107 protein-coding genes and 1 pseudogene (1 of these 108 running past the window's edge) are annotated in these 114,263 nt (G+C 63.3%); 66 read left to right on the top strand and 42 right to left on the bottom strand.

Features of this window, described 5'->3' with window-relative positions; translation table 11 throughout:
• From U5A52_RS19700 to U5A52_RS19680, 5 genes are all read right to left on the bottom strand, one after another.
• Window positions 1–245 carry the 5' end (the start) of a D-2-hydroxyacid dehydrogenase family protein gene (locus U5A52_RS19700; RefSeq protein WP_321935897.1) on the bottom strand. It extends 703 nt beyond the left edge of the window, so only the first 245 of its 948 coding nucleotides appear in the window; it begins with the start codon at window positions 243–245; the stop codon falls past the left edge of the window.
• Between the two features lie 101 nt (window positions 246–346).
• Window positions 347–1,069, bottom strand: a complete 723-nt coding sequence (locus U5A52_RS19695) for a hypothetical protein (RefSeq protein ID WP_321935896.1) — start codon at window positions 1,067–1,069, stop codon at window positions 347–349.
• Window positions 1,070–1,104: 35 nt separating this feature from the next.
• A complete protein-coding gene (locus U5A52_RS19690) occupies window positions 1,105–1,509 on the bottom strand; it encodes a nuclear transport factor 2 family protein (RefSeq protein WP_321911042.1) in 405 nt (134 codons plus the stop codon).
• A 13-nt stretch (window positions 1,510–1,522) separates the two neighbouring features.
• A complete protein-coding gene (locus tag U5A52_RS19685) occupies window positions 1,523–2,284 on the bottom strand; it encodes an SDR family oxidoreductase (protein ID WP_321935895.1) in 762 nt (253 codons plus the stop codon).
• A gap of 268 nt (window positions 2,285–2,552) precedes the next feature.
• A complete protein-coding gene (locus U5A52_RS19680) occupies window positions 2,553–3,569 on the bottom strand; it encodes a LysR family transcriptional regulator (RefSeq protein ID WP_321935894.1) in 1,017 nt (338 codons plus the stop codon).
• A 174-nt stretch (window positions 3,570–3,743) separates the two neighbouring features.
• Between U5A52_RS19680 and U5A52_RS19675 the strand changes: the two genes are divergently transcribed.
• Complete coding sequence (locus tag U5A52_RS19675; RefSeq protein ID WP_321935893.1) at window positions 3,744–4,400, top strand: glutathione S-transferase family protein; 657 nt, start codon at window positions 3,744–3,746, stop codon at window positions 4,398–4,400.
• A gap of 10 nt (window positions 4,401–4,410) precedes the next feature.
• Here U5A52_RS19675 and U5A52_RS19670 read toward each other — a convergent pair whose 3' ends face one another.
• Both U5A52_RS19670 and U5A52_RS19665 read right to left on the bottom strand, forming a co-directional pair.
• Entirely contained in the window at window positions 4,411–6,438 is a 2,028-nt protein-coding gene (locus tag U5A52_RS19670; RefSeq protein ID WP_321935892.1) for a pyridoxamine 5'-phosphate oxidase family protein, read from the bottom strand.
• A 33-nt stretch (window positions 6,439–6,471) separates the two neighbouring features.
• The gene (locus U5A52_RS19665; RefSeq protein ID WP_321935891.1) at window positions 6,472–7,113 is read right to left on the bottom strand and encodes a glutathione S-transferase; all 642 of its coding nucleotides are present in this window, start codon (window positions 7,111–7,113) and stop codon (window positions 6,472–6,474) included.
• A 127-nt stretch (window positions 7,114–7,240) separates the two neighbouring features.
• On the opposite strand from U5A52_RS19665, the gene U5A52_RS19660 reads away from it, so the two are divergent.
• Window positions 7,241–8,185, top strand: coding sequence for a LysR family transcriptional regulator (locus U5A52_RS19660; RefSeq protein ID WP_321911031.1), 945 nt, complete (start codon window positions 7,241–7,243; stop codon window positions 8,183–8,185).
• A gap of 14 nt (window positions 8,186–8,199) precedes the next feature.
• Here U5A52_RS19660 and U5A52_RS19655 read toward each other — a convergent pair whose 3' ends face one another.
• On the bottom strand, window positions 8,200–9,264 hold the full coding sequence (locus U5A52_RS19655; RefSeq protein ID WP_321935890.1) for a hypothetical protein: 1,065 nt from the start codon (window positions 9,262–9,264) through the stop codon (window positions 8,200–8,202).
• A 268-nt stretch (window positions 9,265–9,532) separates the two neighbouring features.
• Window positions 9,533–10,129 (bottom strand): sigma-E factor regulatory protein RseB domain-containing protein, encoded by a 597-nt coding sequence (locus U5A52_RS19650; protein ID WP_321935889.1) that lies wholly within the window; start codon window positions 10,127–10,129, stop codon window positions 9,533–9,535.
• Between the two features lie 104 nt (window positions 10,130–10,233).
• Here U5A52_RS19650 and U5A52_RS19645 point away from each other — a divergent pair, with 104 nt between their 5' ends.
• From U5A52_RS19645 to U5A52_RS19625, 5 genes are all read left to right on the top strand, one after another.
• On the top strand, window positions 10,234–10,761 hold the full coding sequence (locus tag U5A52_RS19645; protein ID WP_321935888.1) for an SRPBCC family protein: 528 nt from the start codon (window positions 10,234–10,236) through the stop codon (window positions 10,759–10,761).
• A gap of 123 nt (window positions 10,762–10,884) precedes the next feature.
• Window positions 10,885–11,361: a ferritin-like domain-containing protein gene (locus U5A52_RS19640; protein ID WP_321911023.1), complete on the top strand. Its 477-nt coding sequence runs from the start codon at window positions 10,885–10,887 to the stop codon at window positions 11,359–11,361.
• A 19-nt stretch (window positions 11,362–11,380) separates the two neighbouring features.
• Entirely contained in the window at window positions 11,381–12,067 is a 687-nt protein-coding gene (locus U5A52_RS19635; protein WP_321911021.1) for an ABC transporter ATP-binding protein, read from the top strand.
• 78 nt (window positions 12,068–12,145) lie between these two features.
• Window positions 12,146–14,704 (top strand): FtsX-like permease family protein, encoded by a 2,559-nt coding sequence (locus U5A52_RS19630; RefSeq protein ID WP_321935887.1) that lies wholly within the window; start codon window positions 12,146–12,148, stop codon window positions 14,702–14,704.
• 4 nt (window positions 14,705–14,708) lie between these two features.
• Complete coding sequence (locus U5A52_RS19625) at window positions 14,709–15,821, top strand: lipocalin-like domain-containing protein (protein ID WP_321935886.1); 1,113 nt, start codon at window positions 14,709–14,711, stop codon at window positions 15,819–15,821.
• A 5-nt stretch (window positions 15,822–15,826) separates the two neighbouring features.
• On the opposite strand, the gene U5A52_RS19620 is transcribed toward U5A52_RS19625, so the two are convergent.
• The 4 genes from U5A52_RS19620 to U5A52_RS19605 form a co-directional block, all read right to left on the bottom strand.
• On the bottom strand, window positions 15,827–16,672 hold the full coding sequence (locus U5A52_RS19620; protein WP_321935884.1) for a GNAT family N-acetyltransferase: 846 nt from the start codon (window positions 16,670–16,672) through the stop codon (window positions 15,827–15,829).
• 90 nt (window positions 16,673–16,762) lie between these two features.
• Window positions 16,763–18,436 (bottom strand): AMP-binding protein, encoded by a 1,674-nt coding sequence (locus U5A52_RS19615; RefSeq protein WP_321911017.1) that lies wholly within the window; start codon window positions 18,434–18,436, stop codon window positions 16,763–16,765.
• A gap of 142 nt (window positions 18,437–18,578) precedes the next feature.
• Window positions 18,579–19,124, bottom strand: coding sequence for a hypothetical protein (locus U5A52_RS19610; RefSeq protein WP_321935883.1), 546 nt, complete (start codon window positions 19,122–19,124; stop codon window positions 18,579–18,581).
• 76 nt (window positions 19,125–19,200) lie between these two features.
• A complete protein-coding gene (locus tag U5A52_RS19605; protein ID WP_321935882.1) occupies window positions 19,201–20,004 on the bottom strand; it encodes a LytTR family DNA-binding domain-containing protein in 804 nt (267 codons plus the stop codon).
• Between the two features lie 204 nt (window positions 20,005–20,208).
• Between U5A52_RS19605 and U5A52_RS19600 the strand changes: the two genes are divergently transcribed.
• Genes U5A52_RS19600 through U5A52_RS19565 form a run of 8 tightly spaced genes read left to right on the top strand, consistent with a single transcriptional unit; the run spans window position 20,209 to window position 28,609 of the window.
• Window positions 20,209–21,087, top strand: coding sequence for a xanthine dehydrogenase family protein subunit M (locus U5A52_RS19600; RefSeq protein WP_321911012.1), 879 nt, complete (start codon window positions 20,209–20,211; stop codon window positions 21,085–21,087).
• A gap of 17 nt (window positions 21,088–21,104) precedes the next feature.
• The gene (locus U5A52_RS19595) at window positions 21,105–21,635 is read left to right on the top strand and encodes a (2Fe-2S)-binding protein (protein WP_321911010.1); all 531 of its coding nucleotides are present in this window, start codon (window positions 21,105–21,107) and stop codon (window positions 21,633–21,635) included.
• 17 nt (window positions 21,636–21,652) lie between these two features.
• Window positions 21,653–24,067: an aerobic carbon-monoxide dehydrogenase large subunit gene (locus U5A52_RS19590; protein WP_321935881.1), complete on the top strand. Its 2,415-nt coding sequence runs from the start codon at window positions 21,653–21,655 to the stop codon at window positions 24,065–24,067.
• Window positions 24,068–24,097: 30 nt separating this feature from the next.
• Window positions 24,098–24,766: an SRPBCC family protein gene (locus U5A52_RS19585; RefSeq protein ID WP_321911007.1), complete on the top strand. Its 669-nt coding sequence runs from the start codon at window positions 24,098–24,100 to the stop codon at window positions 24,764–24,766.
• An 18-nt stretch (window positions 24,767–24,784) separates the two neighbouring features.
• Window positions 24,785–25,681, top strand: a complete 897-nt coding sequence (locus U5A52_RS19580; protein WP_321911006.1) for a MoxR family ATPase — start codon at window positions 24,785–24,787, stop codon at window positions 25,679–25,681.
• Entirely contained in the window at window positions 25,675–26,877 is a 1,203-nt protein-coding gene (locus U5A52_RS19575) for a vWA domain-containing protein (protein ID WP_321911005.1), read from the top strand. The genes U5A52_RS19580 and U5A52_RS19575 overlap by 7 nt, the downstream gene beginning before the upstream one ends.
• Entirely contained in the window at window positions 26,874–27,971 is a 1,098-nt protein-coding gene (locus U5A52_RS19570; protein WP_321935880.1) for an XdhC family protein, read from the top strand. The genes U5A52_RS19575 and U5A52_RS19570 overlap by 4 nt, the downstream gene beginning before the upstream one ends.
• The gene (locus tag U5A52_RS19565) at window positions 27,968–28,609 is read left to right on the top strand and encodes a nucleotidyltransferase family protein (protein WP_321935879.1); all 642 of its coding nucleotides are present in this window, start codon (window positions 27,968–27,970) and stop codon (window positions 28,607–28,609) included. Before U5A52_RS19570 ends, U5A52_RS19565 begins: the two co-directional genes overlap by 4 nt.
• Before the next feature lies 1 nt (window position 28,610).
• On the opposite strand, the gene U5A52_RS19560 is transcribed toward U5A52_RS19565, so the two are convergent.
• Window positions 28,611–29,873 (bottom strand): Zn-dependent hydrolase, encoded by a 1,263-nt coding sequence (locus U5A52_RS19560; protein ID WP_415774025.1) that lies wholly within the window; start codon window positions 29,871–29,873, stop codon window positions 28,611–28,613.
• Window positions 29,874–30,267: 394 nt separating this feature from the next.
• Between U5A52_RS19560 and U5A52_RS19555 the strand changes: the two genes are divergently transcribed.
• Window positions 30,268–30,720 carry a septal ring lytic transglycosylase RlpA family protein gene (locus tag U5A52_RS19555; protein ID WP_415764232.1) on the top strand — a complete coding sequence of 151 codons (453 nt, stop codon included), beginning with the start codon at window positions 30,268–30,270 and terminating at the stop codon, window positions 30,718–30,720.
• Window positions 30,721–30,924: 204 nt separating this feature from the next.
• A complete protein-coding gene (locus U5A52_RS19550; protein WP_321935875.1) occupies window positions 30,925–31,203 on the top strand; it encodes a hypothetical protein in 279 nt (92 codons plus the stop codon).
• Between the two features lie 135 nt (window positions 31,204–31,338).
• Here U5A52_RS19550 and U5A52_RS19545 read toward each other — a convergent pair whose 3' ends face one another.
• Window positions 31,339–32,919, bottom strand: coding sequence for an isocitrate lyase (locus U5A52_RS19545; protein ID WP_321910994.1), 1,581 nt, complete (start codon window positions 32,917–32,919; stop codon window positions 31,339–31,341).
• A 377-nt stretch (window positions 32,920–33,296) separates the two neighbouring features.
• Here U5A52_RS19545 and U5A52_RS19540 point away from each other — a divergent pair, with 377 nt between their 5' ends.
• The 5 genes from U5A52_RS19540 to U5A52_RS19520 all read left to right on the top strand — a co-directional run bounded on the left by U5A52_RS19540 (window position 33,297) and on the right by U5A52_RS19520 (window position 40,135).
• Window positions 33,297–33,656, top strand: a complete 360-nt coding sequence (locus U5A52_RS19540) for a hypothetical protein (protein ID WP_321910993.1) — start codon at window positions 33,297–33,299, stop codon at window positions 33,654–33,656.
• A gap of 92 nt (window positions 33,657–33,748) precedes the next feature.
• On the top strand, window positions 33,749–35,044 hold the full coding sequence (locus tag U5A52_RS19535) for a TolC family protein (RefSeq protein WP_321935874.1): 1,296 nt from the start codon (window positions 33,749–33,751) through the stop codon (window positions 35,042–35,044).
• 11 nt (window positions 35,045–35,055) lie between these two features.
• A complete protein-coding gene (locus U5A52_RS19530) occupies window positions 35,056–36,582 on the top strand; it encodes an efflux RND transporter periplasmic adaptor subunit (RefSeq protein ID WP_321935873.1) in 1,527 nt (508 codons plus the stop codon).
• On the top strand, window positions 36,579–39,785 hold the full coding sequence (locus U5A52_RS19525; RefSeq protein WP_321935872.1) for an efflux RND transporter permease subunit: 3,207 nt from the start codon (window positions 36,579–36,581) through the stop codon (window positions 39,783–39,785). The genes U5A52_RS19530 and U5A52_RS19525 overlap by 4 nt, the downstream gene beginning before the upstream one ends.
• The gene (locus U5A52_RS19520) at window positions 39,782–40,135 is read left to right on the top strand and encodes a copper-binding protein (RefSeq protein ID WP_321935871.1); all 354 of its coding nucleotides are present in this window, start codon (window positions 39,782–39,784) and stop codon (window positions 40,133–40,135) included. The genes U5A52_RS19525 and U5A52_RS19520 overlap by 4 nt, the downstream gene beginning before the upstream one ends.
• 19 nt (window positions 40,136–40,154) lie before the next feature.
• Here U5A52_RS19520 and U5A52_RS19515 read toward each other — a convergent pair whose 3' ends face one another.
• A complete protein-coding gene (locus U5A52_RS19515) occupies window positions 40,155–42,371 on the bottom strand; it encodes a penicillin-binding protein 1A (RefSeq protein WP_321935870.1) in 2,217 nt (738 codons plus the stop codon).
• A gap of 233 nt (window positions 42,372–42,604) precedes the next feature.
• On the opposite strand from U5A52_RS19515, the gene U5A52_RS19510 reads away from it, so the two are divergent.
• The 3 genes from U5A52_RS19510 to U5A52_RS19500 are packed head-to-tail and all read left to right on the top strand — an operon-like array spanning window position 42,605 to window position 44,361.
• A complete protein-coding gene (locus U5A52_RS19510; protein ID WP_233886791.1) occupies window positions 42,605–42,877 on the top strand; it encodes a metal/formaldehyde-sensitive transcriptional repressor in 273 nt (90 codons plus the stop codon).
• Window positions 42,878–42,885: 8 nt separating this feature from the next.
• Window positions 42,886–44,169: a CDF family Co(II)/Ni(II) efflux transporter DmeF gene (gene dmeF, locus U5A52_RS19505; protein ID WP_321910983.1), complete on the top strand. Its 1,284-nt coding sequence runs from the start codon at window positions 42,886–42,888 to the stop codon at window positions 44,167–44,169.
• A gap of 3 nt (window positions 44,170–44,172) precedes the next feature.
• A complete protein-coding gene (locus U5A52_RS19500; RefSeq protein ID WP_321910981.1) occupies window positions 44,173–44,361 on the top strand; it encodes a DUF1289 domain-containing protein in 189 nt (62 codons plus the stop codon).
• A gap of 33 nt (window positions 44,362–44,394) precedes the next feature.
• On the opposite strand, the gene U5A52_RS19495 is transcribed toward U5A52_RS19500, so the two are convergent.
• Complete coding sequence (locus U5A52_RS19495) at window positions 44,395–44,670, bottom strand: hypothetical protein (RefSeq protein WP_321910979.1); 276 nt, start codon at window positions 44,668–44,670, stop codon at window positions 44,395–44,397.
• Window positions 44,671–44,935: 265 nt separating this feature from the next.
• Between U5A52_RS19495 and U5A52_RS19490 the strand changes: the two genes are divergently transcribed.
• The 5 genes from U5A52_RS19490 to arsH are packed head-to-tail and all read left to right on the top strand — an operon-like array spanning window position 44,936 to window position 48,150.
• A complete protein-coding gene (locus tag U5A52_RS19490) occupies window positions 44,936–45,259 on the top strand; it encodes a metalloregulator ArsR/SmtB family transcription factor (RefSeq protein ID WP_321935869.1) in 324 nt (107 codons plus the stop codon).
• A gap of 12 nt (window positions 45,260–45,271) precedes the next feature.
• On the top strand, window positions 45,272–45,748 hold the full coding sequence (locus tag U5A52_RS19485) for an ArsI/CadI family heavy metal resistance metalloenzyme (RefSeq protein ID WP_321910975.1): 477 nt from the start codon (window positions 45,272–45,274) through the stop codon (window positions 45,746–45,748).
• Between the two features lie 59 nt (window positions 45,749–45,807).
• Window positions 45,808–46,302: an arsenate reductase ArsC gene (locus U5A52_RS19480; RefSeq protein WP_321935868.1), complete on the top strand. Its 495-nt coding sequence runs from the start codon at window positions 45,808–45,810 to the stop codon at window positions 46,300–46,302.
• 23 nt (window positions 46,303–46,325) lie between these two features.
• Complete coding sequence (gene arsB, locus U5A52_RS19475) at window positions 46,326–47,396, top strand: ACR3 family arsenite efflux transporter (RefSeq protein WP_321935867.1); 1,071 nt, start codon at window positions 46,326–46,328, stop codon at window positions 47,394–47,396.
• A 19-nt stretch (window positions 47,397–47,415) separates the two neighbouring features.
• A complete protein-coding gene (arsH, locus tag U5A52_RS19470) occupies window positions 47,416–48,150 on the top strand; it encodes an arsenical resistance protein ArsH (RefSeq protein ID WP_321935866.1) in 735 nt (244 codons plus the stop codon).
• 45 nt (window positions 48,151–48,195) lie between these two features.
• On the opposite strand, the gene U5A52_RS19465 is transcribed toward arsH, so the two are convergent.
• Window positions 48,196–49,227, bottom strand: coding sequence for an NAD(P)H-quinone oxidoreductase (locus U5A52_RS19465; RefSeq protein ID WP_321935865.1), 1,032 nt, complete (start codon window positions 49,225–49,227; stop codon window positions 48,196–48,198).
• A 151-nt stretch (window positions 49,228–49,378) separates the two neighbouring features.
• Between U5A52_RS19465 and U5A52_RS19460 the strand changes: the two genes are divergently transcribed.
• Entirely contained in the window at window positions 49,379–50,263 is an 885-nt protein-coding gene (locus U5A52_RS19460; protein ID WP_321935864.1) for a LysR family transcriptional regulator, read from the top strand.
• A gap of 628 nt (window positions 50,264–50,891) precedes the next feature.
• Window positions 50,892–52,082: a succinylglutamate desuccinylase/aspartoacylase family protein gene (locus U5A52_RS19455; RefSeq protein ID WP_321935863.1), complete on the top strand. Its 1,191-nt coding sequence runs from the start codon at window positions 50,892–50,894 to the stop codon at window positions 52,080–52,082.
• A gap of 10 nt (window positions 52,083–52,092) precedes the next feature.
• On the opposite strand, the gene U5A52_RS19450 is transcribed toward U5A52_RS19455, so the two are convergent.
• Both U5A52_RS19450 and U5A52_RS19445 read right to left on the bottom strand, forming a co-directional pair.
• On the bottom strand, window positions 52,093–52,536 hold the full coding sequence (locus U5A52_RS19450) for a VOC family protein (protein ID WP_321910965.1): 444 nt from the start codon (window positions 52,534–52,536) through the stop codon (window positions 52,093–52,095).
• A 61-nt stretch (window positions 52,537–52,597) separates the two neighbouring features.
• Window positions 52,598–53,269 carry a glutathione S-transferase family protein gene (locus U5A52_RS19445; RefSeq protein ID WP_321935862.1) on the bottom strand — a complete coding sequence of 224 codons (672 nt, stop codon included), beginning with the start codon at window positions 53,267–53,269 and terminating at the stop codon, window positions 52,598–52,600.
• Between the two features lie 473 nt (window positions 53,270–53,742).
• Between U5A52_RS19445 and U5A52_RS19440 the strand changes: the two genes are divergently transcribed.
• From U5A52_RS19440 to U5A52_RS19425, 4 genes are all read left to right on the top strand, one after another.
• Window positions 53,743–54,072, top strand: coding sequence for a hypothetical protein (locus U5A52_RS19440; protein ID WP_321910962.1), 330 nt, complete (start codon window positions 53,743–53,745; stop codon window positions 54,070–54,072).
• A gap of 212 nt (window positions 54,073–54,284) precedes the next feature.
• On the top strand, window positions 54,285–55,340 hold the full coding sequence (locus tag U5A52_RS19435; RefSeq protein ID WP_321935861.1) for an aromatic ring-hydroxylating dioxygenase subunit alpha: 1,056 nt from the start codon (window positions 54,285–54,287) through the stop codon (window positions 55,338–55,340).
• Window positions 55,341–55,374: 34 nt separating this feature from the next.
• The gene (locus U5A52_RS19430) at window positions 55,375–55,545 is read left to right on the top strand and encodes a rubredoxin (RefSeq protein WP_321910959.1); all 171 of its coding nucleotides are present in this window, start codon (window positions 55,375–55,377) and stop codon (window positions 55,543–55,545) included.
• Window positions 55,542–56,744 (top strand): NAD(P)/FAD-dependent oxidoreductase, encoded by a 1,203-nt coding sequence (locus tag U5A52_RS19425; RefSeq protein ID WP_321935860.1) that lies wholly within the window; start codon window positions 55,542–55,544, stop codon window positions 56,742–56,744. The genes U5A52_RS19430 and U5A52_RS19425 overlap by 4 nt, the downstream gene beginning before the upstream one ends.
• A gap of 187 nt (window positions 56,745–56,931) precedes the next feature.
• Here the strand turns inward: U5A52_RS19425 and U5A52_RS19420 are convergent, their stop codons facing one another.
• Together U5A52_RS19420 and U5A52_RS19415 are read right to left on the bottom strand one after the other, a co-directional pair.
• Window positions 56,932–57,852, bottom strand: coding sequence for a LysR family transcriptional regulator (locus U5A52_RS19420; protein WP_321935859.1), 921 nt, complete (start codon window positions 57,850–57,852; stop codon window positions 56,932–56,934).
• Window positions 57,853–58,034: 182 nt separating this feature from the next.
• Window positions 58,035–59,006, bottom strand: a complete 972-nt coding sequence (locus tag U5A52_RS19415) for a hypothetical protein (protein WP_321935858.1) — start codon at window positions 59,004–59,006, stop codon at window positions 58,035–58,037.
• 212 nt (window positions 59,007–59,218) lie between these two features.
• Here U5A52_RS19415 and modA point away from each other — a divergent pair, with 212 nt between their 5' ends.
• From modA to U5A52_RS19400, 3 genes are read left to right on the top strand one after another with little or no spacing between them, the layout of a single operon-like run.
• Window positions 59,219–60,004, top strand: coding sequence for a molybdate ABC transporter substrate-binding protein (gene modA, locus U5A52_RS19410; protein ID WP_321910951.1), 786 nt, complete (start codon window positions 59,219–59,221; stop codon window positions 60,002–60,004).
• A gap of 27 nt (window positions 60,005–60,031) precedes the next feature.
• Window positions 60,032–60,706 (top strand): molybdate ABC transporter permease subunit, encoded by a 675-nt coding sequence (modB, locus tag U5A52_RS19405; RefSeq protein WP_321910949.1) that lies wholly within the window; start codon window positions 60,032–60,034, stop codon window positions 60,704–60,706.
• Window positions 60,707–60,722: 16 nt separating this feature from the next.
• A complete protein-coding gene (locus U5A52_RS19400) occupies window positions 60,723–61,433 on the top strand; it encodes a sulfate/molybdate ABC transporter ATP-binding protein (protein ID WP_321910947.1) in 711 nt (236 codons plus the stop codon).
• Here U5A52_RS19400 and U5A52_RS19395 read toward each other — a convergent pair.
• Together U5A52_RS19395 and adh are read right to left on the bottom strand one after the other, a co-directional pair.
• Window positions 61,430–61,819, bottom strand: coding sequence for a DUF779 domain-containing protein (locus tag U5A52_RS19395; RefSeq protein ID WP_321935857.1), 390 nt, complete (start codon window positions 61,817–61,819; stop codon window positions 61,430–61,432). The genes U5A52_RS19400 and U5A52_RS19395 overlap by 4 nt on opposite strands.
• Window positions 61,820–61,877: 58 nt before the next feature.
• Window positions 61,878–63,398 (bottom strand): aldehyde dehydrogenase, encoded by a 1,521-nt coding sequence (gene adh / locus U5A52_RS19390; protein WP_321935856.1) that lies wholly within the window; start codon window positions 63,396–63,398, stop codon window positions 61,878–61,880.
• Window positions 63,399–63,599: 201 nt separating this feature from the next.
• On the opposite strand from adh, the gene U5A52_RS19385 reads away from it, so the two are divergent.
• From U5A52_RS19385 to U5A52_RS19375, 3 genes are all read left to right on the top strand, one after another.
• On the top strand, window positions 63,600–64,547 hold the full coding sequence (locus tag U5A52_RS19385) for a LysR family transcriptional regulator (protein ID WP_321935855.1): 948 nt from the start codon (window positions 63,600–63,602) through the stop codon (window positions 64,545–64,547).
• Window positions 64,548–64,702: 155 nt separating this feature from the next.
• Complete coding sequence (locus U5A52_RS19380; RefSeq protein WP_321910941.1) at window positions 64,703–65,905, top strand: NAD-dependent formate dehydrogenase; 1,203 nt, start codon at window positions 64,703–64,705, stop codon at window positions 65,903–65,905.
• Window positions 65,905–66,423 carry an HPP family protein gene (locus U5A52_RS19375; protein WP_321935854.1) on the top strand — a complete coding sequence of 173 codons (519 nt, stop codon included), beginning with the start codon at window positions 65,905–65,907 and terminating at the stop codon, window positions 66,421–66,423. Before U5A52_RS19380 ends, U5A52_RS19375 begins: the two co-directional genes overlap by 1 nt.
• 107 nt (window positions 66,424–66,530) lie before the next feature.
• Here U5A52_RS19375 and rpsU read toward each other — a convergent pair whose 3' ends face one another.
• The 5 genes from rpsU to U5A52_RS19350 form a co-directional block, all read right to left on the bottom strand.
• Window positions 66,531–66,743, bottom strand: coding sequence for a 30S ribosomal protein S21 (rpsU, locus tag U5A52_RS19370; RefSeq protein WP_321910937.1), 213 nt, complete (start codon window positions 66,741–66,743; stop codon window positions 66,531–66,533).
• 107 nt (window positions 66,744–66,850) lie between these two features.
• Window positions 66,851–67,117, bottom strand: coding sequence for a translation initiation factor IF-1 (gene infA / locus U5A52_RS19365; protein ID WP_321910935.1), 267 nt, complete (start codon window positions 67,115–67,117; stop codon window positions 66,851–66,853).
• Between the two features lie 521 nt (window positions 67,118–67,638).
• Window positions 67,639–67,863 carry a hypothetical protein gene (locus U5A52_RS19360; RefSeq protein WP_321935853.1) on the bottom strand — a complete coding sequence of 75 codons (225 nt, stop codon included), beginning with the start codon at window positions 67,861–67,863 and terminating at the stop codon, window positions 67,639–67,641.
• 277 nt (window positions 67,864–68,140) lie between these two features.
• Window positions 68,141–68,344 (bottom strand): cold-shock protein, encoded by a 204-nt coding sequence (locus U5A52_RS19355; protein ID WP_065065051.1) that lies wholly within the window; start codon window positions 68,342–68,344, stop codon window positions 68,141–68,143.
• 273 nt (window positions 68,345–68,617) lie between these two features.
• Entirely contained in the window at window positions 68,618–69,529 is a 912-nt protein-coding gene (locus U5A52_RS19350) for a LysR family transcriptional regulator (RefSeq protein WP_321935852.1), read from the bottom strand.
• A gap of 207 nt (window positions 69,530–69,736) precedes the next feature.
• Here U5A52_RS19350 and U5A52_RS19345 point away from each other — a divergent pair, with 207 nt between their 5' ends.
• Window positions 69,737–70,486: an SDR family NAD(P)-dependent oxidoreductase gene (locus U5A52_RS19345; RefSeq protein WP_321935851.1), complete on the top strand. Its 750-nt coding sequence runs from the start codon at window positions 69,737–69,739 to the stop codon at window positions 70,484–70,486.
• A 187-nt stretch (window positions 70,487–70,673) separates the two neighbouring features.
• Here U5A52_RS19345 and U5A52_RS19340 read toward each other — a convergent pair whose 3' ends face one another.
• The 5 genes from U5A52_RS19340 to U5A52_RS19320 form a co-directional block, all read right to left on the bottom strand.
• Window positions 70,674–71,651, bottom strand: coding sequence for a dienelactone hydrolase family protein (locus U5A52_RS19340; RefSeq protein WP_321935850.1), 978 nt, complete (start codon window positions 71,649–71,651; stop codon window positions 70,674–70,676).
• Window positions 71,652–71,806: 155 nt separating this feature from the next.
• Window positions 71,807–72,022: an aldehyde dehydrogenase family protein gene (locus U5A52_RS19335; RefSeq protein WP_321935849.1), complete on the bottom strand. Its 216-nt coding sequence runs from the start codon at window positions 72,020–72,022 to the stop codon at window positions 71,807–71,809.
• Between the two features lie 9 nt (window positions 72,023–72,031).
• Window positions 72,032–72,910 carry a PhzF family phenazine biosynthesis protein gene (locus U5A52_RS19330; RefSeq protein WP_321935848.1) on the bottom strand — a complete coding sequence of 293 codons (879 nt, stop codon included), beginning with the start codon at window positions 72,908–72,910 and terminating at the stop codon, window positions 72,032–72,034.
• 35 nt (window positions 72,911–72,945) lie between these two features.
• The gene (locus tag U5A52_RS19325) at window positions 72,946–73,662 is read right to left on the bottom strand and encodes a transporter substrate-binding domain-containing protein (RefSeq protein WP_321935847.1); all 717 of its coding nucleotides are present in this window, start codon (window positions 73,660–73,662) and stop codon (window positions 72,946–72,948) included.
• 33 nt (window positions 73,663–73,695) lie between these two features.
• Window positions 73,696–74,895, bottom strand: a complete 1,200-nt coding sequence (locus U5A52_RS19320) for a pyridoxal phosphate-dependent aminotransferase (protein WP_321935846.1) — start codon at window positions 74,893–74,895, stop codon at window positions 73,696–73,698.
• Window positions 74,896–75,176: 281 nt separating this feature from the next.
• Between U5A52_RS19320 and U5A52_RS19315 the strand changes: the two genes are divergently transcribed.
• Window positions 75,177–76,700: a PLP-dependent aminotransferase family protein gene (locus tag U5A52_RS19315; RefSeq protein ID WP_321935845.1), complete on the top strand. Its 1,524-nt coding sequence runs from the start codon at window positions 75,177–75,179 to the stop codon at window positions 76,698–76,700.
• A gap of 97 nt (window positions 76,701–76,797) precedes the next feature.
• Here U5A52_RS19315 and U5A52_RS19310 read toward each other — a convergent pair whose 3' ends face one another.
• Window positions 76,798–77,355: a helix-turn-helix domain-containing protein gene (locus U5A52_RS19310; protein ID WP_321935844.1), complete on the bottom strand. Its 558-nt coding sequence runs from the start codon at window positions 77,353–77,355 to the stop codon at window positions 76,798–76,800.
• Window positions 77,356–77,504: 149 nt separating this feature from the next.
• On the opposite strand from U5A52_RS19310, the gene U5A52_RS19305 reads away from it, so the two are divergent.
• The 9 genes from U5A52_RS19305 to U5A52_RS19265 all read left to right on the top strand — a co-directional run bounded on the left by U5A52_RS19305 (window position 77,505) and on the right by U5A52_RS19265 (window position 86,194).
• A complete protein-coding gene (locus U5A52_RS19305) occupies window positions 77,505–78,146 on the top strand; it encodes an isochorismatase family cysteine hydrolase (protein WP_321935843.1) in 642 nt (213 codons plus the stop codon).
• 86 nt (window positions 78,147–78,232) lie between these two features.
• A complete protein-coding gene (locus U5A52_RS19300; protein ID WP_321935842.1) occupies window positions 78,233–81,091 on the top strand; it encodes an ATP-binding protein in 2,859 nt (952 codons plus the stop codon).
• Between the two features lie 138 nt (window positions 81,092–81,229).
• A complete protein-coding gene (locus U5A52_RS19295; protein ID WP_321910917.1) occupies window positions 81,230–81,919 on the top strand; it encodes a dienelactone hydrolase family protein in 690 nt (229 codons plus the stop codon).
• A gap of 42 nt (window positions 81,920–81,961) precedes the next feature.
• The gene (locus U5A52_RS19290) at window positions 81,962–82,645 is read left to right on the top strand and encodes an alpha/beta hydrolase (RefSeq protein WP_321935841.1); all 684 of its coding nucleotides are present in this window, start codon (window positions 81,962–81,964) and stop codon (window positions 82,643–82,645) included.
• A 101-nt stretch (window positions 82,646–82,746) separates the two neighbouring features.
• On the top strand, window positions 82,747–83,442 hold the full coding sequence (locus tag U5A52_RS19285; protein ID WP_321935840.1) for a dienelactone hydrolase family protein: 696 nt from the start codon (window positions 82,747–82,749) through the stop codon (window positions 83,440–83,442).
• A 226-nt stretch (window positions 83,443–83,668) separates the two neighbouring features.
• On the top strand, window positions 83,669–83,959 hold the full coding sequence (locus U5A52_RS19280; protein ID WP_321910914.1) for a hypothetical protein: 291 nt from the start codon (window positions 83,669–83,671) through the stop codon (window positions 83,957–83,959).
• Window positions 83,960–84,064: 105 nt separating this feature from the next.
• A complete protein-coding gene (locus U5A52_RS19275; RefSeq protein WP_321935839.1) occupies window positions 84,065–84,844 on the top strand; it encodes a Type 1 glutamine amidotransferase-like domain-containing protein in 780 nt (259 codons plus the stop codon).
• A 69-nt stretch (window positions 84,845–84,913) separates the two neighbouring features.
• A complete protein-coding gene (locus U5A52_RS19270) occupies window positions 84,914–85,618 on the top strand; it encodes a hypothetical protein (RefSeq protein WP_321935838.1) in 705 nt (234 codons plus the stop codon).
• A gap of 51 nt (window positions 85,619–85,669) precedes the next feature.
• Window positions 85,670–86,194, top strand: a complete 525-nt coding sequence (locus tag U5A52_RS19265) for a GNAT family N-acetyltransferase (RefSeq protein ID WP_321935837.1) — start codon at window positions 85,670–85,672, stop codon at window positions 86,192–86,194.
• A gap of 7 nt (window positions 86,195–86,201) precedes the next feature.
• Here the strand turns inward: U5A52_RS19265 and U5A52_RS19260 are convergent, their stop codons facing one another.
• Complete coding sequence (locus tag U5A52_RS19260; RefSeq protein WP_321911322.1) at window positions 86,202–86,987, bottom strand: IclR family transcriptional regulator; 786 nt, start codon at window positions 86,985–86,987, stop codon at window positions 86,202–86,204.
• A gap of 126 nt (window positions 86,988–87,113) precedes the next feature.
• Here U5A52_RS19260 and U5A52_RS19255 point away from each other — a divergent pair, with 126 nt between their 5' ends.
• Together U5A52_RS19255 and U5A52_RS19250 are read left to right on the top strand one after the other, a co-directional pair.
• Window positions 87,114–88,457 (top strand): MFS transporter, encoded by a 1,344-nt coding sequence (locus tag U5A52_RS19255; protein ID WP_415774024.1) that lies wholly within the window; start codon window positions 87,114–87,116, stop codon window positions 88,455–88,457.
• Between the two features lie 4 nt (window positions 88,458–88,461).
• A complete protein-coding gene (locus tag U5A52_RS19250; RefSeq protein WP_321935836.1) occupies window positions 88,462–88,929 on the top strand; it encodes a type II 3-dehydroquinate dehydratase in 468 nt (155 codons plus the stop codon).
• A 27-nt stretch (window positions 88,930–88,956) separates the two neighbouring features.
• Here U5A52_RS19250 and U5A52_RS19245 read toward each other — a convergent pair whose 3' ends face one another.
• The 4 genes from U5A52_RS19245 to U5A52_RS19230 form a co-directional block, all read right to left on the bottom strand.
• Entirely contained in the window at window positions 88,957–89,340 is a 384-nt protein-coding gene (locus tag U5A52_RS19245) for a VOC family protein (RefSeq protein ID WP_321935835.1), read from the bottom strand.
• Window positions 89,341–89,546: 206 nt separating this feature from the next.
• A complete protein-coding gene (locus tag U5A52_RS19240) occupies window positions 89,547–89,873 on the bottom strand; it encodes a hypothetical protein (protein ID WP_321936031.1) in 327 nt (108 codons plus the stop codon).
• A gap of 200 nt (window positions 89,874–90,073) precedes the next feature.
• On the bottom strand, window positions 90,074–91,603 hold the full coding sequence (locus U5A52_RS19235) for a SulP family inorganic anion transporter (RefSeq protein ID WP_321910902.1): 1,530 nt from the start codon (window positions 91,601–91,603) through the stop codon (window positions 90,074–90,076).
• Window positions 91,604–91,715: 112 nt separating this feature from the next.
• Window positions 91,716–92,336: a carbonic anhydrase gene (locus U5A52_RS19230; protein WP_321910901.1), complete on the bottom strand. Its 621-nt coding sequence runs from the start codon at window positions 92,334–92,336 to the stop codon at window positions 91,716–91,718.
• A 193-nt stretch (window positions 92,337–92,529) separates the two neighbouring features.
• Here U5A52_RS19230 and U5A52_RS19225 point away from each other — a divergent pair, with 193 nt between their 5' ends.
• Window positions 92,530–93,516: an alpha/beta hydrolase gene (locus U5A52_RS19225; RefSeq protein WP_321935834.1), complete on the top strand. Its 987-nt coding sequence runs from the start codon at window positions 92,530–92,532 to the stop codon at window positions 93,514–93,516.
• A 62-nt stretch (window positions 93,517–93,578) separates the two neighbouring features.
• On the opposite strand, the gene U5A52_RS19220 is transcribed toward U5A52_RS19225, so the two are convergent.
• Complete coding sequence (locus U5A52_RS19220) at window positions 93,579–93,767, bottom strand: hypothetical protein (protein ID WP_321935833.1); 189 nt, start codon at window positions 93,765–93,767, stop codon at window positions 93,579–93,581.
• Between the two features lie 185 nt (window positions 93,768–93,952).
• Window positions 93,953–94,804: a hypothetical protein gene (locus tag U5A52_RS19215; protein WP_321910898.1), complete on the bottom strand. Its 852-nt coding sequence runs from the start codon at window positions 94,802–94,804 to the stop codon at window positions 93,953–93,955.
• A 575-nt stretch (window positions 94,805–95,379) separates the two neighbouring features.
• Here U5A52_RS19215 and U5A52_RS19210 point away from each other — a divergent pair.
• The 10 genes and pseudogenes from U5A52_RS19210 to U5A52_RS19165 form a co-directional block, all read left to right on the top strand.
• Entirely contained in the window at window positions 95,380–96,948 is a 1,569-nt protein-coding gene (locus U5A52_RS19210; RefSeq protein ID WP_321910896.1) for a multicopper oxidase family protein, read from the top strand.
• Window positions 96,949–97,032: 84 nt separating this feature from the next.
• Complete coding sequence (locus tag U5A52_RS19205; protein ID WP_415774023.1) at window positions 97,033–98,649, top strand: multicopper oxidase domain-containing protein; 1,617 nt, start codon at window positions 97,033–97,035, stop codon at window positions 98,647–98,649.
• A gap of 17 nt (window positions 98,650–98,666) precedes the next feature.
• Entirely contained in the window at window positions 98,667–106,880 is an 8,214-nt protein-coding gene (locus U5A52_RS19200; protein ID WP_321935832.1) for an Ig-like domain-containing protein, read from the top strand.
• Window positions 106,877–107,392 (top strand): hypothetical protein, encoded by a 516-nt coding sequence (locus U5A52_RS19195; RefSeq protein ID WP_321910893.1) that lies wholly within the window; start codon window positions 106,877–106,879, stop codon window positions 107,390–107,392. The genes U5A52_RS19200 and U5A52_RS19195 overlap by 4 nt, the downstream gene beginning before the upstream one ends.
• A 43-nt stretch (window positions 107,393–107,435) precedes the next feature.
• Window positions 107,436–108,380: an outer membrane lipoprotein-sorting protein gene (locus U5A52_RS19190; RefSeq protein ID WP_321935831.1), complete on the top strand. Its 945-nt coding sequence runs from the start codon at window positions 107,436–107,438 to the stop codon at window positions 108,378–108,380.
• A gap of 30 nt (window positions 108,381–108,410) precedes the next feature.
• A complete protein-coding gene (locus U5A52_RS19185; protein WP_321935830.1) occupies window positions 108,411–109,247 on the top strand; it encodes a hypothetical protein in 837 nt (278 codons plus the stop codon).
• Between the two features lie 2 nt (window positions 109,248–109,249).
• Entirely contained in the window at window positions 109,250–110,983 is a 1,734-nt protein-coding gene (locus U5A52_RS19180; RefSeq protein ID WP_321935829.1) for a c-type cytochrome, read from the top strand.
• 469 nt (window positions 110,984–111,452) lie between these two features.
• Window positions 111,453–112,646 carry a cytochrome C gene (locus U5A52_RS19175; RefSeq protein WP_321910891.1) on the top strand — a complete coding sequence of 398 codons (1,194 nt, stop codon included), beginning with the start codon at window positions 111,453–111,455 and terminating at the stop codon, window positions 112,644–112,646.
• Between the two features lie 97 nt (window positions 112,647–112,743).
• On the top strand, window positions 112,744–113,415 hold the full coding sequence (locus tag U5A52_RS19170; RefSeq protein ID WP_321910888.1) for a c-type cytochrome: 672 nt from the start codon (window positions 112,744–112,746) through the stop codon (window positions 113,413–113,415).
• Between the two features lie 167 nt (window positions 113,416–113,582).
• Window positions 113,583–114,263: pseudogene (locus U5A52_RS19165) on the top strand (c-type cytochrome biogenesis protein CcsB); the annotation flags it as partial.

The following is a 114,263-nucleotide window of genomic DNA, read 5'->3' as shown; positions in this document are numbered from 1 at the left end:
GAGGCAATCAGCTTGAGATTGGGCAGGCGCTCGATAATCTCGCGCGTGAGCGGCGTGCGCTCGCGCATCACGCATAGCACGTCGAACGGTGTAAAGCGCTCGATGACCTGCCCGGTTTGCGCGACATGGTCGTTGAAAACGGTGATCTCCGCGCGGCCTTTCAACGGCGACCAGTCCGCCATGTCGAGCGCGATGTTCTGATAGTCGTCGAGAATGGCGATACGGGCAGGCGATGGACTGGACATGGGGTGACCTCCTGCAGCGATGTTTCGGTTAGCTTACGGTTGACGCGCTATGCCGGTATGCACGGTGCAATGGTAATCCCGAAGCGGTTTGCCGCGCTCGTTTAGCCGGAGCCGAACTCGATCGTGCGAAAGTCGATCGACACGAGCAACGGCTCGCCAACCTTGCGCCTCGCCTTGTCGTAGGCAAACACGCGCCGCGACATTGGCACCATCACACCGTTCACCTCGCGATAGTCCGACGCATAGTTGGCGCCTGGCGCGCCGCCCATCACGTCGACGGTATAGTCGTGGCGGCGCAGCAGACCGTCCGCGCCGAAGTACGAAATCTGCTCGCGCGTGTGACTGGCAATCGAGTCTGGAAACGTGGCCTTCAACCGTCGCCAGACTTCGCCGTTTTCTTCCCATTCAGGCAGCTCTTCCGTATGGAAACCGGGGTATGTGTAGAGAAACGGGATCGTCAGATAAGTCCAGAGCGCGTAGCCGGTAAAGTAAAGCGCGTGCAAACGATCCCATGAGGTCTCCTGAACATGGCCGCGATAACAATCTCGCGGTGCGCGCCGCTCTTCGGCGGCGTGACCCTCGAGCGACTCGACGCGCACGGCATCCGGCGTGAATGTGCCTTGCCAGCCGGTTTGCGGCGACATGATCGAGACGTGCTGCCGTGCAAGGCTCGCCACCAGTGCGATATTGCGGAACATGTCCGGCTGGCCTTTGAGCTGCCATACGGCGCCGCCAATATCGAGGGTGGCCGAAGCGGTCCGCAGCGTCTTCCACTTTTCGATTCCTCCGTGTGCCTCTACGGCGCGTTCGAGCAAAGTACTCATTGTCTATTCCTTGGCTGCAGCGGTTGCCGTGCGCGTTATTGCTCGCCCGGGAATGCGTTGCCGAACATCGGGTAGCCGCCGGCGGACTCGCTGCGCTTCGGTTCGTCCTGCAGCACGTCCCAATGCTCGACGAGCTTGCCGTCTTCGATGCGCAGGATATCCACGGCGATCAGCGCGGCAGGCGTGGCAGAACTGGTGTAGCGGCTGTGCACCCAGACGAAGTCGTCTTTGGCGATCACCATGTCGTACTCGAATCGAATATCGCCCATCGAACTTACGAGGCCGAAGAGCCCGTCGCGTCCGGCGGGAACGTGCCGGCTGTGCTGCACGTAGGCATCGGACCAGAACTGCGCGGCCTTCTCGTAGTCCTTCTTGTTGAACAGCGTTTCGAGCGCTTCGAGCACGAACGCCGTGTTTTTCGCTTCAGTTGCGGTGGTCATGGTCAGGCGCCTCTCATTCAACGGGAATCGGGTTATCGACGACGAACTGGTTGAACTGTTCGACGAAAGCGTGTTCGTTGGGTCCGGCGTTGTCGCGCATCGGCTTCGCCGCATCGACCACGACCTCCGTCGTCGCGGTTTCCAGCAGCTTCAGCGTTTCGGCGATGAAGGCGTCGAGCGGCATGGCGCGCGGGTCGCCGCTCTTGTGAACGAGGTCCGTATCGACCCAGGGCGGCGCGATCTCGAGCACCTTCACGCTCGTATCGCGCAGTGCGAAGCGCTGAGAAAGCGTGTACGAGTGAATCGCTGCCTTGGTCGCGGAGTACAGCGCTGTGGCCGCGAGCGGCACATACGCGAGCACGGAACTGTTGTTGATGATGTACGACCCGGACTGTCGCTTCAGATGCTCGACGAACGCGGCGCTGACGCGTACGGGCCCGAGCAGGTTGGTGTTCACGAGCCGCACGGCCTGTGCGTCGTCGATTGCGCCGCCGGCGTCGTCGAATGGCATGATGCCGGCGTTGTTGATCACGACATTCAGCGACGGATAACGCGCGATCAATTGCGTGGCGACTTCGCGAATCTGCGTGGCGTTGCCGATATCGAGTTCGACGGTATCGATGCCGGGATTGAGCCTCGCGATCTCGTCGAGCAGAGACTTGCGCCGCCCCGCGACGATGACCTTGTTGCCACGGCGATGGAGGGCTTCTGCCAGTGCGCGCCCGATGCCCGAGGTGCCGCCCGTGATGAATACGGTATTGCCGCTGAGTTTCATGATTGTGCTCCTGATTGCAACGAGTTAAACGTTAGGATGGCGAATTAAATTTAACCGAGCCCCACGCAAAAAAATGCCGCGACACCTGTGCGCGCCGTATTGGCGCTGCGCCGGCGTTGCGTCAGCAGACCGGTGCGGAGGTCACTCGCCAAACGAACCATGATCCGATTGTGGTGGCTAACGCCGGCCCGATAAATCTCGCGTTCGGTTCAACAGTGTTATCGGAAGGGAGAACAATGCGCAGTGGTTGCGCCTGATTATTTTCGCGCTACCCAAGGGGCAGCGTTTCGTCCCCAGTAAGGTTGGCGCCAACGGCATCCCGGGCGTCCTGGGCGTCGACGCTCGTCGGGCGGCACCGCGCTTCGGCTTCCGGGGTGCTGGACATCAACGGGTTCGTGCGGAACAGCTCGGCGATCCAGTCGATAAACGCGCGCACGGTGGCGGAGAGATGGCGGCTGTGCGGATAAACAGCGGAAATGGGCAGCGTCGGCGGCTTCCATGGCGAAAGGATTTCGACCAATGCGCCCGATTCGAGGTAGGGCAGCGCGATGAAGCGCGCGCCCTGAGCGATCCCGAGCCCGCTTAGCGCGCCGCCCAGATACGCCTCGGCGTCGTTCACGGCGATCGAGCCCGACATTTTCACCTCGGTCAGTTCGCCGCCATCGGCTTCGAACGTGAGAGGCATGATGCGGCCGGTGCGGGGCCAGTAGTAATTCACCGCGCAGTGACTGGCCAGCTCGGCCAGGGTTTGCGGGGTGCCTGCCTTGTCGAGATACGCCGGGCTGGCAACCGTGACGGCCTGATACACACCGACACGACGCGCGACGAGCGACGAATCCTGCAGGGTGCCAATGCGCACCACGCAATCGATGCCTTCCTGGACGAGATCGAGCGGTTTGTCGCCCAAGCCGAGCATCAGGTCGATTTCCGGATACCGCTCGTGAAAATCGCCCAGCGCGGGCATGACGATGAGGCGGCCGAGCGCGCCGGGCATGTCCACACGCAGCTTGCCGCGCGGGGAACGCTGCTTGCCGAGGAAGGAGCTTTCGATATCGTCGATGTCCGCAAGCACGCGCACACAACGCTCGTAGCAGGCCGCACCGTCTGGCGTCAGGTTGATACTGCGGGTTGTGCGTTGCAGCAGGCGTGTTTTGAGGTGCGCTTCGAGGCTTTGGACGATCACTGTCACGCGCGCGCGGGGCATGTCCAGCGTCTCCGCCGCGCGCGTGAAGCTATTGGTCTCCACCACTCGCGCGAATACTTTCATGGCTACCACGATATCCATGTCCTCACCTCGTCGGATCCGGGCGAGGCCAGCACGCCCAGCGCGAAGTCTAAACTGCCGCTGCCGACGGTGCCACGGGCCCGCCGCGGCTCCTCCGCGGCAACGGCGTCTCCCGTGCAAAGCCGCTAAACTCGGCTTTCTGCGCTGTCCAACGCGCACCGCTGGAGATTGCCGATGAAACTGGTGGGCCCGTGGATATCCGGCTACACGCGGCGGGTGGGGATCACGCTAAACCTGCTGCAGATTCCGTTCGAACATCTGGCTCATCACGCCTATCGGGAACCGGAACGCGTGAGGGTGTTCAATCCGATGGTGCGCGTGCCCGCACTGCAGCTGGACGACGGCCAGGTGCTCATCGACAGCCACGCGATCGTCGACTATCTGGACAGCATCGTGCCGGCCGACCAGCGCTTGATGCCGGCGAGCGGCCCGGAGCGCGTGCACGCGATGCAGCTCGTCGGCTACGGTTGCGCTTGCTACGACAAGGTGGCCCGCTATTGCGACGAGCTGATGCTGCGTCCCGAGGCTCACCGGCTGGCGCATCTGCAGGCCGGCTTTCGGGAACAGCTGCAGAGCGGCTTGCGCGTGCTGGAAGCCGCGCATGCGGACCCATGGCTGCTCGGTTCGCGCATCTCGCAGGCCGACATCATGGCAGTCGTGGCGTTCCAAAGTGCCTCGGTGGTCTTGCCGCGGCTATTCCACAGCGAATCGTTCCCGCAACTAGCCGCGCTCACGCAGCAAGCGATGCAATACACGGCGTTTTCCTCGACGCTCCCCGACCTGGAGGAACTGCAGGCCTCGGGTCTCATTGACGCAAATCACGGCGTGTAGCGAACAGCGGTTAGAGATCCAGCGTCACGCCGCCCGCCGCCGGATGCCCGACGCAGATCAGCGCGTAGCCTGGCTCGACGTCGAATTCCGGCGCCTCGTCGTATTCCACGCCGCCTTCCAGCACGCGCGCGGCGCAGGTTCCGCACATGCCGGAGCGGCAGTTGGACGCCGCGTTCGTGCCGCAGCGCTCGGCTGCATCGAGCAGCGAACCCTGCTGCGGCTCCCAATGCACCTTTTTCCCTGTGCGGGCAAATGTCACCGGACCGCCTTTCGTCGCGTCTCCCGCAACGGGAGGTTGCTCAGGCGACGTCCGCTTCATGCTCGACGGACCGAATGCCTCGAACCGGATGCGCTCGTCGGCAATATTCAGCGCGCGCAACCCATCGTACAAGTCGCGCATGAATGCTTCGGGGCCGCACAGATAGAAGTCGTAGTCGTCGAACGGCAGGAAGCGGCGCAAGGCATTCACGTTCACGCGGCCCGCGAGCCTCTCGCCATCGGGCGCGTCGTGCTGCGCGGCGCTGTCGTACAGATGCACCGACACGTTCGGATGCGCACGTTCGATCTCGCGCAGTACCGCGGCGAACGGTCTTTCGTGCTCACCGCGCGTACCGTGGAACACATGGATACGGCGTTGCGGTTCGAGCGCGAGCGCCGCGTCGAGCATGGCCAGCATCGGCGTGATGCCGATGCCCGCTGCGGCCAGCACGATCGCGCGCGGGCTGCTTGCATCGAGCTTGAACGACCCGCGTGGCGCCAGCGTGTCGATCAGCGAGCCGATGCGCGCGTGTTCATGCAGCCAGCGCGACGCCGCGCCGTCGCGCTTCACGCTGATCCGGTAGCGCGCCGGACGCGCGGCATCGTGCGCCGCAGAGAGCGTATATGTGCGCATGAACGGCTTGTCCGATCCAGGCGCGGCGATGCGCAGCGGAAGGTATTGGCCGGCTTCGAATGGTGCGAGCGGTTGACTGTCCACCGGTTCCAGGGAGAACGAACGGATCGTTGGGGATTCGTCGTGCACGTCGGCCACGCGCAGCGTGCGCCATGAGGGTGCGTCGGTTTTTTTCGGCGCAGCGGCTAACACCTGCTCGAACTGCGGCGCATAGTCGACCGCCGACCAGCGCAGTGGCAACGCGCCTCGCACGCGCCGCACCTCGTGCAGATGAAAGCGAACCAGCCGCTGCGCCATCGGGAATTGCGCGACCTCCGGGCCGTCCCAGATCACCTCGGCGCGCACGGCGAGATAGAGCAGATCGCCGCGCTCGAAGTCGACGAACAGCAGCCCCGCGCGCGGCTCGCGCAGCAGGTTGCCGATCGTGTTGAAAAAATTGTTGCCGCTGAAGTCGGGCGCGGTCAGCGTGCGCGCGTCGTCGATCCGCACGAAGCCGGGCGCGCCGCCGCGATGCGAGACATCCACGCCGCGCCCGGCTGCGGCTGCATCGTCGAGATTGGCGCTCGCGATAAAAAATGCGTCGGCGCGGGCAATCAGGGCGCGGTCGTCTTCCGAGAGTGAATCCGCGTGTTCGACCGACGCGTTCGGCGGCACGTTGCCGACGAACGTCGGCTCGCGGCCGTTGATGTACTTCGGGCAGTTGCCGAAGCTTTGCTTGACCGCGAGCGTGACCACGTCGCCGTCTACCGCTTCGATCACGCCATTCACGCGGTTGCGCCGCCGTGTGTGCGGCTGGATGCCGAGCCCGCCGATTCGCGCGCCCGGCACCCAGCTTCCCGCGAGCGGGTCGCCCGGCAACGCGCCGCCGTCGATGCGCAGCGTGCGGCTGTCCGGCGTCGATACGAAGCCCGCCGTGTTCGCGCGCATCGTCGCCCAGGGCTGACTGTTTGCATCGACGCCGCCGAACACCATGAACGGCAGCATCGCGAAGAACGCACGATGCTGGTCCGGCATCTGGTCGCGAATACCGCGCGAGCCGTACGCGAGCGCGATGTCGGCGACGCCCGCCCGCGATTGCGCCTCACGTTCGCCGTCGTGAAACGGGCCGATCGCGTGATAGGGGTTCAGTTCAGGCAGTGCATTCATGACGGTCTCGGGTTGGCGACGCGCGCGTTCGGTTCAGGCCGCTAGCAGGCCTGCTTGCGTCGATGGCATTGGCACGAAGCCCGGCAACGCGGCGACGCGTTCGAGCCATGCACGCAGATGCGCATACGGCTCGAGCGACACGCCGCCTTCAGGCGCATGCGCGATGTAGGTATGCGCGGCGATATCGGCGATCGTTACGTGGCTGCCTGCCGCGAATGGCTTGTGCGCGAGTTCGGCATCGAGCAGCGGGAGCAGCGTCGCAGCGGTTTCCTGTGCGCGCGCCAGATCGAGATCGCGCTTGAACACATGGACGAGACGCGCGGCGCACGGGCCGTATGCGATCGGGCCGGCGGCAAGCGACAGCCAGCGTTGCACGTTTGCCGCGCCGAGTGCGTCGTCCGGCAGCCACGACGGATCGCCATAGCGCTTGGCCAGATACACGAGAATCGCGTTCGAATCGAACAGCACCGTGTCACCGTCGACGATGGTCGGCACCTGGCCGAATGGATTGAGCTCCAGATACGCGCTCTGGCGATGCTCGCCTGCGGCGAGATCCACCGGCACGATCTCGAACGGCAGATCGAGCAGGGAGAGGAACAGCCGCACGCGGTGCCCGTGACCGGAAAGCAGCGTGGTGTACAGGCGGATCGGCGTGGCGGGACGGGCAGCAGGCATCGGCATTCTCCATAACGAAAGCGCTTCGGAAAGAAGCGGCAGGGAGTTTGCAGATTAGGCAATGACTGCGTGCGCGAGAAGACTGCTAAGCTTGTAATCATTTTCTATCGAAAGTGGACAATCGCCGATGACCGATGTGCGCGACGTCAATCTGAACCGGCTGGCGGTGTTCGTCGCCGTGGTCGAAGCGGGGTCGCTGACGGCGGCGGCCGAGCGGCTTGGCATTGCCAAGACGATGGTCAGCGCGCATATGCAGCGGCTCGAACGCGAGATTGGTGCGAGCCTGATCGCGCGCACCACGCGGCGACTTTCCGTGACCGACGCGGGCCGCGCGTTTTACGACGCCAGCTGCCGCATCCTGCAGATGACGGAAGAGGCCCTTTCGGCGGCGTCGGGCGAGGCATCGCCCGCGCGTGGCACGCTGCGGGTCAGCGCGCCTGTCGACTACGGCGCACAGGTCGTGGCGCCCGCGCTCGTCGATTTACGCGGCGCGTATCCGGAACTCGAAATCGAACTGGTCTGTGCCGACCACTATGTCGATCTGATCGGCGAGGGCATCGATCTGGCGGTGCGGCTGGGCAATTTGCCGGACTCGAACTACCGTTCGGTGAAACTCGGCAGCTACGTGCGCTGGCTGGTCGCGAGCCCCGCGTTCGTCGCGCGGCACGGCATGCCGGGTTCGCTGAAGGCGCTGGCGTCCTTGCCGCATATCGCGATGACGGTGCTGCGGCATCCGTCGACGCTCGAGTTGACGCGCGACGCCGGGCGGCTCGCCGCGGGCCGCGTCACCCGCGACAAGGCCGTGCGCCGCGTGCGCTGCGTGAACGCCATGAGCGTGAACACGGCCACCTCAGCTCGCGCTGCGGTGCTCGCGGGCGGTGGCTTTGCCGCGCTGACCGACTTCTCGACGCGCGCCGATGTGGCGTCCGGCACCCTCGTGCGGTTGCTGCCCGAATGGTCCGGCGTGCCTTCAAACGTGCAGGCCGTGTTTGCGCCGACGAGCTATCCGTCGGGCAAGGTGCGGGCGGTGATCGAGGCGTTGAAGGCGAGAGTGGCGAAAAGCGCGGCGTGAGAAATACTGTGCCTTCAAGCGTCGAAGGGTCGGGGTAAGGTCCCCGTGTTTGCAGCCGTCCCGGTTGTTCCCGTGAAAGGCGACTCGAACGGCGCGATTTCGATTTCCGGATTGACTAGGCCGCTTTCACTTTCGCGCCCGTGCTGCTCGCTCCAGATCTGGCTATCGGGAAACCAGAATGCGTTCTCGCGCGGTGCCACGGCAAGCCTGACCCGCAGCGCAGGATTGAAGATTTTGGACCACGCCGACAAATAGGAGGGCGTCTTGATCAAATGCCCGCAATTGGCCAGAAGCAGGCTCGTGACCAGGGCTTCGCGGGCGATGGCGAGTCCGGGATGACCGCTGAAGTGCACGGGTTTTTCACCGCTCGCGAGAAGCGCGGCAGGCGCGACGTTCACGGGCACCGCGAAGCCCCACTTCAGGAAGAAGTCAAGAAACGCCTGCTCGTCGCTGGAGACGAAGATGCGGGTGAGATGGCGATCTTCCGCAAGCGTTTTCTCGACCTTATGGCAAAACGCACTCCATTCGATCGTATGGGCTTCGAACTTTTTATCCGTGCCGCGAAAGTGGACGCCCAGTGTCGATGCACCGATATCGAGCCGTTCGCTGATGCGCGCGACTTCCTCCCGGATCGACTCGCTTGGCCGGTAGTTCGAGAGGAATAGTGTGCTCGCCCGCTGCAGCCCGAGGCCGGCTTCGTAACGGCGAAAACCCAGATCGCCGAGATCGCGCACGACCGACGTTCGCAAACCAGAGCGCTGCGCTTGCGGCATGGCAGGCAGTGCGAGGTTTTCAAAGCATTCGGCTAGCCAGTCGATTTTGCCTTGCGGGTCGCCATAACTGCCGCCACGCGCGGAAATGACGGGCGTCAGACGCTTTTCGTCGCAGTACAGGAGGATACACAGGACAATCTGCATGACGGAAAAGAAGCCCGAACTCGCCCGGATCTCGATAACGAAGTGGCCGCGATTAAGGCGTTGCTTGGCATGGAGGGCAAGGCGGCCTGGCGTATTGAGCGCATTTTTAAAGTCTTCGCTGCGCCGCACCTGCCTCGCGAAATCAACAAGGTTTCTGAACATGCCATGTCCCTTCGATCCAGGCAGCGGAGATGACTACGCGGGCGGGGCGCCCGCGGTCGATTCCGTCGACGGATTCGCCTTTAACTGCGTTAGCAACGATTGGGGATGAGACGTCTGTTTTCCGGCGATAGCTTAATTGTCGTGCCCGCATGGGTTCGCCGGTTCTTTGGCATCCTAACAGGTTGAGGCATTCCTGGCTGGCGTGTTTGCGCAGGGATTAAGCTGAGGATTCAGCTGGCTTGCCCAATGCCATTCGCCGCTCGCGCGCCTAGGCAAATGGCCTGAGCTGCGCATCCGGCACATCGATGCGCAGGTTCTCCATCAGCACCGTTTCGATCGGTTCGCGCGACTCGCCTTCGCTCACGACCTTGATGGGCAGCCCATGGCTCGTATCGAACCACAATTCATAGCGGAACACGCCGCTCGCCCGGTATCCTGGCCGGCACGCCACGATCACATGCGCCGCCTCGCGCGCGCCGATCGTCTCAGCGCCGACGTTTTGTGTGTCGCCATGCTGTTGGAGCGCACGGACATTGGCGAGCAGGGCGCCGATATCGGACTCGTCCACGCGATGCCCCTGCGGGCTCTGGATCATGTGATTGTCGGGGCTCAGCGTGAGCCGCGGAAACGTGTCGATGCCGAACGGCCAGAGCTTGACCTTGCCCGATTCAGGGCTGAAGGTGAGTGTCGCGCCCGCATGCGGCCGGATGAAGTCCATCCGAACGAAACCCGGCTTGCGGTAACCATAAAGTACCTCGACCGTTTCCGCCCGCGCCGATGTCGATTTCAGCGTGACCTGATAGTTTGCGAGCGCATCGAAGCGTGCCTGCGCGACGGCCACGTAATCGCGGTCTGGGAGCGCCATCGCCGCCTCCTATACTCCAACGTGGATGATGCGTCATTCTGGAGCACGGCTTCGCCCCCCGCAATGCAGACCTGGCCGTATTGCAAACCAGGAGGAAGCGAACGATGGCGGAATTCCGTCTGACCACCTTGTGGTGCATCGAGGCGCCGCTGCAGCCGGTTTGGGACGCGATCCACGATTCGATGACCTGGCCGAAGTGGTGGAAGAGTGTCGAAGCGGTGCGCGAGTTGCAGGCGGGCGGGACAGACGGTCTCGGCGCGGTGCATCGCTACACCTGGAAGGGCGCGTTGCCCTATCGCGTGATCATCGACGTGCGTGTGACGCGCGTTACGCCGCTCGTGGCGCTCGAGGGTGAAGCCAGCGGCGCGCTGGAGGGCGTGGGGCGCTGGCATTTCGCAGCCGACGGCAACCGCACGATGGTGCGCTACGACTGGCAGGTCAGGACGGCCAGTGCGTGGATGAGCGCGGTCGCGTTCGCGCCGCTCGCGCGGCTGGTATTCCGCTGGAATCACGATTCGATCATGCGCGAAGGAGGGCGCGCACTGGCGCACCTGCTCGAGGCGCGACTTGTCGATTGCCGCGCCGAACGTGACGCCAGGCGTGGCACCAGGCGCAGCACCAAGCCGCGATAAGTGCAACAATCGAACCCGTTGGCGCGCTTGTACACGATTGCACGTGCTTTTCCGCCCGATTTCTGCGAGAAGGAGGCGTGATGAACCACCCCCACCGCTTACTTGCCTTGCATGGGAGGCAACATGACTGAGATCGAAAAGGAGCCGGTCGTCGCCGTGCTGAACAAGATCCTCGAATCCGAGCTGGCGGGCGTGGTGCGGTACACGCACTATTCGTTCCTGGTGTTCGGATTCGGCCGCATTCCGATCGTCTCCTGGCTGCGGCAGCAGGCCGACGAATCGCTCCTGCATGCGCAGCAGGCCGGCGAATGGATCACGACGCTCGGCGCGTATCCGTCGCTCGAAATCGGTCCGCTGCTCGATTCCCATACGTTCGATATCGGCTCCATCCTGCGCGAATCGCTCGAAGCCGAACAGATCGCGCTCGGTCTGTACCGCGAGCTGCTCTCGCTCGTGGCGGACCGCTCGGTTGCGCTCGAAGAGTACGCGCGCCAGATGATCCAGGTCGAGGAGCTGCACGCGGGCGAGGTCGACAAGATGCTGCGCCGTCCCGGCTCGACCACGACCTCGCCGCAGCACGGCATGGGGCTCGCCGAATAGGCGCGCTAGCCGGGCCGCTATGCTGACGCTCGCCAATGTGTCGAAGCACTACGACGGCACCACGCCGCGCAACGTGCTGCGCGGCGTGAATCTCGAACTGGGCTCGGGAGAGTGCGTCGCGATCATGGGCGAATCGGGCGCGGGCAAATCGACGCTGCTCAATCTCGCGGCCGGACTCGACCGGCCGGATGCGGGGCACATCGTCTTCGACGGCAACGACCTCGCCACGCTCGACGACGACGCTGCGACCCTGCAGCGCCGCCAGAAAATGGGTTTCGTGTTCCAGGCGTTTCATGTGCTGCCGAATCTCTCGGCGGCGCAGAACATCGCGCTGCCGCTGTTGCTGAACGGCTCGCGCGCGAAAGACGTGCCGGCGCGCGTGTCACTCGTGCTGCAGGCGGTTGGGCTCGGCGGGCGCGAGCATGCGTTGCCGCGCGAGTTGTCGGGCGGCGAATTGCAGCGCGTGGCGATCGCACGTGCGCTCGTGCATCAGCCGCGGCTCGTGCTGGCCGACGAGCCCACCGGCAATCTCGATCACGACACGGCGATGCGCGTGCTCGCGCTGCTGCGCGATCTGGCGCAACAGAACGGCGCAGGCGTGCTGCTCGCGACGCATTCGGCCGCCGTGGCGGCTGCCGCCGACCGCGTGCTGCGGCTCACGCCCGACGGGCTCGAGCCGTACACGCCGCGCGCAGGCGGCACGTAGGCGATGCGCTGGCTCGGCGCCGAGCGCGCGTCGCGCGACTCCGACGCAGCGCGTGCATCGCGCTGCCCAGGCCATGGCATGCCCGCTGGCGGAGTCGGTGCGGCGCTCATCGGCGGGGAAATGCGCGCGCATCCGCTGCGCACGTTGATCGGCATTCTCGCGATCGCCGCGGGCGTCGCGATGGGCTACGCCGTGCAGTTGATCAATCGCGCGGCGCTCAACGAGTTGTCGGCCACGGTCAACTCGCTGATGGGCAACGCCGATCTCGAACTGCGCGGCCCGCGCGCGGGCTTCGATGAGGCGCTATATGCGCGTATCGCGCGTTTGCCCGAGGTCGCGGCGGCCAGCCCCGTGGTCGAGGTCGACGCGCGCGTCGCGGGACGCGACGAGTCGTTGAAGCTGCTGGGCGTCGATGTCTTTCGCGCAGGCTACGTCACGCCGAATCTCGTCGGGCGCGTGGATCGAGCGGATCGCGCCAGTCAGGCGAATGGCGCGAAGGCGAGCACCCTCGATTTGCTCGACCCCGACACGGTGTTTCTCTCGCCCGCCGCGCTGACCTGGCTCGCGCTCAAGCCCGGCGACACACTCACGGTGCAAGTCGGGCTCGCTTCGGTCGCGCTGCGCATTGCGGGCGTGTTGCCTGCGTCGGGCGATGCGGTGCGCGTCGGCGTGATGGACATCGGCGCCGCGCAATGGCGTTTGCAGCGGCTCGGCACGCTCGAACGCATCGACATCAAGCTCAAGCCGGGCGTCGACGCCGAAGCGTTCGCGCGTTCGATCGCGCCGCGATTGCCCGCGGGTGTCTCCGCCGTCACGCCGCGCGACAACGCGCACCGCACATCGATGCTTTCGCGCGCCTATCGCGCCAATCTCAACGTGCTTGCGCTCGTCGCGCTGTTCACGGGCGCATTCCTCGTCTTCACGATGCAGGCGCTCGCCGTGCTGCGGCGCCGCGCGCAGTTTGCGCTGCTGCGCGCGATCGGCGTGACGCGGCGGGGCGTGCTATGGCTCGTCGTCACGGAGGGCGCGATCCTCGGCGTGCTCGGCGCCGCCGCGGGGCTCGCCATCGGCTTCGCGCTCGCGGCCGCCGTGCTCCGTTATGCGGGCGGCGATCTGGGCGGCGGCTATTTCGAAGGGGTGCAGCCGCGCTTGTATTTCGATGCGCTGCCCGCCGCGATATTTTTTGCGCTGGGTGTGGCCGCATCGGTGCTCGGCAGTCTCGCGCCGGCGCTCGAAGCGGCGAGGGCGCGGCCCGCGCGGGCGCTGAAGGCGGGCGACGAGGAAGCACCGGCCGCACGCTTGCGCACGAAGCGCACCGTCATGGCGGCGCTGCTCGCGCTCGCCGCCGGGCTCGTGGCGGCGCTGTTGCCGCCCGTGGCCGGCTTGCCGGTGTTCGGCTATCTCGCCATCGCGTTGTTGCTGCTGGGCGGCGTGCTCGCGATGCCGGCCGTCGCGCGTGCGGTGTTCGCCGTGCTGCCGCGCTCGAATCATGTCGTGCCGCAGCTTGTGCTCGCGCAGCTCGCCAATGCCCCCGGCCGCGCGACGATCGGCCTGGCGGGCATCGTCACGAGCTTCAGCCTGATGACGGCGATGGCGATCATGGTGTCGAGCTTTCGCGTCGCGGTCGACGACTGGCTGCAGTTGCTGCTGCCCGCGCCGCTTTACCTGCGCGCTGCGCCCGGCGGCGACAGCGCATTCCTCTCGCCGGGCGATCAGGCGGCCATCGCGGCCACGCCAGGCGTGGCGCGCGCGGAGTTTCTTCGCGCGACGCAAATCTCGCTCGACGCTCGCCTGCCGCCTGTGAGCCTGCTCGCGCGGCCCATCGATGCGCGCAATCCCGCCGCGCGTCTGCCGCTGACGAGCGCGCCGCTCGCGCCGCAGCCCGGCGACCCGCCGCCCGTGTGGATCAGCGAGGCGGCCGCCGATCTGTATGGGATGCACCCGGGCCAGCGCATTACGCTGCCGCTGGCGGGGCGGCGCCTCCCGTTCACGGTGGCCGGCATCTGGCGCGATTACGCACGCCAGTTCGGCGCCATCGTGATCGACGCAAGCGACTATCGCCGCCTGACTGGCGACACACGCGTGAGCGACGCCGCCTTATGGCTCGCCCCGGGCGTGGCGCCGGCGCAAGCGATCGCGCGCTTGCGCGAGGGCGTACGCGGCGGGCAGCGTCTGGAGTTCGCGCAGCCCGGCGAGATTCGCGCGGCGAGCCTACGGATTTTCGATCGCAGCTTCGCCGTGACGTATCTGCTGGAGGCGGTGGCGGTGATCATCGGACTGTTCGGCGTTGGCGCGAGCTTCGGCTCGCAGGCGCTTGCGCGCACGCGCGAGTTCGGCATGCTGCGGCACATCGGCGTGACGCGCCGCCAGATCGCCGTCATGCTCGCGATGGAGGGTGCGCTCGTGGCGCTGCTCGGCGTGCTCGCCGGGCTGACGCTGGGCCTGGGTCTCGCGATGGTGCTCGTGCATGTCGTCAACCCGCAGTCGTTTCACTGGACGATGAGCGTGCACATGCCGTGGGGGCTGCTCGCCGCGCTGGCGTTGGCGGTCGTCCTCGCCGCCGCGCTCACGGCGCTCCTGAGTTCGCGCGCGGCAATGTCGGTGGACGCGGTGCGCGCCGTACGCGACGACTGGTGACGCGATGAGACGGCGCACGTTCCTTTTTTGGCCGCTGGCCGCCCTGACGGAGAACGCCGCGCGGGCGAGCCTGCCGCAATATCCGGCGGTCACGAGCGGACAGCCGCTTGTGTTCCCGCGCGACTATGGCGCGCATTCGAGCTTTCGCAACGAATGGTGGTACGTGACGGGCTGGCTGCAAACGCATGCCGGTGCATCGCTGGGTTTCGAAGCGACATTCTTCCGGTCGCGCCCCGCGCTCGACGAGGCGAACCCGAGCCGCTTCGCGCCGGATCAATTGCTGTTCGCCAACGTGGCGCTGAGCGATCCGCGCGCGGCCAGCCTGCAGCACGACCAGCGTGTCGCGCGCCGCGGCTTTGGACTGGCCGAAGCGAGCGAGACGGACACGGCCGTTCACATCGACGACTGGTCGCTCGAACGCAATGCTAACGGCCGCTACCGCCTGAACGTGGCCACGCCCGGCTTCGCCTTCGCCTTTACGTTGGCGCCGGCACAGCCGGTGCTCGTCAACGGTGCAGGCGGCTATAGCCGCAAAGGCCCGCTGCCGGAGGAGGCCAGCTACTACTACAGCCAGCCGTGGCTGCAGGTCGAAGGCGTGCTCGAACGCAGTGTTGATGCGCGCGGCAAAGGGGAGCCCGTGCGCGGGCTGGCGTGGCTCGACCACGAATGGTCGTCGGCGCCGCTAGCCGACGACGCCGTTGGCTGGGATTGGATCGGCATCAATTTCGACGACGGCGGCGCGCTGATGGCCTTGCAGATTCGCGACAAGGCAGGCCGCAAGTTCTGGGCAGGCGGCACGCTGCGCGCCGCCGATGGAAGCACGCATGCGCTATCGCCCGATAGCATTCGTTTCACGCCGCTGCGCCGGTGGCGTTCGCCGCATACCGGCGCGGAGTATCCGGTGGCGATGCGCGTCGATGCGCAGGACCGGCATTTGACGCTCGTGCCGCTCATGGACGATCAGGAATTCGACAGCCGCGTGACGACCGGCGCGGTGTATTGGGAGGGCGCCGTGACGGCCTTCGAGGTGGGCGCAAGCGCGGCAAAACCGGCTGCAAAACCGGTCGGACGCGGCTATCTCGAGCTGACGGGCTATGTCCAGCGGCTTGCGCTTTAGCAGCCTCATCCCAGTTCGAACGACGTCACCCCGAACACGCGATCCATCGCGATCGCGGGCGCGCATTTCGTGTACATTCGCGCGGTTTCGAAGACGCTCGCCATGCCGTGCCGCTCAGCCAGCGCGACGGCCACGGGATTCGTCTGCGGTACGTCGAGCACGATGACCTCGCCGGGCATGCGCGCCGCAAGCGCGCGAAAGAGGCCCGTGGCGACGTCAGCATCGTCGGCGAAGAGCGGGCCGATCTTGCAGCCCGCCTGGCAGCGGCGCACGACGCCGTATCCGGCGACCCGGCCCGCGTCGATGGTTGCGAGCGCAACGGCATCCGGCTGCGCGATCCAGGCCGAGAGGAAGCGCTCACGCTGCGCGGGAAAACAGGAGCGATCGTAGGCAAGCAACTGCGCGAACGGCACGTCGGCCACCGCCGCCACATGCGCGCAACCGATGCCGCTCACGAGGCCCTGATAGCGGATGTTGCGGTACGCGAGCTGGAACCCGGACTTCCGGTAGTTCGCCTGCTGGGCAACGACGCCGTCGAGGCCGATGTTGCGGTCTCCCAGGTAACGCATGCCATGCTGCCAGGTCCGCAGGCCGAAGCCTTTGCCGCGAAAACCGGGTTTCACGATGTAAAGGCCGATGAAGCCAAAGCTGTCGTCATAGGCGACGGCGGAAATACAGGCGACCGGCTCGCCGTGCCAAAGGCCGACGAAGAAACCATTCGGGTCGGCTACCCGAAAAGAGTGCGGGTCGTGCCAGCCGGGGTTCCATCCCTCTGCGGCGGCCCATTCCACCGACATGGCCACCTCGTCGGCCGACATGGTGCGCACGATGAAGTCGTTGGTTTGGTCCATGAGACTGGAGCACGCAGTTCTTGCAGCAGTGGTCGGGGGCACGACTGCCCGTTCGTCTGGATTATGCCACCGCTGAATAGCAACGCCGCGCTACACGGCCAGCCGGTCTCGCAACTGCCGCCGCAGCACTTTCCCAACCGGCGTTTTCGGCAAATCGTTCACGAAGACCACGTGCTTCGGCACTTTGTAAGCGGTGAGACTGGTGCGCGCAAACTCGATCACGTCCGCCTCGGTCAGCCTGGGTTCTTTTTTCACCACGAAGGCGACAGGCGTCTCACCAGATTGCTCATCCACCACACCCACGACCGCGACTTCCAGAATGCCGGGATGCCGAAACAGCACGCCCTCCACCTCGTTCGGGTAGACGTTGAAACCGGAGACCAGAATCATGTCCCGCTTGCGGTCGACAATCCGGATCACACCGCGCTCGTCCATGATCCCGATATCGCCGGTCGAGAAGAATCCATCGGTGCCGATCGCCTGGGCCGTTTCCTCCGGCCGGTTGAAGTAGCCCTGCATGATTACCGGTCCTGCAACGCAGATTTCGCCCGGCATGCCGGCGCAGACGGCCGCGCCGCGTTCGTCGCGGATTTCAATGCGCATGGATGGCAGCGGCACGCCGATCGTGCCTTCGAAGGCCGTTTGCGTGACGGGATTGGCCGTCACCGCGCCGGCGGCTTCAGATAGCCCGTAGGCTTCCACCACCGGGCAGCCCGTCACTTTCTGCCAGCGCTCGGCAACGGCAGGCTGGGTCGCGGTGCCTCCCCCGAAGGTGCTGCGCAACGAGGAGAAGTCGAGCGCGCGAAAATTCTCGTTGTTCATCAGCGCCGTGAATAGCGTGTTGAGGCCGCCGAACACGGTTGGCCGATGCGTGACAAAGTCCTTCACGAGCGAAGGAATATCGCGTGGGTTCATGACCAGAACGCAGCGGGTGCCCAGATGCAACGAAACGAGGCATTGGCACACCAGAGCGGCCACGTGGTACAGGGGCAGGGCGATGAGCGTGATTTCGCCGCTCTCGCGAAACACCGGTTGGACCCACGCGGCAAAGATCAGCACATCGGCGAGCACGTTGCCGTGCGTGAGCACGGCCCCTTTGGGTTCGCCGGTCGTGCCGCCGGTGTATTGCAGGAACGCCCTTGTCTCGCGGTTCAGCGCCGGCTTCGTGAAGTCCGTGGCGGGGCGGGCGGTCATGGCGGTCTTGAAGGCGATCGCACCGGGAATCGTCCAGTGCGGAACGAGCTTTTTCTTTTTTCGCACGACATAGTCGACGAGGATGGATCTCGGGAAGCGCTGCATCTCCGCCACGCGCGCGACGATCACGTGTTCGATGGCGGCGTGGACGAGCGCCTGCTCGAGCGTGGCCGCGGAAACTTCCATGACCACGATCGCACGCGCACCGGAATCCCCGATCAAATTCGCCAGTTCCGGCGCGGTGTAGAGCGGATTCACGTTGACCACGGTGAGCCCGGCCCGCAGCGCGGCAAACATTGCGATGGGGTGTTGCAGGGAGTTCGGCAACATCAGTGCAATGCGGTCCCCGGGCTGGAGACCAAGGTCTTTCTGGAACCAGGCGGCGAGGCGCGCGGAGTCCTCTTCCAGCTGACGATAGGTGAGATCCACACCGAACTGATGAAAGGCGACACGGTCGCCAAAGCGGGCGACGGCGTGCTCCAGGAGGGCTGCCATCGAGGGGTAGTCATTGAGGTTGACGTCTGCCGCAACGCCGGCGGGATATTGCGAAAGCCAGGGCAAGTTCGACATGTTGTCCTCCGCTGCGGGGTCGCTTTGGCGTTCGCTGATTCTAATTTTGGACTCCTAGCGTATTCTCGCGGTGACTTGCCAAGTGTGCTGTAGCGCACGTACGCATGCGAATCGATGCGCATTCGTGCGCGAAGGGCGATGGCTATTCGGCGGGGGCCAGCTGAATGCCATTTTCCGGTTGAGGTTCTCTGGGCAGTTGCGACGCAGGCTCGAGGTCTTCTTCCGGCGTCGGCTCGACGGTTTGAACGACGGGCGGCGCGACACTTTTGGTCACAACGGGCGCCTCGGAGACTGGCGCGCTCGCTCTGGGCTGCGCGGTGTGGGCGGCGGTCATGCCTGTGCCGACGTTCGAACTCGTGGTGTTGGCGCTTTTTAGCAGCCCCCGCGAATCGAACAGGAACACCGCCGCAGACGAATGTGTATCCGCGCCAGCGACCAGCGAACCGATGAACGGGATATAGCTTTCCGGGTGCGGACGTGACGTGACATAGGTGTAGACGAGCAGCGTCGAGCCGTCGTCCAGCGCGGTCTCGACCGACGGCGGGCCGAGCACGGCTGTCACGTCTTGCAAGGTTGTCACGCCGTGCCGGAAGTTCGCCATCTGCTCGGGCCTCACCTCGACGCCGGCCGACACACAGCCGGCAAGCAGTGCGCCGCACAGTAGCCCAGTGACCACTTCGCGATTCATCACGCCTCGCCCCCCTGATATTGATTCTAGGACGAATGCGTCTGGCCGGCTGGCGTGAAACGATCGGCGCTGGCGTTCAAACCACGCCCAGCCACTCTTTCAATTGTGCGGCGCGAGACCGGCTCACCGGCACGACGCTGCGTTCGCCGTCGTCCATCACGAGGTTCACGCTGTCATCGGCTTTGACGAGTTCCACGGCGTACGGCAGGTTGACGATATGGCTGCGATGCACGCGCACAAACGAGTTGCTGTCGAGCCGCAGCTCGAGGTCGGCGAGCGAGAGGTTGGAGAGGTAGCGATCGTCCTTCGTGACGATCGTCGTGTAGTGGCCGTCGCCCTGAAAACGCACGATGTCCTTCAGGTCGATCAGGATCACGCGGTTCTTGCGGTACACCGGAATCTTGAAGAGCCGCCGCGGCGGCGTGGGCGCGCCGGCATGCGACTCGGAGGAGGGCTCGGTCGTCAGGTCGGTGAGGTCGTAAAAGATCATGCAGGTACCGCACGTGCCGTTCATGTCCGACATGCGCGAGACCTTGAGCATGAGAAGGCGGTCGGGAATGTTGATCATCATCGCGACCGGCGGCGGCGACTTCACGGGGCAGCCGCCGGCGTCGCGCGACTGCAGCAGGAAGCGCAGCTTGTCGCGGCTTTTTGCCGGGTGCAGCTGCACGACGTCAATGCCGAACAGCTTGTCCTGGGCAACGCCCAGCGACTGCTCGCCCGCGGGGCCGAGAATTTGCAGCGCGACGTCGTTGAACGCGCTGACGCGCCCCTGCGCGTCGAGCCACACCACACCCGGATTGAACTGCTCCAGGCGGTGCTGAAAAGACTCGGCGCGGCGCGCGTCGGTGGTCGGCATGGCGTGCTCGAACGGTTTCATCCAGGGTTCTCCCCGATGCGGCCGCGGCGTTGTGCGCGGCGTTTGCGGCGGCGGGACGCTGCCTCCGTTTTATGTCCTTTCCCCTTTTCGCGCAAGTTTTCCGGCACCCGGCGCAACCAGAACGCCGTTCGCGAAATCCCGTTGAATTGCTGCGTTGCATTGTGAAATCCTGAACTGCAGGACGATGCCAACAAGGAGACTAGTGTGATTCCCCGCCCATTCGAATACCACGCTCCACAAACCTTGTCCGAGGCGTTCGCGCTGCTCGGCACGCACGGCGAAACGGCCAAGCTGCTCGCGGGCGGCCATAGCCTGCTGCCGATGATGAAGCTGCGCTTCGCGCAGCCCGATCATCTGATCGATCTCGGGCGGCTCGCCGAACTCAAGGGCATTCGCGAGGAAAACGGCGCGCTGTGGATCGGCGCGATGACAACCGAGAACGAGCTGATCTGGTCGGCGGTGCTGCAGGCGCGCTGCCCGCTGATTGTCGAGGGCGCGCGGCAGATTGCCGACCCGCAGGTGCGCTATCGCGGCACGCTGGGCGGCGATCTCTCGCACGGCGATCCTGGCAATGACCATCCCGCGTTGATGATCGCGCTCGACGCGTCGTTCGTGCTGCAGGGTGCGGCGGGCGAGCGCGTGGTGAGCGCGGACGGCTTCTTCGTCGGCACCTATGCGACGCTGCTCGAGCCGGGCGAGATCATGACGGGCATCCGCATTCCCGTGCCGCCGCCCGGCACCGGCTACTGCTATGCGAAGCTCAAGCGCAAGACCGGCGACTTCGCAACCGCAGCGGCGGCTGTGACGTTGCGCCTGGCCGGCGGCAACGTCGAGCATGCGCGCATTGCTCTGACAAATGTCGGCGACACGGTGATCCGCGCGGTGGACGCCGAGCAGGCGCTCATCGGCAAGCCGTTCGACGCACGCGCGCTCGACGAAGCCGCGCGGCTCGCCATGGCGGCTTGCGATCCGGTGGAGGATCTGCGCGGCGACGCCGACTACAAGCGCGCGATGGCGGGCGAAATGACCCGCAGGGCGCTCACTACCGCTTACGAACGGGCCACGAACCCGGCACGCCCCTGACTCACGGAGAACGCGAAATGGCCAGCAAAACCATGGTGTCGTTCAGCCTCAACGGCAGCGAGGTCGACGTCGTCGTCGAGCCGCGCGAACTGCTGATTCACACGCTGCGCGAAAAATGCCAGCACACCGGGCCGCATATCGGTTGCGAGACGTCGCATTGCGGCGCTTGCACGGTCGATTTCAACGGCATGTCCGTGAAGTCCTGCACGCTGCTCACCGTGCAGGCTCAGGGCGCGGAAGTGCGCACGGTCGAAGGGCTCGCGCAAGGCGGCACGCTGCATGCGCTGCAGGAGGGCTTCATGCAGGAGCACGGGCTGCAATGCGGCTTCTGCACGCCGGGCATGCTAATGCGCGCGTACCGCCTGCTGCAGGAGAACCCCGATCCGACCGAAGCGGAAATCCGCTACTGGATGGCGGGGAACCTGTGCCGCTGCACGGGCTATCAGAACATCGTGAAGGCCGTGCAGTACGCGGCGCGCAAGCTGCGCGGCGAAGCGGTTGAAACCTCGCATCCGCTCATCGAAGCGGGCGCGGCACAAGCGCACTGAGCGCCGGGAGACACGTCATGGGCAATCTCGACGCCAATCTCGAGCGTCTCGCCGCGCTCGAAGGCATGGGCTGCTCGCGCAAGCGCCGCGAGGACCCGCGTTTCATCCAGGGCAAGGGCAGCTACGTGGACGACATCAAGATGCCGGGCATGCTGTTCGGCGTGATGGTGCGCAGTCCTTACGCCCACGCACGCGTGAAGCGCATCGACAAGTCGCGCGCGCTCGCGCATCCGGGCGTGCACGCCGTGCTCACGGCGGACGACCTCAAGCCGCTCAAGCTGCACTGGATGCCGACGCTCGCAGGCGACGTGCAGGCCGTGCTCGCCGACGAAAAAGTCTGCTTCCAGAATCAGGAAGTCGCGTTCGTGGTGGCGGACGACCGCTACGTTGCGGCCGATGCGGCCGAACTCGTCGAGGTCGAGTACGAAGAATTGCCCGCGCTCGTCGATCCCATGAAGGCGCTGGAGCCCGACGCGCCCGTGATTCGCGAGGACATCCGCGACAAGGATACCGGCGCACATGGTGCACGCAGGCATCCTAATCATATTTTCACGTGGACGATGGGCGACCGCGACAAGACGGACCGCATGTTCGAGAGCGCGGAGGTCACGGTCAAGCAGGATATCGCGTATCCGCGCGTGCATCCGTGCCCGCTCGAAACCTGCGGCTGCGTCGCGTCGTTCGACAAGGTGCGTGGCGATCTCACGGTCTACATCACCTCGCAGGCGCCTCATGTCGTGCGCACCGTGGTCGGGCTGCTCTCGTCGATTCCGGAGTCGAATATCCGCATCATCTCGCCCGATATCGGCGGCGGCTTCGGCAACAAGGTCGGCGTGTATCCGGGCTACGTGACGTCGATTGTCGCGTCCATCGTGCTCGGGCGTCCGGTCAAGTGGATCGAGTCGCGCAACGAGAATCTCTCGAGCACCGCATTCGCGCGCGACTATCACATGACCGGCGAACTGGCCGCCGACAAGGACGGCCGCATCAAGGCGCTGCGTGTGAATGTGGTGGCCGACCACGGCGCGTTTGACGCGTGCGCCGACCCGACCAAGTGGCCCGCAGGCATGTTCCACGTCTGCACGGGCTCGTATGCGATCCCGAATGCGTTCGTCAGCGTCGACGGCGTGTACACGAACAAGTTTCCGGGCGGGGTTGCGTACCGCTGTTCGTTCCGCGTGACCGAGGCCGTCTACCTGATCGAGCGGATGGTCGATGTGCTGGCGCAAAAGCTCGGCATCGACAAGGCCGAGATCCGCTTGCGCAATTTCATTGCGAAGGAGCAGTTCCCGTACACGACGCCGCTTGGCCTCGAATACGATTCGGGCGACTACGAAACGGCGCTGAAAAAGGTGCTGGCCGCTGTCGATTACGACGCGCTGCGCGCGGAGCAGGCGCAACGCCGCGCAGACCCGGATGCGGAGTGGCTCATGGGCATCGGCCTCGTGAACTTCACCGAGATCGTCGGGGCGGGGCCGTCGAAAATGTGCGACATCCTTGGCGTGGGCATGTTCGATTCCTGCGAGATCCGCGTGCATCCGGACGGCTCGGCCATCGCGCGCATGGGCACGATCACGCAGGGCCAGGGGCACCAGACCACCTACGCGCAAATCATTGCGTCGGAGGCGGGCATTCCGGCCTCGAAAATCACCGTGGAAGAGGGCGATACCGCCACGGCGCCGTACGGGCTCGGCACCTATGGCTCGCGCTCGACGCCGGTTGCGGGCGCCGCGGTCGCGCGCGCTTCGCGCAAGATTCGCGAGAAGGCGCGCCGTATCGCCGCGCATCTGCTCGAAGCGAGCCCGGACGATGTTGAATTCGATCTGGATCGCTTCGTGCTGAAGGGCTCGCCCGACCAGTTCAAGACCGTGAAGGAAGTGGCGTGGGCGGCGTATAACAACGTTCCCGAAGGGCTGGAGATGGGCCTCGAGGCCGTCGACTATTACGATCCGCCCAACTTTACGTTTCCGTTCGGCGCCTACGTGTGCGTGCTCGACATCAACCGCTACACCGGCGAGATCCGCGTGCGCCGCTTCTACGCGCTCGACGACTGCGGCACGCGGATCAACCCGATGATCATCGAAGGGCAGATTCATGGCGGCCTGACCGAAGGTTTTGCGGTGGCGCTGGGCCAGGAACTGCCCTATGACGAAGCGGGCAATCTGCTCGGCGCGACGCTGCTTGACTACTTCGTGCCGACGGCCGTGGAAACGCCGCATTGGGAAACGGACTTCACGGTGACGCCTTCGCCGCATCACCCGATCGGCGCAAAGGGCGTGGCCGAATCGCCGCACGTGGGCTCGATTCCGTGCTTCACGTCAGCGGTGGTCGATGCCTTCGCGCATCTCGGCGTGACGCACATGAACATGCCGCACAACGCGTACCGCGTGTGGCAGCAGTGCCGCGAACTCGGATTGACGCGGCCCGCCTGAGTCGAAGCGATTGATGATGAGGAATCCGGAATGAAAGTCGTACTCGACAAGGCATTTCCGCTCGATGCGAGCGCGGACCGCGCCTGGGCGCTGATGCAGGATATCGAGGCGGTGGCCGGCTGCATGCCGGGCGCGAAGATCACCGAGCGTGTGGACGATACGCACTACAAAGGAACCATCACGGTGCGGCTCGGGCCGGCGACGATGTCGTTCAAGGGCGATATCGAAGTGCTCGCGCTCGACGCCGCGGCGCGCAGCCTGCATCTGCTCGGCAAAGGCACGGATTCGACCGGCAGCTCGGCGGCGACGATGGATCTCACGGCCAGTGTGGAACCCACGGGCGAGACCTGCACGCTGACCGGCAAGAGCGAAGTGACGATGAGCGGCAAGGCCGCCGCGCTGGGCGGCCGGCTCATGGGGCCGGTGTCGGAGCAGTTGCTCAAGCAGTTTGTCGCGAACTTTTCGGCTCGGCTGAGCGCCATGGCGCCGCCGCAGGGTGCGCCTGATGCGCCGGGCGCTGAAGCGGACGCGGTTGGCGGGGCCACTGCGCCCGACGAGGCGACGGCAATGGCTCCGGTTGCACGAGCGGCCGCGGCGCCGCCCGCGCAAGCCGCCGAGCTGAACGGCATTGCGTTCATGTGGGCCATCGTGCGCGACTGGCTGCGCGCTCACTTCACACGCAAGGCGCAGGGCCGCTGAGGGCCACTGAGGGACGCCATGACGTCGATCGACCGCATGCCGGACGTCCTCGCGCTGCAGGCGCAGCTGGCGGCCCACCGGTTCATCGTGGAGCGCAGCTTCGCGGCGGCGCTGCTGCTCACGATGGAAATGCGCCGCCCGCTGCTGCTGGAGGGTGAAGCGGGCGTGGGCAAGACGGAGGTCGCGAAGGCACTGGCGCGCCTGCTCGACGCCCCGCTGATCCGCCTGCAATGCTACGAAGGACTCGACGCGCACGCGGCGCTTTACGAGTGGAACTATGTTCACCAGCTGCTGGCCATCAAGCTCTTCGAGCAGGACGCGCGGCCGCTGCGCGACAAGGAACAGGACATTTTCTCCGAGCGCTATCTGCTCAAGCGCCCACTGCTCGAAGCCATTACGACTACGCCCGCGCCCGTGCTGCTGATCGACGAAATCGACCGCACCGACGAGGCGTTCGAGGCCTACCTGCTCGAGCTGCTTTCGGATTTTCAGCTTTCGATTCCCGAGCTTGGCGTGATCCGCGCGAGCGAGCGGCCCTATGTGATCCTGACCTCGAACGGCACGCGCGAGATCTCCGATGCGCTACGCCGCCGCTGCCTTTACCAGTACGTCGACTATCCGTCGTTCCAGCGCGAACTCATGATCGTGCGGACCCAGGTGCCCGAAGTGCCGGAGGCGCTGGCGGCGCAGATCGTCGAATTCGTGCATGCAGTGCGCGAAATGGCCCTGCGCCGCAAACCGGGCCTCGCGGAAACGCTCGACTGGGTGGCCGCGCTGCTGCGCCTTGGCGTGAGTGCGCTCGACGAAGACGGGGTGGACCGCGTGATGGATTCGCTCGCGGCGCTCGTAAAAACGCGCGAGGATCAGGCCAGTCTCACGCGGCCGGTGGTTGAAAAACTGGTGGCGTCATGCTGACCGGAATCGACAGCACCCGGCCAGGCGAAGTGCCGCACGATCTCGCCGATCACCTCGTTGCGCGCTATGCGGGCTTCGCGGGCTGGCTGCGCACGAATGCGTTTTGCGTAACGAACGCTGACGTTGCCGCCATGCTCGAAGTGGTGCAACGCATGGGACAGACCGAGCGCGATGTGCTGCGCTGGAGCCTGCGTGCGCTGCTGTGCTCGCGCGCGCAGGAGTGGCGCCGCTTCGACGATTTGTTCGACGCGTATTTCCTTGCGCCGAACCGGCGCAAGCTCGCCGAAACCCGTGCTGGCGGCGCGGGGCCGCTTGCGTGCGACGACGCAGCCAGTGGGCCGCGCGATGCGAGCGAGGGCACGCCGATTTCGCTCGCAGGCAGCGGCGGCGGCGCGGCGCAAGAGGGCGCAGCCGCGAACGAAGGCGCGACGCACACAGCGTCGCTAACCCACGCAGACTTCCGCCACCTGAACGACCGCAGCGAACTCTTCGCCATCGACGACGCCATCCGCCGCTTCGCCCTGCGCCTGCGCGGCATCCAGATGCGCCGCGAGCAGCGCGCGAGCCTCGGGCGCACGATCGATCTGCGCTGGACCCTGCGCCGCAGCGTTTCGCGCGGCGGGCTGCCGGTCGAACTAGGCTGGCGGCGCAAGCGCAGGCAGCGCCCGCGCATCATCATGCTGCTCGACGTGAGCCGCTCGATGAGCCTCTACAGCTTCTTTTTCCTGCGGCTCGCGCGCGTGCTGAGCGGGCGGTTGCCCGACGTGCACAGCTTCGTTTTCCATACGCGGCTCGTCTGCGTCGACGAAGCGCTGCGCGACCCCGATCCGCGCCGCGCCCAGGAGCGCCTGCACCAGATCTCCGAGGGCTGGGCGGGCGGGACGCGCATCGGCGAGAGTCTCGCCGGTTTTAACGAGCATTACGCGCCGCGCCTGCTGCATGCGCGCACCGCGGTCGTGATCGTCAGCGACGGCTACGACGCCGGCGACGTGACACAGCTCGGCGAGTCGCTCGCCGCGATCCGGCGGCGCTGCCACTCGCTCGTCTGGCTCAACCCGCTCGCCGAGCGTTCCGGATTCCAGCCAGTCAGCGCGGGCATGCAGGCCGCGCTGCCGCATCTCGACCTGTTTGCCGGCGCCCGCGACCTCGCGGGGCTCGAACGGATCTTTCCTCAAATTCTCGAGGCGCTGCAATGAATGTTCATGCCGAATCGAGCGAGACCCTTCCTGACGCCGCGGATTTGCTGCAGCTCGAGCAGCGGCTGATCGATGCAGGCGCGCCGTTCGCGGTCGTCACCGTGATCCGTGCGGCGCCGCCAACCTCGACGTGCGTCGGCGCCCAGGCGCTCGTGGAGGCGAGCGGCGCGCTGCATGGCTGGGTCGGCGGGGGCTGCTCGCAGACGATCGTCATCGAGGCCGCGCGCCAGTCGATGCGCACGGGGCAGCCGCGGCGCGTGCGGATCAGCAACGAACCGGGGCCAGCCGACGCCGAAGTCGAGGCGCATGCCATGCCGTGCGCGAGCAACGGCGCGCTGGAGCTCTTCATCCAGCCCACCGTGCCCGCGCCGCTCGTGGCCGTGCTCGGTGCAACGCCCGCCGCACACGAGGCCTGTGTGCTCGCACGGCGCGTCGGGTTTCGCGCGAGCCTGGCGGCCGAGGTTGCGCGCGCCGGGCAAGCGGGCTTCGACGCCGCGGCGCTGGACCGCGCCGGCACGTCGTTCGTGCTGATCGCGACGCAAGGCGAGCGCGACGAGGATGCGCTCGAAGCCGCGTTGCGCAGCGCCGCCGTGGCGGTGCTCCTGATCGCGAGCCACAAAAAGGCTGAACGGCTGCGCGACGCAATGCGACTGCGCGGCATCGACGAAGGGCGGCTCGCGGCGCTGCATGCACCCGCTGGGCCGGCGATCCATGCGCATACGCCGCAGGAGATTGCGCTTGGCGCCGTGGCGGGACTGGTCGCGCTGCGGCATGAGATAGCCGAGGCGGCAGCGCGCGCGCAGGCCGAGCCGCCGACGGCCACGATCGCCACCGAAACCGTACCGCCCTTGCCGCCGTGCGAGGCGCTCGGCGCGCCACCCGTGCAGGCACAGGCGGGGCGCTACGTGAACCCCGTGTGCGGGATGAGCGTCGAGATGGCGAACGCGAAACATGTGGTCGAATATGGCGGCCACAAGGTGTACTTCTGCTGCGACTGTTGCAAGGCCGAGTTCGAGCGCGCACCCGAGCGTTATCTGAGCGCCGTACCAGGCGCTGCCGGTTGCCCGGACGATCTCCACAAGGAGGCGCGATGAGCCGTGCGACATTTTCGGCTGTCGTGCTCGCGGCGGGCCTGTCCACGCGCATGGCGGGCCGCCACAAGCTGTTGCTGCCGGTGGGCGGCGAGCCAGCCGTGCGGCGCGTGGTGCGCGCAATCGTTGCGGCACAGCCCGAGGAGATTGTCGTCGTGACCGGATTCAACGGCCGAGCCGTGTTCGAAGCGCTCGAGGGCATCGACGTGCGCTTCCAGGGGAACCCACGCTACCGGGAAGGACAGATGACGTCGGTCGCGAGCGGCGTCGCCGCGCTGCAGGCGCCGTGCGACGCCGTGATGATTTGCCTCGCCGACCAGGTGCTGCTCGAAGCGGCCGACTATCGTGAACTTGTCGAGGCTTACGCTTCGATGCCCTACGGATCGATCCTGGTGCCGATGTTCCAGGGCGCACGAGGCAATCCTGTGGTGTTTGCGTCGAGTTATTGCCCCGAGGTCGTGGGCGGCCGCGTGAATCCGGGCTGCCGCAAGCTGATCGCCGAGCACAGCGCCGAGGTGTTTCTCCACGAAGCGGCGCACGATCGCTTTTGCGTCGACATGGATACGCCCGCCGACTACCAGAGCGTTGTTGCGCGAGTGGAGGGCGGGGTGGCCAACGACGCACGCGTACACAACCCCTGAATCAGCGCCGCAAAGCCGCCACGATTCCCGCCGCCGCCCGCGCTGCCACCTCGCAGCCGAGGACGATATGTTTCTCCTCGGTGTCCTCGATGAAATCGTGACTGACGCCGCCGATGCTCGGCACGAACAGCATGCAGGCAGGAATGTGAGGCGCGATGACCTGTGCGTCATGCGACGCGCCGCTTGGCATATCCGTCCACTGTCCGGGCGCGAGTGCTTCGGCCGCTTCTTCGAGTCGCTGCTGCAACTCACGATCCATCGTGACCGGTTCCTCGGCACCCTCGCACACGATCAGCTCCGCATGCACGGCGTGTTGCGTGTTCCAGGCATCGACTAACTCAACAAGCGCACGTTCCATTGCATGCAGGCGCTCGGGATTCGCATCGCGGAACTGCAGGTTCATCAGCGCCTTGCCTGGCACGACGCTGTACGAACCCGGATCGAGATCGATGCGCCCGACGGTCCACACCGTATCGGCGTCCGCCAGCCGGCCAAACGCGTCGTCAATACGCGCGATGAACGCGACCAGCGCCGCCCCCGCGTCGCGCCGGATCGACATCGGCGTCGTGCCTGCGTGATTGCGCTGCCCGGTGAAGCACAACTGAAACTCGCGAATGCCGACGATCGTCGTCACGATGCCAATCGATTTCGCCGATGCTTCAAGCCGCCCGCCTTGCTCGATATGCGGTTCGAGATACGCGCGTTGCCGCGTGCGATCGAGCGTGACGCGCGGCAGATTCGCGAGGCCGGCCTGCGCGAGTGCGTCGCCGAGCAGTAGACCTTCTTGATTGCGCGCGCTGTGCAATGAAGTGTCGATTGCTTCGCCCACGAAGCTTCGGCTGCCAAGGAAACCTGAAAACGTCCCTTCTTCGTCGATCCACGACGCAACGTCGACCGCGAAGTCGCGCGTTGCAGCGCATTCGCCCAGGGCGCGCGCGATTTCGATGCCATAGATCACGCCGAGCGCGCCGTCGAGCCAGCCGCCGGTCGGCTGGGTGTCGGTGTGCGAGCCGATCACGAGCGCGGGGCCCGGCTTGCGCGAACGTCCGAACACGGTGCCCACGCCGTCGATGGTCGCGTCGAGCCCTGCGTCGCTCATGCGCGCGGCGAGCCAGCGGCGCGCCTCCAGATCGATGGGCGAAAGCGCGAGGCGGACCACGCCGGGGCCAGTGGCGCCGAAGCTGCGCAACGTCTTGAGATCGTCGAGCAGGCGAAGCGGGTTGATGCGTGGGAAGTCGGCGTGCACGGGCTCGCTCCGGGGCATGTGTCAATGGGCAAGCGGCAATCCTAGCATCACGCCGCCTGGCCGGGGCGCGATGGCGCGAGCGGCGCGTGGCTCCGGTTTTGTCGCGATATTTTTTCAGCAGGGCGTCGAGTCTAGCTCCTCAGCGATTTTCCAGGGCAATGATTCGGACCCCTTTCGAAATGTCAATATATGTCGAAGAATAAATACCTTCGAAACGATTTCCGCATGTGAAGTGCAAGTAATGGTTAAAGATCCGATTGAGTGGAGGCATATCGTCAACGCCAATTTTTTTGAGACCGTTAGAACGTCCTTTCGTTGACGGACTTCTATCGTGATATCGCTTCGCTATCTGGGAATACTGGGAATTTGCGGCCTGGTTGCCGCGTGCGCGCAGCTTCCGCGCGATCATCCGGTGACAAACAACACGCTCGCCGACCCTGCATCCTCGTCCAGCGCACCATTGGCTGAGAACGACACGGCTGACGATGCGGACGCAACGATACTGGCAAGCCATTCCCGGGCGACAGGCAGCGCACTGCAGTCAGGCGAGGCGTCGTGGTACGCGTCGAAGTTCCAGGGGCGCCGGACGGCCAGTGGCGAACGCTACAACGGCGGCGCGTTGACGGCCGCCCATCGCACGCTGCCGCTTGGCACGTGGGTGCGTGTCACGTCGCTGGCTACGGGCAGGTCGGTCGTCGTGCGCATCAACGATCGAGGGCCGTTCATCGCAGGGCGGATCATCGATCTGTCATGGGCGGCGGCGAAGGCGCTCGGCTTGCCCTACGCACATTCGAAGCAGGTCCGGATAGAACGCTTTGGAAAAATGACGCTCGCGTATTCCGGGGCCGACGGATCACACGACTGACGACGAAAAGGGCAACTCGGAATTCCTTTTTTGACTTTGCCTCGCGTGCGGAATTAATGAGATTGGTAGCCGCTTTGGAGCAAAGTTCGATCGTCTGAATTTCCTTGACACTTTTCATTTGCGTGTCGGTGGATAATCCGGTCGCGCGCCGCGGCATTATTTGCTGGACGGCTCGCGATCATCAATAACGTGAAGAAACCGACCATGAAGAAAATCTCCTTTGCGCTGCTCGCTTCGTTGTTCGTTACAGGCGCAGCATCGGCACAGACGCCGCAAAACGGCATCGTCACGACCCACGACGCCAATGTCGCTTCGCAGATCGAGCAACATGCACGGGACGCTCAGGCGCAGCAGCCCGTCGTCGAACAGGACGCGCACGCGGTTCGTGAGAATGCGCCGCACAAGAATGCCAAGCACAAGGGCGCTCACCACCATCACCACAAGAAGCATTCGGCGAAGCCGGCGCGCACCGCTGCCGAGTAAGCGCACTGGCATGCACTGACGGCTGAACGGCTGAACGGCAGACGGGCCCGCTCAGGCGCGTCTGCAGCGAAATGCCGGACAAATAAAAAACGCCAGCCTCAATGGGCTGGCGTTTTGCCTGAAGGATTGCGGGCTTCAGAACTGGTTCATCGTGTTGTCTTTCCCTGCGGCTTTCAGCGCCGCTTCGCCGCTGAAATACTCCTTGTGGTCGTCGCCGATATCCGAGCCGGACATGTTCTGGTGCTTGACGCAGGCGATGCCCTGACGGATTTCCTTGCGCTGCACGCCAGCCACATAACCGAGCATGCCCTGGTCGCCGAAGTATTCCTTGGCCAGGTTGTCGGTCGACAGCGCGGCGGTGTGGTACGTCGGCAGCGTGATCAGGTGGTGGAAGATGCCGGCTTCGCGCGCCGCGTCGGCCTGGAAGGTCCGGATTTTTTCGTCGGCGATGGCTGCCAGTTCGCTCTGGTCATATTCCACGCTCATCAGCTGGGCGCGGTCGTATGCCGACACGTCCTTGCCTGCGGCCTTCATCGCGTCATACGCCTGCTGACGGAAGTTCAGCGTCCAGTTGAACGACGGGCTGTTGTTGTACACCAGCTTGGCGTTCGGAATGACCTTGCGAATCTCGTTGACCATGCCCGCGATCTGGGCGATATGCGGCTTTTCCGTTTCGATCCACAGCAGGTCGGCGCCGTTTTGCAGGGCGGTGACGCAATCGAGCACGCAGCGTGCTTCGCCCGTGCCGGCGCGGAACTGGAACAGGTTGCTCGGCAGGCGCTTCGGACGCAGCAGCTTGCCGTCGCGCTTGATGATGACGTCGCCATTGCCCAGTGCGTCGGCCGACAGTTCCTCGCAATCGAGGAACGAGTTGTACTGGTCGCCCAGGTCGCCCGGCGTGTGGGTCACGGCGATCTGCTTGGTGAGGCCCGCGCCCAGCGAGTCGGTACGGCACACAATGATGCCGTCGTCCACGCCCAGTTCAAGGAAGGCGTAGCGGATCGCGCGGACTTTGGCGAGGAAGTCCTCGTGCGGCACGGTGACCTTGCCGTCCTGGTGGCCGCACTGCTTTTCGTCGGACACCTGGTTTTCGATCTGGATGCAGCATGCGCCGGCTTCGATGAACTGCTTGGCGAGCAGGTAGGTGGCTTCCGCGTTGCCGAAACCGGCGTCGATGTCGGCGATGATCGGCACGACGTGGGTGACGTGGTTGTCGATCTTCTCCTGGATCGCGGCCTTGGCGGCGCCTTCTGCCGCGTCGAGCTGGCGGAACAGGCCGCCGAGTTCACGGGCGTCGGCCTGGCGCAGGAACGTGTACAGCTCGCGAATCAGGGCGCTGACCGAGGTCTTCTCGTGCATCGACTGGTCCGGCAGCGGGCCGAACTCGGAGCGCAGCGCGGCCACCATCCAGCCGGACAGATAGAGGTAACGGCGCTCGGTGCTGTTGAAGTGCTTCTTAATGGAGATCATCTTCTGCTGGCCGATGAAGCCGTGCCAGCAGCCCAGCGACTGCGTGTACTTCGAAGGATCGGCGTCGTAGGCGGCCATGTCGGCGCGCATGATCTTCGCGGTGTACTTCGCGATGTCCAGACCCGTCTTGAACTTGTTCTGCGCACGCATGCGTGCGGCCGATTCGGGATTGATCGCGTTCCAGGCGCTGCCTTGTTGCTCTTTCAAGCCAGCAATTGCCTTGATGTCGTCTTGATATTGGGCCATGAGAATCTCCTGAGTTTCTGAAGAGTGAAGCGCGTTTGAATAACCGGTTCAGCGTGCCGCTGCGTCTGTCGAAGCGAACTGGATGACTCAATTGTAGGGGCTTCGTGATGCGTCGCAGCAAGGTCTTATATAAGACACATGACTTATTTATTCTTTATTTATCAATAAGATAGTCGACAGTTTTTGCGCTGCAGAACATGTTTTCACGATGCGAAAATGCGTCGACCGAGAAATTCGCGAGACATTTCACAATGTGAAGCGCGCTTTCGTTTGCCGGAGGCCGGGGCAGGGCGCGCGGCGCCGAAAGGTCAGTGCGACCGGGCATTCGGACAAATTGAACGCAAACACGATAGAATCGCCCGGCGATACTCACTGCCATGAAAATTCTTCGGACCCTTCTCGTCTTGCTGCTGTGCGCGATGCTGCCCCTGAGCGGGCTGGCAGCCACTGGCATGGCCGGCGAATGTCCGATGCAGCAGTCGATGCCGATGCACGACGGCGCCGCATCTGCCGCGATGTCCGGCTGCGACATGATGAAGTCGTCGCCGGCGAGCAAGGCCAAGGGCGGCTTCTGCAAGGCCACGGCCCAGTGTCAGTTCGCGAGCATCTATTACCCTCCCGCGCAGGCGAGCGTTAGCCATCCCATGGCTGTCGCAAGGCAAGTCGTCTTCCACTACGCCGAGTCCTTCGCCGCTCACGTGCCGGCCGGTCTCTGGCGACCTCCCCAAGCTATCTAACCCTCGTTTGACTGGTTCGCCGCGTTTGCGGCGAGGTCGTCCTGTGTCCAGGACGTGGAGTTCCATTGGGACTCCCCCGTTGGGGTTAGAACATGCCTTTCACTATTGGCACGCCGCGATGCCGGCGTGCGTCCCTGCGCGCGCTCCCGATTTGCGCCGCGCTGCTGCTGCCTGGCTTCGCTGCGAACGCCCAGGAAGCCCCTTTCACGCTTGAAGCGGCATTGCAGGCTGCAACCGGCCACTCTGCGGCCATGCAGGCCGCGCAAGCGTCGGTCCACGCGAGTTCCGAAGCTGCGGTCCGGGCAGGGCAGTTGCCGGACCCGGTGCTCGCGGCCGGCGTCGACAACCTGCCGATCAATGGCTCGCAGCGCTTCACCATCGGCCAGGACTTCATGACGATGCGGCGCATTGGCATCGAGCAGGAATGGGTCTCGCGGGAAAAGCGCCGCCTTCGTTCCGACCTCGCCAGCGAGGTGGTGAACCGCGAGCAGGCCGGCTATCTCGCACAACTCGCCAACGTTCGCCAGCAGACCGCCATCGCATGGCTCAGCGCCGTCTATGCGAAGCGCGCCCTGGCGCTCCAGCAGGCATTGCTGGGCCATATGACTCACGAACTTGCTGCAACGAAGGCGTCATACCGGGGAGCGAGGGCGACGGCCGCCGATGTCGTCCAAGCCCAGGCCATGCTGGCGCAAACGCAAGACCAGGCGCTCAAGGCGCAGCAAACCTACCAGAGCGCGCTCATTGTTCTCTCGCGCTGGACGGCGACACCCGCGACCGATGTGACCGGCGAGCCGCCCGCGCCCGAGTCGTATGTCTCTTCCTTGCCACCGGACGAACTCCGGCTCGTGCAGCCGGCGCTCGTCGCAGCGGCCGATGACATTGCCGTCGCCGACGCCGGCACGGCTGTCGCCAGCAGCGAGCGCAGCCCCAACTGGACCTGGGAAGTCGCGTACCAGCAACGCGGTGGCGCGTACTCGAACATGGTGTCGGTCGGGGTGCGTATTCCGTTGCCCATTAACCGGAAGGATCGCGAGGACCGCGACGTATCGGAGAAGGCCGAACTCGCGACCAAGGCCCACCTGATGTACGAAGACACGCTCCGGCAGGTGCAAGCCGACATTCGCACTGAGTCGGCAACCCTCGCCAGCGGCCGCGAACGCATCGCGAATCTCACGCAGTCCCTGTTGCCAGCCGCCGATCAGCGCGTCGAACTCGCAGTCGCCGCTTACACGGCGGGTACCGGTTCGCTCGCCGATACGTTTGCGGCCCGGCGGGCGCAACTCGACGCGCAGATTCAGGTGCTCGACCTCAAGCGCGAGGTTTCGCAGACGTGGGCCCAGCTTGAATACCAGGTTGTGCCAACGACGATGGCCACTGCCGAATGAAGGAGAAAGCAATGACTCAAAAACCTTTGGTACGCGCGATATTGGCACTCTTTGCCGCCGCAGCGCTTCTTGGCACTGGGTATTTCGTCGGCGTACGACACGCGTCGGCTTCGGGTGAAAACACGATCGCCGCTTCGGCTTCCGGCAACCCGACTGACCCGAAAACCGGCAGGAAAGTGCTTTACTGGCACGACCCGATGGTGCCGAACCAGCACTTCGACAAGCCCGGCAAGTCGCCATTCATGGACATGCAACTCGAGCCTGTGTATGCGGACGAAGGGGGCGGCTCATCCGGTATCGCAATCAACCCGGGACTTCAGCAGAACCTCGGTATTCGCTACGCCACCGTGCGCCGCGAGGAAACGACGGAAGGATTCGACGCCGTCGGCACCACGCAATTCGACGAATCGCAGGCCGATGTCGTGCAGACGCGCGTTACGGGCTACATCGACCGCCTGTACGCCAGTGCGCCGATGCAACGGGTTGCGAAGGGCGCCCCCATCGCTTCGGTTTTCGTGCCCGACTGGCTCGCGCCGCAGGAGGAATACCTCGCGCTCAAGCGCGGCGGGATGGACAACAGTTTGCTGGAAGCGTCGCGTGCGCGTATGCGCGCGCTGTCGATTCCGGATGGCGTCATGGCGAGTCTCGACCGCACGGGCAAGGCGCAGACACACATTGTCCTCGCTTCGCCAGAGACAGGTATCCTAAGTGAATTGAACGTGCGCGACGGTGCGCAGGTCGCGCCCGGTCAGACGCTTGCGAAGGTCGCGGGTCTATCGAAGCTTTGGCTCATCGTCGAGATTCCCGAGAACCTGGCGTTGCGTGTGCAGCCCGGCATGCGCGTTGACGCGACGTTCAGTGGCGACCCGACACAGCACTTCAAAGGGCAGATTCGCGAAATCCTGCCCGGCATCAGCACCACGAGCCGCACGCTTCAGGCGCGGCTCGAAATCGATAACACCGCGCTCAGACTCACGCCCGGCATGCTGATGCGCGTGCGCGTCGATGCGCAAAAAACGGTTTCGCGACTGCTTGTGCCTTCTGAAGCCGTCATCACGACCGGCAAGCGGTCGGTCGTGATCGTCAAGAACGCGGACGGCCGCCTGCAACCTGCAGACGTGACGGTTGGCAACGACGTCGGCAGCGACACGGAAGTCATGAGCGGCTTGAGCGATGGCGAGACGGTCGTCGCTTCCGGCCAGTTCCTGATCGACTCGGAAGCCAGTCTGAAATCGGTCCTGCCGAGAATCGAAGGCGCGGCTGGCGCGAGCGCGGCAATGCCGGCGTCCATCCCGAGCGCTGCCGTAAAGACATACGAAACCACCGGCAAGGTGGAAAAGGTCAGCGCTCTCGACATCACGTTCTCGCATCAACCGGTGCCGGCGCTGGGCTGGGGCGCGATGACGATGGCGTTCAACAAGCCGTCATCCGGCGCATTTCCCGACGTCAAACCCGGCCAGACAGTCCACTTCGTCTTCAGACAATCGGACGACGGCTACCAGCTCACGAAGGTCGAACCCGTGGGAGACGCCAAATGATCGCGCGTCTCATACGCTGGTCCATTCACAACCGGTTCCTGGTTCTGCTGGCCACTGTGCTCGTCACGGCATGGGGCGTCTACTCGCTCAAGGAGACACCACTCGACGCGTTGCCGGACCTGTCGGACACGCAGGTCATCATCAAGACGTCGTATCCGGGCAAGGCGCCCCAGGTCGTCGAGGACCAGGTGACGTACCCGCTCACGACGACTTTGCTCGGTGTGCCAGGCGCGAAAACGATCCGCGCGTATTCGTCATTCGGCGACGCGTTTGTCTACGTGCTGTTCGACGACAAGACCGATCAATACTGGGCCCGCTCGCGTGTGCTCGAATACCTGAATCAGGTTCAGAGCCGCCTTCCACCAGGCGCGACGGTTTCACTCGGGCCCGACGCGACGGGGGTGGGCTGGGTCTATGAGTACGCACTGGTCGACCGCACGGGTCAGCACGACCTCGGAGAACTGCGCGCGCTCAACGACTGGTTCCTGAAATTCGAACTGAAGTCCGTGCCGGACGTGTCGGAAGTGGCCAGCATTGGCGGGATGGTGCGCCAGTATCAGGTGGTGCTCGATCCCGACAAGCTGCGTGCATACGGCATTACCGAGGCCATGGTAGCGGATGCCCTTGGCAAGGCGAACCAGGCGTCCGGTGGCTCAGTGGTCGAACTGGCGGAATCGGAGTACATGGTCCGCTCGTCGGGCTACCTGCGCTCGCTCGACGATTTTCGCAATGTCGTGCTTCGCACCAATGACGCGGGCACACCGGTTCTGCTTGGCGATGTCGCCCGCATCCAGATCGGACCCGAGATGCGCCGTGGGATTGCCGAGCTGAACGGGGAGGGCGAAGTCGCGGGCGGGGTCATCGTCATGCGCTCAGGCAAAAACGCGTTGACGACCATCGGCGCAGTGAAGGCGAAGCTCGCTGACCTGAAGCGCTCGCTGCCCGCGGGTGTCGAGGTCGTGACGACATACGACCGCTCGCAGCTCATCGAACGCGCCGTGGACAACCTGAGAGACAAGCTCATCGAAGAGTTCATCATCGTTGGCCTGGTCTGCGCCGTGTTCCTCTTTCATTTGCGCAGCGCGTTCGTGGCCATTCTGTCGCTGCCGCTGGGCGTGCTGGCGGCTTTCATCGTCATGCGCTATCAAGGTGTGAATGCGAATCTGATGTCGTTGGGCGGGATCGCCATCGCCATCGGCGCGATGATCGATGCGGCCATCGTGATGATCGAGAACGCCCACAAGCATCTCGAGGCGTACGAGCATGCGCATCCCGGCAGGCCCATGACGGCTGCACAGCGTTGGGAACTCATCGCTACGTCGGCGGCGGAAGTCGGACCGGCGCTATTCTTCTCACTGCTTATCATCACGCTCTCGTTCGTTCCGGTATTTTCGCTGGAGGGGCAGGAAGGCAAGCTCTTTTCTCCGCTCGCCTTCACGAAGACTTACACCATTGCTGCCGCTGCGGGTCTTTCGGTCACGCTGGTGCCGGTACTGATGGGCTATCTCATTCGCGGGCGCATTCCGCATGAGAGCGCGAACCCCATCAATCGCGCGCTCATTCGACTGTACCGGCCGATGCTCGAAGCCACGCTGCGCCGCCCGTGGATTGCGATTGGGCTTGCGGTCGTTGCGCTTTTGCTGAGCGCCATTCCGCTCTCGCGACTCGGTGGCGAATTCATGCCACCGCTCGACGAGGGCGATCTGTTGTACATGCCAACGGCGCTTCCCGGCATTTCGGCAGACAAGGCATCCGAGCTTTTGCAGCAGACCGATCGGCTCATCAAGACGGTACCGGAAGTCGCGACCGTGTTCGGCAAGTCGGGCCGCGCCGACACGGCAACCGACCCGGCACCGCTCGAGATGTTCGAAACCACCATCCAGTTCAAGCCGCGCAGTCAGTGGCGTCCCGGTATGACGCCGGAGAAGCTCGTCGATGAACTCGACAAGACCGTGAAGGTGCCGGGGCTGTCGAACGTCTGGGTGCCGCCCATCCGCAATCGCCTCGACATGCTGTCCACCGGTATCAAAACGCCGGTCGGCGTAAAGATTTCCGGGCCCGACCTGAATGAAATCGACAAGGTGGCAGGGCAGGTCGAGGCGGCGGTGAAGGGGGTTCCGGGCGTGACTTCAGCGCTTGCGGAACGACTGAACGGCGGCCGATACATCGACGTCGACATCAACCGGCAGGCAGCGGCGCGTTATGGCCTTTCCGTCGGCGATATCCAGTCGGTGGTTTCCACGGCGGTGGGCGGCGACAACGTCGGCGAAGTCATTGCGGGGCGCGAGCGCTTCCCGATCAACATCCGCTATCCGCGCGAGGTTCGCGATTCGCTGGAAAAGCTGCGGCAGTTGCCGGTTCTGACCGACCGGGGCGCACAGATCCAGCTTGGCGACGTGGCGGACATCCGGATCGCCGACGGACCGCCCATGATACGCAGCGAAAACGCACGGCTTTCCGGCTACGTCTACGTCGATATCCGGAACGTGGACCTGGAATCGGCAGTCAAGGCGATGCAACGCGCCGTCGCAGAAAAGGTGCCGCTTCCGCCCGGATATTCGATCGCATGGTCAGGGCAGTTCGAGTACCTCGAACGTGCAGCGGCGACATTGCGCACGGTGATTCCGGTGACGCTTGTCGTCATCTTCGTGCTGCTCTTCCTGACCTTCAACTCGGCGGCCGATGCGCTACTGCTCATGTCGACGGTGCCGTTCGCGCTCGTCGGCGGCTTCTGGCTCATCTGGATACTGGGCCACGCGGTGTCCGTCGCCACATCGGTCGGTTTCATTGCGCTCGCGGGTGTTGCGGCCGAGTTCGGCGTCGTCATGCTGCTGTACCTGAAGGGCGCACTGACCCGGCGGCTCGAGCTTGGGGAGGCCATGACCGAGGCCACATTGCTCGACGCGATTCGCGAAGGCGCGGTCTTGCGTGTGCGGCCGAAGGCCATGACGGTAGCGGTGGTCCTTGCAGGGCTCATTCCCATCATGGTCGGACACGGCGCCGGCTCGGAGGTCATGCAGCGTATCGCCGCTCCGATGGTCGGCGGAATGGTCACCGCGCCCATTCTCTCGATGTTCGTTATTCCCGCAGCCTGGTTCCTCCTGCAGCGTCGCCGAATGAGGCAACGCAACGAGGTTCCATTTACCCACGCAGAACCTTCTGGCACGAAAGTGCCTTCTACCCAAACCAGGGAAACACAATGAAAAAGATGATTCTTGCTGTCGCTGCCGTGGCTGCCGTTCGCGCGGCCCCTGCATTTGCTGGTGACGAAATGGCGGGCATGAACATGTCCGCCGCGAAGCCCGCGGTCACGAAGGTCGCTTCGAATTCCGCGCTAACCGATGCCGAGGTCAGGAAGGTCGACGCCGCTACGGGAATGGTCACCCTGAAGCACGGCGCCCTGGAGAACGTCGGCATGCCCCCGATGACCATGGCATTCAAGGCGAAGGATGAAAGCATGGTCAAGCAGGTTCACGAAGGCGACAAGGTCAAGGTGCGAGTCGAAAACGTCAATGGCACGCTGACCATCGTGAAACTCGAAAAGCAGCCTTAACGGGGGCGGTCGCCTCGACTCAGAAGCTCCAGAAAAGGAAATGGTGGCGCTTGCGCGCATGGGCTGCGCGCGGCGGCGTATTGTTTCCTGGCGCAAGCTGCGCGTGAGAGTCGATAGCCCGTGCGCGCAGCGCCATGTCGTAGAAGGCGCCCACCACCGGCAGGGCGCTGTGCGCACCTTCACCCCAGTAGTCGTTGCGCAACGTCACGCGCGCGTCGTCGAATCCCACCCAGGCGCCGGCGACCAGCTGGGGGTGGATCAGGATGAACCAGCTATCGGTGCTGTCCTGCGTCGTGCCCGTTTTGCCGCCAACGTCGGCGTGAATCCCGAAGCGTGTCCGGATGTCGCTGCCGGTGCCGCGGTTGACGACGTCGCGCATCACATCGACCAGCTTCAGTGCGGCAGGGGCGGGCAGCGCCTGCTGCGGCCGTGCGGCAGGGAAGTCGGCGAGCACGTTGCCGCTGCGGTCCTCGATGCGTGTGACCATGCGCGGCTCGACATAGGCTCCCCGGTCGGCGATCGTGCAATACGCCGAAACCATCTCCTTGAGCGTGACGGGGCTCGTGCCCAGCGCAAGCGACGGCACGGGGTCCAGTGCGCTCTCGCGTATGCCCATCTCGCGCGCAAGCGTAGCGACTTTCGCAGGGCCTTCGCGCTGCATGAGCTGGGCTGTCACGCGGTTACGTGAAAAGGCGAAGGCGTCACGCAGCGACATCGGCCGGCCGGTTGGCGGCTCCGGATCGGTCGGCTTCCATACCGCAGTGCCCTTCAGCGGGATCGCGACGTTGCGGTCGACGATCGTGTCGCCTGGCTGCGCGCCATCCGCAAAGGCGGCGCCATAGACGAACGCTTTGAAAGTGGAACCTGGCTGCCGCCGCGCCTGCTGCACATGGTCGAACGGCTCGTCGTGAAAATCGCGGCTGCCGACCCACGCCTTGATGTCGCCGTTGCGCGGATCCATCGCGACGAACCCGGCCTGAATCTGCGTCTTGCTGTGACAGAGGCCTTCGACAAACGACGCGTCCGTCGCGAGTTTCCTGATGGCGTCCGCATCCGCCAGGCCTGCGTCGCGCGCCGAACGATACTCCGGCGTCTGCCTCATGAACGACTGGAACAGCGCGTTACCCGGCCAGCAGCCGGTCCGCTCGTTCCACGCGCCGTTGGCGATCGACTGCAGCTGGCTGGTTTGCCACGCAACCGCCTGCGTGGCCATCGCCTGAAGCCGGGAATCGATGGTCGTTCGCACGACGAGTCCATCGGAATAGATGTTGTAGCCATTGCTATCCGCCCAGGCAGTCAGCCACTTGCGCAACTGGGCTGAGAAGTGCGGGGCCGCGCCAACCTGTTCGGACTGAGGCTCGAAATTGACGTTGATCGGCTGGTGTTTTAGCCAGGCGTACGCGTGCGCATCGAGCTTGCCGTACTTCACCATCTGCGCGAGCACCGTGTTGCGGCGCTCCAGCGCGCGATCAGGATTGAGCACCGGGTTGTATGCGCTGTTCGCCTTGAGCATGCCAACGAGCGTCGCACTCTCGAGGACATCGAGATCGGCGGCTGGTTTGCCGAAGTACGTTCGCGCGGCCATCTCCACGCCGTATGCGTTGTACAGAAAGGGCACCGTGTTCAGGTACGTCTCGAGGATCTGGTCTTTGCTGTAGACGGACTCGATCTTGAACGCGGTGATCGCTTCCTTGAGCTTGCGCGTCAACGTTGGCGCGCGGCCGATTTCATCCGGATACAGGTTGCGTGCGAGCTGCTGGGTGAGGGTGGAGCCGCCCTGGCGACTGCCCGTGAACGTATGGACCGCGGCCCCCGCAACGCGCTGAAGGTCAATGCCGTGATGCTCGTAAAAGCGGTGATCCTCGGTCGCGATCAGGGCGTCCACCACATGCGGCGAAATCTGGTTGAGCGTGACCCATTCGCGATTGACCGGCTTGAACTCGGCGAGCACGTTGCCGTCGGCGGAGAGGATCAGCGCGGGACGATCGACGCGGGCCTTGCGGATGTCACCGAGGCGCGGGGTGAATGGAATGAGCGCTGCCGTGTAGGCCAGCGAAAGCACCGGCAATGCAGCGAGCGTCAGGACGATGCCACGGCGTGTCGGGTGGCAAATACCGTGCAGCGCCGCGCGAAAAACGCGGCGTGCCTTCGCGCCGGCCGTGGCGGCTAGCGAGCGGACACGGTTCACCCAGCGTGCGCAGAGTTCACGAAATAGCGACACATAAGGGTGATTCACGGTGGCTGCGCAATGGACGAAAGGCCGGATCGTACCAAAGCGCTGATGCGTTTCAGGCCGCAAAAGAGGCCTTCCTGCCCGACGCTAACAGATGATTACACTTGTTTCGAATTGGCGGCATGGCGCGCTCGATGCGAGGCGCCGGCGACGACGCAAGGACGCCCGTCGCCACGGACTTCAGCGATGCGGCGGCCGTCGTGCTAGTATACCCCCCTACCCTATAAGGAGCCGCCTTGAGTCATACCATTCGCGAGAAACAGAAGCTGCTCAACCGGGTTCGCAGGATCAAGGGGCAGATTGAGGCGATCGAGCGGGCCCTGGAGGAGGAGCGTGGCTGCATGGACGTGCTTCAGCTCATCACCAGCTCGCGGGGCGCGATGAACGGACTGCTTGCGGTGGTGCTCGAGGACCATATCCGCACGCATCTCGTGGACGCCGAACCGGCCGACGAACACGGCAGCGGCACGGAACAGTTAATCGAAGTGGTTCACAGTTACTTCAAGTGAAAGACGTGATGAGCAGGTTTGAAGATGCGGCCTTCGGGGCCGGGCACGACCATATTTTTCTCGGCAACGCCCACGAGGACAACGAACGCCGGACCTGGATGGTGATCGCGCTCTGTAGCGCCATGATGGTCGCCGAGATCGTGGGCGGAAGCCTGTTCGGCTCGCTCGCGCTCGTGGCGGACGGACTGCATATGTCGACGCACGCGGGGGCGATGCTGATCGCGGCGCTTGCCTACACCTATGCGCGCCGCCACGCCCGCGACCCACGCTTCGTTTTCGGGACCGGCAAGCTGGGCGACCTCGCCGGTTTCACCAGCGCCATCGTGCTTGCAATGATCGCACTCCTGATTGGTTACGAGGCGGTGTGCCGCCTGTTCGCACCGGTCCCGATCCATTTCGGTGAGGCGATACCCATTGCCGTTGTTGGCCTGCTCGTCAATCTTGCCAGTGTCTGGCTGCTCAGCGGCGGTCATCACGGGCACAGTCATGGTCACGGCCACGATCATGGGCATAGCCATGCGCACGGCCACGGCCACGACGGTCACGAACATGAAGAAGCGCGGGAGATCGTCACGGCAGCAGGGCGCTTCAGCGTTTCGATTTTCGAGGACGGCGTGCCCCCGGTATTCCGTCTCCACACGCAGGCGCTCACGTGCGATCCCGCAGACGTGCGCATGACGACAATTCGTGAAAACGGGCAGCGGCAGACGTTCGAGTTCGTGGCCCGCGACGGCTATCTGGAATCGAAGGACGACATACCGGAACCCCATGCCTTCAAGGTCATCGTTCAGCTTCCCGATGGCGAGCATGCAATCGAGTTTGAAGAGCATGACCATGACGACGCACACGCTGCGGCGGCACGCGACCACAACATCCGCGCGGCGTATGCCCACGTGATTGCCGATGCAGCGGTTTCCGTGCTGGCGATTATCGGACTGCTGCTTGCCCGCGCGTTCGGGTGGCTATGGATGGACCCGCTTGCGGGCATTGTGGGCGCGGTGGTGATCGCGAACTGGTCGTGGAGTCTTCTGCGCGACACCGGAGCCATTCTGCTGGACATGAATTCGGATCAGCGCACGGCCGAGGGCGTGCGCAACCTGATCGAAGACAACGGCGACCGGGTGCTCGACCTTCACGTCTGGCGTGTGGGGCCCGGGCACCTGAGTGCCGTTGTGTCGGTCGCAACGGACCAGGCTTCACGCGGCCCGGACTTCTATCATGGCGCGCTTCGCCGCTTCCGGAGCCTGTCTCATGTCACGGTCGAAGTGAATCCGCTGCGCGCGGCGGTGTGAACGATGGCTGTGAAATCACCTTGCATCGACGTGTGCGCGTTCCACGGCAAAAGCGGGCTTTGTACCGGCTGCTTTCGTACCCGGGACGAGATCCGGGCCTGGAAGAAGATGACTGACCATATGCGTCACCAGATCCTCAATGACCGGCCGCGGCGGGAAGCAAAAATAAAGGCGGCCGGATCTGTGCGCTGAAAGTGCTTTGTGCTTTCGAGGCGGGTAGCCCGATCAGCACTCGCCTTTCTTGGCGTGTCCGGGCGGGCAGTGCCAGCCCTTGTCATGGTGATGGTGCTTTTCCCAATCGTCGCGTTCCCAGTAGCGGTGGCCGTCCCAATAGCGGTCGCCATGCCAGCCCGGCGTAATGACGACAGCGGGAGGCGGCGGGGCGACCACGACAGGGGTACCCACGTTGATGCCTACGTTGACATCGGCGGCGTGTGCCGCGCCGGTCACGCCGATTGCAATGGCAGCGAGTGCCAACTGTGCGAGTGCTGGTTTCTTCATGGAACAGTCCCCCAAATTTCAACGTGCCTGGATTGGATTTTGCTGAGCAACAAAAAACCCACTCGAAGGCGGGTTCACTGGCAGGGAGCATTTATACCGGATTTGCGGGGGTTTTGCCCACCAGTTGGCTGAAGTCGGGGAAGGAATATTTGGCCGGTGGATGCACCGCGCAGCGTTGCCAGCGCCGCATCGTTCGAGAATCAGGTCGGCGTTGCATCGGGAGAGGGCGCTTGCGTCGACTCATCATTTCGAATATATTGGAAATATGGAAGAGAAAGACATCATCTGTGCCCTCGCGGCGCTCGCCCACGAATTGCGCCTGCGCGTGTTCCGCATGCTGGTCGTCGCCGGCCCGGGCGGATTGACGCCGGGCGTGATCGCGGCGCAGCTCGATATTCCTAACGCGACGCTCTCCTTTCACCTGAAGGAGTTGATGCACGCCGGGCTGGTCACGCAGGAGCGCGAGGGGCGCAGCCTGATCTACCGGGCTGCCTATGAGCAGATGAACGCAGTCCTCGGCTTTCTGACCGAGAACTGTTGCCAAGGGCAGCCTTGTCTGGATCAGGGCGCCGGTTCATGCCAATGCTGATGGAGAACCCTCATGAAGCGGTTTCATATCCACGTCCACGTTGACGATATCGCAGCCAGTGTCATGTTCTATTCGAAGCTGTTCGGCGCTGAGCCCACGCGCGTCGAGGCGGACTACGCGAAATGGATGCTGGACGATCCCCGCGTGAACTTTGCGATATCCACACGCGGCGCGAAAACCGGCGTGGACCACCTGGGTTTCCAGGTCGACGACCCAGCCGAGCTGGCCGAACTCGCCCAGCGTGCGCAGGCCGCGGACATGGCGCTGCTCGACCAGGGCGAAACCACCTGCTGCTATGCGCGCAGCGACAAGCACTGGATCGTCGATCCGCAAGGGATCGCCTGGGAGCACTTCCATACGCTCGACAGCGCCGCGGTCTACGGCGAGAGCCGCCAGGGCGCGCAACCGTCAAGCGCGCCGGCGTGCTGCGGCCCGCGTGGCAAGCCCGTTGGTGTTCCCGTGAAGCCCGCTGGTTCGGCCTGCTGCTGAATGAGCATCGCGGCCGACACGATTGACAACCTGCTGTTGATTTGCACAGGCAATTCGCCATGACCACGAACGTACTCATTCTCTGCACGCACAATTCCGCGCGCAGCGTGCTCTCGGAGGGCATGCTGAACCACTGGGCGCGCAAACTCGGCAAGGACGTGCGTGCGTTCAGCGCGGGCAGCGCGCCGAGCGGCCGCATCAATCCGTTCGCGCTCGAAGCATTGACGCGCGCGGGCATCGACACACAGGGCTATCGCAGCAAGAGCTGGGACGAGTTCGCTCAGGACGGCGCGCCGCCCATGCGTATCGTCATTACGGTGTGCGACAGCGCGGCCGCCGAGGCGTGCCCGTTCTGGCCCGGCAGCCCGGTCAAGGTGCACTGGGGCTACGCCGATCCGTCGAATGCACCGGGGGGCGATGAAGGCAAGCGCCAGGCGTTCGAGCTTACGCGCCAGGCCATCGGCTATCGCATGTTGCAGTTGCTCGAGCTTCCGCTCGCGCGCCTGGACAATGTCGAGCTTCAGCAGGCGCTCGACGACATTCTGCAGAGCTAATCACTTATTTATCGAGTTGTCCCATGAGCGCCCCCAACGTCGCCGCTTCGCGCAAGACGGCTCCGAAGCCGGCCATCAGTTTCTTCGAGCGTTACCTGAGTGTATGGGTCGCGCTGTGCATTATCGCGGGCATTCTGCTCGGCCAGGTGCTGCCCGGCGTCTTCCAGACGATCGGCCGGATGGAGTATGCGCACGTCAATCTGCCGGTCGGCCTGCTGATCTGGGTGATGATCGTCCCGATGCTCGTCAAGGTCGATTTCGGCGCGCTGCATGAAGTGCGTCAGCACGTGAAGGGCATTGGCGTCACGCTTTTCGTGAACTGGCTGGTCAAGCCATTCACGATGGCACTGCTCGCATGGCTCTTCATCAAGCACCTGTTCGCGCCGCTGCTGCCCGCCGGGCAGCTCGACAGTTACGTCGCCGGTCTGATCCTGCTTGCGGCGGCCCCGTGTACGGCGATGGTCTTTGTCTGGAGCCGGCTCACCGGCGGCGATCCGCTCTTCACGCTCTCGCAGGTGGCGCTGAACGACAGCATCATGGTCGTCGCGTTTGCGCCGCTCGTCGGCCTCCTGCTCGGCATGTCGGCGATCACGGTGCCGTGGGCGACACTGCTCACCTCGGTCGTGCTTTACATCGTCATTCCCGTGGTCCTCGCGCAGATCGTGCGCCACGCGCTGCTCGCCAAAGGGCAGGCGGCCTTCGACGCCGCCATGGCGAAGATCGGTCCGTGGTCGATCACCGCGCTGCTCGCAACGCTCGTGCTGCTGTTCGCGTTCCAGGGCGAGGCCATTCTGAAGCAGCCGCTCGTCATCGTGCTGCTAGCGGTGCCGATCCTGATCCAGGTGTTCTTCAATTCGGCGCTGGCGTACGGGCTCAATCGCGCGGTCGGCGAAAAGCACAACATTGCCTGCCCGTCTGCACTGATCGGCGCGTCGAACTTCTTCGAACTGGCCGTCGCCACGGCAATCGGCCTGTTTGGTTTCAACTCGGGCGCCGCGCTCGCGACCGTCGTGGGCGTGCTGATCGAAGTGCCGGTCATGCTGCTCGTCGTGCGCATTGTCAACCGGTCGAAGCACTGGTACGAGTGCGCCTGAAGATTCAAGGAGAACAAGTGTGTCTGAGCTGGCGAGTGACCTGACGACCGACCTCCCGCAGGTCGATCCGGTGCTGTTCCGCGTACCCGATATCAAGCGGCTGCAGGCCGCGAAAGCCTCTGTGCATGCGCCGCGCATCCTGCTGCTCTACGGCTCGCTGCGCGAGCGCTCGTTCAGCCGCCTGCTGAGCGAGGAGGCCGCACGACTGCTTACGGCGATGGGCGCCGAAGTCCGCACGTTGAATCCGAGCGGCCTGCCGCTGCCGGACGATGCGCCGGACACGCACCCCAAGGTGGCCGAACTGCGAGACCTGGTGCTGTGGTCGGAAGGCATGGTCTGGTGCTCGCCGGAGCGTCACGGCGCGATGACCGGCATCATGAAGTCGCAGATCGACTGGATTCCGCTGTCTGTCGGGGCAGTGCGGCCGACGCAGGGCAAGGCGCTCGCGGTGATGCAGGTCAGCGGCGGCTCGCAGTCGTTCAATGCGGTCAACCAGATGCGCGTGCTCGGGCGCTGGATGCGCATGCTGACCATCCCGAACCAGTCGTCGGTGGCGAAGGCGTTCATGGAATTCGACGACGCCGGCCGCATGAAACCCTCGGCGTATTTCGACCGCGTCGTGGACGTCATGGAAGAGCTGGTGAAGTTCACGCTGCTCACGCGCGATATCGGTCCGTATCTGGTTGATCGCTACAGCGAGCGCAAGGAAAGCGCCGAGGAGCTGATGAAGCGAGTCAACCAGGCCAGCATCTGAAGTCAATTGGCTCGCAGCACGTCCGGTTCGCCGGTCATCGAGGTTTCAACCGATGAGGTCGGCGCCTGTCGTGAGCACGATCTTGCCAAAGTGCGTGCCGGAGTCGATCAGCTCATGCGCGCCGCGAGCATCGGCAAGCGCGAACGTCTGGTAGACGACCGGCTTGACGGTGCCGCGCTCGATGAGCGGCCAGACGTGCCTTTCCAGTTCGCTGATGATGGTCGCCTTGTCCTCGGCTGTGCGCGAGCGCAAGGTCGAGCCCATATGCGTGAGGCGCTTTGTGAGCATCGGGACGAGGTTGAGTTCCTTCGCCGGTCCCTTGATCACGCCTACCTGGACGATCCGGCCGTCCATGGCGGCGGCTTCATAGTTTCTGCCCACGTAGTCGCCCGCAATGATGTCGAGGATCACGTCGACGCCTCGCTCATCGGTCGATCGTTTCGTTTCGGCGACGAAATCGCTCTCGCGATAGTCAATCGCTACGTCCGCGCCCAACGCGAGGCTGGCCTCCCGATGCGCCTGCGAGCCCACGGTCGTGATGATTTTCGAAGCGCCAAACGCCTTGGCCAACATGGTCGCCGTCGTACCGATTCCTGATGCGCCGCCGTGGATCAGCACGGTTTCGCCAGCAGCGAACTTGCCGCGCTGGAACAGGTTCAGCCATACCGTCATGAACGTTTCCGGCATGGCTCCCGCTTCCACCAGCGTCAGACCGTTAGGAATGCGCATGGTATTGCAGGCGTGCGCGACTGCATACTCCGCATAGCCCCCGCCGGGAATCAACGCACAGACCAGTTCGCCGATGCGCAATTCAGTCACGTCCGCGCCAATGGCAACCACTTGACCCGCCACTTCGAGCCCCGGAATGTCCGACGCGCCGGGGGGCGGATCATACAGCCCCTTGCGCTGGAACACGTCCGGACCGTTGACGGCTGCGGCATGGATGCGAATGAGAACCTCGTCGGCGGCCGGCACCGGCACCGGGCGCGTAGTCGGCACCAGCACCTCAGGGCCGCCGGGTTGTTTGATCTCGATGGCCGTCATCGAGGACGGGACGCGAAAAGTTGACGCAGACATGGATACGACCCCTTCTATGGATGAGGCTCGTTTGATCCGGGCGGACCAGTGAACGAGCAACTCTTGAAGCCAGTATAGGGCTCGACTTTGATGAATTCGCGCAGCATTATTCGCATCGTGGGATGCAAATTTGCATCAGGAGGGTGAGGCGATGAACTGGGACGACGCGCGCGTGTTTCTTGCGGTCGAGCGCGAAAAAACGCTTCGTGGGGCGGCCAGAACGCTCAATCTCGATCAGGCGACGGTCGGCAGACGAATCGCGGCACTGGAGCACGCACTGCGCGCCACGCTCTTTCTGCGCACCTCCGACGGATATGCGTTGACCACGGCCGGCGAGGCCGCGCTGAAATCGGCGGAAAAAATGGAGCACGCCGCGCATGAACTCGTCAGACGAACTCAAGGCACCGATACGCGGCTTGCGGGAGACGTACGCGTCACGAGCACCGACTCTATCGCGCTGGAATTCCTGCTTCCCGCCATCGAGCGGTTGCACGCTGTGCATCCGGAAGTGCGCGTGCTGCTGGACACGTCCACACGCATGCTTAGCCTGGCAAAGCGTGAAGCCGATATCGCGGTCCGCTCAGTGCGCCCGGATAACCCCGATCTGGTCGCGCGGCGCCTCGCCCGGTGGCCAATGGCGCTCTTTGCCTCGCATGCGTACATCGAGCAGCACGGCACGCCTGTTGCGGGCTCCGCATTCGCGGGTCACGATCTCGTCGTCTATCAGGGAAACTGGACGGGTCATCGATCGCAGACACTGGCAGGCGAACCGATACACGCGGGGCGCGTCGTCTCGACCTTCAATACGAGCCTCATGCTGCGCAGCGCGGTCAAGGCCGGCATCGGCATTGGCGAGCTTCCGATCCATCTGGCCGAACATGACGGACTCGTGCAGCTATGGCCGGAGCCCCCACGTGGGGCTGTCTATGAAATCTGGCTCGTCACGCATCAAGACCTTCGGCATACCGCGCGCATCACAGCGATGATCGAGCATATCGTCGCCGCATTCGAAGATCACACGATTCACACGAAATAGGCACGCATGGCATCGCGACGCGTGAAACGCCGGATGATGCCGCGTGCCATGCGTTTAACGCGACGCTGCGACGCTCGCCGATGACCCATCAGCCTCGCACGCCGTCACAGGAGCGCCGGCGACCGCGTTTGCTGCGTGAGCACACGACTCTGTTTCGACGGGCTCGATGGCAGCGGCAAGACCCGTCGCTGCCCGCACATGGCGTTCAAACAAGGCCCTGAGCTCAGGGCGCAGTCCATCGCCGCGTTGAGCCGCGAGTGCGTGAAGCGAGAGAAACGGCAACATGATAGGACTCCAGTCAATGAAGCGATTCGAGTGCACCCTGCTTCGTCCCACGATCTCGTCTACGGTGCGCTTGTGTGGACACGATAGGGCGGCGCCTCGACGCCGGCACTCCGATTCTTGCTGCCTGATCGCTGTGAGCACGAGATAACGCCGATCGAGAAACGGCAGGCATCCAGTCCAGCCGTCAGTGCAAGTCTTCGCGGACTGGATTACGCTGATGTTGGGAACAGCGTAGTTGCGAAAAGAGCCACGTCAGAACGTTTGGATTCGTCATGTCCAGGAAGCGCAATCGACGAGAGATGGATTGCGCTTCTCTCCACTTGCAATGTACGGAGTCCATGCCATGCAGAGTGAATCGAAGGATGGTATTGCCCGGCGCGATTTCATCAAGACAGCGGTTGCGCTGGTTGGCGCAACGACTGCACTGGCCGGGCAAAGCGGCGTCGCGAACGCCCAAGGCACGACGTCGCCGCCCGGCCGCAGCGGTGGGACGCGTTACACCGGGGATGTGATCCAGGGAAAGAAGGTCATCAGCGCGCTCGACGTCAGTGACCTGGAACGCGGCAAGAAGCATATGTTCTATTTTCAGGGCGTGCAGATGCCGACCGGGCAGGACTGGTATGTGTCGGTCATCGTCGTTTGCGGCGCGAAGCCGGGCAAGCGCGTCGCGCTGATTAGCGGCGTGCATGGCGACGAAATGAGTCCGGTACATATGATACAAACCGTGATTGGCCAGCTCGATCCGGCGCAAATGTCCGGGACCGTACTGGCTGTGCTCGACGTATCGCGCCCCGCGCTAGAAGCAATGGAGCGCAGATGGCCCAATTCGGGCAGAGGCGTCGACCTCATCGACATCAACCGCGAATGGCCTGGCAATGAGAATGGCGCCAGCGCGCCGAGCCGTCACGCGGGCCTGCTGTTCAACCGGCTCCTGCGGCCGAACGCCGACTACGCATTGGATTTTCATACTGGCACGACGGGCATGGACCTGACTTCATTCAATCTGGCCAGAATGGAACTCACCGAGCCGCGCGCAATGGCGGAGCTTTTTCCCATCGCCCAGATTTTCGACAATCCTGCGTATCCCACGTTGCTGGCCAACGCGCTGATCGATGTGGGGATCCCGGCTATTACGCCCGAGATTGGCGCTGCGCGCGTGTTCGATTTCGACCTGATTCCATTGTTTGTCGAAGGCACGATGAATGTGCTCAAGCGTTATGGTGTCGTTCCCGGTGCAATGGGACGCACCGGGCGCGACTCCGGGATCTTTGTGGGCAATAGCGCTCATACGATCCTGACGACGCACGGCGGCTTCGTCGAACTGCTGGTCAAGCTCAACGAGAAGGTCAAGGTGGGGCAGAAGGTGGCGATTCAGCGCAACACGTTTGGCGAAGTGGTTGCGGAGTACACGACCTCGGTTGCAGGCGAGGTGACAGGGCGGCGCAACGATGCCACGGCCGAGCCCCGCATTCCGATCGTGATGATTCTTTATCAGAGCCCGGCCAGAGAAAATCCTGAGGACTACTCCGAGTGATCATGGTGCGCTATTGCCTTTGGCCCAGAATGTGAATGAGGTTCCCTTCGGGGTCGCGGATCATCGTCGAGGAAATGGCGGGCGTGAGTGGCGCGTGCGCCCAGACGATTTCCACGTCGCGCTTCGCGAGAGTGGCAGTCGTACCCGCAAGATCGGCGCTCTCCAGCACCAGCGCTTTCCAACCCGTTTCGTCCAGGTGCTGCGGCGGCGGTGTGCGCTTTGCCGCGACCTTGGGCGTGCCAATTCGCGAAACGAGTTCGAGCCGGAAGCCCATGCCGTCGAGCATGGCGTAGTCCGCGCCTACGGCATCGAAGTGCCCCTTCGCTGCGATGGCGAGGCCAAGTACGTCGACATACCAGGCAACCATGGCGTCGAGATTCGCAACGGCGAGCGCGAAATTGTTTAGACGTAGTGCGGGTGCAGCCGTTGGCTGCGGCGATTGTGCGGTACTCATGAGCCGGGCTCCTCTTTAGAGAGACGCATCGCGGGCAGCGACGCGATGCGTCTGGAAAGCGTTAGACGTTTTGGGGGAACAGCGCGCGACGCGTTTCTTCGTCGAAGTCGGTCTTCAGCGTGAGCCGTTCCTTCAGTGCGAGCGCACGTGCGGCGGCGGGGCGGTTGCCGATTTCGTCGACGAGGCGTTTGACGTTGGCGTAGTCACTCAGACCTTTTTCGCCAAGAATGTAGCCGGCGAACAGGGCCCAGCCCCACAGCGCCATATCCGCAATCGAGTAGTGCTCACCTGCCAGATACCGTGTTCTGGCGAGCCGTTCGTCGAGCACGCGATAGTGACGCTCGACTTCCTTCAGGTAGCGGTTGCGCGCATAGGGCAAGGGCTCCGGCGTGTGGTGCTGGAAATGCACGGCCTGACCGGAGAACGGCGAGAGCCCCGTTGCCACGAACATCAGCCACGAGAGCATTTCGGCGCGCCCGGCAGCATCGGCGGGAACGAACTTGCCGTGCTTCGTGGCGAGGTGCAGCAAGATGGCATGCGAATCGAAAACGGTCGCGTCCTCGTCGGTGATGGCGGGCACCTTGCCGTTCGGATTGACGTTGCGGAATGCCGGCAGATGTTGCTCGCCCTTGAACGTGTCGACGGCGATCAGCTCGAACGGCAATTCCAGCTCTTCGAGCAGAAGGGCCGCTTTCATGGGATTCGGCGACGGGTGGAAGTAAAACTTGATCATTGAGGTTTCCTTTGTAAAGCAGAAGAGAAGGTCGATCGGAGATGAAGCTGTAGTTCAAACCCGCGTGGGTCGCGCGCACTGCGAGACTGAGCGCGTCTCACTGACGTAATGGTGGGCGAGCAATGCGCGATTGCCGTTCGAACTGGTGGATGAAATCGTTCGACAGCGTCGAACATGTTGCTGCGTGGGCGTGACGTGGTGGGGGAGTGGATTGACGGCGACGACTGGGCATGCCACGCGCCTTTCGTGAAGCCGTCGCGGATGACTTCCGATTCCTCAGCGCATTCACTGCTTGCGATCCGTTGATGGCTTTTGCGACTAACGGTCTGATTGTTGCCGCGCTGCGAAATGACGTTGACGCCGCGGAGGGTGTGCCGCCCGCAAGACGCTATCCAGAGAACGAAGGGCCCAACATTCAGGCACGTGGAATGCGGATTGATTCGTGACGATCTACGCGATTGGGGGAGGCCCTCATGCAAATTCAATCGACCCGATGGTTTCCGTTGGCCCGGTATGCGCCGGTTCGCGAGGGATGGTATGAGGTCCGCCTTGTAAGCGGGGATACGGCATTTGCGAATTTCGCCGCTGGCGAATGGACCGAAAAGCCGCTACTCGTCTTCACGCACTGGCGCGGCCTGAGTTCAGATCCGGCCAGGTCTGCCGACGTCGAGACAATTGACGCGGCAGCGACGGCAGCGGTCGGCGTACGCGCGGTGTGGAATGCGTTCTTTCCTGGCGTTGGCGACGAGCAGCATAAGCCGCTCGAGGCGATTCACGACGCACCGGTGAAAGACGGCAAGTGACGCCGCGCCTTGACGAGCTTTACATCGGTACGCACGCTTCGGCTGCGGTCCCGGCAGTCTGGATGGCGGTGAGTCCATGTTGATCGGAGCATGGACTACATCGCCGGCGAGGGATGGGAGAGACGCGCTCAACTGAATATCGTTGTGTACACGGCGTGACCGGCAGAGCGGTCAGCACGCCGCGACGAATTCACACGATTCAGGAGACACGCATGAGCGAACCCCAAGTGGTGGCGCTGACCCGTGCAGGGTCGGCCGTCATGCCCCGCAACTGCACTTTCGATTCCCGCGACTGGGAAATCTTGCACCGCTACTGGCACCCCGTTGCCTTCGCGCACGACCTGAGCGATAAGCCGCTCGGTGTCACGTTGCTCGACGAACCGCTCGTTCTGTTCCGCTCGGAAGGGCGGATCGTCGCGGCGCGCGATGTGTGTCCTCACCGTGGCGCGCCGCTGAGCCGTGGCTGGATGAACGGCGCGAATCTCGTTTGTCCCTATCATGGGCTCGAATATGGCGCGAGCGGCAAATGCAGCTTCATTCCCTCGCAACCGGAAGGCCCGATTCCCGAGCGCCTGTGCCTGACGACGTACGCCGCGCAGGAAGCGTATGGGCTCGTGTGGGTGTCGCTTGGCGGCGGCGAGCTGCCGTTGCCCGAGTTCCCCGCCTGGAACACGGAGGGGTATCAGCAAATCCTTCCGCCTTCGATCGATATCCACGCCTCCGCCGGGCGGCAAACCGAAGGCTTTATCGACGTTGCGCATTTTGCGTGGATTCATCACGACAGCTTCGCGGAACGCAGAAATCCCGTTGTTCCGCAGTACTCCGTGGAGCGGCGCCCGAACGGCTTGCGTGCAGAATACGTGAGCACCGTGAGCAATTTCCCGAAGTCGATGCAGCAGCGTGCGCCAGAGGGTTTTCTGTGGCGCAGGGTGTTCGAGGTCGACGTGCCGTTCTTCGCGCGGCTGACGGTGCACTTTCCCGAGAATGGACGATTGGCAATCCTCAATGCTGCAAGCCCGGTGTCCGCGCGACTCACGCGCCTGTTTGTGCCGATCGCGCGTAACTTCGACAAGGACTTGCCGCTCGACGACGTCTATGCGTTCAACCGTCAGGTATTCGAGGAGGATCGCGCGATTGTCGAGTTGCAGTGTCCCGAAGAACTGCCCGTCGACCGCTCCCAGGAGGCGCCGATTCTCGCCGATCGCTCCTCCGGTGCGTACCGGCGCGCGCTCGCGGAGATCGGGCTGGGGCAGCGCTATGTACGTTGACTTTGTGCGTTGATGCGGCGGGAAAGGAGCGACCATGAAGATCTGGGAATGCGTTATTTGCGGGTTTCGCTACGACGAGGCCAAAGGGCTGCCCGAAGCGGGCATCGCGCCCGGTACACGCTGGGAAGATGTACCTGAGGACTGGATGTGCCCGGACTGCGCGACGGGCAAGCACGACTTCGAAATGCAGGTGGTGAGCGTATGAGCGAGGATATCATCGGCGGGGCGCAAGGCGATCCACTCGTGATCGTCGGCACGGGCCTCGCGGGCTATACGATGGCGCGCGAGTTTCGCAAGCTCGACGCCCACGCGCCTATCGTTATCGTGAGCCGCGACGACGGCAGGTTCTATTCGAAGCCCACATTGTCGAATGCGCTTGCGATGAAGAAGGCGCCGCACGAACTCGCGAGCTTCGACGCGCAGGCGATGGCCGCGCAACTGGATGCACGTATCTGGACCCATCGCCATGTCGAACGCATCGCGCCAGACGAGCGTGTTGTCGTCGTCGATGGGCAGCGGCTGCGCTATCGCGCGCTGGTGCTCGCGCTGGGCGCGGACCCGCGGCGCGTGCCGATCGAGGGCGATGGCGCGGCAGACGTGCTGTCGATCAACGATCTCGGCGACTACGCGCGTTTTCGCGAGGCGCTTGCGTCGCGTCATTCGGTGGCCATACTCGGCGCGGGTCTGATCGGGTGCGAGTTCGCGAACGATCTTGTCGCTGCGGGGCATCCGGTGTGTCTGATCGATCCGGCCAGCGCGCCGCTCTCGCGGCTGCTGCCGGAGCAGGCGGGTGCAGTATTCGCCAGTGCGTTGTCCCGCGCAGGCGTCGACGTTCGGCTCGGCATCGGGGTCGCTGCCGTTTCGAGGCGCGATCCGGGATATCGTCTAACGCTTACGGATGGCGCCCCGCTCGAGGCCGATATCGTGGTCTCGGCGGTCGGCCTCGTGCCGCGAACGGCGCTCGCGAGCGAGGCCGGCTTGCGCGTCGATGGCGGCATCAGCGCGGATGCGTGGTGCCGCACCAGCGCGCCGCACGTCTATGCACTCGGCGACTGCGCGGCTATCGACGGCCGGGTGCAGCCCTATGTGTTGCCGATCATGCATGCGGCGCGTGCGCTCGCGCGCACCTTGTCGGGAACGCTCACGCGCGTCGATTTTCCGGTGATGCCCGTTGTCGTGAAGACGCCGGCGGCGCCGGCCGTTGTCGCGACACCGGGCATGCCGGGCGGACGCTGGAGCGTCGAAGTGGCCACGCACGAGTCGCCCGAGTCGGTACGCGCGATATGTGAAGACGCGGGGACAAAGCGTGTTACCGGCTTTGCTCTCATTGGCGGCGCCACCGCGCACAAGGCCGCGCTATTGAAGCAGATGGCGTCCGGCTCGAACGGGTCGTTGACCGGCTAGGCGAGGCATAGCATCACGACAACCGAACGCGGTCACGCGCGTCCGACGACAGGCAGCTTCCACTGACCGACCCCTGTTGCGCTCTGGCGTTCGTATCCGGTTATCAGTCCTCCGGGCACGAGCGCCGGACGTTTGCCGCCGCGAGCCATGCTCGCGGTTCTTTTTAAAATAATTCGGGTTCCGAAATTTATCGCGCGAGTCCCTTGGCGATTTCGGCCACGAGATGGCGCAGCCAGATTGCGGCCGCACCGCGATGCGTGCGGTCATGCCAAAGCTGGTAATAGGTGAGTGCCTGGCGCTCGCCGGGAATGGGCTCCATGCGCAGATCGAGCAGATTGCAGTAGTGCGCGGCCAGCGCGCGCGTGGTCGTGAAAAGCAGGTTCGATCGCATCAGCACATACGGCGCCATGCCGAAGTACGGCAGGCTGGTCGTCACGTTGCGCGACAGGCCGCTGCGACCCAGTTCGATATCGATGGTGCCGAGTCCCGCCGCATGATGCGTGGTGACGGCCAGATGCGCGGCCTCCTGATACCTCTCTCGGGTCAGCTTGCCGGGCTTGATCGGGTGTTGCGCACGCATCAGGCAGACGAGTTCGTCCTTGCACAGCGGCTGGAGGTGCAGATGCTCGGGCGGTGTGCGCCAGTTGCCAATCACGAGGTCGAGCGCACCGCTTTCCAGACCATGCTCGTAGCCGCCATTCACCATCATCAGATGCTGAAACTCGATACGTGCGCGCGGCGCTTCGGTATGGAAGGCATCGACGATAGCGGGCAGGAAAAACACGTCCAGATAGTCGGGCGAACCGATGTGAAAAGTCCTGCGCGTCGTGGCGGGATCGAATGCCGTGGTGGGATGCAGTACGGCGGCGATGCCCGCCAGCGCCTGCGCCGTGGGCTCGATCAGCGTGAGCGCGTGCGTCGTGGGCACCATGTGGCTGCCGCTGCGCACGAGGAGCGGATCGCCCGTCATCGCACGCAGTTTGCGTAGTGCGACGCTGATTGCCGGCTGCGTTTGGCCGAGCAGCGCGGCAGTGCGCGAGACACTGGCTTCGCAGATGAGCGTATGGAGAACCTTCAGCAGATAAGAGTCGATGACTTCCCGGGACATGCAGAACACCGTTTCGATTGACGCCGTTCCTAGCTATATACGGTTCGATATAACGGTGCGTCAATTCCGGGGAAATGCCTGGCCACGCGTGTGTGCCTTGCAGATTCGGGCTTATAACGGAAGGTGCATCTGCACTATGTGCGAGGCCGCATGCACGAATTCATGCGGCCGCGCGCTAGCGCTCAGTGATCCGCGCTTGCCTCGCTGCTCGCTAGCGCGAACGCGCGGATGGCGCTGGTCGTTGCGTTTGCGCCTTTCGCGCGGTCCACGACAAGGACAACGTGGCGCGTCTCGTCGACGGCTACGCCACGCGCGTCCTGGAAGTCGTCGGCGAGGCTCGACACCGTGCCGTCCGGCGTGATGCGGCAGAATCCGTGCGCGCCACATTTTGTGTAGAGCGCTCCGGATGCATCGGCGGCGAGCAGGTCCGGGCTTTCGATTTTCGCGAACGCCGTGCCGCTGTGTGAGGGCTCCGGTTTGGCCAGCAATTCGGCGAGGTCGTAGCGCAGAATCTCACCCGCGCCCTGGTCCGCGACAAACAGCGCGCCGCCGTGGACCGCGATTCCCACAGGCTTCGCAAGACCACTGACGAGATCGCGCTCGGTAGCGGCGTATGTCGTCAGGTCGTAGCTCACGAGGCTGACGCCGCCCGTTGGCGGCTCGTTTTCCCGCTTGATGAACCAGCTCGACAGCGCACGGCCGGGACCGATCGATACGAGTCCCAGTCTGCGTCGCCCGGAAGCCGGACCGCTCAGGGCATGGGCGTCACCGGCGGCGGAAACGACGAAGAGGGCGCCTGTCTTGCCAAAGCCAAATCGTTGGGCGAGCAGTGCGTCAGGCCGCAGGAACACGAACTGGCTGAGGCTGTTGGGCTGACCCGCGATAGCGGGCAGGCTGGCATACGGGCGGAAGTCCGACTGGTTCGAAGACCACAGGATGTCGTTGCTCCGGTCGTCGGTGATGAATAGCGCGCCGTCACCGGGGCGCACGGCGATTGCGTTCGGCTGGGCGTTCAGCTCGACGCGCGTGGGTGCAGAAAATGGCGCGCTGTGACAGCCCGCGATGGCGAGGAGCGTTGCTGCCAGCGCGTGCCATGTAAGCCGCCGCGCGGCGCGGCCCACGCCGAAGGCTCTCGATAACGTGATTCCCGGCATGACGGCTCCTGGCATGGCGTTCGGGTGAGGGCGCATCGCAACTCCGGAGCGCAGAAAAACGGATTCTACGTCGATAGCGCGTTCGTCATGCAACGGCTAGATATTCTGAATCAGCGCGCCAAGCTCGACTATCGCTATATACAGTGTAATATTTCGATTCCGGAACATTACATTGCTTTCACGTTGATTCATTAATCTCGAGATATCAGACCATGCGCGTATCGTTCCCACGTTTTCTGAAGCAGACATTGTTCGTCATCGGCGTCGGCATGATGGCCGTTTGCGCGAACGCACGCGCCGACGAGCTCATCGTCTCCGCCGCGGCGAGCCTCACCAATGCGTTCAAGGCGATTGGCGCGGCATACGAGCAGCAGCACCCGGGCACGAAGGTACTGCTGAACTTCGGCGCCTCCGACGTGCTGATGCAGCAGATCGTGAAGGGCGCGCCCGCCGACGTCTACGCGTCGGCAGACCAGAAGGCGATGGACAAGGCCGTCGCCGAGAAGGTGGTCGATCCCGCCACGCGCCAGGATTTCGCGGCCAATGCGCTGGTGCTGATCGTGCCGAAGGACAGTTCGTTCATGCCGACGTCGCTCGACGCCCTCGCGCAACCGGGCGTGAAGCGCGTGGCGTATTGCGATCCGGCGTCGGTGCCGATCGGCCGCTACGCGAAAGGCGCGCTCGAAGCGGCGGGCCTGTGGGACGCGGTGAACGCGAAGAGCGTGCTGGCGGGCGACGTGCGCCAGAGTCTCGATTACGTCTCGCGTGGCGAGGTCGACGCGGGCTTCGTGTTCGCCACCGACGCCGCGATCATGCCCGAGCGCGTGAAGGTCGCACTGACCGTGCCGACGCAAACCCCCGTGACTTATCCGATTGCGCTCGTGGAGGGCAGCCGCCATGCAGCGGATGCGAAGGCCTTCATCGCCTACGTGCTGTCGCCCGCCGGGCAGACCATACTCGCGAAGTATGGCTTCAAGCCGGCCGGCACGGCGCACTGATCCGCCCGCGCAAGAGGAGCGCCCCTCATGGGACAGGTCTGGGTTCCGCTGCTGCTCTCGCTGAAGGTCGCCGGCTGGGCCACGGCGTTGAACGTCGTGTTCGGCGTGGCCGCCGGCTACGGTCTCGCGCGCTGGCATTCCGGCGCGCGAGACCTGCTCGATTCGCTGCTGACGCTGCCGCTCGTCATGCCGCCCACGGTTCTCGGGTACTACCTGCTCGTGCTGGTCGGGCGGCGCGGCGTATTTGGCCGCTGGCTCGACAGCCTCGGCATCCAGCTCGTGTTCACGTGGCAAGGCGCCGTCCTGGCGTCGATGGTCGTGGCGTTCCCGCTCGTGCTGAAGTCGGCGCGCGCCGCATTCGAATCGGTCGATCCGCAACTGGAGCGTGCTGCGCGCACGCTCGGCATCAGCGAGGCCGCGATCTTCTTTCGCGTGACGCTGCCGCTCGCCATGCGCGGCATCGTGGCAGGCACGCTGCTCGCATTTGCGCGCGCGCTCGGCGAGTTTGGTGCGACGCTGATGATCGCGGGCAATCTGCCGGGCCGCACGCAAACGCTTTCCGTTGCGATCTATTCGGCTGTGCAGGCGGGCGACGACAGCACGGCGAATTTCCTCGTGGTCGTCACCTCGGTCACGTGCGTCGTGATTCTCGTGCTCGCGGGCAGGCTGGTGCCGCAGCACTCGCTGTTGACCTCGCGTTGATCTCACGCTTAGCGCCATGTCCCTGACCGTCGCTGTCCGTAAAACGCTCGAATCCGCCGGACGCCGTTTTCTGCTCGACGTCGCGTTCGAAACGCACGCACAGCGCGTCGTGCTGTTCGGCCCATCGGGTTCGGGGAAGACGCTGACCCTGCAGGCGGTCGCGGGCCTCCTGAGGCCCGACGAAGGCGTGATTCGTCTGGGCGGGCAAGCGCTGTTCGACAGCGCGAGCGGCATCGACCTGAAGCCGCAGATGCGCCGGATCGCGTATCTGTTCCAGGACTACGCGTTGTTTCCCCATCTGAATGTGCAGCAGAACATTGCGTTCGGGCTGCACAAGGGATGGTTCAATCCGGCGCGCCGCGATGCGCATCCCGACGTCGAATACTGGCTCGATGCGCTCGAGCTGCGTGGCGTGGCGGGCAGCCATCCCGTGCACCTTTCGGGCGGCCAGAAACAGCGCGTGGCGCTCGCGCGGGCGCTGGTCTCGAAGCCGCAGCTGCTGCTGCTCGACGAGCCATTCTCGGCGCTCGATCACGCGCTGCGCGAACGTATGCGCCGCGAACTGCTGGCGCTGCAGACGCGCCTGGACATTCCCATGCTGCTCATCACGCACGACCCCGAAGATGTCGCCGCGTTTGGCGACGAGGTGGTGCCGCTCATCGACGGGCACGTCGACACCGAGGCGCTGCCGGATGCGCTCACGTATCGAACGCGCGCGATGCCTTAGCCCTGCACGCGCTCGACCGGATGATGATCGAGCCACGCCGATTCCGCGTCGTCGTACAGCCGCGAGCGCGTGAGAAAGCGCAGCCCGGTTGGGCGCTCCAGCGAGAACATGCCGCCATTGCCTGGCACGCAGTCGATAATGAGCTGCGTGTGCTGCCAGTATTCGAACTGCGATTCGCTCATGTAGAACGGTGCGCCCGCGATCACGCCGAGCTTCACATCGGCATTGCCGACCATGAACTCGCCCGCGGGAAAGCACATGGGCGCGCTGCCGTCGCAGCAGCCGCCCGACTGGTGGAAAAGCACTGGGCCGTGCTGTGCCACCAGCTTTTGGATCAGCGCGACGGCCGCCGGCGTTGCAACGACGCGGGACACCTCTTCGGCCATGGTCAGCTCTCCCAACCGTTCCGCGCCTCGCCTCACGCGGCGAGGCGCGCAGCACACATCAGAAAAAGCCGAGCGGCTTGTCGCTATAGCTCACCAGCAGGTTTTTCGTCTGCTGATAATGGTCGAGCATCATCTTGTGGTTCTCGCGTCCGATGCCCGATTGCTTGTAGCCGCCAAACGCCGCGTGCGCCGGGTAGGCGTGATAGCAGTTCGTCCATACACGCCCCGCCTGGATCGCGCGGCCGAAGCGGTAGGCACGCGTGCCGTCGCGCGTCCAGATGCCGGCGCCAAGCCCGTAGAGCGTGTCGTTGGCGATTTGCAGCGCTTCTTCCTCGGTCCTGAACGTCGTGACCGAGACGACTGGCCCGAAGATTTCCTCCTGGAAAATGCGCATCTTGTTGTGGCCGCGGAACACGGTTGGCTTGATGTAGTAGCCATTCTTCAGCTCGCCATCGAGCGGGTTGCGCTCTCCGCCCGTGAGGCATTGCGCGCCTTCCTGCTTGCCGAGATCGAGGTACGAGAGGATTTTCTCGAGCTGCTCCTGCGAGGCCTGCGCGCCGATCATCGTTTTCGGATCGAGCGGATGCCCCTGGACGATCGCGCCCACGCGCTTGAGCGCGCGTTCCATGAACCGGTCGTAGATTTTCTCGTCGACGAGCGCACGCGACGGGCACGTGCACACTTCGCCCTGATTGAGCGCGAACATCGTGAAGCCTTCCAGCGCCTTGTCGAGAAAGCTGTCGTCGTGATCCATCACGTCGGCAAAGAAGATGTTGGGGCTCTTGCCGCCCAGCTCCAGCGTGACGGGAATGATGTTCTGGCTCGCATACTGCATGATGAGCCGGCCCGTTGTGGTCTCGCCCGTGAAGGCGATCTTCGCGATGCGCTTGTTCGAGGCGAGCGGCTTGCCCGCTTCGAGACCAAAACCGTTCACCACATTGATCACGCCGGGCGGCAGCAGGTCCTGGATCAGCTCGATCAGCACGAGGACCGAGGCCGGCGTTTGCTCGGCGGGCTTGAGCACGACGCAGTTGCCGGCAGCGAGCGCCGGCGCGAGCTTCCACGTGGCCATCAAGATCGGGAAATTCCACGGAATGATCTGGCCCACCACACCGAGCGGCTCGTGAAAGTGGTAAGCGACCGTGCTGTCGTCGATCTGCGAAATGGCGCCTTCCTGCGCGCGGATCGCGCTCGCGAAATAGCGGAAGTGGTCGATCGCGAGCGGAATATCGGCGGCCATGCTCTCGCGCAGCGGCTTGCCGTTGTCGATGGTTTCCGCCACCGCGAGCCGCGTGAGGTTGGCCTCGATGCGCTCGGCGATCTTGTTCAGCAGATTCGCGCGGTCGGCGGGGGCGGTGCGGCCCCAGGCGTCCTTCGCCTTGTGGGCGGCGTCGAGCGCCAACTCGATGTCGGCTTCGCGCGAGCGCGGGATGGACGTGAACGGCTCGCCCGTGACCGGCGAGATGTTGTCGAAGTACTCATTGCCGACGGGCTTGACCCACTGCCCGCCGATGAAATTGTCGTATTGCTTGCGGAAGGGATATTCCGTGGTGAGATATTGCAGTTCTGCGTGGTTCATGGGCGTGCTCCTCGCATATCGGCCGAATAGGGGGTGGACCACTTCGTTATATCGCAAGGAATACTACGCCCCTATTCGGACAATTTCCGAAGTTTTGGTTTTGCGCCGCACAAGCCAGGAGCGACAGCGCCGGCGCCAGGTCGGCACCGGGGAAGAATTCGCGTAATATATCACCGAATATATCGAGGGGCGAAACGCGCGATGTTCATCCGGCAACTCAACTACCTGGTTACGTTGGCAAAGGAGCGGCATTTCGCGCGCGCTGCGGAGCTTTGCAACGTGACGCAACCGGCACTTTCGTCCGCGATACGCAGTCTCGAGAACGAACTGGGTCTCGTGATCGTGAGGCGCGGCCGCCGCTTTCTCGGGTTCACCGAGGAAGGCGAGCGCGTGCTAGGTTGGGCACGGCAGACGATCGCGGCCCTCGACCATATGAGGCAGGACGTCTGCGCTTCGAACCTGTTGACCGGCACCGTGAGGATTGGGGTGATTCCCACGACGATGCCAGTCGTGAGCCTCATGATCGCAAGCTGCCGTGAAGCGCATCCCATGCTCCGCTATGCGGTGCGCTCGCTGAGTTCGGACGCCATATTGCGGCAGCTCGACGAATATGAGCTCGACGTTGGCTTCACCTATCTCGACGATCACACACAGGCCGGATTCGAGGTGCTGCCGCTCTACCGCGAACGCTATGTCCTGGTCTCGCCATCCGGATCGGGTGAACGTGCGCGCACCGGTGCCGCGCGTTGGGACGCACTGGGCGATTTGCAGTTTGGTCTTCTGGACTCCTCAATGCAGAATCGCCAGGTCATCAACGCCGCATTTCGTCGCGCGGGCGTTCAGCCCAAAGTCGTTGTCGAGGCTGACTCGTTGCTCACCTTGATGTCGAATGTCCTGCATGCAGGGCTTCACACGGTATTGCCTCATAGCGTGCTGTGCGTCAACGACAGTACCGGGCGGGACACGGTCACTCCGCTCGAGCCCGAACTCACCCGGGAGATCGGCCTGATAGCCCGCGACCTTCCGTCCCGCCCGCCGCTCGTGGCAGCCCTGTGGCGGGCCGCGAAACACCTCGATCTGCAGACGAGGTTCGACGCATTCCTGGATCGGCCGCACGCGATTGGCGAAGTGCCGGCTGGCGTTTCATAAGCCGCACTTATCAGGTGATACGTCGAAAAGATTGGATCTGCATTCCGCTTCTCGTTGACACTCTGTCCGTCGATCAGTCGCAGGTAGCGCGATCGCACAGCCGGCGGCGCAAAGGCGCTTCCGGTTCCTCGCCCATCAGAGTGGAGACAGATATCGTGGCAAAAATTGTTTGTGTGCTGTATGACGACCCGGTCAACGGTATGCCGAAGCAGTACGCCCGTGACACCCTTCCTGAAATCACGCGCTATCCCGACGGACAGACCACGCCTACGCCCCGCGCAATCGACTTCACGCCGGGGCATTTGCTGGGCTGCGTGTCAGGCGAGCTAGGCCTGCGCAAGTATCTGGAGTCGAACGACCACCAGCTGGTGGTGACCTCCAGCAAAGACGGCGCCGACAGCGTGCTCGACCGCGAATTGCACGACGCCGAGATCGTGATCTCGCAGCCGTTCTGGCCGGCGTACATGACGGCCGAGCGCATTGCGAAGGCCCCGAAGCTCAAGATGATCGTCACCGCCGGGATTGGTTCGGATCACACCGATTTACAGGCGGCCATGGATCGCGGGATCACCGTGGCGGAAGTCACCTATTGCAACAGTAACAGCGTGGCCGAGCACGTCGTGATGACGACGCTCGCTCTCGTGCGCAACTATATTCCGTCGCACAACTGGGCCAATGAAGGCGGCTGGAACATTGCCGATTGCGTCGAGCGCTCGTATGACGTCGAGGGCATGCATGTCGGCACGGTGGCGGCAGGCCGTATCGGTTTGCGCGTGCTGCGCCTGCTCAAGCCGTTCGACATGAAGCTGCATTACCTCGATCGTCACCGCCTGCCCGAATCGGTGGAGAAGGAGCTCAATCTCACCCATCACACGAGCCTCGAAAGCTTGACCCGCGTGTGCGACGTGGTCACGCTGAACTGCCCGCTGCATCCGGAAACCGAACACATGATCAACGCGGCGACGTTGAAGAACTTCAAGCGCGGCGCTTATCTGATCAATACGGCTCGAGGCAAGCTGTGCGACCGCGACGCGATCGTCGATGCGCTGAAAAGCGGTCAGCTGGCGGGCTACGGCGGCGATGTGTGGTTCCCTCAGCCGGCACCGGCGGATCATCCGTGGCGCAGCATGCCGCATCAGGGGATGACGCCTCACATCTCCGGCACCAGCCTCTCCGCACAGGCCCGCTACGCAGCGGGAACGCGCGAGATCCTCGAGTGCTACTTCGAAGGCCGCCCGATTCGCGACGAATATCTGATCGTGCAGGGTGGCAAGCTCGCCGGTGTGGGTGCGCACTCGTACAGCGCGGGCAACGCGACTAAGGGATCGGAAGAAGCGGCCCGCTTCAAGGTGGCCTGATGTCGATGACGACCCCGTCTGCCGCACCCGCCGGCACCAACGGGGCCTCTACGTGGCGCGCCCAGGCGGTGAGAATACTGCTTGCTGGCCTGGGTGCGTTCGTGGCGTTGGCTCTCGTGGGCATGCTGGCGCAGACGACCTCGGAACCGTGGATTCTCGGTTCATTCGGGGCCACCTGCGTCCTGCTGTTCGGCTTTCCGTCAAGCCCGTTTTCTCAGCCGCGAAACGTTGTCGGAGGACACGTTCTGACGTCGTTGACGGGCTTGGTGTGTTTCCATCTGTTTGGCCCGGGATACGTGCCGATGGCAGGCGCCGCAGCGTGCGCATTGATGTTGATGATGATGACGCGCACAGTTCATCCACCGGCCGGCAGCAATCCGGTCATTATCTTCGCGGCGCAGCCAGGATGGTCTTTCCTGGCACTCCCAACGATGGCCGGCGCGGTGTCGCTGGTATTGATCGGCTGGCTGTATTGGGCAATCGTCAAGCGCGGCACGTGGCCAAACCGGGCAGGGTGATTCTCGAGCGTGCCTGGATCAGGGCCGCTTGGCCCACACGCAGCTGATGCGTGGCACCGGCTGGGCGCTGGACGGCCGTTTCAGCACGGCTGCCCAGCCATTCCCGGTCAGTAGCGCTTTTTCGGCGGCAACGACCGTTTGATCTGCTTGCGCAGGCGTGCCACTGCGGCAGCCTTCTTGCGTTTGCGTACTGCGGTCGGCTTTTCATAGGCTGTCCGGGCGCGAAGTTCCGGAATCAAGCCAGTGCGCTCGATTGCGCGACGGAAACGACGCAATGCAACTTCCACGGGCTCGTCAGGTTTCAGAATTACGGTAGTCAATTGTTTTCCTGGTTGAAATCCAGCAGCAATAGTGGATGGTGATCTGGATGTGCACGCAGCGTCGTGGTACCGGTAAGGGTCACAGTCGACGCTCGCGTACCGCGCCATCAACGACGGCGAAATGCAGGTCTTTGCGTTGCGCCGCCGCTGCGGTCATCCTTATGACGAAAATTGATTCGTCCTTTCGTGAGATCGTACACCGAGAGTTCCAGCGTTACCCGGTCGCCTGCAATGATGCGAATGTGATTCTTGCGCATACGACCAGAAGCGTACGCCGCTACCATCACACCATTGTCGAGCGTGACGCGGTAGCGGTTGTCTGGCAGTACTTCGTCGACGATACCGTCGAGTTCCAGCAGTTCTTCTTTGGCCATTCAAGGTTCCTGATCAATTGGCGGGACATGGGGTCGGTGCTGCATTGAGGTAGACGCCGCGAGCGCTGATCGACACGCGCTCGCGCGGTAGTGAGAAGCAAGGAGTTTGCTGGGCAGCCCTTGCGTCCGGGAAGTCGCTGACACCGCCGTGTCCGGGCGGCGAATCAGATACGCGAGGGGATGGGGTCAGACGCGGCGGCTCGCAATACAGCTCCGATGCGAGTCGGGGCGTGCAGTCCAGCGAGCACTGTTATCGCCGGCCTCACTGAACTATCGATCAAAGGAAAGTTCGCCGCTAACCAACACGTGTCGCTTAAGTGCTGTGCGAAGCAAACGAACTCTGCATTGTAACCGAAGGCCGCCGTCTGCCTGCCACTATCGGCGGGGCCAGAAGGAAAGATGTTGTCGGCCATGTGTGCCGACGAGTGGCGGTGCGGGATCGCGGCGATGCTTGGGCGCGTTTGCTTGCGCGCGCCCTGGTGCCTCAGATGCGTTGGGTACTTCGAATCGTGGCGTTGCCTTTAGCCGCGCGTGTCGACCCAATTGCGTGCCCAGCGCGCCGAGTGCTGCAGCGCCTGCTCTTCGCTCGCGAAGTAATCGAGCGAATAGAACTGGTAGCAGCCTTCGGCTCGCGCGCTATCGGTGCGTTCGAGCAACAGGTTTGAGGAAAAGCTACCGTCGGGCAAACGATGCGCCGAGGGTTGGACGGCATAGCCGTTGTATTGTTGAACTTGTTTGTTTTGCATTTTAATTTTATTGATGTTCGATAGGCGTGTGCCGTGCGAAATGTGCACGGATGCGCCGATCCAAAGCCATTGCAAGCCGAATCTGAAACAGTCGGAGAGCGAAAAAGGGCGTTGAAGCCAGAGGGGAGAATGAGGTGCAACGAGGCGTGTGGCGCGTGGCACGCTGCTGAACGAGCAGGTGCAGCAAAAAGCGATTGCGCCAACTATGGGAGACAAAGCTCCGCGAGGGTGTCGCTGCAGCCCGGCGTCCGTTGTCGGATGCCGGGCCCTTCAAACTTTACAGCGGCTTGATGTTAGCCGCTTGCAGACCCTTCGGGCCTTGCTTCGTTTCGAAGCTCACCTTCTGATTTTCAGCCAGCGTCTTGAAGCCGTCGGTCTTGATCTCGGAGAAGTGAGCGAACAGGTCGTCGCCGCCCTTGTCCGGGGTAATGAAGCCAAAGCCTTTGCTGTCGTTGAACCACTTAACGGTACCGGTTTCCATGAAGAATCCTTGAGAAAAAAACGAAAATTTGCTCTTAAAGAGCGCCTGAAGCGACAAGGAGGGAGAGGACCACGAATACCGCCGGGAGGCGAGCAATTGATGAACAGCAATCGAACTTCCTGACCTTCGCCCGGCACATTACCCGACGGCTGGGCCGGCGTCAATAAGTATCTTGTAACTGAATCCCCATGCGGCCCGTTTTGCAGACGAAGCGATGCGGCCCTTGCCCGGCTGGGCGCATGCGCCAGCCGCATGCACCTGTTACAGCGACGGCTACTCGATACCTCGGACCCTGGCGGGAAAATATTCGAGAAGCCAGTCGATGAACACCCGCAAACGATGGGTTACGTACCGGTTCTGCGGATACACGACATGAAACGGATACGACGGCGGCCGCCATTTCTTCAGTATCTCCACGAGCGATCCATCCCGCAGCGCGGAATTGGCGGCATGAGCAAAGGTTTGAACGATCCCGAGTCCCGCGACGCCGGCGGCCAGATGCGCATTGCTTTCGTTGATGCCGAGCCGGTGTTCGATTTTTATCTCGGTGCGCTCGCCTTTGTGCTCGAAACGAAATGGCATGGCCCTGCCGGTCTGGGTGGAGATGTAGCCGATCAACCGGTGTCCATTTCTCAACTCGTCCGGATACGCGGGAACGCCATAGTGCTTCAGATAGGCGGGCGTGGCGCATGTCACCATCGTCGCTTCGCCGATACTGCGCGCGACGAGCGATGAGTTGTCGAGCGGGCCGCCCCGGATGACGCAATCGACGTTGTCGCCGATCAGGTCGACCGAGCGGTCGGCGACGCCCAGATCGATTCGGATGTCCGGGTAACGTGCCATGAAGTCCGGAAGCAGGGGAATCAGCACGTCGCGTGCCGTCAAGCCGCCAACGTCGATGCGCAAATTGCCGCGCGGATTGCTCCGTGCCACGCTGAACGACGAATCGATGTCTTCGAGGTCCCGAAGCACGCGCGTGACCTTGGCGTAGTAGTCCTGACCTTCGGGCGTTACGGTGACTTTGCGCGTTGTGCGCTGGAGCAGCTTTACGCCGAGGTGCGCCTCGAGCTCCTGAACCAGCTTGCTCATCGTGGTGTTGGGTATGTCGAGCGACTCCGCGGCTCGCGTAAAACTGCCCGCTTCCACCACGCGGCTGAAAGCCCGCATTGCCAGCAACTGATCCATCGCGAAGGGACTCCCGAAAACCCGACCGGATGTCAGGTGCGTCGATTATACATGGTGGTGGATAGTCATTTCATTGTTTCCATATTTATCAAAAAATCGCTTTTCCCTAAAGTGCTTTCCATGCAGTGCGCGACGGACTCAGGCAGCGACGAAAACACGGTCGAACGCATTTGCAGATCCCTTTCACACCACGCAACGGAGCACATCATGAGCAAGCAACTGAACGGCAAGATCGCACTCGTCACGGGCGGCAGCACGGGCATTGGCCTCGCCGCAGCGCAGGAACTCGCGGAGCAGGGCGCGCGTGTGTTCATCACCGGCCGCCGGCAGGCCGAACTCGACGCCGCGGTAGCGGCCATCGGCCCGGCGGCCACGGCCATCCGGGCGGACGCCTCGGTGCTGTCGGATCTGGACGAGGTCTACGCCCAGATCGCCAAAACGGCCGGCAAGCTCGACATCCTCTTTGCGAATGCCGGCGGCGGGGACATGCTGCCGCTCGGCGCCATCACCGAAGAGCATTTCGACCGGATCTTCGGGACGAATGTGCGCGGCGTGCTGTTCACCGTGCAGAAGGCATTGCCGCTGCTGGTCGACGGCGCATCGGTCATCCTGACATCGTCCATCACGTCGGTAACCGGTACGGCCAACTTCAGCGTGTATAGCGCGAGCAAGGCGGCGGTGCGCAATTTCGTCCGCTCGTGGGCGCTGGACCTGAAGGAACGTGGCATTCGCGTGAACGTCGTCAGCCCGGGCCCGATCCGCACGCCTGGCCTTGGCGGCCTCGTGCCCGACGAAGCCCGTCAGGGGCTGTACGACGCGCTGGCTGCGCAAGTGCCGCTCGGCCGCCTGGGTGAGCCTGAAGAAATCGGCAAGGCGGTTGCCTTCCTCGCTTCGGACTCGGCCAGCTTCATCAACGGAACCGAGCTCTTCGTGGACGGCGGCATGGCCCAGGTCTGATAGGGCCGAGGCAGGGCGGATATCCGCTTTCGATCGATTCCGCCCATGCCTGTGATAACACGAGGATGGCCGGCTGGTGCCAGGCGCAGTCGGCCGTAGCTGAACCAGGTTCGCGAACCCATTGCCGCGTTTCGAGTTGCCTTGTGACTACGCGAGGCGCCAGGCCTTGGACGTGGCCAACGTGAACCTAGGGCTTCAGCACGGTTTTGACGATCTCGCTGACTGCTTCCCTGGCCTTGGCCGCCGCATTCTCGTCGTACGCGATGGTTGTCCCGCGCTCGACGCACGAATCGCTGTAACTAAACGGTTGCCTCGTTTTGGCGTTGACGACCAGCCCGTTTTCGACCTCGACAGCCGCGCAGTTACGCGTGGTCTGTGCTTGGGGTAACTGCAGCGGTTGCTTGAGTGCTCGCGCGTCGAAGAAATGGCTGGCGCCGGCGTACTCAGTCAACTGGACATCGCTCACTTTCGTTTTTAGACGTTCCACATAGGCGCGGCAGGGCGCGACTGGATTGTAGTTGTCTGCCGTCCCCTGGAAAATGCGAACCGGTCTGGAAACGACATCCTCGTCTTCGAGATAGGTGTAGGTACAGTCAGGATAGAACGCGATAAACGCCGCGAACTGGGTGCCGGGTTGGGCGTGCATCTTCTGGAACCGCTTCAGGCTTGCATAAAGCGCGTTCTGCCCGCCACGCGAGAATCCCATGAGCACGATCCGGTTCGGGTCGATTCTCGGGTGCTTCGCAAGCGCCGCCATCGCGCGATAGGCATCTTCGGTCTGTGCAAGGCGGCCGAGTTGCGATTGATCGTTGATCGTGCTGACGATCCCGCGGCCCGAGAAGCTGTCGATCACAAAGGTCGCAACACCGAGCGAAAGAAAGTACTCCTCCCAGTCTGTGACGCTGCTGCCGACGCCGCCAGAAGCATGCAGCATGATGACAAGCGGCAGCCGGTCCGTGCCGGGCCGGGGAATCCGAAGCTCGCCTGCCACCGTGACAGGTTTGCCATCCTCGCGGCCGCTCAGGAATTCCTGGTCGGTGAGCGTCACGGACGGAATCGGGATGACCTCCATTCGCGTGACCTGCGCGTGCACGGCGTTCGCGAGACAGTTGCCAATGCAGATCAAGGCGATCTGGATGAGCGCAGTGATGTTTGCTTTCGACATGGCATTCCTCGTCTTCGGTGCTGGATCACGCAATGACTTACGAAGTCCAGTATAGGAAGACGTGGAGAGAGCGGTCGATTGTCTTGGTGTTCTGCTGCGAGAATCGCTATCAGACAGTTGCAATAGCCACTAACGCGAGACTTGGCGGCTCGTCCTTATCGGGCCGTTGCTGCATGCTTCTGGTTTCTATCCGTCGTTCTCCTGATACACACGACTTTCGGTTGAGTCATTTCCTCGTAGGCAAACCTGACACCTTCGCGGCCGAGGCTGCCGTACTTGAAGCCGCCGAACGGCATGGCATCGATCCGGTAATCCGATGAGTCGTTGATCATGACCCCGCCGGCTTCCAGTTCGTCGGCTTCCTTGCGCACGGTTGGCGTCTAAAGCGTAAGCGAGCCTTCCACGGAAATGACGCAGGAACCGCCGACGCTCACGGTTCCGTTCGCGTCCACGCTTATCCTGACTTTGCCAGCCCGGCCGACGCAGCGTCCCTGAGCCGCCACGTAATCGGTTCCGCCGGCCGGCAACAGGCCGCGCTGCCACTGGAAGGCCGCGACGCTGCCGTTGCCGCTTCCGCAGACAGGGTCCTCGTCCACACCACAAGAGGGTGCAAAGGTGCGCACTTCTATAGCCGCGTCGTCGCCGCGCTCGCGAGCGCCGAATACGGTCAAACCCGTCACACCCAGGCGGCGCTCGAGCTCTGCCAGTCTCGCGAGATCAGGTCGAAGCGCGAGTACGGAAGCCGCATCGTTTAGTTGTGCCACGATCCAGATGGGACCCACGTTCACGATCCCCGGCGCAGCCTTCAGGTCCACTTTGCAGCCGAGAATGCGCTCCATCTCCGCTAGTTCCGCCGTGTGAACTGGCTCGAGCTTCGCAGGCGGCAGACGGAAGTGGAGTTCGCGATCTGCCTCACGCGCTCCGATCGTCAATTCGACCAGGCCGATTCCGCATTGCTGAGTCAATCGGCCGGTTCGGCGAGGTATGACGCGCCCGGCTTCCAGGAGGGCGTACGCACTGCCCAGCGTCGGATGCCCTGCGAAAGGAAGCTCGCTACGGGGCGTGAAAATCTTCAAGCAATAGTCGGCGTCGGCTGTCGTGGCGGGAAGGACGAACGTCGTTTCCGAGAGGTTCGTCCATCTCGCGATAGCTTGCATCGCGTCGACCGTGAGGCCCTGCGCGTCCATGACTACGGCCACTGGATTGCCTAGCAGCGGTTGGGAGGAAAAGACGTCGACAACGTTATAGGATCGATTCATGTTCTCCTCATCTGAATTGCGCTGACTCGCCTAGCTCAGGCTGCGCTCACGCTGTCGAGTTCGGTCCGGGTGAGACCGTATTTCGCCATGCGGGTACGATGATCCGCCGAGCCAAGGTATTTTCGAAGCTGTTCGTTCACGGCCTGTAGAAGCGCATGATTGTTCTGGTTGAACGAAAAGGCGCCGACAGGTACTCCGCCTCCCTTGTTCGTTTCGAGCGCAACCACTTCCAGTGCCTGATTGGCACCAGCGAGGGCACGGCTTCCCACCGCCGTGCTCGCGTAGGCGTCGATCTCTCCTGCGAGCAGCGCGTCGAGCGCGAGAGGCTGGTCCTTGAAGGCCACGATCTGGCTATCGCTCACGCCCGCCGAGATGGCCGCATCGTACTGAACCGTCCCGGCAACGATCCCGAGCCGCGCGTCGTTGTGCGCGGCGACGGCCCGGTAGCTTGCAAGCGCTTTCGGATTGCCATGGCGAAGCAAAAAGCCATCGGCCAGCGACCATACGGGCGCGCTGAATGCAACGCGCAGCGCGCGCTCGGCCGTCACGAAAATGGGCACGTTCATGTCCCAGCGACCATCCTGCACGCCAGGCATCAGCTCATCGAACGAGGTCAAATGATGTTCGATGTTCGACACACCGATCGCTCGCAGCACCACGTCGGCCAGCTCGATGTCGGCGCCCGTCGCGCGATGATCTTCACCCGTCCAGTAGAAGGGGGGCTCCTCGAGATAGGCGACGCTGACTTTCATAGTAGTACTCCACATGTTCAGGGCAATGGCGTGTCAGGCAGAAGCAGCGTCCAGAACCGACGAGAGCGCAGACAACGCGGGTTGCAGGCGCGCAGGCGGCAGATAGCCGAAGCCCAGCCGGAATACGCGGCTGCTCTCGCCAAACCATGCGCCGGATGCCAGTTGCAGATCACGATCTGGCAACAGATCCCAGAAGCGCGAGACGGCAGCCTCGTCGAATGCCTCGGCGCGCAGGCGCACGCAGCACAGCGCGCCTGCGTCGGGCCGGACCCATTCGATGCGTTCGCGCTCGCTCTCGCACCACTGCGTCAGTTCCTTGAGCGCGTGGGCGAGCAACTGGCGGCGCGGCGCGAGCACACCTTCCCTGTGACGCAAAAGCACGGTGGCGAGCGTCTCGTCGAGCACGGAACCCGAGATCACGGTGTTCATCTTGGCGACGGTCAAACGCGCCCGAAGATCGCTGTCTGCCACCGTGAGCCAGCCGGTGCGCAAGCCCGGCGCGCCGAGCGCCTTCGATACCGATGCGCCGGTGACGATGCGCGCGTCGAGCGCCGCAAAACTATCGGCCACGGCGTTGTCGCCATAAGCGGCTTCCCGATAGGTCTCGTCGACGAAAAGTATCGCTTCCGGAGAGTGCCTTTCCATGAGCACAAGCAGCTTCTCGATGTCGGCGCGAGACGTCTGGACGCCAGCGGGATTTTGCGGCGAGGCGAGGCTGACGAGCTTCGTTTTCGAGGACAGGCTTGCCTCGATCTGTTCCAGATCCAGCCGATAGCCATGCTCAAACGAGAGCTTGATCTCGCGGACGTCGACGCCGGCTCCGAGCAGACAGTCACGACTTGGCGGAAAGCACGGCGTTGCGAGGACCGCCTCGTCGCCGGGCCGGCAGACTTCGAAAGCGAGCAGGAAGAGCCCGAGCGCAGTGCCTTGTGTCGTGATGATCTGCTCGGCCGGCACGCCGCAGCCTTCTGCGATGGCTTCGCGCAGCGCCAACGAACCTGCCGAGGTTCCATAGCCGAGTTTCAGATTGCGTATGCCGTCCAGACCCGCCAGGTCCAGCAATGCGCCGACCGTCAAGTCTTGCGACGTGCTCTCCGCCAGATTGAATGGGCGATTCACATCGAGCAGCGAGATGATCTCGTTGCGCGGAAATCTCCCGCGCCATGCGTGGGCATGCGCTTCGTCGAAGCCAGTCCCGCGCTTTTCATCGAAAGCCTGTTGGAGTGCGTTCATGCTTGTACCTTGCCTTTGCCGTGAGTCATTCGTCAGACGACGCATTGGGAGCCTCCGGGCGACCGCTCCCGCCATGCCGTGACGGAAATCCCAGCCGTGCGCAGGGCCTTGCTGCGCTACGGCATCGGGTTCCATCGGACGCGATTGCATAGCACGCATCGTAGCGTTCTCTCGCGGACCATAACAGTCACAATTTTCCGGAGAATCGACCAACACAATTTCCCTTGGCGAGTCGCGGCGCGACGTCGATAATCTGGGTTGATTCCGCTACGAGCGCTTACATGGACACGCACACGCCGTTTCGTTACGAGCAACTGGCCGAACTCATCGTCGGCATGATCAACAACGGCGCGCTCGCACCGGGCATGCGGTTGCCCTCGGTGCGCGCGATCAGCGAGCAGCACCGCATGAGCGTTTCCACGGCGTTGCAGGCGTATCGCATGCTCGAAGATCGGGGCATTCTTGTCTCGCGTCCGCAGTCGGGCTTCTACGTCGCGGCCGCGCGCCGTGGCGCCCTCGCATTGCCGTCGGCCTCGCGGCCGCGCGCGAAGGCGTCGACGGTGTCGATCAGTGCAGCGGTCGCGGCGCTGCTCGAGCACGCATCGAATTCGACGCTCGTTCCTCTTGGCTGTGCCGTGCCCGACGCCGCGCTGCTGCAATCGAAGCGGCTCGACCTCGGGCTCGCTCGCGCTGCGCGACAGCACGGTATGCGCTACAACACCTATAGCTCGCCGCACGGCGAACCGCGCCTGCGGCGGGAGATCGCAAGGCGCGCGATGCGCGTCGGGCACGCGCTGTCGCCCGACGACGTGCTCGTGACTTGCGGCTGCACCGAGGCGCTCACGCTCGCGCTTTCGGCTGTCGCCAGTCGCGGCGATACGATCGCAATCGAATCTCCCACCTATTTCGGATTCCTTCACACTATTGAGATGCTCGGCCTGAAGGCATTCGAGCTGCCGACTCACCCGACGCACGGCATCGACGTCGGTGCACTCGCACGCTTGCTGGAGACCGAACCGGTGGCGGCCTGTTTGCTGTCGTCGAGCTTCAACAATCCACTTGGCTCCGCGATGGCCGAAGCCGACAAACTTGCGCTTCTCGCCGTGCTGGCGCGGCACGCCGTACCGCTCATCGAAGACGACGTCTATGGTGACATTCACTTCGGTCGCGATCGGCCGAAGCCGTTCATCGCACTCGATGGCGGCGCCAATACGATCTACTGCAGCTCGTTTTCGAAATCGCTTGCCCCCGGATACCGGGTCGGGTGGATTGCGGCCGGCGCCTACACGCAGCAAGTGATGGAGCGCAAGCTCGCGTTCAGCCTCTGCTGCCCGGTTTTGCCTCAGATCGCACTCGCAGACTTCCTCGAGAGTGGCGCCTACGATTCGCACTTGCGCAGCATCCGCCGAATCTTCGAAGAGAACCTGGCGCGCATGACCCGTACCATCGAGGCAAGCTTCCCCGCCGAAACGAAAGTCAGCCGGCCAGCAGGCGGCTTTGTACTATGGCTCGAATTGCCAAGACGCTTCGATTCGCGCGCGCTTTTCGACGAGGCGCTCGAGCAAGGCATTTGCTTCGCACCCGGCGATGTTTTTTCGGCGAGCCGGCGCTTTCGCAATTGCCTTCGCCTGAGCGCCGGGCACGACTGGGACGAGCGTATGGAAGACGGCGTCCGCCGCCTTGGCCGGCTCGCATGCGCACAGCTCGCGCGCCAGTCGGCGTTGGCGAATGAGACTGGCGTAACGAAGTTGAGCAGATTGCCGTCCGGAGTCCGAAACAGCCGCGAACGATTTTCCGATGGGTGACAGGCCGGAAGCAAGCGCGCGCGATCGACCTCTCATCGCGTTCAACTCACGCCCGCAAGGCCGCTATGATCCCGTGCATGCAGTCAGACATGGAAGCTCAATTCTCGACAGAGGCGGTTTTGCGTTTTCGTGGGGCACGTCTGGAAACCTGATTTTTCCGCTCGACAGCAAAGGCCTCTGCGCGAGCGGCTCGCTCGGCCGCCCATGACGGATTGATCCGGCTCTCAACCTGGCTGAAGGTGAAAGGCAGGTCGGCTTGCTCGGGTTGCCAGTCGGCGTCGATGATCGCGCCAGTCCGACGATGCGTCATCGTCAATGCGCTTTCAGCTTCTGGTTCGAGCCCGCAGTGCCGCATTCCCCACAAGCGAAGGGTCAGCATCACCCCGTCGAGCTCGCGCGTCTTGTCAGTGATGCAATAGGCGTACCGCTTGGGTCGATCCTGATAGAGCCGACGCTCGATCAGCTCGTTGTCCTCCATTGTCTTGAGGCGCTGGGCAAGCAGATTGGGCGACATCCCGGTCTGTGCCTGAATACCATCGAAGCGATCATTACCCATTCGAAGTTCGCGCAGGATCAGGATAGTCCATCGATCCGCAATGACGGCAGCCGCACGGGCGAGGGGACAAAGCGTCTCGCCAGTATCCTGTTGTTTCATCTCGATCCCTCACTAAACCCTGCATTCTGAACCTGTCGGCGCAGCGAACCAAGATCGCTAACGTTGATCGACGCCGTCTTTGTGCTTTACAAGTTGTGTCGCTTCAAATATTGTAGTCACACATTTGGCGCACCAGAAGGGTTCTCAACATGGCAAATCAATCTGCACCTGGGCTGACGTATGAACCCGATTTGACGGGGCTGCTCATCGTCGATCCCTATAATGATTTCTTGTCGGAGGGCGGCAAGCTCTACGAACTCTGCCGCACGACCCTGGAGGCGAACAACGTCGTAGAGCATATGCGGCAGATCCTCGCTGCCGCCCGGACGGCCGGTGTGCAAGTCTTCATCGCCCCTCATCATCGTTGGCGCGAATCCGATCTGCACAATCATTGGAAGACCATACCGCCCATCGGGGCCGCCGCCGACAAGGGACGTGTCTTTGCTGACGGGACCTGGGGAGGCAGTTTTCACCCTGATTTCGAACCGCGCCCCGGCGAGATCGTCGCTCAGGAACATTGGCTATCAAGCGGGTTCGCCAACACGGATCTCGACTTTCAGCTCAAGAAGCATGGTCTGCGGAAAGTCATCGTGATTGGCATGCGCGCTAACACGTGCATCGAATCCACCGTTCGTTATGCGGCAGAGCTGGGTTATGAAGTCACGCTCGTGAAAGATGCGATTGGCAGCTTTGGACTGGCCGAGATGGACGCCTCGCTACAGTTCAACATGCCGGCTTACGCATGCGCTATTGTCTCGACTGACGAAATCATCGAGAAGCTGTCGGTCTGAGGCGCGCGAGGTGCGCGGCGCGCCCTTCGTCTGCGCAAGTTTCATGGGCGACAGTGGTGTCTTCCGCAGCCATGGAGGAGTTCGACGTGCACGCAAATGCTCTCTCCTCGAATGACGGCATCGCGTTCGGTCCGTTCTTGTTGCTTCCGGCAAGGCGCGAACTATTGAAGGGGGGCAAAGCTGTTGCGATAGGCAGTCGCGCGCTCGACATCCTGATCGCGCTTGTCGAGCGCCACGGCGAAACGGTGGACAAGCGCGATTTGATTGGCCGGATCTGGCCGCGTACTGTCGTTGAAGAGTGCAACCTGAAAACCCACGTGGCGGCGCTGCGCAAAGCCTTGCAGGACGATGGGCGCGAGCATCGCTACGTGGTGAACGTGCCGGGCCGAGGCTATTGCTTTGTTGCCGCCGTCAACGACATCGAGCGCGCGCCAACGTCTAGGCCACCCACAAACGAACTGCTGCCCGCTTCGCGCATCCCGCCCCGTCTCAGGCGCCTCGTCGGGCGCGAGAACGCGATCGAGTCGATTTTCTCGAAGCTTCTCGACGGGCGTGTCGTGACGATCGTCGGACCCGGTGGCATCGGCAAGACGACCGTCGCAGTGGCCGTTGCACACAAACGTCGGGCCGAAGCGAGCGGGCAGGTGAGCTTTGTCGATCTCGCACCGCTAACGGGAGCGGCGCTGGTACCCAGCGCTCTCGCCACGGCGCTTGGCAGCGGCGTCCGGTCGGACAATCCGATTCCGGGCCTGGTCGAGTGGCTCGTCGGCAAGCGCATGCTGATCGTTCTCGATAGTTGCGAGCACCTGATCGACGCGGTCGCGTCGATGGCCGCCGTATTGCTCGAAGGCGTGCCCGATCTGCAGATCCTTGCCACGAGCCGCGAGCCGATCAAGGTTACGGGCGAGGTCTTGCATCGTCTTCCACCGTTGAGCACCCCGATGGTGTCGGATGCACTGACGGCGTCGAGCGCCATGGGCTACGCGTCGATCGAACTCTTCGTGGAGCGCACATGTGAGCGTGTCAGCACGTTCCAGCTTGACGATCCGGATGCGCCGATTGCCGCGGATATTTGCCGGAGACTCGACGGCAATCCGCTCGCCATCGAGCTTGCCGCGGGACGTGTTGACGCGTTTGGCGTGCAGGGCGTGTCGTCGCTGCTCACTGACCGCTTTGCGCTGTTGACAGGTGGACGGCGCGACGCGCCAGCGCGTCAGCAGACGTTGATGGTCACGCTCGACTGGAGTTACGACCTGCTCCCGGAAGGCGAGCGGATCGTCTTCAGGAGATTGGGGATCTTCGCGGGCTATTTCGATCGGGAGGCGGCCGCCCGGGTCGCAGCGAATGATTCCATCACCGCCGCAGACATGCTCGGCATCCTCGCCAATCTCGTCGACAAGTCGCTGGTCTTTGCTGATGTCGGCAGCGGCGTCACGCGCTACAGACTGCTTGATACGACCGTTGCGTACGCACGCAAACGCCTTCTCGAACTCGGCGAAATCGAAGCGCTGGCGAGGTGGCACGCGAACTACTACCTGCAGCTTTTGCAGCAGGCGGAGGAAGCCGATCAAAAGCTGTTGGACGGCATTCAACGCGGTGCGCGGGGCAATGTTGCGGACAACGTCCGCGCAGCCCTCGACTGGACCTTCTCCGAGGGAGGCGATCCGAATCTCGGTATCGAGCTCTCGATCGCATCGGTTCCGCTTTGGCTGAAGCTCTCGCTGATGAACGAGTGCCGGATCCGCATTTACCGCGCAATCGAGGCCATGTCCGCAGCGAAGATCGTCGACGACAGAATCGAAATGCAACTCCTTAGCGCCCTCGGCGTCGCCTTGTATTCGATCGGACCCGGTCCGGAAGCGAGATCGGTATGGACCAGGGTGTTGCAGTTTGCCGAGCGATTCGACGACACGGACTATCGCTTACGTGCGCTTTGGGGGCTTTGGGTCGACACGGTCACGGGCGACAACCACGGATCCGGGTTGACCCTTGCGAAGCAGTTCGCGCAGCTTGCCTCGGAGGTGCACGATCCCGTCGCTTCGTTCGTCGGGGACCGGCTGGTGGGAACCTCTCTCTATTTCCTCGGTGAGCAGGGCGCGGCGCGCACTCACTTCGAGAGGATGCTGAGCCGGCCGCCCACCGCAACCCATAAAGCGCAGATCTTGCGCTTTCAGTTCGATCAAGTCGTGGCCGGCAGAGGCTTTTTTTCGCGGATTCTCTGGGTGCAGGGGTACCCCGATCAGGCGTTTCGCGAAGCCGAGGCAAGCGTCGAAGAGGCATTGGCGCACAACCATTCTTTATCGCTGTGTTATGCGCTCGGGCAATCCGCGTGCGCGGTCGCGCTGCTCGTGGGCGACTTCGAGGCAGCGCAGCGTAACGTACAGTTGCTGCTCGAGCAGTCCGCCAGGCACGAATTGCGGCTCTGGCAGACCATGGGGCGTTGCTTCAGCGGCATTCTTCATATCAAGGTCGGCCACACACGCGAGGGAATCAAACTACTTTCGCAAGCGATCAACGAGCTTCGCAGCGCCGGGTTCGCGCTGTATCACACTGCTGCACTCTGCGAGGTCAGTGCCGCTCTCGGAAGCATCGGTGAACTGCACGCGGCGCAGCGTGCCGTTGATGAGGCAATCGAGCAATCGTCGCGCAACGATGAGCGGTGGTGTCTGCCCGAGTTGCTGCGAACCAAAGGCGAACTCATGCTCGCCCAGTTCGGTACGAGTGCGGCGTCGGCCGCCGAAGCGCTTTTTCAACGATCATTTCAACTCGCGCTGCGCCAGGGCGCGTGCGCCTGGCAGCTGCGCACGGCTTTGAGCCTCGCGAAGTTGCACCGCGAAGAACCCGTCCATGTATCCCACGCGGTGCTCGCGCGCATTGTTGAGTCGTTCACCGAAGGATTCAAAACGTATGACCTCGTAGAGGCACGAGCGATGATCGACAGATAGTCGAGTCGGTCGGCCACGATCCCGGCATACCTCGCCCGCGCCAGCAGCGAGAATTCACGGCAATTCACCACGATTCACTCACGCCTGCATCCGCCGGCGGCTAGCCTACGTTGTACGCCCGTGCAGAGGGAGCTGGCCATGGCGTCTTGCGTCGAAGTGTTTGTACCCGACGGGGCCTTTTACGCCTATCTTGCAGAGCCCCGATCGGGACCTGCGGCCGCCGTGGTGGTCGTGCAGGAAGCGTTCGGCGTCAACGCCGACGTTCGCATGACCTGTGACGAACTCGCAGCGAAGGGGTTCATCGCGGTGAGTCCCGACCTGTATTGGCGCCAACAGCCGCGCGTCGAGCTGTCCGGCGAGACCGACTGGCCGCTGGCGCACGCGTTATACGAGGCGCTCGATCTCGACCAGGCCGTATCCGACGTGCAAGCGACGGTCGAGCAGACGCGCGCCATGACCTGGTGCACCGGACGCGTCGGCGTGGTCGGCTTTTGCCTCGGCGGACTGCTTGCGTATCTGGTTGCTACGCGCGTCGGCGTCGATGCCGGTGTCGGCTATTACGGCGCGAGAACGGATGAATTCCTCGGCGATGCGCAGGCAGTGCGTGGGCCGCTGCTGCTTCACCTGGGCGAGCAGGACGAGTACATCGGCCCCGCCGCGCAGAAGGCGATCCGCGATAGCCTTACGCCGCTCGGCGTCGAGATTCGGACTTATGCCGGCTGCTCGCATGCGTTCGCGCGGCATAGCGGCTCGCGCTTCGACGCCAAGGCGGCTGCCAGGGCCAACGCCAGAACTGTCGAGTTCCTCAAGCAGCATCTTTTTGAGTAGGAGGCCCGCAACCCCCGCAAGCACTCACCTTAGGAGAACACAATGAAACCGAGTATCGTTTTCGCGCACGGTATCTGGGCCGATGGGTCCTGTTTTCAGAAGCTCATCCCGACGCTGAAAGCGGAGGGGCACGACGTGATGGCCGCGCAATATGGCCTGGATACGCTGAAAGGCGATGTCGACGCGACCGTTCGCACGATCGCACGGGTCGAAGGCCCGGTGGTGCTGGTCGGCCACTCCTACGGCGGAACGGTCATCACCCACGCCGGCATGGACCCCAAGGTCGCCGCTCTGGTGTATATCGCCGCCCTGGGCCCGGACGAGACCGAGACGTCGCAGGGTCAGCAGGACAAATTCCCGAAGACCGAAGTCTTCAACCACATCGAGGTGGCCAACGGTCGCGTCTGGCTGAAGCATTCCGGCCCGGCGGCGTTCGCTCAGGACCTGTCGCCGGACGAGCAGGCGGTCGTCTATGCGACTCACTTCGCGCCGGCACTCGACCTCTTCAACCAGAAGCACGACGGAATCGCCTGGCGTACGAAGCCGAGTTGGTCGATTGTCGCCACAGAGGACAGAACCGTCCATCCGGACCTGGAACGCTTCGCCGCGAGGCGTATGGGCGCCACAACCGTCGAGCTCAAGGCGAGCCACGTCCCGATGCTCTCGCAGCCGCAAGCGGTGCTCGACGTGATCCGCAAGGCTTGCGCCGCGGTCGCCGCCCGCTAGAGCGAGGCGCTCCCGGGCAAGGCTCGCACCGACGCTCGGCGTGGCGCGTTCCGCGGACATCGGCTGGAATCTGTCAAACGTGGTCGTCGAAGGAGAAAGCGATGGAAAGTCGTATCGTCATCGAGGGCCGGGACGGCGCCTTCGGAGCCTATATTGCGCGGCCGGCCGATCTGCCTGCGCCGGCTGTCGTCGTCCTGCAGGAAGTGTTCGGGGTCAACGCCGATATCCGCAAGCATTGTGATGACCTGGCCGGATTGGGCTTCATCGCGGTGGCGCCCGATCTTTACTGGCGGCAAGCGCCTGGCGTCGACCTCGACGTCAGATCAGAACCTGACTGGCAGCATGGGCTGCATCTGTACGAGGCTTACGATCGGGACGCCGGGGTGAGGGACATCGAGGACACCGTTGCGACCACGGCCGAGCTATCGGGGTGCACCGGAAAGGTCGCCGTGCTGGGTTATTGTCTTGGCGCCCTGATGGCCTTTTTGACCGCGGTCCGCTCTGAGGTCGATGCCGCCGTGGCCTACCACGGCAGCGACACCGAAAGCTACCTTGACGAGGTAGCGGGCCTTCATGCGCCACTGTTGATGCACCTGGGGGAGGAGGACGAGTTCATCTCCAGGCCAGCGCAAGAGGCAATCAAGGCGGCTCTCGCTGGCAAACCGAATGTCTCGGTGTACAGCTACCCTGGCCAGCGTCACGCGTTCTCGCGCAACAATGGCGCCCACTACGATCCCGCCGCCGCCGCCCTGGCCAACGGTCGAACCCGCGATTTCCTGAATCGGGCGCTACGATGATCCTTGCGGACGCTGGCTGCTCGGCCTTGGCGGCGAGCAGCCCAGAATGCGCCAGAGCGCTTTTTTGACCCGCGACGATTTCTCGTCGAGAGTCGGCCACCGCTCACGACGCGTTTCTCGAATTCCGTTGTTAGCGCCCGAATGTCATCGAAAAGAGCCGCTTCATGTGCTACCGTGTGTACTCAGTGCCAGCCGGACGTTTCAGCCGACCACCAGAAGGATGCTCATGGAATTCAACAATGGCGCTGTACTTGAAGCTCTTCGACTCGCGTTGTATCGACAAATTCCGTGGCACAAGCGACCGGCAATATTCACGTGGCTTCGCTCGCAGGGTCTGATCCAGACCATTGACCAGAAACCTCCTCCCAGTACGAAGTACCTCCCGCCGCTCCAGATTGCCATGCTGACCGATAAAGGCCAGAAAGAGATTCAGCGCATCGAGGCGTCGAAGCATGTTTCCGGGTGGCTGGACGATGACTACTTCGCAACGTATCTTGCACAGGTTGCGTTTGCCTGACTACGCATCGTTGCGTGCGCGCTGTTTCGATATTGTAAGAAAAGGCGGGGCTCAGGGCAGGGCCTCCTTTTGAGCCGATGATCAAACCGCATTCCACGACTCGGTGTGACGATCGACTTGTGGACGCGTCCCGTGCAGAAAGCTGCCATCGCTGTCCACGAAGGGCGCCGGACACATGCTAAATGGCCACTGATAGCCACCGCCGGTACGCATTCACGCTTGTCGGCGGATCAAACTCAGCAAGCCATGCGCATCTACCTTTCATCATTCGATGTAGGCGCCAGACCCGAGCAACTGGTACGGCTAGTCGGCGGTGAAATGCGCGCAGCGGTTATCGTCAACGCGCTTGACCATCGTGAAGCAGCGCGAGCGCAGTGGCTGGAAAGTCAGTCGACAAAACTCCGGGCATTAGGATTCGCCGTGCAAGAACTCGATCTCCGGCAGTTCTTTGGTGCGACGGATCGACTGCGTGAGGCACTACAGCAGTTCGACGCGGTATGGGTCAACGGCGGCAACGCATTCATCCTGCGCAGGGCAATGAAGCAAAGCGGATTCGATGTTGCGATCGCCGATTTGCTGGAGCGCGACAGAATCGTCTATGCAGGATTTAGCGCGGCGGCGGTGATTGCCTCGAGCACGCTGCGCGCACTGGTTCGCGTGAGCGATCCCGCTGAGATTCCGCCGGGTTACGATTTACCGGTAGTATGGGACGGGCTCGGACTGTTGCCGCTTTCGCTCGTGGTGCACTTCGAATCAGATCATCCCGAATCGGCTGCAGTGGGCGAAGAAGTGGAATTCTACGAGCGCCACCAAATACCATATCGAACGTTGAGAGACGGTGAGGCCTTTGTGATGGACGGTATGCGAAGCGAGGTTGTTGGTTGATCGCGCTCGGGCGTCGAATAGGGCTGTTGTTGGAGCTACCGGTCATCTTACAAGGTGTTATCAGCACAAATGGCGATCCCGCCAAATCCCTGTGGTGCAGAAACCGCCGCCCGTCGGCTGGTTATCGTCGAAGGCATCATGGGTTCGGGCAAGTCAACGACGATGCGCCTGATTGCCAGGCGCCTGGAAGATTCGGGGCGCGCGGCATTGCCGATACATGAAAGGACTGAGCCCCACCCGGTGCGAGCGACGGACGAACTCGAACACTGGTTCGAGCCGTGGCGGGACGCGACACCTCGGGATCTGGCCGACCGTGCGCTGGCCAGATGGGCCGCTTTTGTCGAGGCAACACAGAGGGATTCGCCAATCCCGGTGATGGATGGTCAACTGTTTCATGGAGACCTGACTCATCTACTGCTGATGGACGCCGACACAGCACTGATTGTTGACTACGTAAAGGCGTTGGCCGTAGTCATTGCGCCACTCAATCCGTTCGTTCTCTACCTTTGGCAGGAAGACGTCGAAAAAGCGGTTCGAACCGTCTGCACGGAGCGCGGGCCCGAGTGGATCGACTATCAGGTGAACTGGAAACTCGCGAGTCCGTACTGTGTGCGCAAAGGTTACCAGGGGTTAGACGGGTTAATCTCCCTATATCGCGATTATCGGCAAATCACCGACGCTCTGTTTCAGCAACTACCGCTAGCCAAGCTCTCGATTGAGAATTCCCGAAGAGACTGGTCAGCCTACGAGCGCCAGATTCTGAGTCGGCTGTGAACAGCGAGGCGTGATTCATCTCGCCGAGACTCTGCAACGGAGAAATGAGCGATGACATCGAAAAGCGTCCGCCGGGCGACGGCAGATGACGTGCCGATACTGACTCAGATTCGCAACGATGCACACGCGAAGAAGGTGACGTACCGCGACTATGCGTGGGGCAGGGAAGGCGACGGGTTTTCCGAGAACTGGGTACGAAACAATGTCTCTGAAAAAGAAGTGTATGTCGTCGAGATGGAAGGGACGCTGGTCGGGGCGTTTTCGCTCGTGCTGGATGAGGACAATCACTGGGGGCCTCAAGCACCGGTTGCCGGTTATGTTCATGGGCTTTCTGTGCGCAAGGACTTTAACGGGCGCGGGCTCGGGAGCTTCATGCTTGATTGGTGCGCTAACCAGGTGAGCGGCTTGAACCGGCGTTTCGTTCGACTCGACTGCGCCATCCACAACGCGAAGCTATGCGCCTGGTACGAGTCGCTTGGCTTTATCCGCGCAGGGCTGTACACGGAGCCGCAACCCGGCGGGTATGTCTGGTCACTGTACGAGAGACCAGCCCACCCGGTTTCCACGAGATCATGAAGTCACTTCATCCTTTGCCGAGAGGCGGCCGACTGGGGAATCCCGCCATATTGCTCAATTGGGCCAGTTCATTGGCCGCCTCGCGCAGCAGTACCGAGTACTCGTGAATCTTCTCAGCAGTGAGTCGTACCCGCGGACCGGCCAGGCTGATGACGCCTACGCAGCGCGAGCCGCTAACCACGGGCGCCGCCACCGCAGACATGCGCGGAGCAAACACCTCGTCGATCATCGCGTAGCCACGCACGCGCGCAGCGTGCAGGAATCCCAATAGCGCCTTGAGCGTTGTCGGCGCGTTGGGTCCGAACTCATTCGGCTGTCCGAAGCCCTGCTTTAACACCAATGCGACCGCCTGCTCGTCGGTCATTGTCATGAGCCACGCGTGCCCGGTCGACGTGCATGAAAGTCGTGCCGCGTGGCCCATGTCGGGATCGTAACGAAAGCCAACGCGCTGTCCGTCCGCCTTACCCACCCAGATAATCGCTTCGCCGTCGACGAGTGACAGCCGCGCCAGTTCACCGGTTTGCGCGGCAATGCGTTCGATGATCGGCTGGGCGATATCCGCGATGCCCGTCAGGCTCAGGAATTCGAGTCCGTTCGACGTCATGCGCATTGTCAGGATGTAACGGCTGTGATCGACCAGTTGCCGGACATACCCGCTTTCGACCAGTTCGGCGAGGACGCGATGACACGTGCTGCGTGGCAGAGACAACGCGTCGGCAATGGCCACGAGGCCCGCGCCTTCGCCTTGCGACGCCAGAAAATCCAGAACTCTCAGGCCATTCTTTAGCGACATTTTTGCGCGCTTTTCACAATATAAAATGCAGTTCCGGTGCGGAACGGGCCTCCTTTGCAGCGCAAACAATAGCATCTGTTCGTCGCCAGAAACGAACGTTCAACATAAGGAAATTCAGGAGACAAAATGTCATCTTTCGCTCGGTCTGACCTTGCTGCGGACGAACAGTCTGCGCAAGCTCATTTGATGGCGCGTCGGGCAGTTGCCGGTGCGACCGTCGGTACGGCGCTCGAATGGTTCGATTTCGCGTTGTATGGCGTGGTCGCGGCCACGATTTTTCCCAAGCTGTTTTTCCCCTCACTCGACCCAACGGCCTCGCTGTTAGCGTCGCTGGCGAGCTTCTGGGCAGGGCTGGCTGCACGGCCGCTCGGCGCGGTGATTTGCGGAATCCTCGGTGACCGTTGGGGGCGCCGCAAACTGATGCTGATCACCGTGTCGGTAATGGGCGCGTCGTCGTTCCTGATGGGGGTGCTGCCCACTTACCAGCAAGTTGGCATACTCGCACCGACGCTACTGGTGTCGCTGCGCATCATTCAGGGCTTCGCACTCGGCGGCGAATCGACAGGCGCGCAACTGATGGCGGTGGAGCATGCGTCTGCCAGCCGACGTGGCTGGTATTCGGGGCTGCTTGGCATTTGCTCGCCACTTAGCCAGATTCTCGCCAATTTCTCGCTCTTTACACTGGCCGCGCTGCTCTCGTCCGACGACTTTGATGCATGGGGATGGCGAGTCCCGTTCCTGGCAAGCTTTGTTCTCGTGTTATTGGGCATCTACATTCGCAGGAAGGTTAGCGAGACGCCTGCCTTCGAGTCGATCAAGAAGGGCGGCACTTCCACACGCGCCGTCAATCCGCTTGGCGTCGTTTTCAAATATCACTGGCGCACCGCGCTGCGCCTCACGTTGTTCTTCTGTGGCCCGGCTGCGCTGTTCTACTTGATCGTGGTTTTCTCGCTCAGTTACCTGACGAAACACCTCGGTGTACCGAAGCAGACCGGTTTCATGCTGTTGATGGTTGCGAATGTCTGTGCCATCGTGGGCGCCCTGGTGGGCGGCTACCTGAGCGATCGGCTCGGACGCAAACGTGCATTGATGATTGGTTCGTTATGCACACTAATATGCTGCCTGATCTATTTTCCGGTTCTCAACCAGAACTCGATCGCCATGACAATGGCCGTGATGGGCGCGTTCCTCGGCTTCACACAGTTCCAAAGCGGCATCCAGCCGGTCTGGTTCGCCGAGTCCTTTCCGACCGAGGCGCGCTACACGGGGTCGGCACTGGCGTACTCGGGCGCCAACCTGCTCACCGGCGGCCCAATGCCGATAGTCGCGGTGGCGCTGCTCAATGCCTTTCACGGTTCTCCGTGGGCCATCGTAGCCGTGTGCGGCTCGCTGAACCTGCTCTCCTTCGTCATGATCGCGGTATCCCGGGAAACCAAAGGCACCGCCCTGGAACATTCCTCTACGCATTGACACCATGAATCGAAAACTCTACATCCTCAATGGCTCCAATCTGAACATGCTGGGCGTAAGGGAGCCTCATATTTATGGCACGACCACGCTTAGCGATATCGAACAGAACTGCCTGACGCTGGCCGATGCGCTCAAGTTCGACTGTGTGTTCCGCCAGACCAACAGTGAAAGCGAGCTGATCGACTGGATCCAGGAAGCATTCCTGCAGGACGCCGCGCTGATCATCAATCCGGCCGGTTTTTCGTTCGGCCGGATTTCGGTGCTCGATGCAGTCAGACTCGTCCGCCGGCCGGTGGTGGAATTGCATATCACCAATATCCACAGGCGTTCCGAAGAATATCGTCACTCGTCGATCTCGGTGGCGGCGACTGCCGTGATCTGTGGGGCTGGCGCGAACGGCTATTTGCTGGCGATTCGCGCGATCGACGATCTGTGGGGCAACAGGCTTGAGCCCGGCGCTGAAAACAGATGACACCCGGTGCGAACCACCCGGCCGCTCTCAGCCGCTGCTGCCGTAAGGCCGGGTGATCACTTCGAGGTAGTGGCCGTCAGGATCGCGAAAATAGACGCCGCGTCCGCCATCGTTGTGGTTAATCTCGCCTGACCGGCTACCCATTGGGTCGGCCGAGTACTCAAGGCCGCGATCCTTGATGCGGCTGAAGACGGCGTCGAAGTCGGCTTCGCTTATGAGGAAAGCGTAGTGCTGCGGCTGGATCTGACCGTTGGCGTCGGCGAAGTCGAGCGAGACTCCGTTGTCCAGTTCGACGACGTCGAAGTGGCCGAAGTGGGTCGGCGCTGGCCGGCCCAGCATCTCGGTCAGGAATTTCGCTGAGGCGCTCCGGTTCGAGCACCAGACGATGGTGTGATTGAGTTGAGTGGCCATAATGCGGCCTCCGGCGATTCGAGTGTGGTGCGCCCGGTCCGGATATCTTGACAGACCTCCGCACAACGGCTGCGTCACGGCGCATATCCGAAGTCTACATCCGGACCTGAGAGCAGACGCAACCCGTTCTCGACGTTCGCTCGGCGTTCGCTCGACGTTCGATTTCCCGCGCACGAACGACCGCTTTCATCAACAGCCACCCGTTTTCAAGCCAGATACCCTTGCGTTTCCAACGAATACGCTGCCGCGCCGTGTTCCACTTCCACAAGCATGGCGAAATCCGCAGTCTGAAGCGCAGCGGTGCCAGCGCCCGCAATCGGACGTTTTTGCATGGCGCGACTCAAGATGTGAGTCGTGTGTTGATAAAAGAGTTCGAGCTGTTGTGCATCCGATGCCTGAGGCGCCAGGCCGAAAGCCTCCTCAAGCGCCCGGCGCGAAATATGAAAGCGTTGGAGCCCGCGAATTACGCGAACCTGAAACACGACCCCATCGCTGTTGTGAGGGATTGCTGCCCAAACTAGCGCGCTGCCCATGAAATGCCCCCATTTACCTGCATAACGGATTCGAAGTTCGTTGCCCAATAATGATCCTCAAAAAATACATTTCAAAAATACGGCAGCGTGGTTTTGACGTTTTCACCACACGAGGTGTGCGAGCTTTTGCTGTTACGACGGCTGTGGCGGCCAACGAGGACTCCGGGCCTGGCTGCCGCCAGACGATCACGGGCGGCAGTTCAAGCGCCAGAACGTGTTGCAGGCGGAAGGATGCCTGCGGCATGCCGTATCTCCACCGCGATCGACCTTAGCGGCGCATCGGCAACGAAGCGCTCGAGCAGTTCGCGCACGTCGTGATCGATGAAATCGGCGCGTGTGGTGTCGACAATGACTGTCGCGCGGTCCGGAATATCGGCGAGCATCTGCTTGAGCGGCACCTTGCCGAGAAACGACACGTCCTTGCGAAACGAGAGCAGGAAATGATCGTCATGGCACGCGAGGGCGATCGGCCGGTGCAGATTCGCCCACAGCGCGAGAGCGGCGCTGCACAGCACGCCGAGCACGATTCCTGTGAGCAGATCGGTGGCAAGCACGCCGGCGATCGTAACGACAAATGGCGCGAGAGGCGCCACGCCTTGTTTCGCGAGCGCGACGAACAACGAAGGCTTGGCGAGCTTGAAGCCGGTATGAATGAGAATGGCGGCAAGGCTTGCGAGCGGAATCAGATTGATCACGTCGGTGAGCGCGAATACGCTGACAAGCAGCAGCACGCCATGCACGATCGCAGAGAGCCGGCTTTGCGCGCCGGCGTGCACGTTTGCCGAACTGCGCACGATGACCGACGTGATGGGCAGCCCCCCAATGGCGCCCGCGACGATATTGCCGATACCTTGTGCCTTGAGTTCGCGATTCGGCGGCGCGGCGCGCCGCTGCGGATCGATCTGCTCGACCGCTTCGAGGCTCAGCAGCGTTTCGAGACTCGCGACGACGGCAAGCGTCATGGCCACGATCCAGATTTCCGGGTCGGCAAGCCGCGCGAAGCTCAATTCGAAGTCGCCGAATTGCAGTGCCTCGCCCAATGCCGCGAAGGATTCGATGGCGGGCAGCGCCACCCGCTGCTCGACCGGCAGCGCAAAACCAGAGCCAGGCGCGCCGCAAACCAGCGTTACGCTGATGCCTGCAATCACGACGACAAGCGGCGCGGGAACCAGTCGCACGAGCGCGAAGCGTCGCAATGCGCGCGTTTCCCAGCCCGCGAGAATGGCAAGCGAGAGCAAGGCAACCGCGCAGACGACAGGCGAGATCGACTGAAGCGCGCCCGTCAACGATTCGGCGTTGTTGCCCGACGTCAGTCCCAGTGCGAGCGGCACCTGCTTGATCACCAACAGCAGTCCGATTGCTGCCAGCATGCCCTTGATGACCGGCGTGGGCACATACGAGGCGAGCCGCCCGGCTTTGAGCATGCCAAATCCGAACTGCAGCACCCCTGAGAGCAATACAGCAATCAGGAATGCTGAAAAACTGCCGAGGCGTGCGATGCCATCCACGACGATCACGACGAGTCCGGCGGCGGGGCCGCTCACACTGAGGCGCGAGCCGCTGAGCGCGGCGACGACGATGCCGCCGACAATGCCGGACACGAGGCCGGTCAACGGCTCGGCGCCGGATGCTCTTGCAATACCGAGGCATAACGGCAGCGCGACGAGAAAGACGACGGTACCGGCGGCGAGGTCGCGCGCAAACGCAGACAGGGAAGCTCTCGAAGTCATGACGGAAGCAGGAAGAAAAGAAGAGTAGAGGAGTCGGCGAATTCCGCACGCGATTGGCGGGCGGCACGGACGGTCGGGCCGTGCCTGGATCACGCAATCCTGAGCGGATTGCTCAGGCTGCTGCGATGGCCATCGCGGTTTCAGCGTCGTAGCCCGACGCAAGTTCACGCAGCTGCCCGTTGTTGAGCGAAAAGATCCACCCGTGTACAAGCGGCGCGGGCGCGCTCTCGCTCACGAGCGGATGTTCGCGCAGCAGGCGCACCTGCTCGATCACGTTCAGTTCGGCGAGACGGTCGATGCGTGCTTCTTCCGACGGCAAGTGCGCGAGCGTTGCGCGATGTGTCTGCGCGAGCGCGCAAAGCGGCTTGATGCGCCGGTTCACGTGGGGCAGCGCGTCGGCGGGCGGGAGCAGCGAGGCGCGCACGCCGCCGCAACCGTAGTGTCCACAGACAATGATGTGCTTGACCCGCAACACGCGTACCGCGTATTCGAGCACGCTCATGTTGTTGTCGTCGTCGGAGTGAAAAAGGTTGGCGATGTTGCGGTGAACGAACAAATCGCCAGGTGCACAGTGAGTGACGCTTTCCGCTGGCACGCGGCTATCGGAGCAGCCGATCCAGAGCACTTGCGGCTTTTGCCCGGTGGCTAGCGCGCTGAAGAATTGCGGGTCGCGAGAGGCAATTTCCTGCGCCCACGCGACATTGGCAACGAGCATACGTTTCGGAAGATTCATGCGTCGAGGCTCCATTCAGAGCGGTGGCTCCGCTCAATCCTTACGTATAGCTTTCTATCAGAAAATCGCGCGATGTTTTAAAAAAATAAATCGGAACAATGCAAGGCGAATATAAAAAAACAGTCCCGCAACGCACGCCCTGTCACATACTGATCGCCAGGCGTTTCCCATCGCTCAAAACGAGGTCGACTCCATGATGAACGGGCTGCAACAGAAGTTCGCGTACGTCAACGGCATCCGGATGCACTATGTCGAAAAAGGCACGGGGCCACTCGTGCTGCTCTGCCATGGCTGGCCGGAATCCTGGTACGTGTGGCGCTGGCAGATAGAAGCGTTGGCGGCTGCAGGTTATCGCGCGGTCGCACCGGACCAGCGCGGTTACGGGCTCACCGATACCCCGGAATCCGTCGAGGCTTACGATATTTTGAATCTGGTCGGGGACCTGGTCGGCCTCGTCAAGTCTCTCGGCGAAGATCGCGCGATTCTGATCGGCCATGACTGGGGGGCTGCCGTCGCTGCTTACGCTGCGCTGCTGCGCCCCGAGCTGTTTCCCGTTCTCGGCCTGCTGAGCGTGCCTTACATGCCTCGACGTCCGGTGCGTCCATCGGTGCGCTTTGCCCAGATCACGCAGGAATGTCACTTCTATCAGGACTATTTTCAGTTGCCGGGCCGCGCCGAGCGCGAACTCGAAGAAGATATCCGCCGCTCGGTGCTCGGCATTCTGTACACGGCATCAGGCGATGCGGTGGCGAAAGGGCAGTTGGCCAATTTCGCGACCTTTCCCAAATCGACACGGCTCGTGGACAACCTCGCATTACCCGATGAACTCCCGGCATGGTTGACCGAAACGGATTTGCAGTATCTAGTCGGTCAATTCGAGCGGAGCGGGTTTCGTGGACCCATCAACTGGTATCGAAATATCGATCGAAACTGGGCGCTGACCAGCTTCCTTGATGGTGCTCGCATTATGCAGCCAACGCTTTTCCTGGCGGGGGAATTGGACGGCGTCGTGAAGATGGCGGCGAAGGACTATGACGCGCTGGAACTCAACGTTCCCAACCTATGGAAGAAGCATCTCATTGCGAAGGCGGGTCATTGGGTGCAGCAAGAGCGTCCGGAAGAGGTGAACGAGATTATCTTGAACTTCCTTGCCGGGCAGGCGACAAGTGCCAGTAAGTAGATGCAAAACAGCCTGCGCCGCCAGTGCCCGTTTTCGCCGGGCGCCCAGCGGCGAACTCCGCGTTAGTGCACAGTCACGCTGACGGTGACGATTTCGTATCCGGGGTCGGCGTTTTCGTGCGCCGCCTTTTCCGCTTCTGCGTACGACGAAAAGGACTTGGCCCCTTCAATCTCCGGTGCCATGCCAATGTCGCCGTCCTCTGCGCAGCAGAGGTACTGTTCACCGGTCTTCACTACATAAACGTTCATCATGGCTCCCTCCATGGTTTTCGGGGGAACTCATAGTCTAGCAGGCCTGAAGTCGCCGCGTCAGGCGGTTTTTTCCACGTCGTAGTTATTACATAAAACACATGCATTGTGATAATAAGAATTATCTCAACAGCAAGATGTGGCTGCAAACCTCCACGAAAAACGCAGGCGGCCTGCGGCCAACCGGATCAGATCTGCAGCCGCTCGAGCACCTCAAGGAACAGCAACACGGCAATGAGGATGCCGATCCATCGTAAAGTCAATCGCAGATTAAGCAGCGTCGGTCCCAGGGAGCTCACGGCATCGGCGACGAGCTTTGCCGCGACCGCTTCGTCGCCACTCGCTGCGGAGCCGCGCAATGAAGCCGTTGCAAAGTCGATCCGAAGGTTGGTGACAAAGCCAGTTGCGATACTCGGCCATTCGATCGTGTCGTCGCTGTCGCTGGGCCGGAGAAAGAGCCGAGGCTGGCGCGCGGGGTTCGCCGCCGGACTTTCGGCCGTGTAGATATGCCGCATCGTCAGCCCCAACTCCACCGCGCCAAGCTGGCCTTCCGAGATCGCTTGCGCAAGCACCTGCAGGCAGGCGGGAGGGATGTGGCAGGCGAGCCACCACTGCTCGGGTTCTCCGGTCTCCTCGTCGGCAGAATTGAATCCTAGTCGGGCCGTGCCGAGCGCCACATCGGACAGCGAGTTACCGAGTTCGTCTTCTAGCGCGCGCAAACCAAGCCGGTCGGCCGTGCTGACGTCGCGGGCCTCGAATGATACCTGGAGCGTACGCGTTGCTTGATCAGGAATGCCAATGATCGAGAGTTCCTGACCGTCCAGATGTGCCACACCGTGTAGCGATGTGGACAGTATCGGTTGCCGGTCTTCGTCCAGGGGCTCGACGAGTTGTTGCGCCACCTGAAGCTGCTCCAGCTTCAACCACATCGACCTGGCCGGGTAATACGTCCGCTTCTCGTGATCTCGCCCGACAAATTCAAGGACGTGATCTTTCCGCTCAACGAGATTCAGCACGGCCTTCTTTTCCAGATAATCCATGACCCACCCCCGCCGCCAAGTACGCCAAGTCCCTCGCCGGTAAAGAAACCAGGAGGTGAGTGTCGCCCGTTTGACCTCGTGTTCGAGATGCGTCTGCGGTTTTCGCATTTTCGCGCCGGACGTGAATACGCGGGATTGTACCCATCCGGAAGTCACCGCTATATGCCACAGAACACATAAGAACGACGTTTCAATCCTCAGATTTATTCGACGAGCACAAGCCGGATCGCCCGCGTGGTCGCCGAAACCGAAACGAAACGTAACGAAGCCGTGATGTCATTGAAACATAAATGAAAGCAACGGCGCACCCCCTTGGACCATTTCGCTGCCGGAATCTCGGCATGACACGTTGCTTGTGTTGGCCAGGACACACTCAGTTGTTCGTCAGGAGGGCAACCGCACAAGGCGCTGGGTTTGCCCTACTGCAAGTGTAGGGAGGTGACCCATCGCAGGTCCCGTTGCCCAAATCCAAAATCCTGATACGGGTCAGTGTGACGGTTGCATGGGCCCGCATTGGCAATAGAACGCGCCGTACAGCGCGTAACGCGCTGGTTGACCCCAAGGACGGAGGTCATATGTTCAGCATCCGCATGTGTCGCAATAGCGTGGCAGCACTGCTGTTCACGATGTTTGCGATTCCCTCATTCTCCCAGTCGTTCATGGTTCAATGCCCGCCGACCACGCCGTCCCATCCAACGGCGCTGGCGGCCGGCGCCGGCGAGCCGCCGTACACGGGACCGTCCTTCACAGGCCAGACCTCGGCGTCGACCGGTGTCGTCAACGGTGCGATCAAGTGCCAGCAGATCTCGGGCGGCGACGGTTACGCGACGATGGCCAATGGCGTGCAGACATATCTGTTCGCTTTCGGGCCGCTGTCCGGCCTCGCCGACATCAAGGCCGGCCTGCCGGGCACGGAGTTCGCCTCGGTGTTCAACACCGTCGGCGACCCCAGAACGGATCCGACCTATAACGGCGCGGTCGGTCTCACGCCCGATCCGGAATCCGTTCCGCCTGGTCAGCTCACCGGCCATGTCGACCCGCGGCCGATCATGGACATTGGCGTGATGAACGGCAACGAGCCCGCGCCGATGATGGCGATCGACGAGGACGACGAGTTCTTCCTCACGCTGACCAACGTCGGCATGATCATGCGCCCCGACCTGTTCGAGAGGCATACGGTCCACTTCCACGGCTATCCGAACGCCTCGTCGTTCTATGACGGTGTGCCGGACGCCTCGGTCGCGATCAATATCGGCGCGAGCTTCACGTACTACTACCTCGCGCCGGATGCGGGCACCTACTTCTGGCACTGCCACATCACGCCGCCGGAGCACCTGCAGATGGGCATGGTCGGGCAGATCTTCGTGCGGCCGCGCCAGAACCGCGTGCCCGCAGGCCAGTCGCTGTACCAGTCGCTGGTGTCGCAGCAACAGGATCTGCGTACGCGGTGCGGTACCGACATCCTGTGCTCGACGCCGCTGCCGGCGCAGAACGGCGTGCTGCATGCGAACAACCTGAGCGGCACGCCCACGCTTTACGCCTACAACGACGGCGACGGCTCAACCGCCTACGACGTCGAGTATCCGGTGCAGATTCATGGCTTCGATCCGAATTTCCACTTCGTCGGCATGACGTTCAATCCGGAACCGTTCACCGACATGAAAGACAAGTTCTTCATGTTGAATGGCCGCAGCTACCCCGACACCGTGAATCCGAGTGCGCTTTCCACGCCCGCGTCGGACGGCGTGCCGCGTTTCTCACAACCGCTGCCGTCGCTGATCAATATTCCTGTTGGCGGCAAGGTGCTGCTGCGGATTTCCGATCTCGACGTCACCGAATATCAGACGCTCGCCTCGCTCGGCATTCCGATGCACGTGGTCGCCGTCAATGCGCGGCTGCTGCGCGACATGTCCGGCAACGACATGACCTACTACACGAACTCGATCACGCTCGGTGGCGGGGAGTCGCTCGATCTGATCCTCGACGCGAGCGACACGACGAAGTATCAGTCCGGGCAGGTCTTCTATCTGTACACGCCGAATCTGGATCATCTGGCGAACGACCAGGAAAACTTCGGAGGCCTGATGACCGAAGTGCACATCTGCAGGTCGGTGGACCCGAAAACGAAGGTCTGCACGCTATGAGACGCCTCTTGCAGTCGATGAAAACAGTTCACGGCTGACCCGCCATGGACTCGGCCAGAAAGTCCTGCACTTAGGAGAAGAGCCGTGGGACATATCACTTACCGCTTAGGAACCGCGACCCTCGCGCGCCTCGGACGGCTTGCACGGTTCGGCGTGGCGGCGCTCGCTGCGCTCTTCTACATGCCGGTGCATGCGGCCGCGCCCGGCATCACGGGCACGCATTTCGACCTGCGCGCCGAGGCGAACCGCATCACCCAGCCGGACGGCAATAGCGTCTATTCGTGGGGCTATGGCTGCAACACCGCGCCGGCCGGCTTTTCGCCGCCCAACATTGCCGGTGCGAACTGTCCCACCATGCAGATTCCCGGCCCGACGCTGATCGTCAACCAGGGCGACATCGTCACCGTGACGCTCACCAACAATCTGCCGGCGGCGGCGGGCAACACGTCGATTCTCTTTCCCGGCTTTGACGTATGCCTGGGCACCATCGATCCGACGACGAAGGTCTGCTCCGGCACGCCAACCGGCGTGCAGGGGCTGCTCACGCGCGAGGCGTCCCATACCGTCACGGTCACCTATAGCTTCGTTGCCGCCACACCCGGCACGCATGCCTACTACAGCGGCACGCAGGGCGATCTGCAGATCGAGATGGGCCTGTATGGCGCGGTCATCGTGCTGCCGACTTCGTCGCCCGGCACGCTCGCCGTACCGACTGGCTGCAACCCGATCCAGGGCGCGCGCAAGCTGCTCGACGGCCAGCCCGATTTCCGCAATGCCGCCGCGGCCTACAACCACAGCGCAGCGTGCTACGACCGCGAGTATCTGTTTCAGTTCTCCGAAGTGGATCCGCGCATTCATGCCCAGGCGGAGCAGCAGGCCAGCAACGCGTGCACGAATCCGACCGGCTGCATGACCGTGGAGACGGAACCCTATCACCCGGCGTACTTCATGGTGAACGGGCGCTCGATGCCGGACGACATGGACCCGAACTACGCGGCGCAGTATCCGAATCAGCCATACAACGGCAATCCGCACATGCACCCGGGCGAGCTGGTTCTGTTGCGGATCATCGGCACGGGCCGCTGGCAGCATCCGTTCCACGAGCACGGCAATCACGTGCGCGTGCTCGCGCGCGACGGCAACATGCTGCTCTCGAAGACCGACGCGACGAAGGTCGCCGGCCCGCTGCTGTTCACGACCACCACGACGCCGGGCCTTGCGATGGACGGGATTTTCTACTGGACGGGCAGGGGCCTGAACTGGGACGTCTACGGGCACTATCCCGGCGACGGCAGTGTTTGCATTCCGGACGCGAACGGCTACTACACGCAGGATCCGACGGCGCCGAACTACTACGAGTGGTGCGCGGACCACAACAAGGCGCTTGAAGCGCATCCGTTCGGCAAGGTGGGCAGCGGCGGCCCGGTCACGTTGCCCGACTCGCACGTGCTGACCAACGGCTTCTGGTACGGCGGCAGTCCTTATCTGGGACCGGACGCGACCATACGCGCGACCGCGCCCACGGGCACGACGCCGCCAAGCGGCACGGTGGTGAATCCGCCGCAAACGGAAGCCGGTTTTGCCTTCATGTGGCACTCGCACAACGAGCGCGAGATCACCACGAACAACATCTTCCCTGGCGGAATGATGATGATGATGCTCGTTGATCCGCAAGCGTTCCTGATCGACGAATCGAATTAGAGGCGGGGAGAACGGCGATGAGATCCACCACACTCAAGGCAAACCTGTTAGGTATGCTTAAGGTATCGATTGCGGCTTGCCTGCTGCTGGGCGCAAGCGAGATGGCATTTGCCCAGGCGACCGTCAATCTGACTGCGAAAGCCACCACTGCCGTGATGCCTGACGGACAGAGCGTGCCGATGTGGGGCTACGCTTGCTCGACGGCGGCCGTTGCGCCCGCCGCGTGTGCGGCCGCGAACCCCGGGGCGGGTACGAACTGGTCCCCCGTGGTGATCACGGTGCCGCCCGGGCAACTCACGATCAATCTCACCAACAGCCTGCCGGGCTCCGTGCCGACGTCGCTCGTGATCGTCGGGCAACTGGGCGGCGGTCTGGGCACGACGGCGACAAGCATGCCGAGCCCGACGCACCCCACCCAGACCGCGACCACGTGGCCGACCGCTGCGCCCGCGCCCGGCGGTGCGTCGTTTACGCCGCCGACACAAGTGGCCCGCGTGCAGTCGTTCTCGACCGAAGTGGCGCACGGCAGCACCACGGCGCTCTCATGGAACAACCTGAACCCCGGCACGTACCTGATCGAGTCGGGCACGCATCCGTCGATCCAGGGGCCGATGGGGCTGTATGGCGTGCTGGTGGTGAGAACGGCGGCAAACGGCACGACTCCGGCGCAAGCGTATCCGGGCGTCAGCTACGACACCGACGTGCCGCTCGTGCTGGGCGAAATCGATCCAGTGCAGAACACGGCGGTCGCCGCGGCGGTCGCGACCCCGGGCTTTAGCGAAACCATGGCCTGGTCCGCTCAGCCAGGCGGCTGTGGCGATTCGAAGTCGACCGCGTTTGGCACCTGCTATCCGCCCACGGTGAACTACGACCCGCGTTATTACCTCATCAACGGTGTCTCGTTCGACCGCACCAATCCGGGCGCTTCGACGTTCGCCGCGACGAGCGCCGCGACGACCGGGCCGATCATGCTTCGCTTTGTCAATGCGGGTCTGCGCATGCACGTGCCTGCCGTGGTGGGCGCGCAAACCGGCGCCTCACCGGTTTCCGGCTTCGCGTTGATCGCGGAGGACGGCAACCTGCTGCCCGGCAATCCGCGGGTCCAGTCGGAAGTGTTCATGTCTGCCGGCAAGACTTACGATGCGCTGGTGAACATGCCGGCGGCGAGCACATCCGCGCTGCCGGTGTTCGACCGCGAGCTGAGTCTGTCGACCAACAATGCGCGCGATGGCGGCATGCAGGGCTACATCAGCATCAACAACTCGAGTGCGGCTTCCGCTGCCGCCGTGGCGAACGCGACGGTCACCGGTTCCACCTATTTCTTCGTGCCCGGCAAGACGCTGACCGTGTCCGATCCGGCGAGAGGCGTGGCGGCGAAGGACGCCAATGTCTACGGCGTGCAGGTGAAGACTCCGCCCACCGGCGGCGCGCTCACGCTGAACCCCGACGGCACGTTCGTGTACACGCCGAATCCAGGCACGACGGCCGACAGCTTCCAGTATCAGGCGAACGGTAACCCGAACGCCGCTGCCACCGTGACGCTCACGGCGTGCACGTCCGGCAACGGCTGTCTGTCCGGGCCGCCCACGGCCGGCAACGCCGCTTATACGAGCAACATCGCTTCGCGCCTGCAGATCGCCGAGCCCGGCGTGCTCACGTACGCGAGCGATCCGAATGGACTACAGCTCACCGCGACGCTCGTCGGCACGCCGACCGGCGGCTCCGTTACGCTGAATCCGGACGGCTCGTTCACGGCTAGCCCGGCAACGGCGCCAATGGGCAGCACGGCGTCCGCCAGCGTGACGTTCCGGTACCAGGCGGTGAATGCGCAGAACACGGCGAGCAACACGGCGACCGTGACCGTGACGTTCAAGGGCGGCAGCGGACTCGTCGTCAACGTGCTGGATGCGCCCAGCACGCAACCGGGCAAAACGCCGGTGAAGATCAGCGACTACCGCTGGATCATCGAGGAAGACAGAACGTTCCAGATCGATCCGGCCTGCCAGGTGAATTCGTCCACGCGTCCGGCGACTTGCCCGCCGCTGCCGGTGCCGAGTCTTGGCGCGAACTTCCATACGAGCTACATGCCTGTGGTGGCGGCGGGCTGTGTCGGCGTCGCCGCATGCGAAGCGGGCCAGACGGTCTACGATCCCGCGAGCCAGACCCATAAACCAGCCGTGTGCGATATCGGCAACGGCGTGTGCCGGACAACGGCGGCGCAGCAGGTGCCGGTGGATCCGTCTCAAGTGGCGCTCGATCCGAAGAAGCGCTATTACATCTCGATCTTGCCGGGCAACGCCTACAACTCGTTCACGAACGGCGGCGGTGCGCCGCAGCCGGTCGATCCGTCCAACCCCACAGGTGCGCAGCGGCAGTTCGATATCTCCAAGGACTGTCCGACCGTTGCGAACTTCGCGCCGGGCACGGGCAAGTGCGGCAACGGCATGGGCGGCGCACCGATCTCGGCCGGCCAGACCTCGGTCAATGTGTTGCTGGAGGAAGCGCCATTCCCGACGGCGAAGGTTTCCGTGTTCGTGTTCGAGGACGATGCACCGCTGAACGGCGAAGTGGACGTGAGCGGCGGCACCGACACCTTCGGCTCGGCCCGCGAGCCGGGACTCGGCGGCTTCGAAATCAAGCTGTGGGACGACGCCGGCGGCAGCGGCAGCCCGACCGGACAGATGACCTACGACATGTTCAACATGCCGCTGTCCAATTCGCTGGCAGGCACGATCGATCCGGTCACCCAGCTCAACGCGTGCCCGATTTCGACGAACCCGGACGGCCTTGTCGGCATGATCCCGACCTGCCCGAAATACGAGTCGGACGGCAAGACGATATCGCCGCTCGTCGGTCAGGCCATCATCGCCAATCTGATGCCGGGCCGGTATGGCATTATCGCCACGCCCGCGGCCGACCGCATCTCACGAGGCGAGGAGTGGCTGCAGACGAACACGCTGGACGGGCAAAAGGCGCACGACTCGTTCATCAAGGTCGGCGGCCCGGCGTACTTCCAGGAGTTCGGGCCGGCGGGCTTCCATGTCTCGATCGGCTTTGCGAACCCGAAGATCGTCAACGCGCGGCTGCCTTTGCTGTGCGCCACCTCGACCTGCAACAACGGGCTCAAGGGCCGGGTGACGAACCTGCACTACAGCCGTCCGCCTGACGAGCACCTGTACGGCAGCCAGTCGCGCAAGCCGTTGAGCTTCACGCAGTGCTACGTGAGCGTGGGCGATCCGGACGGCGAAGACTACGCGTTCACCAAGTGCAACGCGGACGGCACGTTCAGCTTCTCGGGCCTGCCGGCCGGCATTACCCGCATCACGGTGTTCGACCAGTGGAACGACCAGATCGTCGACGGGCTCGCCTCGGCCGTGACGCTCGGAGGCGGCGCGGTGACGGACGCCGGCGATCTCGCGGTGCTGCAGTGGCAGACGAATCTCTATACGCGCACGTTCCTCGACACGAACGGCAACGGCATAGGAGATCCGAGCAAGCCAGGGCTCGCGCTGCTGTCGACCAACATCCGCTTCCGCGACGGCAGCTATTCGGATTTCAACAACACGGACATGAACGGCTACGCGTCGTTCAACGAAGAGTTCCCGTTGTTCAACTGGTACGTCGTCGATACCGACCAGACCCGCTTCAAGCAGACTGGCGTGCACGTCGTCTATGACGCGGGCGGTCCGCCCGACGGCACGCCGGGCGGCGGCAAGTCGACCATCGCCGCGAACTACGCGAACACGCTGGAATCGATCCATCTGCCAACGAACCTGCGGGTGCCGGGCGCGGTGTACTGCAACGACGCGGACTGCAACGACCGCTCGGGCTCGAGTCCTTCGACTGGCCGTGTCGATCCGCCGTGGGTGACCACCATGGGCTGGCAGGGCTTCTCGGGCCAGAGCTCGTTCATCGAGTTCGGCAAGGCGCAGTTCGCGCCGAACGAGAATGGCGGCATCCACGGCGAAGTCATCTACGCTTCGACGCGCCCGTTCGACGATCCCACGTTGCTGATTCACACGAAGTGGACGCCCGACGTGCCGAACGTCACGGTGAACCTGTACCAGGAAGGCGTTGCGGCCGACGGTTCCACGAGCCTGAAACTCGTCGACTCGACGAAGACCGCGAGCTGGGACGACTGGGCCCAGGGTTTCCGTTCGGACGGCATTCCGAACATGAACTGCCCGGGCCAGAGCACGAGCGATCCATTCTTCTTCACGCTGCAGAACACGAAGATGTGGCTCGACCCGCAGCAGCGCGCGCTGCCGAACAATTCGCAGTTCAAGTGCTATGACGGCATGCACGTGTTCAACCAGGTGCAGCCGGCACCGTACGACGGCATGTACCAGTTCCCGAGCGTGACGAGCCGCAACCCGCAAACCGGCTTGCCGACCGGCACGAATTGCACGATCTGCCAGGCGAATCCCACCAAGGACGGCACGCAGATGCTGCCCCCCGGCAAGTATGTGGTCGAGATCATCGTGCCGCCGGGCTACGAACTCGTGAAGGAGGAGGACAAGAACATCCTGATCGGCGATAACTACATCGCGCCGGTCACGCAGCAGTTCGGCGGCATCGGCGACATTTTCATCCTGCCCGACCAGGCCGCGATGAACTCCACGTACAACCAGAACAACGCGCAGAATCCGACCACGAATCTCGGCTCCACGCCGCACGGCGAAGGCGACACCGGGTCGGTCGAACGCTTCTGGCCGTGTGTGGGCGAGCTGCGCATTGTTCCGGACTACATCAGCCTGTTCCCGGGCTCGCAGGAGGTCTCGCCGTTCGCGGGGGCTTCGAGGAATCTGTGCGACCGCAAGGAGGTGGAACTCACCGACCAGAGCTCGGTGCTCGCGAAGTTCTGGATCTTCAGCTCGACGCACGTTGCCGCGCACTACACCGGCTTCATGCTGGACGACTTCTCGTCGGAGTTCGATCCGTACTCGCCGCAGTTCGGCGAAAAGTTCGCAGTACCGAACGTGCCGGTGTCGTTCAAGGACTTCGCGGGCAACGAAATCTCGCGCACCTATTCGGACCAGTGGGGCATCTTCAACGGGCTGACCTACTCGACCTGGGAAGTCAATCCGCCGAACCCGACGGGCTACGCGCCGACGATGATGGTCGCCTGCATGAACGACCCGTACATGCCCGACCCGGCGCACTCGGGCCAGACCATCAAGGACCCGCTTTACAACCCGGCATACAGCCAGTTCTGCTACGAGATTCCGTTCATGCCCGGACAAACGCAGTACATGGATACGCCGGTGGTGCCCGTTGCGGCGTTCGCGGACGGGTATAACCAGGTCGACTGCGCCTATCCGGACGGCACGCCGGGCATTGCGAGCGTGACCGGCGACGCGATTTCCGGCAACACGTCCGCGGGCAGCAACGGCGGCGCGGGCCCGTGGGTCAGCGCACCCTTGAAGACGCTGACGATCACGTCGGTCGGCCAGCAGCAGGTGCCGAACCATGCCTACACCGGCCCGAGCGCAACCAACGCGCCGTTCAACCAGAAGTTCATCACGCGCAACTACGGCTTCGGCGCGCAGCGGGGCGCCGTGACGATCGGGGGCATACCGGCGCTCGTGACATCGTGGAGCGACGCGAAGATCACGGTGGTCGTGCCGCCGCTGATCGGCGCCGGCGGGGCCTGCACGATCCAGCAGCGCGGGGTGGCAACGCCTACCCAGTGCGGCGAGCTCGTCGTGACCTCGGCCAGCGGCAAGCGCTCGATCGACGCGGTCACCGTGACGGTCGGCGGCAAGGCGCCTACCTACGTGGGCGGCGAGAACACCGCGGGCAACGCGATCCAGGCCGCGATCGACCACGCCACTTCGGGCGACATGATCGTCGTCGGCCCGGGCACCTACAAGGAGATGCTGCTCATGTGGAAGCCGGTGCGGCTGCAGGGCGTGGGTGCCACGTCCGTCACGATCGACGCGAATCCGCATCCGTCGGGCAAGCTCGACCCGTGGCGCAGGCAAGTAGGATGCCTGTTCGGCGACGCACTGAACGGCGCCTTGATCTCGGCGGGCAATCCGTACGATCCGACCGGCACGTACAGTTGCCTCGCCTCGATGCAGCGCAAGATCGACGGCATCCCGTTCGAGCCGACTGCCGGCTGGGATTTCAACCTCAACGGCAACCTTGCGGAGACGCTGATCGAGCCGACGCTGATGGGCGCGTACGAAGGCGCGGCCATTACCGTGCTCGGCAAGGGCGTGAAGGACGTGCTCGTGGGCGGTGTGCTGACACAGGACCAGAATTGCGTCGCGAACGGTATCTGCACGCCGCTGACCAACAGCGCCGCGGACTGCAATACCTATCAGAGCAACTTCCTGTGCAACCCGTCGCGCATCGACGGCATGTCGTTCACGAACAGCTCGCAAGGCGGCGGCGGTATCTACCTGCACGGCTGGAACCACTACACGGAGGTGTCGAACAATCGCGTCTTCTCGAACGCGGGAACGCTCACGGGCGGCATTATCGTCGGCCAGGTCGAAGTGCCCGACGGCACGATCGCGGGGGACAACGTGACCCAGTTGCCGTTCCTGTACAACGCCCACGTCAACGTGCATAACAACCAGGTCACGTCGAACGCTTCGTACGGCGACGAGATCAATTCGACCACGCCGTCTTCGGCCGGCGGGGTGTCGTTCTGCTCGGGCGCCGACTATTACAGGTTCAACTACAACTGGGTTTGCGGCAACATCAGCAGCGGCGATGGCGGCGGTGTCGCGCACTTCGGTTTCAGCTACAACGGCGACCTGTCGCACAACTGGATCCTGTTCAATCAGAGCAACAACCCGACGCTGCCGACGTACGGCGGCGGGCTGATCGTTCAGGGTGTGCCGCCGGATGGCACCTTCTGCGAGAACGCGACCGAGGACGTCGACTGCGCGCCGCAGCTCTCGGACGGCGCAGGCCCGGGCATCACGATCGACGGCAACCTGATCATCGGCAATACGGCGGAAAGCGGCAAGGGCGGCGGCCTGCGGCTGCAGAACGTCAACGGCACCGATGTGCAACGCAGTCCGAACAACAGCGCAAGCTGGTACCGCGTGAACGTGACGAACAACATCATCGCGAACAACGTGGCGGGCTGGGCAGGCGGTGGCGTGTCGCTGCAGGATGCGGTGGCCGTGAGCTTCATCAACAACACGGTCATCTCCAACGACACGACCGCCACGGCCGGCGTGCTGTTCAACACCGCCGCTGCGACTCAGGCCAATGTTGGGCCGCCGAACTGCACGACCTCCGGTTCGGAAACGACCTGCCAGCCGACCACGACGTCGCAGTACGAGCCGGCCGGGCTCGAGACCGCGCGCCATACGCAGAATCTGGTGGCGGCATTCACCAACCTGGGCGTGACGTGTCCAGCCGGCCACCCGAGCTGCACGACGTTCTCGAACCCGGTGCTCACGAATGACCTGTTCTGGCAGAACCGCACGTTCTACATCACAGTGGGAGGACTCGATCCGGGCATTGCCGGGCTGCAGAACGTCGTCACGCTGGTCCCGACGCTGAATCAGGCCGGGCAGGCCACGGGCTACTGCGATCCGAAGGCGGTCTACTGGGACATCGGCGCGTTCGGCGACACCGGGGCCGCCAACCACGGCTCGGGCCTGACGATGAACCCGCGCTACTCGATCCTGACCGACGCCGGCGACTATCCGAACGCGAACAACAGCGGATCGAATCCGACCGTCGTGCATCAGTACTGCAACGGTTCGCGTGTGCCGCCGGAGGCGGGCGGCATCGGCATCACGGTGCCACCGGGCATTGCGGACACGGTGCTGCCGAATCCGTTGTTCAGCCTGCTGCCGTCGGCAACGCCGGACGAGGGCAACAACTGGATCAACATGGCGTACGGTCCGCTGTCGCTGTTCAACGAGGCGAGCACGGGCACGCAACTGAACGTGCTGCTCGGGAACTACACGATCCCGGGCACCTCGCCGGCGCTCAACCATGCCACGGCGGCGGGCGCACCGAATCGCGACATCTTCGGCACGCCGCGGCCGCAGCTGGGGGCCTACGACATCGGCGCAGTGGAGTTCGTGCGGCCCGGCACGCTTGCCTCGCAGCCGTACCCGCTTGCGCTGGGGGTCAACAACCCGGTGACGCTGCTCGGCTTGCTGCAGGGGATCTTGCCGGCCGCCACGACGACTGCGCCTGCCACGCCCGCACCGGCGGCACCGGCGGGTGCGAAGACGCTGGGAGCGTTGCCGTGAGCGGGCGCAGCCTCCGGCCGCCGCGGGCAGTGTTGATTGCCGGCGCTGTGTGCCTCGCCGCGGCCTGGCTGCAGCCGGCCGCGGGCGAGGAAAGCGCGAACGCGGCGCACAAGCCAGCGGGAGCGGCGGCGAAGCAGTCGCCGTACTCGCCGGCGAGCCTGCCGCAGCGCGCGAAGGGGTACTACGAGCTGGCACAGGGTATCGACCACCTGAGCGTGCGCCGCACGGCCTCGGGCAACCTGATCCGCTTCAGCTATCGCGTGACGGACCCGGTAGCGGCGCGGCCGCTCGGCGAAAAGACCGCGACGGCGTTGATGTTCGGGCGAACGAGCCATGCGCTGCTCGAAATCCCGGTGATGGACAAGGTCGGCGCGCTGCGCCAGAGCGGCCCGCTGGAAACCGGTCAGGAGTACTGGATGGTGTTTTCGAACAAGGGTGGAGTGATCAAGGCCGGAGAGCGTGTCGACGTTTTCGTGGGGTCGTTTCACGTCGACGGGCTGATAGTCCAATGATTGCGCAACCGCTTTGCGTGCGCAGATAAAGAGGAGATGACTCATGAACCGCTTTCTTTCGCTGGCAATCCAGACCGCGTCGGTGGCGACCCTTCTGGCGAGCGCTCCCGCCGCGCTTGCGGGGTCTTCTGCGGCAAGCGCGCAGACGGCGGGAGCGGCGCATATGGGCGCGGCGCAGATCGTCGAGCGCAACGCCGCGGCACGCGGCGGCCTGCAGGCATGGCACGCGGTCAACACGATGACGATGTCTGGGCAGCTCGAGGCGGGCGGCACGAAGAACACCAGGCTGCCATTCACGATGACGCTCAAGCGCCCGCGCAAGAGCCGCATCGAGGTCCGCTTCAACGACCAGACGGCATTCCAGGTCTACGACGGCGCACAGGGCTGGAAGGTCAGACCGTTCCTCGGCCGCAACGAAGTGGAGCCGTACTCGCCCGCGGAGGCCAAAGCGGCCGCATCGTGGGCCGAGCTGGACGGTCCGCTCATGGACTCTGCGGCAACGGGCACGAGGGTCGACGTGCAAGGCATGGAAATGGTCGAAGGCCACCGCGCGTACGTGTTGAAGCTGACGATGAAAGACAACACGTCGCGCCGCGTATGGGTCGATGCGTCCAGCTTTCTCGAACTGAAGATGGACGGGGACGCGCGCAAGCTCGACGGCAAGATGCACAACGTCGCCATCTTCTATCGCGACTACCGCAAGGAGGGCGGTCTCGTCATGCCGCATACGCTCGAGACGGTAGTCATCGGTGCGAGAGGCTCGCACAAGCTGATCGTCGATAAGGTCACGCTGAACGCCCCGGCGGACGACACGCTTTTTGCCAAGCCGCAGCTCACGGTGGCGAAAGTGACGCACCCGGCGCCGGGCGTCGGCGCCAACCCGGTTCTGAGCCCGAGCTCGCACGCGGCGGCGAGCCCTGGCGCCAGTCCCAATGCAAGCGCGAACGCCGGCGCTCACCCGAGCCCACGCCAGAGCGCAAGCCACTAGCCAGCGGGCGCCCCGATGAGGTTCACGGCCATGAAACCAGTCGCAGTATGGGTGCTCGCCGGCAGCGTTGCGGCGGTCGTGTTCGCGGGCGAGCAACTACCCGCGCGGGACCTGAGCGTCGATCAGATTGTCGAGAAGAACGTCGAAGCGCGTGGCGGTCTCGACGCCTGGCGCAAAGTCCAGACCATGATCTGGTCCGGCCACGTAAATAGCGCCAATGCGCCTGCACCGGATCTGCCATTCGTCCTCGCCATGAAGCGCCCGAACAAGACACGCTTCGAGGTCACGGTGTACAACCAGAAGTCGGTGCGCGTATTCGACGGCAAACAAGGGTGGAAACTGGGCCCGAACGGCATGGGCAGCGCCACGCCGCGTCCGTACTCGATGGATGAGGCGACGTCCGCACGCGACGAGCAGGTGATCGACGGGCTCTTGATCGACCATCAAGCGAAGGGTGTCGCGGTCACGCTCGAGGGCACCGATCAGGTGGGCGGCCGCGATACGTATCGTCTCGCCGCGAAGCTGCCTTCCGGCGTGACCCGCCACGTGTGGATCGACGCGCAAACCTTTCTCGACGTACGGGTCGACCACCAGGTGCGCACGCCGCTCGGGCAAACGGTCGTGGTGCTGGTGGATTACAGCGACTTCAGGAGCGTCGAGGGGTTGCAAATACCGCTGGAGATCGAAAGCGGCGCAGCGGCGTCCGACAACAAGGACAAGCTGACGATCGACAAGGTGTCGCTCAATCCGGCGCTCGACGATGGCCTCTTCACGCGACCCGCGCCGCCGCAGATGCATCGCAAATCGGTTTCAATCGACGTCGATGCTTCACCGGCGCTGCCTGGCGCCGGACAGCCGTTGCCCTGACCATGAAGCGCGCGGCAAGCAGGCCACGAGGCCGGGCATGGACACCTTCGCTGGCGTGGCGAGGGTTGGCTCCTTGCGCGCGGCTCGTCGCGCTACTCGTCACGCTGCTCGCCGCGCTGATCGTGCCAGTGGGCGAAGCGCGTTGCGCCCCGGTGGCGCAGTCGATCGAATCGGGCAGCGCAGGTGAGGCCCTCTACCAGCAGGGCATCCTCAGTTCGGGCGAACCGCTCGAGGCGATGCACGAGGGGGGCGTGCACCTGCAAGGCGCAGCCGCGGCCTGCGTGAACTGCCATCGCCGCAGCGGCCTGGGCGCGCGGGAGGGCAACAGCAGCATCCCGCCGATCACGTGGCGCTACCTCGTCGAGCCGCGCGCGCAAAACCCGGAAGATACCGACTTGCCGTATGTTCCCGGCATGCGCGCCGAGCGCGAACCATACACCGATGCGACGATCGCGCGAGCCATTCGCGAAGGGATCGACTCGGAAGGCAAGCCGCTGAGCAGCCTGATGCCGCAATACGCGCTGAACGACGCCGATATGCAGGCGCTGATCGGCTATCTGAAACACCTCGATCGGCACAGGCCAACTGGCGTAACGGATACCGTGTTGCACTTCGCGACGATCGTCACGCCCGATGCTGATCCGGTCAAGCGCGCGGGCATGCTCGATGTGCTCACGCACTACTTCGCCGACAAGAACGTCTTTCCACTCGGTGCGGTGCCGCCGCTGCGTTCGTCGCGCAAGATGATGTTCATGGTGAATCGCCGGTGGGAGCTGCACGTCTGGGAGCTTAAAGGTCCGCCGGACACCTGGCGCGGCCAGCTTACGCAGTTTCTCGCCCGGCAGCCCGTGTTCGCCGTGGTGTCGGGTATCGGAGGCAAGAACTGGGCGCCGATTCACGACTTTTGCGAGCAGGAGGCGGTGCCGTGCCTCTTTCCCAACGTGGAAGTGCCGGTCGAAACCGATCACGATTTCTACTCCGTGTACTTCTCCAAAGGCGTGCTGCTCGAATCGGGCCTGATCGCGGCGCGCATCGTCGATGAAGCCGGGGCGCGGCAGGCGCAGGGAACGAAAGACGCAAAAGCGCTGCACGTCTGGCAGGTCTATCGTGCCGGCGACAACGGCGAGCGCGGCGCGCAAGCGCTTGCCACGGCGCTGAAAGCTCACGGCATGGCGGTGTCGGACCGCGCGCTTGCCCCCGGCGAGAGCGTGGCGCACGCCATGCAAGGCATACCGCGCGCAGACGTGCTCGTGCTGTGGCTGCGTCCACCGGACGTCGCGGCGCTTGCGCGCATCCCCCCGGCGACACATACCGTGTTCATGTCGGGCCTCATGGGCGGGCTCGACGGCACCCCCTTGCCGGCGAGCTGGCGCGGCGTCACGCGCCTCGCGTACCCGTTCGATTTGCCGGAAGGGCGGCGCGTGCGCGTCGACTATGCGTTCGGCTGGTTCTCGATCAGACAGATTCCGATGGTGGCTCCCCAGGTGCAGGCAGACACGTATCTTGCCTGTGGTCTGCTCGCTGAGACGCTGAGCCATATGGTCGATGCGTTCGTGAGGGACTACCTGGTGGAGCGCATTCAGGACATGCTCGAACGCCGCATCCTGACGGGTTACTATCCGCGCCTGACGCTGGCGCCGGGGCAGACATTCGCGTCCAAAGGCGGCTATATCGTCCGCTTTGCCGGGCCGGATCACATCAATCTCGTGGCCGACGGGGACTGGATCGTGCCGTGAGGTCAATTGCGTGTGACAGGAACGTGTCACGCGCCTTCAAGCTCATGTATTGATTAATTAACATACCGAAGGAATTTTTCGCGCGCAGCTTCGTTTCGAAGAGGCCGCGGCGCTCAATGCTGTGCGCCAAACGATGAACGGGCAATTGACACACCGCGACATCTAGCGCAACGCCTACCGGAAGAGGAGGGCATTAACCCATGCCGATCCGGATTGCGCGTTTGCACAATGAAGTTATCGCGTGAGGTACGAGAGGTTCATCGTGAACGCAGCCATGGCAAGAACACGTGTCAGCCATGCAGCATTTCACAACTTGCTGCGCGGCGGCTGGATAGTCGCCTTAACCATGCTGGCATTGCTGCAGGCAAGCACCGCATACGCGTTGCCGATCTTCGCGCGCCAAACCGGGCAAAGTTGCGTGGCCTGCCACGCCGGAGGGCAATTTCCTGAGCTCACGCCTTATGGGCGAATGTTCAAGCTCACCGGCTACACGCTTGGCGAGCGCACGATCCCGATCGCCGCCATGGCAGTCGGCGATCTGAGCCAGACGAGGGTCAACAACGACGCGAGCGGCAATATCATCAACCCGAAGAACGGCCTGCCCATATTCGACTTTGCGAGCATTTTCCTCGCCGGCAAGATCACCGACAAGATCGGCGCGTTCGCGCAGTTCACCTATACGAACTATGACCATCAGAATGGCGTGACGAACAAATGGGAAGGCCACTGGGGGTCCGACAATACCGACATCCGGTTCGTGGACCGGATCATCGGGGAGGCGAACGATCTCATCCTCGGCGTGACGGTGCACAACAATCCGACCGTGCAGGACGTCTGGAACTCCGCGCCGGCATGGGGCTATCCGTACATCGCCTCGACGATCAGTCCGGTTGCCTCAATTCCGAGTTTGCCGGTCATTGAGGGCAGCCTTGCGTCGCAGGTGGCAGGCGTTGGCGGCTATCTGTACTGGAACAAAACGGTCTATGCCGAACTGACCGCGTACAGCACGGCCGACGGCATCTGGTCGTTCATGAGTCACGGCAGTGCAGAAGGGAACTCGGCTCACCCGCAAACGTATCTGCGCGGCTACAACCCGTACGCGCGCATTGCGTTGACGAAAGACTGGGGGCCCCATAGCGCAATGGTCGGCGCGTTCCTGTTGAACGTGAACATCTATCCGAACGACTCGAACCAGTTCCCGATCTTCACACAGGGCGTAACGCGCTTTCGCGACTACGGCATGGACGCGCAGTACGAGTACCTGCTCGAGCCGCACACGATCACCGCACAGGCCCGCTATGTGCGTGAGAACATCCACGATCCGAACAATTTCGTCCTCGGCGACAGCACGTCGGGAAACCTCGATTCGCTGAGACTCAAGGCATCGTACGTCTACCAGGCCAAGTACGGTGTCAGTCTTTCGTTCTTCAATACGACAGGCAGTCCCGACAGCGTAGCCTACGCGGGTAGCGCGAACTTTCACACGAACACGCAGGGCTGGATGCCTGAAATATTCTGGATACCGAATCAACGTATCAGGATAGGCTTGCAATATACGCATTACACCAAGTTTCTCGGCGCCACGTCCAATTACGACGGCGCCGGGCGCAACGCGAGAGACAACGACACGCTATTCATCTATCTGTGGGCCGCTTCGTGGTGATGCTCCACGCGCTGTTGCCTGTGCGTCGAAGTGGCTGCGCTTTGACGCGCAGCGCACGAAGTACAGATACAGAGACTGCAGCAAGGAGGTTGGCAACATGGAAAAAATGGCGCAATTCGTTTCCATCGCAATGCTGCTGGCCGGGTCGGCCTGCCAGGACCTGGAGCATTCGCGGCAGGTCGACAACCCGCAGGTTCCGGGGAAAACGATCGCCTTGCAGGTGTGCTCGAACTGTCACGGTGTAAACGGCGTTTCCGTGTCGCCTAGCTTTCCGAAGCTCGCCGGGCAACAAAAGGAATACCTGGTCGATCAACTGACGGACTTCAAGACTCACTCGCGAGCCGATCCGAACGCGCAGCGTTTTATGTGGGGCTTCACGCATTTGACCGACACACAGATCGACGAGCTTGCCACCTATTTTTCGAGTCAATCCGTGGTTCTCGGCGATGCGGGCAAACTCGATCTCATCAACGAAGGCAAGGCGATCTATCATTCGGGCCTGCCTGACAAGGGCGTCGCGGCGTGCGTTGCGTGCCACGGGCAGCATGGCGAAGGCATGAATCAGTTTCCCCGGCTCGCGGGCCAGCACGCGGACTACGTCATGAAGCAACTGGAGGTGTTCCAGCAAACCGACACCCGGCCTCGCGGTGCAGCCATGAAGGCGGTGTGCGCCAACATGTCGGACCGGGACATGCGTGCGGTGGCGGCGTTCGTTGAGGTGTTTCCGCCAGAAGAGGCGGTATCCGCCAGCCCGCCAGGCAATCAATGAGGCGGCAGCGTTGCACGTGGCGCCGCTTGCGCTCAACGGCTTTGGTGCCCGCCTCCTCATCGGGCATCTTTCATGGTGCGCCGTCCCCCCCGGAGCGGGCACCCTTTTTATGCCCGGCGGCAGGCGCTGCGCCATGCTGTCTGCTTCGTCATTGAATGGTGAATGCCATGAAATCAGGCTCATCTTCAGCCGATGCCGCGGTGCCACTTCCAGCGGCACTGCATCGATCCAGGCCCGCGCGCAGCGCGAGTCAAACGAGCGTGCTGGACGACGAGCGTCCCTTCATGAGGCGTCTCGACGCCCCTGACTGGCTGTTTGCCCTCGCCGTGGTTGCGGGCGCGGCCTTTGCTCTGTCGCGCTACCAGGCGCACATGAACGACTACGACAAGCTGGTGCTCTGCGGCACCACGCCGGCGCTCGTCGTGCTGGGCTGGCGCTGGAAGCCGGCGCGCCTGTTGATCGCCGGGATCGCGGCGCTGTCGTTGTTCGCAATCCAGCTGTATCACGGTGATCTGTCGCGCGCCGACAGCACGTTTTTCCTGAAGTATTTCCTGTCCAGCCAGTCGGCCATCCTGTGGATGAGCGCGCTGTTCGTGCTCGCCACGCTGTTCTACTGGATCGGCCTGCTCTCGCGTTCGCCCTCGGGCGGCTCGATCGGCTCGAAGCTCACGTGGGCGGCGGTGCTCATGGGCTTCGTCGGCCTGATGGCGCGCTGGTACGAGTCCTACCTGATCGGCGCGGACGTCGGCCACATTCCCATTTCGAATCTGTATGAAGTGTTCGTGTTATTCAATCTGATCACGGCGCTCTTCTACCTCTATTACGAGCAGCACTACGACACGCGCGCA

Source organism: Paraburkholderia sp. J8-2 (genome assembly GCF_905220195.1).
GTDB lineage: Bacteria > Pseudomonadota > Gammaproteobacteria > Burkholderiales > Burkholderiaceae > Paraburkholderia.
This window is presented reverse-complemented; position numbering and strand designations above follow the sequence as displayed.

Bases quoted from the DNA above. Each gene is read 5' to 3' on its own strand.
- U5A52_RS19225 (WP_321935834.1), top strand. From the start codon at position 92,530: ATGATGAACGGGCTGCAACAGAAGTTCGCGTACGTCAACGGCATCCGG.
- U5A52_RS19660 (WP_321911031.1), top strand. From the start codon at position 7,241: ATGACCGATGTGCGCGACGTCAATCTGAACCGGCTGGCGGTGTTCGTC.
- U5A52_RS19385 (WP_321935855.1), top strand. From the start codon at position 63,600: ATGTTCATCCGGCAACTCAACTACCTGGTTACGTTGGCAAAGGAGCGG.
- dmeF (WP_321910983.1), top strand. From the start codon at position 42,886: ATGAGCAGGTTTGAAGATGCGGCCTTCGGGGCCGGGCACGACCATATT.
- U5A52_RS19350 (WP_321935852.1), bottom strand. From the start codon at position 69,529: ATGGATCAGTTGCTGGCAATGCGGGCTTTCAGCCGCGTGGTGGAAGCG.
- U5A52_RS19315 (WP_321935845.1), top strand. From the start codon at position 75,177: ATGGACACGCACACGCCGTTTCGTTACGAGCAACTGGCCGAACTCATC.
- U5A52_RS19635 (WP_321911021.1), top strand. From the start codon at position 11,381: ATGCTGACGCTCGCCAATGTGTCGAAGCACTACGACGGCACCACGCCG.
- U5A52_RS19460 (WP_321935864.1), top strand. From the start codon at position 49,379: ATGAACTGGGACGACGCGCGCGTGTTTCTTGCGGTCGAGCGCGAAAAA.
- U5A52_RS19550 (WP_321935875.1), top strand. From the start codon at position 30,925: ATGAAGAAAATCTCCTTTGCGCTGCTCGCTTCGTTGTTCGTTACAGGC.
- U5A52_RS19690 (WP_321911042.1), bottom strand. From the start codon at position 1,509: ATGACCACCGCAACTGAAGCGAAAAACACGGCGTTCGTGCTCGAAGCG.
- U5A52_RS19645 (WP_321935888.1), top strand. From the start codon at position 10,234: ATGGCGGAATTCCGTCTGACCACCTTGTGGTGCATCGAGGCGCCGCTG.
- U5A52_RS19320 (WP_321935846.1), bottom strand. From the start codon at position 74,895: ATGAACGCACTCCAACAGGCTTTCGATGAAAAGCGCGGGACTGGCTTC.
- modB (WP_321910949.1), top strand. From the start codon at position 60,032: ATGGGACAGGTCTGGGTTCCGCTGCTGCTCTCGCTGAAGGTCGCCGGC.
- U5A52_RS19265 (WP_321935837.1), top strand. From the start codon at position 85,670: ATGACATCGAAAAGCGTCCGCCGGGCGACGGCAGATGACGTGCCGATA.
- U5A52_RS19180 (WP_321935829.1), top strand. From the start codon at position 109,250: ATGAAGCGCGCGGCAAGCAGGCCACGAGGCCGGGCATGGACACCTTCG.
- U5A52_RS19260 (WP_321911322.1), bottom strand. From the start codon at position 86,987: ATGTCGCTAAAGAATGGCCTGAGAGTTCTGGATTTTCTGGCGTCGCAA.
- U5A52_RS19575 (WP_321911005.1), top strand. From the start codon at position 25,675: ATGCTGACCGGAATCGACAGCACCCGGCCAGGCGAAGTGCCGCACGAT.
- U5A52_RS19400 (WP_321910947.1), top strand. From the start codon at position 60,723: ATGTCCCTGACCGTCGCTGTCCGTAAAACGCTCGAATCCGCCGGACGC.
- U5A52_RS19595 (WP_321911010.1), top strand. From the start codon at position 21,105: ATGGCCAGCAAAACCATGGTGTCGTTCAGCCTCAACGGCAGCGAGGTC.
- U5A52_RS19610 (WP_321935883.1), bottom strand. From the start codon at position 19,124: ATGAATCGCGAAGTGGTCACTGGGCTACTGTGCGGCGCACTGCTTGCC.
- U5A52_RS19625 (WP_321935886.1), top strand. From the start codon at position 14,709: ATGAGACGGCGCACGTTCCTTTTTTGGCCGCTGGCCGCCCTGACGGAG.
- U5A52_RS19480 (WP_321935868.1), top strand. From the start codon at position 45,808: ATGACCACGAACGTACTCATTCTCTGCACGCACAATTCCGCGCGCAGC.
- U5A52_RS19355 (WP_065065051.1), bottom strand. From the start codon at position 68,344: ATGGAAACCGGTACCGTTAAGTGGTTCAACGACAGCAAAGGCTTTGGC.
- U5A52_RS19375 (WP_321935854.1), top strand. From the start codon at position 65,905: ATGTCGATGACGACCCCGTCTGCCGCACCCGCCGGCACCAACGGGGCC.
- U5A52_RS19325 (WP_321935847.1), bottom strand. From the start codon at position 73,662: ATGAAAGTCAGCGTCGCCTATCTCGAGGAGCCCCCCTTCTACTGGACG.
- U5A52_RS19440 (WP_321910962.1), top strand. From the start codon at position 53,743: ATGCAAATTCAATCGACCCGATGGTTTCCGTTGGCCCGGTATGCGCCG.
- U5A52_RS19220 (WP_321935833.1), bottom strand. From the start codon at position 93,767: ATGATGAACGTTTATGTAGTGAAGACCGGTGAACAGTACCTCTGCTGC.
- U5A52_RS19590 (WP_321935881.1), top strand. From the start codon at position 21,653: ATGGGCAATCTCGACGCCAATCTCGAGCGTCTCGCCGCGCTCGAAGGC.
- U5A52_RS19640 (WP_321911023.1), top strand. From the start codon at position 10,885: ATGACTGAGATCGAAAAGGAGCCGGTCGTCGCCGTGCTGAACAAGATC.
- U5A52_RS19395 (WP_321935857.1), bottom strand. From the start codon at position 61,819: ATGGCCGAAGAGGTGTCCCGCGTCGTTGCAACGCCGGCGGCCGTCGCG.
- U5A52_RS19675 (WP_321935893.1), top strand. From the start codon at position 3,744: ATGAAACTGGTGGGCCCGTGGATATCCGGCTACACGCGGCGGGTGGGG.
- U5A52_RS19270 (WP_321935838.1), top strand. From the start codon at position 84,914: ATGGCGATCCCGCCAAATCCCTGTGGTGCAGAAACCGCCGCCCGTCGG.
- infA (WP_321910935.1), bottom strand. From the start codon at position 67,117: ATGGCCAAAGAAGAACTGCTGGAACTCGACGGTATCGTCGACGAAGTA.
- U5A52_RS19605 (WP_321935882.1), bottom strand. From the start codon at position 20,004: ATGAAACCGTTCGAGCACGCCATGCCGACCACCGACGCGCGCCGCGCC.
- U5A52_RS19280 (WP_321910914.1), top strand. From the start codon at position 83,669: ATGGAATTCAACAATGGCGCTGTACTTGAAGCTCTTCGACTCGCGTTG.
- U5A52_RS19305 (WP_321935843.1), top strand. From the start codon at position 77,505: ATGGCAAATCAATCTGCACCTGGGCTGACGTATGAACCCGATTTGACG.
- U5A52_RS19450 (WP_321910965.1), bottom strand. From the start codon at position 52,536: ATGAGTACCGCACAATCGCCGCAGCCAACGGCTGCACCCGCACTACGT.
- U5A52_RS19620 (WP_321935884.1), bottom strand. From the start codon at position 16,672: ATGGACCAAACCAACGACTTCATCGTGCGCACCATGTCGGCCGACGAG.
- U5A52_RS19310 (WP_321935844.1), bottom strand. From the start codon at position 77,355: ATGAAACAACAGGATACTGGCGAGACGCTTTGTCCCCTCGCCCGTGCG.
- U5A52_RS19420 (WP_321935859.1), bottom strand. From the start codon at position 57,852: ATGTCCCGGGAAGTCATCGACTCTTATCTGCTGAAGGTTCTCCATACG.
- U5A52_RS19245 (WP_321935835.1), bottom strand. From the start codon at position 89,340: ATGGCCACTCAACTCAATCACACCATCGTCTGGTGCTCGAACCGGAGC.
- U5A52_RS19230 (WP_321910901.1), bottom strand. From the start codon at position 92,336: ATGAATCTTCCGAAACGTATGCTCGTTGCCAATGTCGCGTGGGCGCAG.
- U5A52_RS19255 (WP_415774024.1), top strand. From the start codon at position 87,114: ATGTCATCTTTCGCTCGGTCTGACCTTGCTGCGGACGAACAGTCTGCG.
- U5A52_RS19495 (WP_321910979.1), bottom strand. From the start codon at position 44,670: ATGAAGAAACCAGCACTCGCACAGTTGGCACTCGCTGCCATTGCAATC.
- U5A52_RS19535 (WP_321935874.1), top strand. From the start codon at position 33,749: ATGCCTTTCACTATTGGCACGCCGCGATGCCGGCGTGCGTCCCTGCGC.
- U5A52_RS19290 (WP_321935841.1), top strand. From the start codon at position 81,962: ATGAAACCGAGTATCGTTTTCGCGCACGGTATCTGGGCCGATGGGTCC.
- U5A52_RS19340 (WP_321935850.1), bottom strand. From the start codon at position 71,651: ATGTCGAAAGCAAACATCACTGCGCTCATCCAGATCGCCTTGATCTGC.
- U5A52_RS19250 (WP_321935836.1), top strand. From the start codon at position 88,462: ATGAATCGAAAACTCTACATCCTCAATGGCTCCAATCTGAACATGCTG.
- U5A52_RS19650 (WP_321935889.1), bottom strand. From the start codon at position 10,129: ATGGCGCTCCCAGACCGCGATTACGTGGCCGTCGCGCAGGCACGCTTC.
- U5A52_RS19485 (WP_321910975.1), top strand. From the start codon at position 45,272: ATGAAGCGGTTTCATATCCACGTCCACGTTGACGATATCGCAGCCAGT.
- U5A52_RS19170 (WP_321910888.1), top strand. From the start codon at position 112,744: ATGGAAAAAATGGCGCAATTCGTTTCCATCGCAATGCTGCTGGCCGGG.
- U5A52_RS19210 (WP_321910896.1), top strand. From the start codon at position 95,380: ATGTTCAGCATCCGCATGTGTCGCAATAGCGTGGCAGCACTGCTGTTC.
- U5A52_RS19500 (WP_321910981.1), top strand. From the start codon at position 44,173: ATGGCTGTGAAATCACCTTGCATCGACGTGTGCGCGTTCCACGGCAAA.
- U5A52_RS19490 (WP_321935869.1), top strand. From the start codon at position 44,936: ATGGAAGAGAAAGACATCATCTGTGCCCTCGCGGCGCTCGCCCACGAA.
- U5A52_RS19525 (WP_321935872.1), top strand. From the start codon at position 36,579: ATGATCGCGCGTCTCATACGCTGGTCCATTCACAACCGGTTCCTGGTT.
- U5A52_RS19295 (WP_321910917.1), top strand. From the start codon at position 81,230: ATGGCGTCTTGCGTCGAAGTGTTTGTACCCGACGGGGCCTTTTACGCC.
- U5A52_RS19615 (WP_321911017.1), bottom strand. From the start codon at position 18,436: ATGTCGAACTTGCCCTGGCTTTCGCAATATCCCGCCGGCGTTGCGGCA.
- U5A52_RS19445 (WP_321935862.1), bottom strand. From the start codon at position 53,269: ATGATCAAGTTTTACTTCCACCCGTCGCCGAATCCCATGAAAGCGGCC.
- U5A52_RS19530 (WP_321935873.1), top strand. From the start codon at position 35,056: ATGACTCAAAAACCTTTGGTACGCGCGATATTGGCACTCTTTGCCGCC.
- U5A52_RS19345 (WP_321935851.1), top strand. From the start codon at position 69,737: ATGAGCAAGCAACTGAACGGCAAGATCGCACTCGTCACGGGCGGCAGC.
- U5A52_RS19330 (WP_321935848.1), bottom strand. From the start codon at position 72,910: ATGAATCGATCCTATAACGTTGTCGACGTCTTTTCCTCCCAACCGCTG.
- U5A52_RS19235 (WP_321910902.1), bottom strand. From the start codon at position 91,603: ATGACTTCGAGAGCTTCCCTGTCTGCGTTTGCGCGCGACCTCGCCGCC.
- U5A52_RS19670 (WP_321935892.1), bottom strand. From the start codon at position 6,438: ATGAATGCACTGCCTGAACTGAACCCCTATCACGCGATCGGCCCGTTT.
- U5A52_RS19630 (WP_321935887.1), top strand. From the start codon at position 12,146: ATGCCCGCTGGCGGAGTCGGTGCGGCGCTCATCGGCGGGGAAATGCGC.
- U5A52_RS19360 (WP_321935853.1), bottom strand. From the start codon at position 67,863: ATGCAAAACAAACAAGTTCAACAATACAACGGCTATGCCGTCCAACCC.
- U5A52_RS19200 (WP_321935832.1), top strand. From the start codon at position 98,667: ATGAGATCCACCACACTCAAGGCAAACCTGTTAGGTATGCTTAAGGTA.
- U5A52_RS19430 (WP_321910959.1), top strand. From the start codon at position 55,375: ATGAAGATCTGGGAATGCGTTATTTGCGGGTTTCGCTACGACGAGGCC.
- U5A52_RS19655 (WP_321935890.1), bottom strand. From the start codon at position 9,264: ATGTTCAGAAACCTTGTTGATTTCGCGAGGCAGGTGCGGCGCAGCGAA.
- U5A52_RS19545 (WP_321910994.1), bottom strand. From the start codon at position 32,919: ATGGCCCAATATCAAGACGACATCAAGGCAATTGCTGGCTTGAAAGAG.
- U5A52_RS19685 (WP_321935895.1), bottom strand. From the start codon at position 2,284: ATGAAACTCAGCGGCAATACCGTATTCATCACGGGCGGCACCTCGGGC.
- U5A52_RS19580 (WP_321911006.1), top strand. From the start codon at position 24,785: ATGACGTCGATCGACCGCATGCCGGACGTCCTCGCGCTGCAGGCGCAG.
- U5A52_RS19520 (WP_321935871.1), top strand. From the start codon at position 39,782: ATGAAAAAGATGATTCTTGCTGTCGCTGCCGTGGCTGCCGTTCGCGCG.
- U5A52_RS19185 (WP_321935830.1), top strand. From the start codon at position 108,411: ATGAAACCAGTCGCAGTATGGGTGCTCGCCGGCAGCGTTGCGGCGGTC.
- U5A52_RS19285 (WP_321935840.1), top strand. From the start codon at position 82,747: ATGGAAAGTCGTATCGTCATCGAGGGCCGGGACGGCGCCTTCGGAGCC.
- U5A52_RS19570 (WP_321935880.1), top strand. From the start codon at position 26,874: ATGAATGTTCATGCCGAATCGAGCGAGACCCTTCCTGACGCCGCGGAT.
- U5A52_RS19585 (WP_321911007.1), top strand. From the start codon at position 24,098: ATGAAAGTCGTACTCGACAAGGCATTTCCGCTCGATGCGAGCGCGGAC.
- U5A52_RS19190 (WP_321935831.1), top strand. From the start codon at position 107,436: ATGAACCGCTTTCTTTCGCTGGCAATCCAGACCGCGTCGGTGGCGACC.
- adh (WP_321935856.1), bottom strand. From the start codon at position 63,398: ATGAACCACGCAGAACTGCAATATCTCACCACGGAATATCCCTTCCGC.
- U5A52_RS19565 (WP_321935879.1), top strand. From the start codon at position 27,968: ATGAGCCGTGCGACATTTTCGGCTGTCGTGCTCGCGGCGGGCCTGTCC.
- U5A52_RS19435 (WP_321935861.1), top strand. From the start codon at position 54,285: ATGAGCGAACCCCAAGTGGTGGCGCTGACCCGTGCAGGGTCGGCCGTC.
- U5A52_RS19465 (WP_321935865.1), bottom strand. From the start codon at position 49,227: ATGTCTGCGTCAACTTTTCGCGTCCCGTCCTCGATGACGGCCATCGAG.
- U5A52_RS19540 (WP_321910993.1), top strand. From the start codon at position 33,297: ATGAAAATTCTTCGGACCCTTCTCGTCTTGCTGCTGTGCGCGATGCTG.
- U5A52_RS19560 (WP_415774025.1), bottom strand. From the start codon at position 29,873: ATGCCCCGGAGCGAGCCCGTGCACGCCGACTTCCCACGCATCAACCCG.
- U5A52_RS19425 (WP_321935860.1), top strand. From the start codon at position 55,542: ATGAGCGAGGATATCATCGGCGGGGCGCAAGGCGATCCACTCGTGATC.
- U5A52_RS19665 (WP_321935891.1), bottom strand. From the start codon at position 7,113: ATGCCTGCTGCCCGTCCCGCCACGCCGATCCGCCTGTACACCACGCTG.
- U5A52_RS19680 (WP_321935894.1), bottom strand. From the start codon at position 3,569: ATGGATATCGTGGTAGCCATGAAAGTATTCGCGCGAGTGGTGGAGACC.
- U5A52_RS19455 (WP_321935863.1), top strand. From the start codon at position 50,892: ATGCAGAGTGAATCGAAGGATGGTATTGCCCGGCGCGATTTCATCAAG.
- U5A52_RS19240 (WP_321936031.1), bottom strand. From the start codon at position 89,873: ATGGGCAGCGCGCTAGTTTGGGCAGCAATCCCTCACAACAGCGATGGG.
- arsB (WP_321935867.1), top strand. From the start codon at position 46,326: ATGAGCGCCCCCAACGTCGCCGCTTCGCGCAAGACGGCTCCGAAGCCG.
- modA (WP_321910951.1), top strand. From the start codon at position 59,219: ATGCGCGTATCGTTCCCACGTTTTCTGAAGCAGACATTGTTCGTCATC.
- U5A52_RS19175 (WP_321910891.1), top strand. From the start codon at position 111,453: ATGTTCAAGCTCACCGGCTACACGCTTGGCGAGCGCACGATCCCGATC.
- U5A52_RS19215 (WP_321910898.1), bottom strand. From the start codon at position 94,804: ATGGATTATCTGGAAAAGAAGGCCGTGCTGAATCTCGTTGAGCGGAAA.
- U5A52_RS19695 (WP_321935896.1), bottom strand. From the start codon at position 1,069: ATGAGTACTTTGCTCGAACGCGCCGTAGAGGCACACGGAGGAATCGAA.
- U5A52_RS19415 (WP_321935858.1), bottom strand. From the start codon at position 59,006: ATGCCGGGAATCACGTTATCGAGAGCCTTCGGCGTGGGCCGCGCCGCG.